Origin of the sequence: Enterobacter sp. UNJFSC 003 (genome assembly GCF_036903355.1) — a bacterium.
Lineage (GTDB): Bacteria > Pseudomonadota > Gammaproteobacteria > Enterobacterales > Enterobacteriaceae > Enterobacter.
In genome coordinates, this window is record NZ_JBAKHK010000010.1 from 1 (window position 1) to 111,637 (window position 111,637).

General features: G+C 56.0%; 106 protein-coding genes and 2 tRNA genes. 68 read left to right on the forward strand and 40 right to left on the reverse strand.

What is annotated here, in order from left to right; translation table 11 throughout:
* The first annotated feature begins 280 nt into the window (after positions 1-280).
* Positions 281-1,378, forward strand: coding sequence for a murein transglycosylase A (gene mltA, locus V5P19_RS18480; protein ID WP_334406217.1), 1,098 nt, complete (start codon positions 281-283; stop codon positions 1,376-1,378).
* Between the two features lie 75 nt (positions 1,379-1,453).
* Entirely contained in the window at positions 1,454-2,260 is an 807-nt protein-coding gene (gene tcdA, locus V5P19_RS18485) for a tRNA cyclic N6-threonylcarbamoyladenosine(37) synthase TcdA (RefSeq protein ID WP_112780983.1), read from the forward strand.
* Here the strand turns inward: tcdA and csdE are convergent.
* Complete coding sequence (gene csdE / locus V5P19_RS18490; protein ID WP_334406222.1) at positions 2,251-2,697, reverse strand: cysteine desulfurase sulfur acceptor subunit CsdE; 447 nt, start codon at positions 2,695-2,697, stop codon at positions 2,251-2,253. The genes tcdA and csdE overlap by 10 nt on opposite strands.
* Positions 2,697-3,902, reverse strand: coding sequence for a cysteine desulfurase CsdA (gene csdA, locus V5P19_RS18495; protein WP_334406224.1), 1,206 nt, complete (start codon positions 3,900-3,902; stop codon positions 2,697-2,699). Before csdA ends, csdE begins: the two co-directional genes overlap by 1 nt.
* A 192-nt stretch (positions 3,903-4,094) precedes the next feature.
* On the opposite strand from csdA, the gene V5P19_RS18500 reads away from it, so the two are divergent.
* The 4 genes from V5P19_RS18500 (at position 4,095) to rlmM (ending at position 7,116) form a co-directional block, all read left to right on the forward strand.
* Positions 4,095-4,322 (forward strand): YgdI/YgdR family lipoprotein, encoded by a 228-nt coding sequence (locus V5P19_RS18500; protein ID WP_334406226.1) that lies wholly within the window; start codon positions 4,095-4,097, stop codon positions 4,320-4,322.
* A gap of 348 nt (positions 4,323-4,670) precedes the next feature.
* Positions 4,671-5,588 carry a glycine cleavage system transcriptional regulator GcvA gene (gcvA, locus tag V5P19_RS18505; RefSeq protein ID WP_334406228.1) on the forward strand — a complete coding sequence of 306 codons (918 nt, stop codon included), beginning with the start codon at positions 4,671-4,673 and terminating at the stop codon, positions 5,586-5,588.
* Between the two features lie 39 nt (positions 5,589-5,627).
* Positions 5,628-6,023, forward strand: coding sequence for a DUF423 domain-containing protein (locus tag V5P19_RS18510; protein ID WP_003862756.1), 396 nt, complete (start codon positions 5,628-5,630; stop codon positions 6,021-6,023).
* Positions 6,016-7,116, forward strand: coding sequence for a 23S rRNA (cytidine(2498)-2'-O)-methyltransferase RlmM (rlmM, locus tag V5P19_RS18515; protein WP_334406230.1), 1,101 nt, complete (start codon positions 6,016-6,018; stop codon positions 7,114-7,116). The genes V5P19_RS18510 and rlmM overlap by 8 nt, the downstream gene beginning before the upstream one ends.
* A gap of 38 nt (positions 7,117-7,154) precedes the next feature.
* On the opposite strand, the gene xni is transcribed toward rlmM, so the two are convergent.
* The 5 genes from xni to queF form a co-directional block, all read right to left on the reverse strand.
* Positions 7,155-7,913: a flap endonuclease Xni gene (gene xni, locus V5P19_RS18520; RefSeq protein WP_334406232.1), complete on the reverse strand. Its 759-nt coding sequence runs from the start codon at positions 7,911-7,913 to the stop codon at positions 7,155-7,157.
* A gap of 112 nt (positions 7,914-8,025) precedes the next feature.
* Positions 8,026-9,393: an L-serine ammonia-lyase gene (locus tag V5P19_RS18525; protein WP_334406233.1), complete on the reverse strand. Its 1,368-nt coding sequence runs from the start codon at positions 9,391-9,393 to the stop codon at positions 8,026-8,028.
* Between the two features lie 63 nt (positions 9,394-9,456).
* Entirely contained in the window at positions 9,457-10,746 is a 1,290-nt protein-coding gene (locus tag V5P19_RS18530) for an HAAAP family serine/threonine permease (protein ID WP_334406235.1), read from the reverse strand.
* Between the two features lie 512 nt (positions 10,747-11,258).
* A complete protein-coding gene (gene ppnN, locus V5P19_RS18535; RefSeq protein ID WP_334406237.1) occupies positions 11,259-12,623 on the reverse strand; it encodes a nucleotide 5'-monophosphate nucleosidase PpnN in 1,365 nt (454 codons plus the stop codon).
* A 116-nt stretch (positions 12,624-12,739) separates the two neighbouring features.
* The gene (queF, locus tag V5P19_RS18540) at positions 12,740-13,582 is read right to left on the reverse strand and encodes an NADPH-dependent 7-cyano-7-deazaguanine reductase QueF (RefSeq protein WP_334406239.1); all 843 of its coding nucleotides are present in this window, start codon (positions 13,580-13,582) and stop codon (positions 12,740-12,742) included.
* 69 nt (positions 13,583-13,651) lie between these two features.
* Between queF and syd the strand changes: the two genes are divergently transcribed.
* The 8 genes from syd (at position 13,652) to V5P19_RS18580 (ending at position 21,997) form a co-directional block, all read left to right on the forward strand.
* Positions 13,652-14,197 (forward strand): SecY-interacting protein, encoded by a 546-nt coding sequence (gene syd / locus V5P19_RS18545; protein WP_334406241.1) that lies wholly within the window; start codon positions 13,652-13,654, stop codon positions 14,195-14,197.
* Positions 14,198-14,828: 631 nt separating this feature from the next.
* Positions 14,829-15,158 (forward strand): YqcC family protein, encoded by a 330-nt coding sequence (locus V5P19_RS18550; protein ID WP_334406243.1) that lies wholly within the window; start codon positions 14,829-14,831, stop codon positions 15,156-15,158.
* The gene (truC, locus tag V5P19_RS18555) at positions 15,155-15,940 is read left to right on the forward strand and encodes a tRNA pseudouridine(65) synthase TruC (protein ID WP_334406245.1); all 786 of its coding nucleotides are present in this window, start codon (positions 15,155-15,157) and stop codon (positions 15,938-15,940) included. The genes V5P19_RS18550 and truC overlap by 4 nt, the downstream gene beginning before the upstream one ends.
* A 15-nt stretch (positions 15,941-15,955) precedes the next feature.
* Positions 15,956-16,405 carry a flavodoxin gene (locus tag V5P19_RS18560; protein WP_334406247.1) on the forward strand — a complete coding sequence of 150 codons (450 nt, stop codon included), beginning with the start codon at positions 15,956-15,958 and terminating at the stop codon, positions 16,403-16,405.
* Positions 16,406-16,721: 316 nt separating this feature from the next.
* Positions 16,722-18,077, forward strand: coding sequence for an MFS transporter (locus V5P19_RS18565; RefSeq protein WP_334406249.1), 1,356 nt, complete (start codon positions 16,722-16,724; stop codon positions 18,075-18,077).
* A complete protein-coding gene (locus V5P19_RS18570; RefSeq protein ID WP_334406416.1) occupies positions 18,077-19,417 on the forward strand; it encodes an enolase C-terminal domain-like protein in 1,341 nt (446 codons plus the stop codon). Before V5P19_RS18565 ends, V5P19_RS18570 begins: the two co-directional genes overlap by 1 nt.
* 15 nt (positions 19,418-19,432) lie before the next feature.
* A complete protein-coding gene (gudD, locus tag V5P19_RS18575; protein WP_334406251.1) occupies positions 19,433-20,770 on the forward strand; it encodes a glucarate dehydratase in 1,338 nt (445 codons plus the stop codon).
* A gap of 87 nt (positions 20,771-20,857) precedes the next feature.
* Positions 20,858-21,997, forward strand: coding sequence for a glycerate kinase (locus V5P19_RS18580; protein ID WP_334406253.1), 1,140 nt, complete (start codon positions 20,858-20,860; stop codon positions 21,995-21,997).
* Between the two features lie 25 nt (positions 21,998-22,022).
* Here the strand turns inward: V5P19_RS18580 and barA are convergent, their stop codons facing one another.
* Entirely contained in the window at positions 22,023-24,782 is a 2,760-nt protein-coding gene (barA, locus tag V5P19_RS18585) for a two-component sensor histidine kinase BarA (RefSeq protein WP_334406255.1), read from the reverse strand.
* Positions 24,783-24,839: 57 nt separating this feature from the next.
* On the opposite strand from barA, the gene rlmD reads away from it, so the two are divergent.
* The 5 genes from rlmD (at position 24,840) to eno (ending at position 32,525) form a co-directional block, all read left to right on the forward strand.
* A complete protein-coding gene (gene rlmD / locus V5P19_RS18590) occupies positions 24,840-26,138 on the forward strand; it encodes a 23S rRNA (uracil(1939)-C(5))-methyltransferase RlmD (protein WP_334406257.1) in 1,299 nt (432 codons plus the stop codon).
* A 52-nt stretch (positions 26,139-26,190) separates the two neighbouring features.
* Positions 26,191-28,422 carry a GTP diphosphokinase gene (gene relA / locus V5P19_RS18595; RefSeq protein WP_334406259.1) on the forward strand — a complete coding sequence of 744 codons (2,232 nt, stop codon included), beginning with the start codon at positions 26,191-26,193 and terminating at the stop codon, positions 28,420-28,422.
* 69 nt (positions 28,423-28,491) lie between these two features.
* Complete coding sequence (gene mazG / locus V5P19_RS18600; protein WP_334406261.1) at positions 28,492-29,283, forward strand: nucleoside triphosphate pyrophosphohydrolase; 792 nt, start codon at positions 28,492-28,494, stop codon at positions 29,281-29,283.
* 223 nt (positions 29,284-29,506) lie between these two features.
* Positions 29,507-31,144, forward strand: coding sequence for a glutamine hydrolyzing CTP synthase (pyrG, locus tag V5P19_RS18605; protein WP_334406263.1), 1,638 nt, complete (start codon positions 29,507-29,509; stop codon positions 31,142-31,144).
* Between the two features lie 82 nt (positions 31,145-31,226).
* Positions 31,227-32,525 (forward strand): phosphopyruvate hydratase, encoded by a 1,299-nt coding sequence (gene eno, locus V5P19_RS18610; protein WP_119936049.1) that lies wholly within the window; start codon positions 31,227-31,229, stop codon positions 32,523-32,525.
* Between the two features lie 52 nt (positions 32,526-32,577).
* On the opposite strand, the gene V5P19_RS18615 is transcribed toward eno, so the two are convergent.
* Together V5P19_RS18615 and V5P19_RS18620 are read right to left on the reverse strand one after the other, a co-directional pair.
* Positions 32,578-33,687 (reverse strand): SDR family oxidoreductase, encoded by a 1,110-nt coding sequence (locus tag V5P19_RS18615; protein WP_334406268.1) that lies wholly within the window; start codon positions 33,685-33,687, stop codon positions 32,578-32,580.
* A 356-nt stretch (positions 33,688-34,043) separates the two neighbouring features.
* Entirely contained in the window at positions 34,044-34,868 is an 825-nt protein-coding gene (locus V5P19_RS18620; RefSeq protein WP_334406270.1) for a MurR/RpiR family transcriptional regulator, read from the reverse strand.
* A 166-nt stretch (positions 34,869-35,034) separates the two neighbouring features.
* Between V5P19_RS18620 and V5P19_RS18625 the strand changes: the two genes are divergently transcribed.
* Genes V5P19_RS18625 through queE form a run of 3 tightly spaced genes read left to right on the forward strand, consistent with a single transcriptional unit; the run spans position 35,035 to position 38,027 of the window.
* Entirely contained in the window at positions 35,035-36,594 is a 1,560-nt protein-coding gene (locus V5P19_RS18625) for a maltose/glucose-specific PTS transporter subunit IIC (RefSeq protein ID WP_334406272.1), read from the forward strand.
* Positions 36,594-37,301: an N-acetylmannosamine-6-phosphate 2-epimerase gene (locus V5P19_RS18630; protein ID WP_334406274.1), complete on the forward strand. Its 708-nt coding sequence runs from the start codon at positions 36,594-36,596 to the stop codon at positions 37,299-37,301. The genes V5P19_RS18625 and V5P19_RS18630 overlap by 1 nt, the downstream gene beginning before the upstream one ends.
* Positions 37,302-37,355: 54 nt before the next feature.
* Positions 37,356-38,027 (forward strand): 7-carboxy-7-deazaguanine synthase QueE, encoded by a 672-nt coding sequence (queE, locus tag V5P19_RS18635; RefSeq protein WP_334406276.1) that lies wholly within the window; start codon positions 37,356-37,358, stop codon positions 38,025-38,027.
* A 27-nt stretch (positions 38,028-38,054) separates the two neighbouring features.
* Here the strand turns inward: queE and queD are convergent, their stop codons facing one another.
* A complete protein-coding gene (gene queD, locus V5P19_RS18640) occupies positions 38,055-38,417 on the reverse strand; it encodes a 6-carboxytetrahydropterin synthase QueD (protein ID WP_334406278.1) in 363 nt (120 codons plus the stop codon).
* Positions 38,418-38,722: 305 nt separating this feature from the next.
* Here queD and cysJ point away from each other — a divergent pair, with 305 nt between their 5' ends.
* The 3 genes from cysJ to cysH are packed head-to-tail and all read left to right on the forward strand — an operon-like array spanning position 38,723 to position 42,990.
* On the forward strand, positions 38,723-40,528 hold the full coding sequence (gene cysJ, locus V5P19_RS18645; protein ID WP_334406280.1) for an NADPH-dependent assimilatory sulfite reductase flavoprotein subunit: 1,806 nt from the start codon (positions 38,723-38,725) through the stop codon (positions 40,526-40,528).
* Positions 40,528-42,240, forward strand: coding sequence for an assimilatory sulfite reductase (NADPH) hemoprotein subunit (cysI, locus tag V5P19_RS18650; RefSeq protein WP_334406282.1), 1,713 nt, complete (start codon positions 40,528-40,530; stop codon positions 42,238-42,240). The genes cysJ and cysI overlap by 1 nt, the downstream gene beginning before the upstream one ends.
* A 15-nt stretch (positions 42,241-42,255) precedes the next feature.
* A complete protein-coding gene (gene cysH / locus V5P19_RS18655) occupies positions 42,256-42,990 on the forward strand; it encodes a phosphoadenosine phosphosulfate reductase (protein ID WP_334406284.1) in 735 nt (244 codons plus the stop codon).
* 57 nt (positions 42,991-43,047) lie between these two features.
* Here cysH and V5P19_RS18660 read toward each other — a convergent pair whose 3' ends face one another.
* Positions 43,048-44,091: an aminopeptidase gene (locus V5P19_RS18660; RefSeq protein WP_334406286.1), complete on the reverse strand. Its 1,044-nt coding sequence runs from the start codon at positions 44,089-44,091 to the stop codon at positions 43,048-43,050.
* Between the two features lie 246 nt (positions 44,092-44,337).
* On the opposite strand from V5P19_RS18660, the gene cysG reads away from it, so the two are divergent.
* The 13 genes from cysG to rpoS all read left to right on the forward strand — a co-directional run bounded on the left by cysG (position 44,338) and on the right by rpoS (position 55,329).
* Positions 44,338-45,687 carry a siroheme synthase CysG gene (gene cysG / locus V5P19_RS18665; protein ID WP_334406418.1) on the forward strand — a complete coding sequence of 450 codons (1,350 nt, stop codon included), beginning with the start codon at positions 44,338-44,340 and terminating at the stop codon, positions 45,685-45,687.
* A 9-nt stretch (positions 45,688-45,696) separates the two neighbouring features.
* Positions 45,697-46,605 carry a sulfate adenylyltransferase subunit CysD gene (gene cysD / locus V5P19_RS18670; protein WP_334406288.1) on the forward strand — a complete coding sequence of 303 codons (909 nt, stop codon included), beginning with the start codon at positions 45,697-45,699 and terminating at the stop codon, positions 46,603-46,605.
* A gap of 9 nt (positions 46,606-46,614) precedes the next feature.
* Positions 46,615-48,039, forward strand: a complete 1,425-nt coding sequence (cysN, locus tag V5P19_RS18675; protein ID WP_334406290.1) for a sulfate adenylyltransferase subunit CysN — start codon at positions 46,615-46,617, stop codon at positions 48,037-48,039.
* Positions 48,039-48,644 (forward strand): adenylyl-sulfate kinase, encoded by a 606-nt coding sequence (gene cysC / locus V5P19_RS18680; protein ID WP_182062248.1) that lies wholly within the window; start codon positions 48,039-48,041, stop codon positions 48,642-48,644. Before cysN ends, cysC begins: the two co-directional genes overlap by 1 nt.
* A gap of 58 nt (positions 48,645-48,702) precedes the next feature.
* The gene (locus V5P19_RS18685) at positions 48,703-49,029 is read left to right on the forward strand and encodes a DUF3561 family protein (protein ID WP_334406295.1); all 327 of its coding nucleotides are present in this window, start codon (positions 48,703-48,705) and stop codon (positions 49,027-49,029) included.
* A gap of 79 nt (positions 49,030-49,108) precedes the next feature.
* On the forward strand, positions 49,109-49,420 hold the full coding sequence (gene ftsB, locus V5P19_RS18690) for a cell division protein FtsB (protein ID WP_003862095.1): 312 nt from the start codon (positions 49,109-49,111) through the stop codon (positions 49,418-49,420).
* An 18-nt stretch (positions 49,421-49,438) separates the two neighbouring features.
* Entirely contained in the window at positions 49,439-50,149 is a 711-nt protein-coding gene (ispD, locus tag V5P19_RS18695) for a 2-C-methyl-D-erythritol 4-phosphate cytidylyltransferase (RefSeq protein WP_334406297.1), read from the forward strand.
* On the forward strand, positions 50,149-50,628 hold the full coding sequence (ispF, locus tag V5P19_RS18700) for a 2-C-methyl-D-erythritol 2,4-cyclodiphosphate synthase (protein ID WP_334406299.1): 480 nt from the start codon (positions 50,149-50,151) through the stop codon (positions 50,626-50,628). Before ispD ends, ispF begins: the two co-directional genes overlap by 1 nt.
* On the forward strand, positions 50,625-51,674 hold the full coding sequence (truD, locus tag V5P19_RS18705; RefSeq protein WP_334406301.1) for a tRNA pseudouridine(13) synthase TruD: 1,050 nt from the start codon (positions 50,625-50,627) through the stop codon (positions 51,672-51,674). The genes ispF and truD overlap by 4 nt, the downstream gene beginning before the upstream one ends.
* Positions 51,655-52,416, forward strand: coding sequence for a 5'/3'-nucleotidase SurE (gene surE, locus V5P19_RS18710; RefSeq protein ID WP_334406303.1), 762 nt, complete (start codon positions 51,655-51,657; stop codon positions 52,414-52,416). Before truD ends, surE begins: the two co-directional genes overlap by 20 nt.
* The gene (locus V5P19_RS18715; RefSeq protein WP_334406305.1) at positions 52,410-53,036 is read left to right on the forward strand and encodes a protein-L-isoaspartate(D-aspartate) O-methyltransferase; all 627 of its coding nucleotides are present in this window, start codon (positions 52,410-52,412) and stop codon (positions 53,034-53,036) included. Before surE ends, V5P19_RS18715 begins: the two co-directional genes overlap by 7 nt.
* Before the next feature lie 116 nt (positions 53,037-53,152).
* Positions 53,153-54,277, forward strand: a complete 1,125-nt coding sequence (nlpD, locus tag V5P19_RS18720) for a murein hydrolase activator NlpD (protein ID WP_334406307.1) — start codon at positions 53,153-53,155, stop codon at positions 54,275-54,277.
* Between the two features lie 59 nt (positions 54,278-54,336).
* On the forward strand, positions 54,337-55,329 hold the full coding sequence (gene rpoS / locus V5P19_RS18725; RefSeq protein ID WP_013098493.1) for an RNA polymerase sigma factor RpoS: 993 nt from the start codon (positions 54,337-54,339) through the stop codon (positions 55,327-55,329).
* A 52-nt stretch (positions 55,330-55,381) separates the two neighbouring features.
* On the opposite strand, the gene V5P19_RS18730 is transcribed toward rpoS, so the two are convergent.
* Positions 55,382-55,759, reverse strand: a complete 378-nt coding sequence (locus tag V5P19_RS18730; protein WP_334406309.1) for a DUF4440 domain-containing protein — start codon at positions 55,757-55,759, stop codon at positions 55,382-55,384.
* Entirely contained in the window at positions 55,756-56,964 is a 1,209-nt protein-coding gene (locus V5P19_RS18735) for an MFS transporter (protein ID WP_334406311.1), read from the reverse strand. The genes V5P19_RS18730 and V5P19_RS18735 overlap by 4 nt, the downstream gene beginning before the upstream one ends.
* Before the next feature lie 107 nt (positions 56,965-57,071).
* Here V5P19_RS18735 and V5P19_RS18740 point away from each other — a divergent pair, with 107 nt between their 5' ends.
* Positions 57,072-57,959: a LysR family transcriptional regulator gene (locus V5P19_RS18740; RefSeq protein WP_334406313.1), complete on the forward strand. Its 888-nt coding sequence runs from the start codon at positions 57,072-57,074 to the stop codon at positions 57,957-57,959.
* On the opposite strand, the gene V5P19_RS18745 is transcribed toward V5P19_RS18740, so the two are convergent.
* Positions 57,956-58,363 (reverse strand): MarR family transcriptional regulator, encoded by a 408-nt coding sequence (locus V5P19_RS18745; RefSeq protein WP_334406315.1) that lies wholly within the window; start codon positions 58,361-58,363, stop codon positions 57,956-57,958. The two genes, V5P19_RS18740 and V5P19_RS18745, sit on opposite strands and share 4 nt — an antisense overlap.
* 172 nt (positions 58,364-58,535) lie before the next feature.
* On the opposite strand from V5P19_RS18745, the gene V5P19_RS18750 reads away from it, so the two are divergent.
* From V5P19_RS18750 to V5P19_RS18760, 3 genes are read left to right on the forward strand one after another with little or no spacing between them, the layout of a single operon-like run.
* The gene (locus V5P19_RS18750) at positions 58,536-59,138 is read left to right on the forward strand and encodes a non-oxidative hydroxyarylic acid decarboxylases subunit B (RefSeq protein ID WP_334406317.1); all 603 of its coding nucleotides are present in this window, start codon (positions 58,536-58,538) and stop codon (positions 59,136-59,138) included.
* Entirely contained in the window at positions 59,128-60,555 is a 1,428-nt protein-coding gene (locus tag V5P19_RS18755) for a non-oxidative hydroxyarylic acid decarboxylases subunit C (protein ID WP_334406319.1), read from the forward strand. Before V5P19_RS18750 ends, V5P19_RS18755 begins: the two co-directional genes overlap by 11 nt.
* A 10-nt stretch (positions 60,556-60,565) precedes the next feature.
* A complete protein-coding gene (locus V5P19_RS18760; RefSeq protein ID WP_237423609.1) occupies positions 60,566-60,787 on the forward strand; it encodes a non-oxidative hydroxyarylic acid decarboxylases subunit D in 222 nt (73 codons plus the stop codon).
* Between the two features lie 78 nt (positions 60,788-60,865).
* On the opposite strand, the gene mutS is transcribed toward V5P19_RS18760, so the two are convergent.
* Positions 60,866-63,427 carry a DNA mismatch repair protein MutS gene (mutS, locus tag V5P19_RS18765; RefSeq protein WP_334406326.1) on the reverse strand — a complete coding sequence of 854 codons (2,562 nt, stop codon included), beginning with the start codon at positions 63,425-63,427 and terminating at the stop codon, positions 60,866-60,868.
* Positions 63,428-63,540: 113 nt separating this feature from the next.
* Positions 63,541-63,771: a SymE family type I addiction module toxin gene (locus V5P19_RS18770; RefSeq protein WP_334406328.1), complete on the reverse strand. Its 231-nt coding sequence runs from the start codon at positions 63,769-63,771 to the stop codon at positions 63,541-63,543.
* A gap of 175 nt (positions 63,772-63,946) precedes the next feature.
* Here V5P19_RS18770 and V5P19_RS18775 point away from each other — a divergent pair, with 175 nt between their 5' ends.
* A complete protein-coding gene (locus V5P19_RS18775) occupies positions 63,947-64,291 on the forward strand; it encodes a nitrous oxide-stimulated promoter family protein (protein ID WP_334406330.1) in 345 nt (114 codons plus the stop codon).
* A gap of 4 nt (positions 64,292-64,295) precedes the next feature.
* Here V5P19_RS18775 and V5P19_RS18780 read toward each other — a convergent pair whose 3' ends face one another.
* The 10 genes from V5P19_RS18780 to hypA form a co-directional block, all read right to left on the reverse strand.
* Positions 64,296-65,516 carry an MFS transporter gene (locus tag V5P19_RS18780; RefSeq protein ID WP_334406420.1) on the reverse strand — a complete coding sequence of 407 codons (1,221 nt, stop codon included), beginning with the start codon at positions 65,514-65,516 and terminating at the stop codon, positions 64,296-64,298.
* 15 nt (positions 65,517-65,531) lie between these two features.
* Positions 65,532-66,293, reverse strand: a complete 762-nt coding sequence (locus tag V5P19_RS18785) for an ABC transporter ATP-binding protein (protein ID WP_334406333.1) — start codon at positions 66,291-66,293, stop codon at positions 65,532-65,534.
* Positions 66,293-67,330: an iron chelate uptake ABC transporter family permease subunit gene (locus V5P19_RS18790; protein WP_334406336.1), complete on the reverse strand. Its 1,038-nt coding sequence runs from the start codon at positions 67,328-67,330 to the stop codon at positions 66,293-66,295. Before V5P19_RS18790 ends, V5P19_RS18785 begins: the two co-directional genes overlap by 1 nt.
* Positions 67,330-68,328 carry an ABC transporter substrate-binding protein gene (locus V5P19_RS18795; RefSeq protein WP_334406338.1) on the reverse strand — a complete coding sequence of 333 codons (999 nt, stop codon included), beginning with the start codon at positions 68,326-68,328 and terminating at the stop codon, positions 67,330-67,332. Before V5P19_RS18795 ends, V5P19_RS18790 begins: the two co-directional genes overlap by 1 nt.
* Before the next feature lie 153 nt (positions 68,329-68,481).
* Positions 68,482-70,554 (reverse strand): formate hydrogenlyase transcriptional activator FlhA, encoded by a 2,073-nt coding sequence (flhA, locus tag V5P19_RS18800; RefSeq protein WP_334406422.1) that lies wholly within the window; start codon positions 70,552-70,554, stop codon positions 68,482-68,484.
* 60 nt (positions 70,555-70,614) lie between these two features.
* Positions 70,615-71,625 (reverse strand): hydrogenase expression/formation protein HypE, encoded by a 1,011-nt coding sequence (gene hypE, locus V5P19_RS18805; RefSeq protein WP_334406339.1) that lies wholly within the window; start codon positions 71,623-71,625, stop codon positions 70,615-70,617.
* A complete protein-coding gene (gene hypD / locus V5P19_RS18810; RefSeq protein ID WP_334406424.1) occupies positions 71,622-72,743 on the reverse strand; it encodes a hydrogenase formation protein HypD in 1,122 nt (373 codons plus the stop codon). The genes hypE and hypD overlap by 4 nt, the downstream gene beginning before the upstream one ends.
* Before the next feature lie 3 nt (positions 72,744-72,746).
* Positions 72,747-73,019 carry a HypC/HybG/HupF family hydrogenase formation chaperone gene (locus V5P19_RS18815; RefSeq protein ID WP_334406342.1) on the reverse strand — a complete coding sequence of 91 codons (273 nt, stop codon included), beginning with the start codon at positions 73,017-73,019 and terminating at the stop codon, positions 72,747-72,749.
* Positions 73,010-73,873 carry a hydrogenase nickel incorporation protein HypB gene (hypB, locus tag V5P19_RS18820; protein WP_334406343.1) on the reverse strand — a complete coding sequence of 288 codons (864 nt, stop codon included), beginning with the start codon at positions 73,871-73,873 and terminating at the stop codon, positions 73,010-73,012. Before hypB ends, V5P19_RS18815 begins: the two co-directional genes overlap by 10 nt.
* A gap of 3 nt (positions 73,874-73,876) precedes the next feature.
* Complete coding sequence (hypA, locus tag V5P19_RS18825) at positions 73,877-74,227, reverse strand: hydrogenase maturation nickel metallochaperone HypA (protein ID WP_334406345.1); 351 nt, start codon at positions 74,225-74,227, stop codon at positions 73,877-73,879.
* Positions 74,228-74,437: 210 nt separating this feature from the next.
* Here hypA and hycA point away from each other — a divergent pair, with 210 nt between their 5' ends.
* The 9 genes from hycA to hycI all read left to right on the forward strand — a co-directional run bounded on the left by hycA (position 74,438) and on the right by hycI (position 82,222).
* On the forward strand, positions 74,438-74,902 hold the full coding sequence (gene hycA / locus V5P19_RS18830; protein ID WP_334406347.1) for a formate hydrogenlyase regulator HycA: 465 nt from the start codon (positions 74,438-74,440) through the stop codon (positions 74,900-74,902).
* A 70-nt stretch (positions 74,903-74,972) separates the two neighbouring features.
* Entirely contained in the window at positions 74,973-75,581 is a 609-nt protein-coding gene (locus V5P19_RS18835) for a 4Fe-4S dicluster domain-containing protein (protein WP_334406349.1), read from the forward strand.
* Positions 75,578-77,392 carry a formate hydrogenlyase subunit 3 gene (gene hycC, locus V5P19_RS18840; RefSeq protein ID WP_334406351.1) on the forward strand — a complete coding sequence of 605 codons (1,815 nt, stop codon included), beginning with the start codon at positions 75,578-75,580 and terminating at the stop codon, positions 77,390-77,392. Before V5P19_RS18835 ends, hycC begins: the two co-directional genes overlap by 4 nt.
* A 1-nt stretch (position 77,393) precedes the next feature.
* Positions 77,394-78,317, forward strand: a complete 924-nt coding sequence (locus V5P19_RS18845) for a respiratory chain complex I subunit 1 family protein (RefSeq protein ID WP_334406353.1) — start codon at positions 77,394-77,396, stop codon at positions 78,315-78,317.
* Between the two features lie 15 nt (positions 78,318-78,332).
* The gene (hycE, locus tag V5P19_RS18850) at positions 78,333-80,042 is read left to right on the forward strand and encodes a formate hydrogenlyase subunit HycE (protein WP_334406355.1); all 1,710 of its coding nucleotides are present in this window, start codon (positions 78,333-78,335) and stop codon (positions 80,040-80,042) included.
* A 9-nt stretch (positions 80,043-80,051) separates the two neighbouring features.
* Positions 80,052-80,594, forward strand: a complete 543-nt coding sequence (locus V5P19_RS18855; protein WP_334406357.1) for a formate hydrogenlyase complex iron-sulfur subunit — start codon at positions 80,052-80,054, stop codon at positions 80,592-80,594.
* Positions 80,594-81,361 (forward strand): NADH-quinone oxidoreductase subunit B family protein, encoded by a 768-nt coding sequence (locus V5P19_RS18860; RefSeq protein WP_334406359.1) that lies wholly within the window; start codon positions 80,594-80,596, stop codon positions 81,359-81,361. Before V5P19_RS18855 ends, V5P19_RS18860 begins: the two co-directional genes overlap by 1 nt.
* Positions 81,358-81,768, forward strand: coding sequence for a formate hydrogenlyase maturation HycH family protein (locus V5P19_RS18865; RefSeq protein WP_334406361.1), 411 nt, complete (start codon positions 81,358-81,360; stop codon positions 81,766-81,768). The genes V5P19_RS18860 and V5P19_RS18865 overlap by 4 nt, the downstream gene beginning before the upstream one ends.
* Entirely contained in the window at positions 81,761-82,222 is a 462-nt protein-coding gene (hycI, locus tag V5P19_RS18870; protein WP_334406363.1) for a hydrogenase maturation peptidase HycI, read from the forward strand. Before V5P19_RS18865 ends, hycI begins: the two co-directional genes overlap by 8 nt.
* A gap of 57 nt (positions 82,223-82,279) precedes the next feature.
* Here hycI and V5P19_RS18875 read toward each other — a convergent pair whose 3' ends face one another.
* Complete coding sequence (locus tag V5P19_RS18875; RefSeq protein WP_334406366.1) at positions 82,280-83,704, reverse strand: 6-phospho-beta-glucosidase; 1,425 nt, start codon at positions 83,702-83,704, stop codon at positions 82,280-82,282.
* A gap of 18 nt (positions 83,705-83,722) precedes the next feature.
* A complete protein-coding gene (ascF, locus tag V5P19_RS18880; protein WP_334406368.1) occupies positions 83,723-85,174 on the reverse strand; it encodes a PTS cellobiose/arbutin/salicin transporter subunit IIBC in 1,452 nt (483 codons plus the stop codon).
* Between the two features lie 213 nt (positions 85,175-85,387).
* Between ascF and V5P19_RS18885 the strand changes: the two genes are divergently transcribed.
* From V5P19_RS18885 to V5P19_RS18900, 4 genes are all read left to right on the forward strand, one after another.
* Positions 85,388-86,401 (forward strand): LacI family DNA-binding transcriptional regulator, encoded by a 1,014-nt coding sequence (locus V5P19_RS18885; RefSeq protein WP_334406371.1) that lies wholly within the window; start codon positions 85,388-85,390, stop codon positions 86,399-86,401.
* Between the two features lie 134 nt (positions 86,402-86,535).
* A complete protein-coding gene (gene hydN, locus V5P19_RS18890) occupies positions 86,536-87,081 on the forward strand; it encodes an electron transport protein HydN (protein WP_334406373.1) in 546 nt (181 codons plus the stop codon).
* 6 nt (positions 87,082-87,087) lie between these two features.
* A complete protein-coding gene (gene hypF / locus V5P19_RS18895) occupies positions 87,088-89,304 on the forward strand; it encodes a carbamoyltransferase HypF (protein WP_334406375.1) in 2,217 nt (738 codons plus the stop codon).
* A gap of 1 nt (position 89,305) precedes the next feature.
* A complete protein-coding gene (locus tag V5P19_RS18900; RefSeq protein WP_334406377.1) occupies positions 89,306-90,328 on the forward strand; it encodes a HoxN/HupN/NixA family nickel/cobalt transporter in 1,023 nt (340 codons plus the stop codon).
* On the opposite strand, the gene V5P19_RS18905 is transcribed toward V5P19_RS18900, so the two are convergent.
* The 4 genes from V5P19_RS18905 to norV form a co-directional block, all read right to left on the reverse strand.
* A complete protein-coding gene (locus V5P19_RS18905; protein WP_334406379.1) occupies positions 90,301-91,965 on the reverse strand; it encodes an SgrR family transcriptional regulator in 1,665 nt (554 codons plus the stop codon). The two genes, V5P19_RS18900 and V5P19_RS18905, sit on opposite strands and share 28 nt — an antisense overlap.
* A 103-nt stretch (positions 91,966-92,068) precedes the next feature.
* Complete coding sequence (locus V5P19_RS18910) at positions 92,069-92,227, reverse strand: hypothetical protein (protein WP_334406381.1); 159 nt, start codon at positions 92,225-92,227, stop codon at positions 92,069-92,071.
* Between the two features lie 175 nt (positions 92,228-92,402).
* Positions 92,403-93,536, reverse strand: a complete 1,134-nt coding sequence (gene norW, locus V5P19_RS18915; protein ID WP_334406383.1) for an NADH:flavorubredoxin reductase NorW — start codon at positions 93,534-93,536, stop codon at positions 92,403-92,405.
* The gene (gene norV / locus V5P19_RS18920) at positions 93,533-94,975 is read right to left on the reverse strand and encodes an anaerobic nitric oxide reductase flavorubredoxin (protein WP_334406385.1); all 1,443 of its coding nucleotides are present in this window, start codon (positions 94,973-94,975) and stop codon (positions 93,533-93,535) included. The genes norW and norV overlap by 4 nt, the downstream gene beginning before the upstream one ends.
* Positions 94,976-95,162: 187 nt before the next feature.
* Between norV and norR the strand changes: the two genes are divergently transcribed.
* Positions 95,163-96,677: a nitric oxide reductase transcriptional regulator NorR gene (gene norR / locus V5P19_RS18925; RefSeq protein WP_334406387.1), complete on the forward strand. Its 1,515-nt coding sequence runs from the start codon at positions 95,163-95,165 to the stop codon at positions 96,675-96,677.
* On the opposite strand, the gene gutQ is transcribed toward norR, so the two are convergent.
* From gutQ to srlA, 7 genes are all read right to left on the reverse strand, one after another.
* Positions 96,674-97,639 carry an arabinose-5-phosphate isomerase GutQ gene (gene gutQ / locus V5P19_RS18930; protein WP_334406389.1) on the reverse strand — a complete coding sequence of 322 codons (966 nt, stop codon included), beginning with the start codon at positions 97,637-97,639 and terminating at the stop codon, positions 96,674-96,676. The two genes, norR and gutQ, sit on opposite strands and share 4 nt — an antisense overlap.
* Positions 97,632-98,405: a DNA-binding transcriptional repressor gene (locus V5P19_RS18935; RefSeq protein ID WP_334406391.1), complete on the reverse strand. Its 774-nt coding sequence runs from the start codon at positions 98,403-98,405 to the stop codon at positions 97,632-97,634. Before V5P19_RS18935 ends, gutQ begins: the two co-directional genes overlap by 8 nt.
* A gap of 63 nt (positions 98,406-98,468) precedes the next feature.
* A complete protein-coding gene (gene gutM, locus V5P19_RS18940) occupies positions 98,469-98,828 on the reverse strand; it encodes a transcriptional regulator GutM (RefSeq protein ID WP_334406393.1) in 360 nt (119 codons plus the stop codon).
* Between the two features lie 58 nt (positions 98,829-98,886).
* Positions 98,887-99,666: a sorbitol-6-phosphate dehydrogenase gene (gene srlD / locus V5P19_RS18945; protein WP_334406395.1), complete on the reverse strand. Its 780-nt coding sequence runs from the start codon at positions 99,664-99,666 to the stop codon at positions 98,887-98,889.
* Between the two features lie 15 nt (positions 99,667-99,681).
* The gene (gene srlB, locus V5P19_RS18950; RefSeq protein ID WP_334406396.1) at positions 99,682-100,044 is read right to left on the reverse strand and encodes a PTS glucitol/sorbitol transporter subunit IIA; all 363 of its coding nucleotides are present in this window, start codon (positions 100,042-100,044) and stop codon (positions 99,682-99,684) included.
* A 12-nt stretch (positions 100,045-100,056) separates the two neighbouring features.
* Complete coding sequence (locus V5P19_RS18955) at positions 100,057-101,016, reverse strand: PTS glucitol/sorbitol transporter subunit IIB (RefSeq protein ID WP_334406397.1); 960 nt, start codon at positions 101,014-101,016, stop codon at positions 100,057-100,059.
* Positions 101,013-101,576: a PTS glucitol/sorbitol transporter subunit IIC gene (gene srlA, locus V5P19_RS18960; protein ID WP_334406399.1), complete on the reverse strand. Its 564-nt coding sequence runs from the start codon at positions 101,574-101,576 to the stop codon at positions 101,013-101,015. The genes V5P19_RS18955 and srlA overlap by 4 nt, the downstream gene beginning before the upstream one ends.
* A 270-nt stretch (positions 101,577-101,846) precedes the next feature.
* Here srlA and mltB point away from each other — a divergent pair, with 270 nt between their 5' ends.
* From mltB to V5P19_RS19015, 11 genes are all read left to right on the forward strand, one after another.
* On the forward strand, positions 101,847-102,947 hold the full coding sequence (gene mltB / locus V5P19_RS18965; protein ID WP_334406401.1) for a lytic murein transglycosylase B: 1,101 nt from the start codon (positions 101,847-101,849) through the stop codon (positions 102,945-102,947).
* Positions 102,948-103,185: 238 nt separating this feature from the next.
* Positions 103,186-103,839, forward strand: coding sequence for an ATP-binding cassette domain-containing protein (locus V5P19_RS18970; protein WP_334406403.1), 654 nt, complete (start codon positions 103,186-103,188; stop codon positions 103,837-103,839).
* Positions 103,836-104,696 carry a metal ABC transporter permease gene (locus V5P19_RS18975; protein WP_334406405.1) on the forward strand — a complete coding sequence of 287 codons (861 nt, stop codon included), beginning with the start codon at positions 103,836-103,838 and terminating at the stop codon, positions 104,694-104,696. Before V5P19_RS18970 ends, V5P19_RS18975 begins: the two co-directional genes overlap by 4 nt.
* A gap of 14 nt (positions 104,697-104,710) precedes the next feature.
* Positions 104,711-105,589: a metal ABC transporter substrate-binding protein gene (locus V5P19_RS18980; RefSeq protein WP_334406407.1), complete on the forward strand. Its 879-nt coding sequence runs from the start codon at positions 104,711-104,713 to the stop codon at positions 105,587-105,589.
* A 129-nt stretch (positions 105,590-105,718) separates the two neighbouring features.
* Positions 105,719-106,216, forward strand: a complete 498-nt coding sequence (gene pncC / locus V5P19_RS18985) for a nicotinamide-nucleotide amidase (RefSeq protein WP_334406409.1) — start codon at positions 105,719-105,721, stop codon at positions 106,214-106,216.
* 91 nt (positions 106,217-106,307) lie between these two features.
* The gene (gene recA, locus V5P19_RS18990) at positions 106,308-107,366 is read left to right on the forward strand and encodes a recombinase RecA (protein ID WP_334406411.1); all 1,059 of its coding nucleotides are present in this window, start codon (positions 106,308-106,310) and stop codon (positions 107,364-107,366) included.
* Positions 107,367-107,434: 68 nt separating this feature from the next.
* On the forward strand, positions 107,435-107,935 hold the full coding sequence (gene recX / locus V5P19_RS18995) for a recombination regulator RecX (RefSeq protein ID WP_334406412.1): 501 nt from the start codon (positions 107,435-107,437) through the stop codon (positions 107,933-107,935).
* A gap of 131 nt (positions 107,936-108,066) precedes the next feature.
* On the forward strand, positions 108,067-110,694 hold the full coding sequence (alaS, locus tag V5P19_RS19000; protein ID WP_334406414.1) for an alanine--tRNA ligase: 2,628 nt from the start codon (positions 108,067-108,069) through the stop codon (positions 110,692-110,694).
* Positions 110,695-110,935: 241 nt separating this feature from the next.
* The gene (csrA, locus tag V5P19_RS19005) at positions 110,936-111,121 is read left to right on the forward strand and encodes a carbon storage regulator CsrA (RefSeq protein WP_000906486.1); all 186 of its coding nucleotides are present in this window, start codon (positions 110,936-110,938) and stop codon (positions 111,119-111,121) included.
* 343 nt (positions 111,122-111,464) lie between these two features.
* Positions 111,465-111,557, forward strand: a tRNA-Ser gene (locus tag V5P19_RS19010).
* Between the two features lie 4 nt (positions 111,558-111,561).
* A tRNA-Arg gene (locus tag V5P19_RS19015) sits at positions 111,562-111,635 on the forward strand.
* Positions 111,636-111,637 lie beyond the last annotated feature (2 nt).

Consider the following 111,637-nt stretch of genomic DNA (forward strand, 5'->3'; position numbering starts at 1 on the left):
GCGGGGGCCGGATTTGAACCGACGACCTTCGGGTTATGAGCCCGACGAGCTACCAGGCTGCTCCACCCCGCGTCCGTGGATGCGCACTATACTCGGTTGGGTTTGTGATGCAACCCCTTTTTCACATAAATCATGATTTTGTATGCAAAATGAACGACATCGTCCACGGTGGTTTATTTTTTGCGCAAAATTTGCCAAAGGGCAGGTGATTGCATTTCATTAGCCCTGGCGGTTTGTTATCTTCATCACGCGGATAAGGGCAACTTAAAGACGAGATATAATGAAAGGACGTTGGGCGAAGTATCTAATGACAGGCGCAATGGTAGCTATTCTGGCGGCCTGCTCTTCAAAACCGACCGATCGCGGTCAACAGTATAAAGACGGGAAATTATCCCAGCCTTTCTCTTTAGTTAACCAACCAGCAGCCGTGGGCGCGCCGATCAACGCCGGAGACTTCTCTGAGCAGGTCTACCAGATCCGCAATGCGTCGCCGCGCCTGTATGGTTCACAGAATAATGTGTACAGCGCAGTTCAGGACTGGCTGCGTGCGGGCGGCGACACGCGCAACATGCGCCAATTCGGACTCGACGCCTGGCAGATGGAAGGGGCAGATAACTACGGCAACGTTCAGTTTACGGGTTACTACACGCCGGTCATTCAGGCGCGCCACACTCGTCAGGGCGAATTCCAGTATCCTATTTACCGTATGCCGCCTAAACGTGGTCGTCTGCCGTCCCGCGCCGAGATTTATGCCGGTGCGCTGAGCGAAAACTATATCCTTGCCTACAGCAACTCGCTGATGGACAACTTCATCATGGACGTTCAGGGCAGCGGCTATATTGATTTTGGTGATGGCTCGCCGCTTAACTTCTTTAGCTACTCCGGGAAAAACGGCCATGCCTACCGCAGTATCGGTAAAGTGCTGATCGATCGCGGTGAGGTAAAGAAAGAAGATATGTCGATGCAGGCGATCCGCGAGTGGGGTGAAAAGCACAGCGAAGCCGAAGTGAGAGAACTGCTGGAGCAGAACCCGTCGTTTGTCTTCTTTAAACCACAGAACTTTGCGCCGGTGAAAGGGGCAAGTGCGGTACCGTTGATTGGCCGGGCCTCTGTCGCGTCCGATCGTTCTATTATTCCAGCTGGCACCACGCTGCTTGCAGAAGTGCCGTTGCTGGATAACAACGGAAAATTCAACGGCCAGTATGAGCTGCGTCTGATGGTAGCGCTGGATGTGGGTGGCGCGATCAAAGGCCAGCACTTCGATATTTATCAGGGCATTGGCCCGGATGCCGGGCACCGTGCGGGCTGGTATAACCACTATGGTCGCGTTTGGGTACTCAAAGCTGCTCCTGGTACAGGCAACGTATTCAGCGGCTGATTATGGTATTCTGAGCGGAATACGGATTAATGTTCAGGGTGAGGAAAACCTCACCCTTTTTACATCTGAGGTTTTATGTCTGTGGTAATCAGTGATGCCTGGCGTCAGCGTTTCGGCGGCACGGCACGTCTATATGGTGAAAAGGCCCTGCAGCTTTTCGCGGATGCGCATGTTTGTGTTGTGGGCATTGGCGGCGTGGGATCATGGGCGGCGGAAGCGCTGGCGAGAACCGGCATTGGCGCCATCACGCTTATTGATATGGATGATGTCTGCGTCACTAACACCAACCGTCAGATCCACGCCCTGCGCGATAGCGTTGGCCTCGCGAAATCAGAGGTGATGGCGGAACGTATTCGTCTCATCAATCCGGAATGTCAGGTGACGGTCATTGATGACTTTGTGACGGCGGATAATGTCGCGGAGTATATGAGCAAAGGTTACAGCTACGTCATTGATGCCATCGACAGCGTACGCCCCAAAGCGGCGCTGATCGCCTATTGTCGCCGCTACAAGGTGCCCCTGGTCACCACCGGCGGCGCAGGTGGGCAAATCGATCCGACCCAGATCCAGGTAGCGGATCTGGCAAAAACCATTCAGGATCCGCTGGCGGCTAAGCTACGTGAACGCTTAAAAAGCGACTTCAACGTGGTGAAAAACAGCAAAGGTAAGCTGGGCGTAGACTGCGTGTTCTCTACGGAAGCCCTGGTTTACCCGCAGGCGGATGGTTCGGTATGCGCAATGAAAAGCACGGCGGAAGGGCCTAAGCGGATGGACTGCGCCTCAGGTTTTGGTGCGGCTACGATGGTAACCGCATCATTCGGTTTTGTAGCGGTCTCTCACGCCCTGAAGAAGATGATGGCGAAGGCGGAACGTCAGGCCTGAGCCTGACGCGCTGCATCCAGAACAGCGTCGCTGAGCGCGGCCAATCCCTGGCTGCGCGAGGCGCTGAGCTGCGTGCGTAACCCCAGCTCATCGAATAACGCCAGCGGCGAATGCGCCTGCAGGTCTGTCACGCTTTTACCTTCCACTGCGGTTAACAGCACCGCCAGCAGGCCGCGAACAATACGCCCTTCGCTATCGCCAAAGAAATGCAGTTTCTCACCGGATACGCGATATCCCAGCCAGACGCGGTTCTCGCAGCCGGGGATCTCTTTCGCCTGCGCTTTAAGATCGTCTGACAGGGTAGGAAGCTGCTTGCCCAGCAGGATCAACTGACGGTATTTATCTTCCCATTGCGTGAGCGGAGCGAAGGTCTGCTTTAACGTCTCTTCGGTGATGACGGTGCCGAACGGGTGGCCGGCTAAATCAGAACGAGTCATTAATCCACCAGTAGTTCAAGGGCGCGGTCAACGGCGGCAACCAGCGCGTCAACATCGCTTTGTGTGTTATACGGCGCAAACGAGGCGCGCAGCGTGCCGTTTACGCCAAGCGCAGCCAGCAGCGGCTGTGCGCAATGCTGTCCGGCACGCAACGCAATGCCATATCCTGCCAGCAGCGTAACCATATCGCTATGGTGAACGCCGTCAAAATCAAAGGCTAAAAGGCTGGAATCCTGAACCCGAAACGAGCGAAACCCCGGACGTTTTTTAAGGGCTTCTTCCGCCAGCGTCGCCAGACCCCGGCTCCAGCTTTCAGCCTGAACGATGTCAATATCCGCCAGCCATTCCAGCGCGGCGCTGAGACCAATAACGCCCGCCACGTTCGGCGTACCGGCTTCCAGACGATAAGGCACATCCTGTGTGGTAAAGCCGTCGAAGGTCACTTCGGTTATCATTTTGCCGCCGCCAAGCCACGGCGTCATTTGCGCCAGCAGTTCAGGCTTGCCGTACAGCGCCCCGATTCCGGTCGGCCCGTAAAGTTTGTGTCCGGAAAACGCATAGAAATCAATATCCAGCGCCTGAACGTCCGCCGGGAAATGCACTACGCCCTGCGCGCCATCAACCATCACTATCATGTCGTTGGCATGTGCTGTTTCGATGGCGAGGGCCAGATCCGGGCATCCGCCGGTAACGTTGGACATCTGCCCGAGGGCCAGGATACGGCTGCGTGGCGTAATTAGCTCGGGTAAACGCGCCACGTCCGGCAGAAAATCAGCGCCTAAGGGGAGCTTCACGACGCGGGCACCCGTTTGCTCAGCAACCATCAGCCACGGTACCAGGTTGGCATGGTGCTCTGCCTCGCTGACGATAATCTCGTCTCCTGGCTGAAGCAGTGGACGCGCGTAGCACTGCGCCACCATATTGATGGCTTCGGTGGTGCCCCGCGTCCAAACGATGTTTTTTCCGCTCCCGGCATTGAGTCGCTGGGCGACCTGTTCGCGGGCGGCCTCATAACGCGCGGTCAGGCGTTGGGCTTCGGCAAACTGGCTACGATGCACATTTCCCGCACTCAGGCTGTAGAACTGCTGCGTTGCCTCAATAACTGCCTGCGGTTTGAGTGCCGTGGCGGCGCTATCAAGGTAAATACCGGCATCGGCCAGCGCCGGAAACTGTGCGCGAAATTGCGCAGGACTGAAAGCGTTCATGGAATTCCTCATGTCGATAGAGAGATCGTCGCGCAATTTCAACGGCAGGGCAAGGAGGTTGATATCTATCAGATTCGTCTGTATATCCTGGCGACCTCGAAAAAGCAGGTTATGCTAAATAGTGTTAGGTGGATGTTTTAGCCTGTTATAAATCGAGGTTTGAATAGCATTAATTGCTAAAGGAGAATAATCATGAAAAAGACAGCCGCAATCATCTCAGCCTGTGTGTTTACCTTTGCCCTGAGCGCATGTTCCGGTAACAACTACGTTATGCATACTAACGATGGTCGATCTATCGTTTCGGAAGGGAAACCGACTACCGACAATGATACCGGGATGATTTCATATAAAGATGCAAACGGGAACAAACAGCAGATCAATCGCAGTGATGTGAAAGAGATGAAGGAAATTCAGCGTTAACAAAGTGATAAGTAAAAAAAAAGCACCGCAAATTGGCGGTGCTACATTAATCACTATGGACAGACAGGGTAAATGTACAGGAAGTGAAAAATTGGTAGCGTTGCTACCGTGGTCTGAATCGCAGACCAATTGCAAACACAACAACACAACATCACAACCGTAAGCCAAAAGCCCTTCAGAACACGCATTCCAAAAAACTTTTCGTTCCGGCTCAGGAAGTGCCGCCACTATAGGTATTTGCTGGTAGTTCCTCAACGGACAAATTATAATGGCTCAGATAAAAAAAACTAATAGGTTAAACGTTGTTTCCTATATGTTAAATCTCGTTAACATCTAAGCCAGATAACCATGTCAAAGCGATTGCCACCCCTAAATGCATTACGTGTTTTTGATGCAGCAGCACGTCACCTAAGTTTCACCCGCGCAGCAGATGAGCTTTTTGTGACACAGGCCGCAGTAAGTCACCAAATCAAGTCTCTGGAGGATTTTCTGGGCCTCAAGCTGTTTCGTCGACGCAATCGTTCGTTGCTGTTGACCGAAGAAGGCCAGAGCTATTTTCAGGATATCAAAGAGATTTTTTCCCAGCTGACTGAAGCCACCCGTAAACTTCAGGCCAGGAGTGCAAAAGGGGCGCTGACGGTCAGTTTATTGCCCAGTTTTGCTATTCAATGGCTAGTGCCAAGACTCTCAAGCTTTAACTCAGCTTATCCGGGAATCGATGTACGAATCCAGGCTGTGGATCGTCAGGAAGATAAACTGGCTGACGACGTGGATGTCGCCATTTTTTATGGTCGCGGCAACTGGCCGGGCTTGCGCGTTGAAAAATTATACGCAGAATATCTTCTGCCGGTTTGTTCGCCGCTGTTGCTGACGGGCGAGAAAGCGCTGAAGACCCCCGCTGATTTAGCAAAACATACGCTTTTGCATGATGCCTCTCGTCGCGACTGGCAAACTTATACCCGTCAATTAGGGCTTAACCATATAAACGTGCAGCAGGGCCCCATTTTCAGCCACAGTGCGATGGTGCTACAGGCTGCCATTCACGGACAGGGCGTTGCGTTGGCAAATAACGTCATGGCGCAGTCCGAAATTGAGGCAGGCCGCCTGGTTTGCCCATTTAATGATGTTCTGGTCAGCAAGAACGCGTTTTATCTGGTTTGTCATGACAGTCAGGCAGAACTGGGTAAAATAGCCGCCTTCCGACAATGGATCTTGTCCAAAGCGGCAAACGAGCAAGAAAAATTCCGCTTCAGGTATGAGCAATAACTTTTGTGTGCTGAGCACGCATCACTTTAGGACTGAACCATGACCAGCCGATTCATGCTGATTTTTGCCGCAGTAAGTGGCTTTATTTTTGTCGCACTGGGTGCCTTTGGCGCACACGTGTTAAGCAAGTCTTTGGGTGTTGTAGAAATGGGCTGGATCCAGACCGGCCTCGAATATCAGGCGTTTCATACGTTGGCCATCTTTGGGCTGGCGGTGGCCATGCAGCGCCGTATCAGCATCTGGTTTTACTGGAGCAGCGTGTTTCTGGCGTTAGGTACCGTGTTGTTCAGCGGCAGCCTGTACTGCCTTGCGCTCTCGCATTTGCGCCTGTGGGCGTTTGTTACACCTGTCGGTGGCGTCAGCTTCCTGGCGGGGTGGGTATTAATGTTTATCGGAGCTATCCGTCTGAAACGCAAGGGCGTTGTTCATGAATAAGGTTGTTTTATATTGTCGCCCGGGGTTTGAGAAAGAGTGCGCCGCGGAAATTACGGACAAAGCGACGCAGCGCGAAGTCTTCGGTTTTGCACGCGTTAAAGAGAATGCGGGCTATGTCATTTTCGAATGCTATCAGCCTGACGATGCGGATAAGCTGGTGCGCGAACTGCCGTTCAGCTCGCTGATTTTCGCCCGCCAGATGTTTGTTGCGGGTGAGCTGCTCAAAGATCTTCCACCGGAAGACCGCATCACGCCTATTGTTGGCATGCTGCAGGGCGTGGTTGAGAAAGGCGGCGATTTGCGCGTTGAGGTTGCTGATACCAACGAAAGCAAAGAGCTAATGAAGTTCTGCCGTAAATTTACCGTACCGCTTCGCGCGGCGCTACGCGATGTTGGCGTCCTGACGAATTACGAAACGCTAAAACGTCCGGTAGTGCACGTCTTCTTTATTGCCCCTGGCTGTTGCTACACCGGCTATTCGTATACCACGAATAACTCCCCGTTCTTTATGGGGATCCCACGCTTACGCTTCCCGGCAGATGCGCCAAGCCGTTCAACGTTGAAGCTGGAAGAGGCGTTTCACGTCTTTATTCCCGCTGATGAGTGGGATGAGCGCCTGGCAAACGGGATGCATGCGGTCGATCTCGGTGCGTGCCCGGGCGGCTGGACCTATCAGCTGGTGAAGCGCAACATGTGGGTGGCTTCAGTCGATAACGGCCCGATGGCGCAAAGCCTGATGGATACCGGACAGGTGACCTGGCTGCGAGAAGATGGTTTCCGCTATCGCCCAACGCGCAACAACATCACCTGGATGGTGTGCGATATGGTTGAGAAACCGGCAAAAGTCGCTGCGCTGATGGCCTCCTGGCTGTTGAACGGCTGGTGCCGTGAGACCATTTTTAACCTCAAGCTGCCAATGAAAAAGCGCTATGAGGAGGTCTCTCAGAATCTGGCCTATATTCAGGAGCAGATGGATGAGCACGGTATTAACGTGGTGATTCAGGCGCGTCAGCTGTATCACGACCGCGAAGAGGTGACGGTGCATGTTCGTCGCTGGTGGGCAGCTGTGGGGGGACGTCGCGACGAGCGATAGTTCTCACCCCTCACCCTCTCCCCCCTGGGGAGAGGGGATTAACTGCGCTCTAATCGCAACTGCTGCAAATTCCCGTCCAGCTGTAAATCCGTCTGTAACGTCGCGACCTCCCGACAGATAAATGCCATTTCTTTGTGTGCCTCCAACTTCTTGCGCCATTTTTCTGGGACCTCATCCAGACGGGCGTAAATCCCTTCAAGATTGTTAAAATCCGTCAGAAGCTGTGCGGCACTTTTTGGCCCAATACCGGCCACGCCGGGCACTTTAGAGCTGCTGATGCCTGCCAGCCCCCAGTAGTCGGGAAGTTGCTCCGGTGAGACACCAAACTCGCTGGCGATAAAGGGGGCATCCAGCCAGCGTTTTTGGAAGTAGTCGCGTATGCGAATGGTTGGAGAGAGAAGCTGGCAGTACCCTTTATCGGTTGAAACGATTGTCGCCTGATGTCCGACGCTGGCAACTTTGACTGCCAGCGTGGCGGCCAGATCGTCTGCTTCGTTGCCGTGCGCCCCCCAGCAGGGAACGCCGCGCTGTTCAAAGGCGGTGCGAAGCGCGGGCATTTCGGCGTGCAAATCATCGGGCATCGGCGCGCGCCCGGCCTTGTAGTCCGGAAGGCGTTGGTGGCGCCAGCCGGTGTTACGGGCTTCATCATCGAACACGGCAACGGCATGAGTGGGTTCGCTATGGCGGATGAGCTGCTCAAGCGCGTGCAGGCAGGTGTCTTTGCAGGGGGTGCCTTGCACAGCATGAATGCGGCGAATCAGGTTGAGCGCGTCGACGATAAGCAAATGAACGGCCACAGATAATCTCCCTTATATCTAATGGGTAAAGGGTAACACTGTCGGCAGGATGAAACGAATAGTGTGGGGCAAAACAGGAAGAAGCCTCGCAAAACGAGGCTTCCTGAAGGGCTTAATCGCAGGTCACGATCTTCATCGCCAGGCCACCGCGAGAGGTTTCGCGGTATTTGGCGTTCATATCTTTACCTGTTTCGTACATGGTTTCGATAACCTTATCGAGACAGACGCGTGGTTCGCTGGTGCGACGCAGGGCCATGCGTGCCGCGTTGACCGCTTTCACAGACGCGATGGCGTTACGTTCGATGCACGGCACCTGTACCTGTCCGGCGACCGGATCGCAGGTCAGCCCCAGGTTATGCTCCATGCCGATTTCCGCCGCAATGCACACCTGCGTAGGGCTTGCGCCCAGCAGTTCTGCCAGACCCGCCGCCGCCATTGAACAGGCCACGCCGACTTCACCCTGACAGCCTACTTCCGCACCGGAAATGGAGGCATTCATTTTGTACAGTGAGCCAATCGCGCTGGTGACCAGCAAATAGCGTGCCAGCGAGTTCGCGTTGACTTCGCGGATGAATTTGTCGTAGTACGCCAGCACCGCGGGAACAATGCCGCAGGCACCGTTGGTCGGGGCTGTCACAACGCGGCCGCCTGCGGCGTTCTCTTCGTTCACCGCCAGCGCGAACATGTTGATCCAGTCCACCACCGCCATCGGGTCAGTGGTCGTTTTGTCGGTGCTGACCAGCATACGGCGCAGCGCAGCCGCACGACGCGGTACGCGAAGCTTGCCTGGCAGAACGCCTTCGGTCGTGATCCCGCGTTCAATACCCCCGCGCATCACGTCCCAGACGTTCGTAAAGTGCTGTTCAAGCTCTTCTTTGCTGTGCAGGGCCAGCTCGTTTTTCATCATCAGGCCAGAGAGGGACAGGCCCGTTTCCTGGCAATGGCGCTGTAAATCCGCCGCATTTTTGTACGGATAAGGCACGTTAACAGCAGACGTACTGGTTTTGCCAAAATGATCTTCGTCGACGATAAACCCCCCGCCGATGGAGTAATACGTTTGACTGTAAACCGTTTTATCGCCGGCCAGCGCGCTAATGCGCATGCCGTTTTCGTGCAGTGACAGGTTGTCCGCATGGAAATTCATGCAGCGATCAACCGGAAATTCCACTTCGTGATCGCCGTTCGCCAGCAGCAAACGACCGTGAGTATTTACGTCCTGGATGAAGCCAGGGATCGCATCAATATCAACGGTATCCGGCAGATTTCCCGCCAGGCCCATGATAATGGCGATATCGGTATGGTGACCTTTACCGGTCAAGGACAAGGAACCGTATACATCGACAACCACGCGGGTGATGTCGTGCAAAATGCCGCGTGCAATCAAGTCATCCGTGAATTGTTTACCGGCTTTCATTGGTCCGACGGTGTGAGAGCTGGAAGGACCAATACCGATTTTGAAAATATCGAATACGCTAATCATGATGCGTCCATTGCTATCAGTCAGAGGGGAGGAGTGCGCCACCCGAAGATGGCGCAGCAGGTATTAGCTGAACAGTGAGTAGAAAATAGCGGAGATGGCAATCAGGCCCATAATCACAACGAATACGTTGCTGATATGGCCGCTGTATTTACGCATCGCGGGTACTTTCTGAATCGCGTACATCGGCATCAGGAACAGAATCATCGCGATGATTGGGCCACCCAGGGTTTCAATCATGCCCAGAATGCTTGGGTTCAGGGTCGCTACCGCCCAGGTGGTGAGCAGCATGAACAGCGCAGTGATTTTGTTCAGCTTGTTGATTTCAATGCTCTTGCCTTTACCGCGCAGAGATTTAATCACCATGCCGTTAAAGCCTTCACGTGCGCCGAGGTAGTGGCCCAGGAAGGATTTGGTGATAGCGATAATCGCGATGATTGGGGCCATCCACGCAATCAGCGGAGCGTTAAAGTGGTTCGCCAGGTAAGACAGAATCGAGATATTCTGTGCTTTTGCCGCAGCCAGGTCCGCAGGGGAGAGGCTCAGTACGCAGCTGAACACGAAGAACATAACCGTCAGCACCATCATGATGTGCGCACGTGCCAGGATGCTTGAGCACTTCTTCTCTGCACCATTGCCGTACTCTTCACGCTTCGCTACGGCGAAGGAGGAGATGATCGGGGAGTGGTTGAAAGAGAACACCATCACAGGAATTGCCAGCCACAGGGTCAACAGCAGGCCGTTACCGGTCGCGGAAGCGCTGCTCAGGGACAGCGTTTCCAGCGCTGCGCCGTTCCACTGTGGGATCAGGTAGCAGGCCAGCACCATCAGTGCAATCACGAACGGGAAGACCAGCACGCTCATCGCTTTAACAATCATCTGCTCGCCGAAACGAACGATGGTCATCATGCCGACGATCAGGATCAGAGACAGAATGGCACGCGGCGGTGGCGTCATGTGCAGCTGGTGCGCCATGAAGCTTTCCACGGTGTTGGTGATTGCCACGCTGTAAACCAGCAGAATCGGATAAATCGCGAAGAAGTAGAGCAGGGTAATCAGTTTACCCGCGCCCACGCCGAAATGTTCTTCTACGACTTCAGTAATGTCTTCGCCCGGATTTTTACCGGACAGCACGAAGCGGGTCAGGCCGCGGTGTGCAAAATAGGTCATCGGGAAAGCGATGATGGCCATGATGATCAGCGGGATTAAACCGCCGACGCCTGCGTTGATAGGAAGGAACAGTACACCAGCGCCGATAGCCGTGCCGTAAAGGCCAAGCATCCACATGGTATCCGTTTTGCGCCAACCGCTTCGGGAATCAATCGAAGCAACGGTGCTGGTTTGAGTGGTTTCCATCTATATCTCCTGGAGGAAGCTAATTGTCAGGTTTTTTAGTCAAATCCGATGAAAAAGTGCCTGACGGTAATATGAAATTCGTTCAGTGACGGTTTTTTAATAATTTTTGCCCGTAACTATTGGCGGGCGGAAAGATACATTCTAGTTATGAATCTATCAGTGATCCTGATCCCAAATGCAATAATCCACTTATGAAGTGGGTATATTTAGACCATTTATCTATTAAAAAAACATCAAAGAGAATTTACGGGCGCGAAGGCTACCATTAACAACATGTCGCCTGAAAGACTGAGCCGCGAGTTAGGAGACTTACGCTGTAAAGAAATGGGATTTTAGGATTTTCTGGCGAGTAATTTTGGTTAAGGCTGATAATTCACGGTTTAGAAATCTAGGTAATCGTTTGCGTATGCGATGTGTTTGTAAATAAGATAAGAGATACCTATAAATTTCATCGACAATAAAAGCCGGATCGCGATGCGTCACGATCCGGCTTCAGGGATTACACGGAAGGCTTATTTAATGATTTCGTAGCAGGGTATGTAGGCTGAGCCTGGAAGCTTCATACGGTGCTGGGCAACAAACCCCTGCAGCATGTCGTCCATTCGGCGCATCATATCGGTGTCACCGTGGATCTTGTACGGACCAAACTCTTCGATAGCCCGAATACCCACCTCTTTTACGTTACCCGCCACAATCCCCGAGAAGGCGCGTCGCAGGTCGGCAGCCAACACTTCCACCGGCTGGTCCGGATAGAGTTTCAGGTTAGCCATGTTCTCATGTGATGGCTCAAACGGGATCTGCAGGTCTGGCGCGATGCGGATTGACCAGTTAAAGCTGTAGGCGTCTCCGGTATCACGACGATTCTCTTTCACCAGCGGCATGGCTTTTTTCATCTGACGCGCCACTTCGGCGGCATCGTCAATGATAATGCGATAGTGGCTACGCGCGGCCTCACCCAGGGTATGAACGATAAATTCGTCCAGCACGCGGAAATAGTCGGCACTCTCTTTCGGCCCGGTCAGAATCAGCGGCAGAACCTGGTTTTTATTCGCCGGGTTCATCAGGATCCCCAGCAGATAGAGCAGCTCTTCTGCCGTGCCCACACCGCCTGGGAAGATGATAATTCCATGCGCGATACGAACAAAGGCCTCAAGCCGCTTTTCGATATCCGGCATGATAATGAGTTCGTTGACCAGCGGGTTAGGCGGCTCAGCGGCGATGATCGATGGCTCGGTCATGCCGATAAAACGTCCTTCTTTATAACGCTGCTGCGCGTGACCGACCGCCGCACCTTTCATTGGCGCTTCCATCGCGCCTGGGCCACAGCCGGTGCAGATGTTGAGTTCACGCAGACCGAGCTGCGTCCCCACCCGACGGGCGTAGAGGTATTCGGTTTCGTTGATGGAGTGACCGCCCCAGCAGACGATCATATTCGGTGCTTCGCCGACGTGCAGGGCACGGGCATTACGCAAAATAGAGAAGACCAGGTTGGTGATGTGGACTGAGCTTTCCAGATCGAGGTGCTGAAAACGCCCGGCGTTGCTGATCTGCCCGTTAACAAACAGGATGTCACGCAGCACCGCAAACAGGTTAGCCTGCAGCGAGCGAATAATGCGCCCGTCGACAAAGGCCTCTTCCGGCGGGTTAATCACCTCAAGTTTCACACCGCGCTCGCGGCGCAGCACGTTGATATCAAAGCTTTCGAAGCGGGACAGCAGTTCTTTGCTGTTGTCGGTCAGGCTTCCGGAGTTCAGTACGGCAAGTGAACAGTTACGAAACAGTTGATAAAGATCGCTGCTGGCCGTGCGTTTAAGCATGTCCACTTCCAGCTGCGACAACATATCCATTGAGCCAAGCGGGCTAATATGTGTAATCAAGTGAGCTCCTTACGGGACGATTATCGTCTTTCCCTATTGATTACAATAGCCCTGCCGTGTGACGTTTCACAACCTAAAGCGCTGCATTACCCACGCATATTGTGAAAATATTTATCTTACTGGCGTACAAGACGTCCGGTTGCAGGGACAAAATCCGTATTCGTACGCCACGGGTTAATGTCCAGCCCACCACGACGGGTATAGCGAGCGTATACGCTCAGCGTTTCGGGCTGGCAGAAACGCTGAATATCATTGAAGATGCGCTCTACGCACTGCTCGTGGAATTCATTGTGATGGCGGAACGACACCAGATAGCGCAGCAGTTTTTCACGGTCAATCTTCGGGCCGCGATACTGGATCTGCACGGAACCCCAGTCCGGCTGGTGGGTGATCAGGCAGTTGGACTTTAGCAGATGGCTAACCAGCGTCTCCTCAATCACTTTTCCGCTTGCCGCGTTTTCGAGGTAATCGGTACTGAACTCATAGCTATCCACCTCGATATCCTGCTCGTCGATGCAGGCGCCGTTGAAGTGAGCAATCGGCTGACCTTCCAGCTCATGCAGGCGATACAGTGAAACGCTCACCTTGCCTTGCGCGCAGGCACTTAAATCCCGCTCCAGCGTATGCAGAACGTCGTCCCAGGTGTTGAATTTCGTCTGGTTAAAGCTGTTGAGATACAGCTTAAAGCTTTTGGATTCGACAAGGTTGACGCTGGCGTAGTCCAGCTCCACATGACCGACTGCCACCTGCGGCAGACCGCGAGCGTTAAGCCAGGAGAGTTCGTAGAGCGTCCAGATATCACCGCCGACAAACGGCAGCGCGTCGGCATGCAGGCCCAAAGGATCGCGGTTCAGGCTGCGTGGTACACCCTGCAACAGACTTGCATCGTAGGTGTCGCGGTAATCGGTAGATTTACCCAGCGTTAAGCCCGTTAACGCCTGATGATTTTCGTAAGACATGTTTCATAGCCACTTTACAGGTACACTTATGGGCTGAGTTTATCCTGTCTTACAAGAAGAGAGAAATCGGTGGATATCGAAATTGCAAACGCCCTTACGACCTTCACGACCCGCTATTGCGATGCATGGCATGAAACGCAGGGGACGTGGCCGCAAAGTGCTGACTTATATGGCGTTCCTTCGCCGTGCATTATCTCTTCTCTGGATGACCGCGTTCTCTGGCAACCCAAACCCTTCACCGCCGAGGAAAATGTAAATGCGGTTGAACGCGCGATGGACCTTGTGGTACAACCAGCGGTTCACACGTTTTATACCACGCAGTATGCGGGGGATATGACGGCAAGCGTTGACGGCATATCGCTGACATTGCTTCAGACCTGGAGCGAAGACGATCTGCAACGCGTTCAGGAAAACCTGATCGGTCACCTGGTCACGCAAAAACGCCTTAAGCTTTCTCCGACGCTCTTTATTGCCACGCTGGACAGTGAACTGGATGTTATCTCAGTCTGCAACTTGTCCGGGGAAGTGATTAAAGAGACGATTGGTACCCGCAATCGCGAGATCCTCGCCCCTTCACTTGCGGATTTCCTGACTCGACTTGAGCCACTTCTGTAATCCATCATGCTATAGCGCGTGTGAGAGATCTCTTACAGGGTTTGTGAGAGATCGGCGCATCATTAAGTAATACCTTATCAAGTGCAGAAGAATATTCTCATACTTATCATTATCTTAGTGTGAATGAGGCCCGTCGGTCATGATCTTTTGCGTCTTACAATACCTACAGGGTGGGTTGTAAGACGAAGCGGAATAGCGGATTCTATGTCTGTCGACAGGACGCCGACACGAGAAACGAACATCAGGATGATGGCGTTTCTCATAAAGGACTCGTCAGGATGGCGCTGCAGGAAGGCTTCAGGATGAAGCAAAGTGGATAGCGCAGGATGCGTAAGGGACACCTCCAGGAAGGAGAACGAGAGCCGGTCAGGATGGTCGGTGGGTCAGGATGGCCAGGACGTTTCAGGATGAAACCCTCACATCAGGATGATGTGAGCAGGATGCACAGGTCGACGGATGACCAGCCCTTCGGGCATCAGGAAAAGTTGTCACGGATGAGCAGGGAGCACGAATTGTGGCGGGAATGCTGCGAAACGAACCGGGAGCACTGTTTTTACAGTGCTCCCTTTTTTTATTTCTGCTTCCTGCAGTGCTATGCTGCGCGCCGTTTACTTTTTCAGTTGAGGTTCCTATGACGCAACACGATAGCGTTCGTGCTCAGTTGCACGCCATCGAAGCACTCTTGCGCCAACATCAGCTCTGGCAGGAGACCGCGCCGCAGCCGGAGGCGTTCGAAAGTACGCAACCTTTCTGTCTGGATACGCTGGCACCGTTTGAGTGGTTGCAGTGGGTCTTAGTCCCGCGTATGCATGCGCTGCTGGACGGGGGTCACCCGCTGCCGCACTCCTTTGCCGTGTCTCCCTATTATGAAATGGCGCTGGATTCGACCCATCCTGCACGCGACGTGATGCTGATTGAATTAGAACGCCTGGACGCGCTGTTTGCCGGTGATGACGCATGACGCTTGAGATCCTCTATCAGGACGAGTGGCTGATTGCGGTCAACAAACCTTCAGGCTGGCTGGTACACCGCAGCTGGCTGGACCGCGATGAGAAAGTGGTGGTGATGCAGACCGTGCGCGACCAGATTGGCCAGCACGTCTTTACGGTGCATCGACTGGACAGACCGACCTCTGGCGTACTGTTGATGGGGCTGTCCAGCGAGGCGGGGCGTCTGCTCTCGCAGCAGTTCGAACAACATCAGATCCAGAAACGCTACCATGCGATTGTTCGCGGCTGGCTAACCGATGCCGCGACGCTTGATTACCCGCTGGTGGAAGAGCTGGATAAAATTGCCGATAAATTTTCCCGTGATGACAAAGAGCCACAGCCTGCGGTCACGGATTATCGTGGGGTGGCGACCACGGAGATGCCGGTGGCGACCAGTAAATTTCCCACCACCCGCTACAGCCTGGTTGAGCTTTTGCCCAAAACCGGGCGCAAGCATCAGCTTCGCCGTCATCTTTCGCACCTACGTCATCCGATTATCGGCGACAGTAAGCACGGCGATTTGCGCCAGAACCGCAGCGCGGCCGAGCATTTTGGCTGTAACCGTCTGATGCTGCACGCAAGCGAGCTCAGTCTTACCCACCCCTTCACCGGCGAGCCGCTCACCCTTCGCGCCGGTCTGGATGATGTCTGGATGCAGGCGCTGTCACACTTTGGCTGGCTGGGACAACTCCCCGAAAATGAAAGGGTTGAGTTTATATCAGGCAACGTTCAGGATGAACAGCAAGCGCAATAATTAAGGGAACAGATCATGGCTGAAGTCGGTATTTTTGTCGGCACAATGTACGGTAACTCGCTGCTGGTGGCGGAAGAGGCCGAGGCGATCCTCGCCGGGCAGGGCCATAAAGCGACGGTTTATGAAGACCCGGAGCTGGCTGATTGGGAAAAGTACAAAGACAAGTACATCCTGGTGGTGACCTCAACGACAGGACAGGGCGATCTGCCGGACAGCATCGTGCCGCTGTTTCAGGGAATAAAAGATCGGCTGGGCTATCAGCCAGACGTTCACTACGGCATCATTGCTTTGGGTGACAGTTCTTATGCCAATTTCTGTGGTGGCGGCAAGCAGTTTGATGCGCTCCTGCAGGAACAGAGCGCCCAGCGCGTTGGCGAAATGCTGCTCATTGATGCAGGCGAGCATCCGGAGCCGGAGAGTGAATCGAACCCTTGGGTTGAACACTGGGCGACGCTGCTGAAATAGAATCACCTGCGGGGCAGGCGAAGCCGCCGCCCTGCAATAAACGTCACATCCCCTCAATTCCGTGAAGTACCTTCCAGTGGTTTGGGCTTTTGCCCCAAACAACATCTCCCTCTCTCTGCAATGTTGTGTCGATGCACGGTGAGGGAGAGCGTCACTCCTTCATATACTTTTCCCGTCAGTTACAAATAAGGCAGCGAGTCACAATAAAACGGCATTCAGCCGTACTAAAACTGCCCAACACTAACCTCTCATTCTGATTACCCTACCGGTGCTGTACAGAATGAACTGGCGAGAGCCACGCTTCAGGAGTGCAACTATGAGTACATTAAGCCAGGCGGCAAGCGGCGCTGAAAAGCGCACGAACGCTCGCTACTGGATAGTGGTGATGCTGTTTATCGTCACATCCTTTAACTATGGTGACCGCGCCACGCTGTCGATCGCCGGTTCTGAAATGGCAAAAGATATTGGGCTTGATCCGGTCGGCATGGGTTATGTGTTTTCTGCATTTTCATGGGCCTATGTTATCGGCCAAATCCCAGGCGGCTGGTTGTTGGACCGTTTCGGCTCCAAACGCGTCTATTTTTGGTCCATCTTTATCTGGTCGATGTTTACCCTGCTGCAGGGCTTCGTCGATATTTTCAGCGGCTTCGGCATTATTATTGCGCTCTTTACGCTGCGCTTCCTCGTAGGCCTTGCTGAAGCACCGTCCTTCCCCGGTAACAGCCGCATTGTAGCGGCCTGGTTCCCGGCGCAGGAGAGGGGAACAGCGGTGGCGATTTTTAACTCCGCGCAGTATTTCGCGACGGTCATCTTCGCGCCGATCATGGGTTGGCTGACGCATGAAGTGGGCTGGTCGCACGTCTTCTTCTTCATGGGCGGGCTTGGGATCGTCATCAGCTTTGTCTGGCTGAAAGTGATCCACGAACCGAACCAGCACCCTGGCGTGAATAAGAAGGAGCTGGAGTACATTGCCGAAGGCGGCGCGCTGATCAATATGGATCAGAAATCCGTGAAAGCAAAAGTGCCGTTCAGCCAGAAATGGGCGCAGATCAAGCAGCTCGTCGGCTCGCGCATGATGATCGGCATTTATCTGGGCCAGTACTGCATCAACGCCTTAACCTACTTCTTCATCACCTGGTTCCCTGTTTATCTGGTGCAGGCGCGCGGTATGTCGATACTGAAAGCGGGGTTTGTCGCCTCTATCCCGGCGGTCTGCGGTTTTGTCGGCGGCGTGCTGGGCGGGGTGATTTCCGACTGGCTGATGCGTCGTACCGGCTCGCTGAACATCGCCCGTAAAACGCCTATCGTGCTCGGTATGCTGCTCTCCATGACCATGGTGTTCTGCAACTATGTTAGCGCCGAGTGGATGATTATTGGCTTTATGGCGATGGCGTTCTTCGGTAAAGGCATTGGTGCCCTGGGCTGGGCGGTGATGGCGGATACCGCCCCGAAAGAGATCAGCGGTCTGAGCGGAGGCCTGTTCAACATGTTCGGCAACATTTCTGGCATTGTCACCCCCATTGCTATCGGCTACATCGTCGGCACTACCGGTTCCTTCAACGGCGCGCTGATCTACGTGGGTGTCCATGCGTTGGTGGCGGTACTGAGTTATCTGGTGCTGGTTGGCGATATCAAACGTGTTGAACTTAAACCTGTTTCGGAGCGTGGATGATGACGACCCAATCAAGCCCCATCGTAACTGAAATGAAGGTCATACCGGTTGCTGGACAGGACAGTATGCTGCTTAACATTGGCGGTGCGCATCATGCCTGGTTTACCCGTAATATCGTGGTGCTTACCGACAGCGCGGGTCATACCGGCGTGGGTGAAGCACCGGGTGGAGAGGTGATTTACCAGACGCTGGTCGATGCCATTCCGCAGGTGGTCGGGCAGGACATTGCTCGTCTGAACAAGGTGGTCCAGCGTGTCCATAAAGGCAACCAGTCCGCAGATTTCGATACCTTTGGCAAAGGCGCCTGGACGTTTGAACTGCGCGTGAATGCGGTTGCCGCGCTGGAAGCTGCGCTTCTCGATTTACTGGGGAAAGCGCTGAATGTTCCGGTCTGTGAACTGCTTGGGCCAGGCAAGCAGCGCGATGCGGTCACGGTGCTGGGGTATCTGTTCTACGTGGGGGACCGGACTAAAACCGATCTACCTTATCTGGAACGGTCGCCGGGCAGCCACGCGTGGTATCACCTGCGCCATCAGGAAGCGCTTTCCAGCGAGGCGGTAGTGCATCTGGCCGAGGCGGCGCAGGATCGCTACGGTTTTAAAGATTTCAAACTGAAGGGGGGCGTGTTGCCGGGTGAACAGGAAATTGACAGTGTCCGTGCGCTGAAAAAACGCTTCCCGGAGGCACGTATTACCGTCGACCCGAATGGTGCCTGGCTGCTGGATGAAGCTATCGGTTTATGCAAAGGGCTGGGCGATGTGCTGACCTATGCGGAAGATCCCTGTGGTGCCGAGCAGGGCTTCTCGGGCCGTGAAGTGATGGCCGAATTCCGCCGCGCCACCGGGCTGCCGGTAGCAACCAATATGATCGCCACCAACTGGCGAGAAATGGGCCATGCGGTGATGCTTAATTCAGTGGACATTCCGCTGGCTGACCCGCATTTCTGGACCCTCTCCGGCGCGGTGCGTGTTGCACAGCTCTGCGATGACTGGGGCCTGACCTGGGGCTGCCACTCCAATAACCACTTCGACATTTCGCTGGCGATGTTTACCCACGTTGGCGCGGCAGCCCCGGGTAACCCAACCGCCATCGACACCCACTGGATTTGGCAGGAGGGAGAAGCCCGCCTGACGAAAAATCCGCTGGAGATCAAAAACGGCAAGATTGCCGTACCGGATGCGCCGGGGCTGGGCGTGGAGCTTGACTGGGATCAGATCCATAAAGCGCATGAGGCGTATAAAAAGCTGCCGGGCGGCGCACGTAACGACGCTGTTCCAATGCAGTACCTTATCCCCGGCTGGACATTTGACCGTAAGCGCCCTGTTTTTGGACGTCACTGATAAAAGGATTGAACGATGAGCACATTTACAACCCCAGTAGTCACTTCCATGCAGATCATTCCGGTTGCGGGCCATGACAGCATGCTGATGAACCTGAGCGGTGCCCATGCGCCGTTTTTCACCCGCAATATTGTGATCATTAAAGATAACTCCGGCCATACCGGCGTGGGGGAAATCCCCGGCGGGGAGAAGATCCGCAAAACGCTGGAGGACGCTATTCCATTAGTGGTGGGAAACGTGCTGGGTGAATATAAAAACATCTTAAATACCGTGCGTAATACCTTTGCTGACCGCGATGCGGGCGGGCGCGGGCTGCAAACATTTGACCTGCGCACCACTATCCACGTCGTCACCGGCATCGAAGCGGCAATGCTGGATCTGCTCGGCCAACACCTGGGTGTTAACGTGGCATCACTGCTGGGCGATGGCCAGCAGCGCAGTGAAGTGGAAATGCTGGGCTATCTGTTCTTTGTCGGTAACCGCAACCAGACGCCGCTGCCGTATCAGAGCCAGCCGGATGAGAAATGCGATTGGTACCGCATCCGTCACGAAGAAGCGATGACGCCTGATGCCGTGGTGCGTCTGGCGGAAGCCGCATACGAAAAATATGGCTTCAACGATTTCAAACTGAAGGGCGGCGTGCTGGCTGGTGAAGAAGAGGCGGAAGCGATATCCGCGCTGGCAAAACGTTTCCCGCAGGCGCGCGTTACGCTGGACCCCAACGGCGCATGGTCGCTTGAGGAAGCCATTGGCATTGGTAAACAACTGAAAGGCGTGCTGGCCTACGCGGAAGATCCGTGTGGTGCCGAACAGGGCTTCTCTGGCCGTGAAGTGATGGCAGAATTCCGCCGCGCTACCGGGTTGCCGACCGCGACCAACATGATTGCGACCGACTGGCGTCAAATGGGGCACACCTTGTCCCTGCAGTCTGTCGACATTCCGCTGGCTGATCCGCACTTCTGGACGATGCAAGGCTCAGTTCGCGTAGCGCAGATGTGCCACGAATTCGGCCTGACCTGGGGCTCGCACTCTAATAATCACTTTGATGTGTCACTGGCGATGTTTACCCATGTGGCGGCGGCCGCGCCGGGCAAGATTACGGCGATTGATACGCATTGGATCTGGCAAGAGGGCAACCAGCGCCTCACCAAACAGCCATTCGACATCAAGGGCGGCATGGTTCAGGTGCCGTCTACGCCTGGCTTGGGCGTGGAGCTAGATATGGATAGGGTCATGAAAGCACATGAGCTTTACCTGCAGCATGGCCTGGGCGCTCGCGACGACGCGATGGCGATGCAGTATCTGATCCCCGACTGGACCTTTAACAACAAACGCCCGTGCATGGTGCGTTAAGCGACTTGCCGGTTCCTGAGGGAATCGGCATTTTCGGTTGCCCGGTGGGTGTATGCTTAACGTAGTTAACATGCGTAAGGATGGCTTATGAAAATTGTTATCGCACCGGACTCGTATAAGGAAAGTTTGAGTGCTCTTGAGGTAGCGACAGCGATAGAACTGGGTTTTCGGGAGATTTTCCCGTCGGCGCAGTACGTCAAATTGCCGGTCGCTGACGGTGGCGAAGGCACCGTAGAGGCCATGGTCGCGGCAACTCAGGGGCGAATTGTTGAGGTCTCGGTAACCGGTCCGCTGGGCAAGCCGGTTACCGGTTTTTATGGACTCTCCGGTGATGAAAACAGCGCTTTTATTGAAATGGCGGCAGCGAGCGGTCTGGAGCTGGTAGCGCCTTCCCTGCGTAATCCCTTGAAAACCACCTCCTGGGGCACCGGAGAACTCATCCGCCACGCGCTGGATGTGGGGGTTAAACATATCATCATCGGCATCGGCGGCAGTGCGACCAATGACGGCGGTGCGGGCATGGTGCAAGCGCTGGGGGCAAAGCTGCTTGATGCCAGTGAAAAGCCTCTTGGGCTTGGCGGCGGTGAACTGTCGCGGCTGGCGCATATTGACCTACGCGGACTGGATAAACGCCTGGCCGGCTGTCGGATCGAGGTGGCCTGTGACGTCACTAACCCGCTCATCGGAGAAGAGGGCGCGTCAGCGGTGTTTGGGCCGCAGAAAGGAGCGACGCCGGAGATGATCGTTACGCTGGACAGCGGCCTTGCGCATTACGCGCAGATCATTGCCCGGGATTTGGACATCGATGTCATAAACCTTGCGGGCGGCGGTGCAGCAGGAGGTATGGGCGCAGGCCTGTACGCTTTTTGTGGGGCACGGCTCCGTCAGGGCATAGAGATTGTGACTGATGCGCTGCATCTGGCCGAGCAGGTTGCCGATGCGGATTTGGTTATCACGGGCGAGGGGCGTATCGACAGTCAGACGATCCACGGCAAAGTGCCCGTCGGCGTGGCGAAAGTCGCCAAACGCTTCAACAAACCGGTTATCGGGATTGCGGGAAGCCTGACGGCGGATGTTGGCGTGGTACATGAGCACGGTATCGACGCGGTCTTTAGCGTGATTTATACCATTTGCTCGCTGGAAGACGCGCTGGCTAACGCCCGCGAAAATGTGCAGAAGGCCGCGAGAAATATCGCGGCGGCGTTGAAAGTCGGGCAGGGGATGTAATTTCCCCTCACCCCGAGCTTTTACCTTAGCTCCCCAACACCTTCATCGCTTCCCGCGTGACGTTATCCATCTCATCCAGCAGTTCCAGGAACTCAGGTTCAAGCTCCGATTCTGGCGTACCGGCGCGGAGCTGTTGTTCCAGAAGTTGGCACAGACTTTTCAGTCGCGGCACGCCGCTATAACCACAGCTACCGTGCAGCTTGTGGATAGCCTCGAGCAGCTCTTCCGGATTTTCGCCCACCAGCTGTTCTTCTACTTTATTGCGTATTTCCGGCAGGAACGCGACCAGCATCTGCAGCATTTCGCGCGCTAAATCAGGTTTACCCGCTGCCTGACGTAGCGCCAGCTGCCAGTCAAAGGTGGCGTTATGATTGATGCTTACCTCCACCGGCTCGGTAGAGACGGTATACGTCCCACCCATATGGCCCGGCTTATAGCGTAACAGCAGGTTATGTAATTTCTCTTCGTCGATAGGTTTTGCCAGATAATCATTCATCCCGGCACTAAGCAGCTTCTCTTTTTGCCCTGCCATCGCATGTGCGGTCACGGCAATAACCGGCGTTTGCTGCTGATGCGGGAGCTGACGGATCAGCTCGCAGGCGCGAATGCCGTCCATGCCGGGCATCTGAATATCCATCAAAATCAAATCGAACTGCATTTGTTTAGCCTGCTCAACAGCCTGTGCGCCGCTGGTACACAGCTCCACGTGCTGAACCTGATCCTCAAGCAGCACGCCAATAAGCTTCAGGTTTGCCGGATTATCATCCACGGCCATCACGCTCATCGGCAGCTTTTGCTCCTCGCTAATCAGCGGGAGGGCATGTTGACTCAGGCGGCAATATTCCGTCAGCGCCGGCAGCAGGCGTGTGGCGGTAAGCGGCTTAAGCAAGCAGGCGGCCGCCCCATCGTTTTTCAGCTCTTCCGCGTTGATTTGAGCGTGGCACGGCAGGGCCAGCAGCAGGTAATTGGTCATCGATGCGGCTTTCGCCAGCCGCTCTTGTTGCATGGTGAGTTCGCCGGTAAAGGTGACCGGGATCCCCATCAGCAGAATATCGTAATGCTCGACGGCAAGCGCTGAGAAGGTCGGGCTGTAGATAACCTCCAGCGGCGTGGTACTCAACACATCGAGCGTACTCTGGGCGGCAGCGGCGTTTGGCTCAACGTAGGCCAGCCGCATCCCCTTCAGACAGTTTGTTGCTGGCCCGTCCGTCATCACGTTCGGGTTGAGGTCAAGGTTGATATGGAACCAGAACGTTGAACCACGGTTTGGCTGGCTGTGGAAGGAGATATCCCCGCCCATCTCTTTAACCAGCTTTTGCGTGATGACCAGACCCAGGCCGGTCCCCCCGTGACGACGTGAAATGCTTGCATCTGCCTGACGGAACGCCTGGAAAAGACGCGACTGATCGCGCTCCGGAATACCAATGCCGGTGTCGCGGATCTGGACTTCAATCTGGACCTTGTTGTTACTGATGGATCGTTTCTCCACCAGAATGTCGATATTGCCGCTTTCGGTAAATTTAATGGCATTGCCGACAAGGTTGGTGATGACCTGCTGCAGGCGAAGCGGGTCGCCAATCACGTTATCCGGTACGTCATTTTTAATGTTGAGCGTCAGCTCCAGCCCTTTGTCGTGCGACGAGTGGGCGAGCAGCGTCACGACCTCATCGAGCGTGCTGCGTAGCGGGAACGGAATGCTTTCCAGAATCAGCTTACCGGCTTCCAGTTTGGAGAAGTCCAGCACGTCGTTAATGATCGCCAGCAGGTTATTGGCCGAACGTTCAATGGTGTGTAGGTGATCGCGCTGGGTCGGATTAAGCTCGCTTTTCAGCGTCAGACGGGTAAAGCCGATCACGCCATTCAGCGGCGTACGCAGCTCGTGCGACATATTGGCGAGGAATTCGGACTTGATACGCGCCGCTTCCTGGGCGCGTTTCTTCGCCAGGTCCAGCTCGACGTTCTGGATCTCCATCTGTTCCAGGGTTTCGCGTAAATCCGAGGTGGCCTGGTCAACGTTATGCTGCATCTCTTCGTGATACGCCGCCAGCGACATCGCCATTGAGTTAATACCGTTTTTCAGCATGTCCAACTCGCCCAGCATAAACCCTTCTACGCGGCTGTCGAGCTGCCCCCGACGTATGCGGTCAACGGTGTTGACCATGTTGCGAATCGGCCCCGTGACATCGCGCATTAGCCTCCAGCCAAAGATAAGCGCTATGCCGATGCAGAAGAGCATCATCACGCCGGAAATAAAAATTTCTTTGTATTGCTGCAGCCGCACCGACTTGAGATCCAGCTCCAGCGCCACATATCCGAGCATATTATTGCTGGACTTGGCATCGGACTGTGCAGATTCATCGGGTGAATAACTCTCCGAGATAATCGGCGTACGCAGGATCATGATATCTCCCCGTCTCATCACGGTGAGATGGCGCGGGAAAGGTGCTCCGTCAGGAATTTTCAGCGCAGCCGGGTCCAGATGAAAATTCGAGGTGACGAACAGGCGGTTGTGCTCGTCGTAAACGGAGATAGCGCGCACGATCTCCGAGTGGCGGCGATGCAGAACGCTGATTAACTGACCAATCGATTCGCGGTTTTGCAGGTTCATCCCATATTCGCTGGAAACCGCCAGCGGCTCAATAATACTGGCTCCGGCATCTTCCAGTTGTCGCTGCAGATCGTTATAGCGGTGCACGACAAAGAAGATACTCAGCAGCAAACCGATAAGTACGGTAGGGGCGAGGATCAAAATCATCATGCGTGCACGAAGGCTGTAGTTGGTCATGGAGTTCCGTTATGGGACAATTAGGCTAATTATGTTTATTTGAGAAAAATCTCGGCGATGGCGCAATTCTACTCTGCAAAGCGACGCGTGACGACGCGTCAGATCATAACTGTTGAAGCCACGGGCCTCGACCCTTTTGGGCAAGGGGTCGGGCATCACAATGGTAAGACACTGTTTATAACAGGTTTGCTGCCAACAGAACGAGCAGAAATTACCCTTACGGAAGATAAGCGCCAGTATGCACGCGGCCTGGTAAAGGGTCGGCTTAATGATAGCCCTGAACGCGTTGCGCCTCGCTGCCCGCATTTTGGGGTCTGCGGCGGCTGTCAACAACAGCATGCCAGCGTAGTTTTACAGCAAAAAAGTAAAAGCAGCGCGCTGGCACGCCAGCTCAGGCATGAGGTCAACGAAATTATTGCCGATCGGCCCTGGGGATACCGCCGACGCGCGCGCCTGAGCCTAAGCTATCAGCCAAAAACCGGGCAATTGGAAATGGGATTTCGCAAAGCGGGATCCAGCGATATCGTCACTATCAAGCAATGCCCCATTTTGGTGCCCCAGCTTGAGGCGTTGCTCCCCAGCGTGCGTACCTGTCTTGCCGGACTGGATGGCGTTCGCCACCTCGGGCATGTAGAACTGGTCCTGGCGAACAACGGCCCGCTGATGGTCCTGCGCCATACGGCGCCGCTGTCGACTAAAGACCGTGAAAAACTGGAACGCTTTTCGCATTCCCACGAGCTGGCGCTTTTCCTTGCCCCGCAAAGCGAGATACTTGAGCAACTTACGGGAGAGACGCCCTGGTATGCGTCAAACGGACTACGCTTAACGTTCAGTCCGCGGGATTTCATCCAGGTTAATGATGGCGTTAATCAGCAGATGATTGAAAAAGCGTTGTCATGGCTGGATGTACAAAAGAGTGACCGGGTGCTGGATCTGTTCTGCGGGATGGGCAATTTCACGCTGCCGCTGGCCCAAAAAGCCGCAAACGTGGTGGGGGTTGAAGGGGTTGAAGCGCTGGTGGCGAAAGGCCAAGAAAACGCGCGACAGAATGGCTTGCAAAATGTGACATTCTTTCACCAAAATCTTGAGGAAGATGTTACTCAGCAGCCCTGGGCGAAGCAGGGGTTTGACAAAATTTTGCTCGACCCGGCGCGTGCAGGCGCACCTGGCGTGATGCAGCATATTATTAAACTCGCGCCGAAGCGTGTGGTCTATGTTTCTTGTAATCCGGCGACACTTGCCCGAGATAGCGAGGCATTAGTGAGCGCGGGTTACCAGATTCAGCGTCTGGCAATGCTGGACATGTTCCCGCACACTGGGCATCTGGAATCGATGGTGTTATTCGAGCACATATAATTGAGTTTGGCTTGTCGACTTCGACAGGCCCTGGTCCCTAAAGGAGAGGACGATGGTTGCGGTAAGAAGTGCACATCTTAATAAAGCTGGTGAGTTTGACCCAAAAAAATGGATCGCAAGTCTGGGGATTTCCAGCCAGCAGTCGTGTGAACGCTTAACCGAAACCTGGGCCTATTGTCTGCGCACCACGCAGGGGCATCCTGACGCCGAATTGCTGCTGTGGCGCGGCATCGAAATGGTCGAAATCCTCTCCATGCTCAACATGGATATCGAAACGCTGCAGGCCGCGCTCCTGTTCCCCCTGGCGGATGCTGACGTGGTTTCTGAGGATGTGCTGGTTGAGAGCGTCGGCCAACCCGTTGTGGGGTTGATCCACGGCGTACGTGATATGGCGGCTATCCGCCAGCTAAAAGCTGCCCATACCGATTCCGTCTCATCTGAACAGGTCGACAACGTCCGTCGAATGCTGCTGGCCATGGTGGATGATTTCCGCTGTGTGGTCATCAAGCTTGCCGAGCGTATTGCGCACCTGCGCGAAGTGAAAGATGCGCCGGAGGATGAGCGCGTTCTGGCGGCTAAAGAGTGTACAAATATTTATGCGCCGCTGGCGAACCGCTTAGGGATAGGGCAACTGAAATGGGAGCTGGAAGATTACTGCTTCCGTTACCTGCACCCGGCGGAATATAAGCGCATTGCTAAGCTTCTGCACGAACGTCGTATTGACCGCGAACACTATATTGAAGAGTTTGTCGGCGGTTTGCGTCAGTCGATGAAAGAAGAGAATGTGCGCGCCGAAGTGTACGGTCGGCCAAAACACATCTACAGCATCTGGCGCAAAATGCAGAAGAAACATCTCGCGTTTGACGAGCTGTTTGACGTGCGCGCCGTGCGCATCGTGGCGGAGCGTCTGCAGGACTGCTATGCCGCGCTGGGGATAGTGCACACTCACTTTCGGCATCTTCCAGACGAATTCGATGACTATGTCGCGAACCCAAAACCTAACGGCTACCAGTCTATTCATACCGTCGTGCTTGGCCCTGGCGGCAAAACGGTTGAAATCCAGATCCGCACAAAACAGATGCATGAGGACGCCGAGCTGGGCGTAGCCGCGCACTGGAAATACAAAGAGGGTACCTCTGGTGGGGCGCGTTCTGGCCACGAAGACCGTATTGCCTGGCTGCGCAAGCTGATTGCGTGGCAGGAGGAGATGGCCGATTCCGGCGAAATGCTCGATGAAGTGCGCAGCCAGGTCTTCGACGACCGGGTGTACGTCTTTACCCCGAAAGGTGATGTCGTCGACCTGCCTGCCGGTTCGACGCCACTCGATTTTGCTTACCACATCCACAGTGACGTGGGGCATCGCTGCATTGGCGCGAAAATCGGCGGACGCATTGTGCCGTTCACCTATCAGCTGCAGATGGGCGACCAGATTGAAATCATCACTCAGAAACAGCCGAATCCGAGCCGCGACTGGCTGAATCCTAACCTCGGTTACGTCACGACCAGCCGCGGGCGTTCGAAAATTCACGCCTGGTTCCGCAAGCAGGATCGTGACAAAAATATCCTTGCCGGTCGTCAGATCCTTGACGATGAACTGGAACATATCGGGATAAACCTGAAAGAGGCAGAGAAATTCCTGCTGCCGCGCTACAACTTCAACGAGCTTGATGAACTGTTAGCGGCGATAGGTGGTGGTGATATCCGTCTGAATCAGATGGTGAATTTCCTGCAGGCGCAGTTCAACAAGCCAAGCGCCGCAGAGCAGGATGCGGCAGCGCTGAAGCAGCTGCAGCAGAAAACCTATGCGCCGCAACAGCGTAGCAAAGACAACGGCCGCGTGGTTGTTGAGGGCGTGGGAAATCTGATGCATCACATTGCACGCTGCTGCCAGCCGATTCCGGGGGACGATATTGTCGGCTTTATCACCCAGGGGCGGGGCATCTCGATTCACCGCTCCGACTGCGACCAGCTCGCCGAGCTGCAATCGCACGCGCCTGAGCGCATCGTTGAAGCCGTCTGGGGTGAGAGCTACTCTGCAGGCTACTCGTTGGTGGTACGCGTTACCGCCAACGACCGTAGCGGCCTGCTGCGCGATATCACCACCATTCTCGCTAACGAGAAGGTCAACGTGCTGGGTGTAGCCAGCCGCAGCGATACGCGCGAGCAGCTCGCCACCATCGATATGACCATCGAAATCTATAACCTGCAGGTGCTGGGCCGCGTGCTGGCCAAACTGAACCAGGTGCCGGATGTGATTGACGCGCGTCGTCTGCACGGCGGTTAACTGCACTTTCTTTTGTAGGCCGGGTAAGGCTTCGCCGCCACCCGGCTTTATTTTTAAATGGAAAAGACCATGACTCAAATCGACCGCCTGCTCGGCATCATGACGCGTCTTCGCGACCCCGAAAACGGCTGCCCGTGGGACAAAGAGCAGACTTTTGCCACCATCGCCCCGTATACCCTCGAAGAGACCTACGAGGTGTTGGACGCCATTTCCCGTGAGGATTTTGACGATCTGCGCGGCGAGCTGGGTGACCTGCTGTTCCAGGTTGTGTTCTATGCCCAGATGGCGCAGGAAGAGGGGCGCTTTAATTTCGACGATATTTGTGCCGCTATTAGCGACAAGCTGGAACGCCGCCACCCGCATATCTTTGGCGATGCCACCGCGGGCACTAGCGAGGAAGTGCTTACCCGTTGGGAGCAAATCAAAAGCGCCGAGCGTGCTGAAAAATCCCAGCACTCTGCGCTGGACGATATTCCGCTGAGCCTACCTGCGCTGATGCGGGCCCATAAAATTCAGAAGCGCTGTTCCACAGTGGGATTCGACTGGACATCCCTTGGCCCGGTGCTGGATAAAGTGCATGAAGAGATCGACGAAGTTATGCACGAAGCGCAGCAGGCTGTTATTGACGAAGCCAGGCTGGAAGAAGAAATGGGCGATCTGCTGTTCGCCACCGTCAACCTTTCGCGCCATTTGGGTGTAAAAGCGGAAACCGCGCTGCAAAAAGCCAACATCAAGTTTGAACGTCGTTTTCGCGAAGTGGAGCGTATTGTGGCCTCGCGAGGCCTGGAAATGACCGGTATTGACCTCGATGCGATGGAAGAAGTCTGGCAGGAAGTAAAACGCCAGGAATCTGATCTCTAACGGAATTTTGCGATCAAGCGCAATTTGTGTGATTTTTTAAATGACAAGCGCTTGATTTGCGTCAAAAACATTTACCCAAAAGGGGCTATTTTCTCACTCCTTATGTTTGTCATGACCTGGAAAGGAGACGGAGAATGAAAGTTTGTGGCGCTCGCCGTGTTCGGGTATACTACTTTCCCGTCCTGGTTATTCCATCGTTTCACCCTAACTTCTCAGGTTCAGCATGACAACGAACTATATTTTTGTGACCGGCGGGGTCGTATCCTCTCTGGGTAAAGGCATTGCCGCAGCCTCCCTCGCAGCCATTCTTGAAGCCCGTGGCCTCAATGTGACCATGATGAAACTGGATCCGTATATCAACGTCGATCCTGGCACCATGAGCCCAATCCAACACGGGGAAGTGTTCGTTACTGAAGACGGCGCTGAAACCGATCTGGATCTTGGCCACTACGAGCGTTTCATTCGCACCAAAATGACCCGTCGCAATAACTTCACGACTGGCCGTATTTACTCCGACGTTCTGCGTAAAGAGCGCCGTGGTGACTATCTGGGTGCAACTGTTCAGGTTATCCCGCACATCACTAACGCAATCAAAGAACGCATTATTGCGGGTGCCGAAGGGCACGACGTTGTGTTGGTTGAAATTGGCGGAACGGTAGGTGATATCGAATCCCTGCCATTCCTGGAAGCCATTCGTCAGTTGGCAGTAGATATTGGTCGTGAGCACGCGCTGTTCATGCACCTGACGCTGGTGCCTTACATGGCAGCCGCCGGTGAAGTCAAAACCAAGCCAACTCAGCACTCTGTGAAAGAGCTGCTCTCCATTGGTATTCAGCCTGATATCCTGGTTTGCCGTTCCGATCGCGCCGTTCCGGCGAACGAACGCGCGAAAATTGCATTGTTCTGTAACGTGCCTGAAAAAGCCGTTATTTCAATGAAAGACGTCGATTCCATTTATAAAATCCCGGGCCTGTTGAAATCACAGGGCCTGGACGATTATATTTGTAAACGATTCAGCTTGAACTGTCCGGAAGCTAACCTGTCTGAATGGGAACAGGTTATTTACGAAGAAGCCAATCCGGCAGGCGAAGTGACTATCGGTATGGTCGGCAAGTACATTGAACTGCCGGATGCCTATAAGTCCGTTATCGAAGCACTGAAACACGGCGGTCTTAAGAATCGCGTCTCCGTTAACATCAAGCTGATTGATTCGCAGGATGTTGAAACGCGTGGCGTTGAAATTCTGAAAGATTTGGATGCTATCCTTATCCCTGGTGGCTTCGGCTACCGTGGTGTAGAAGGCAAGATCGCCACCGCACGCTTTGCGCGTGAAAACAATATTCCATACCTCGGCATCTGTCTGGGTATGCAGGTTGCGCTGATCGAATTTGCGCGCAACGTAGCGGGAATGGAAAACGCGAACTCTACGGAATTTGTGCCAGACTGTAAGTACCCTGTAGTGGCGCTTATCACTGAATGGCGTGACGAAGAAGGTAACGTCGAAGTCCGTACCGAGAAGAGCGATCTGGGTGGCACTATGCGTCTTGGCGCACAGGCCTGCCAGCTGTCCGACGATAGCGTGGTACGCAAGCTGTATGGCGAGTCGACCATTACCGAGCGCCATCGTCACCGCTATGAAGTCAACAACATGTTGTTGAAACCTATTGAAGCTGCGGGTCTGCGTGTTGCGGGCCGTTCCGGGGATGATCAGTTAGTCGAGATCATTGAGGTACCTAACCATCCTTGGTTTGTTGCCTGCCAATTCCACCCGGAATTTACTTCAACGCCGCGTGATGGACATCCGCTGTTTGCCGGCTTCGTGAAAGCCGCCAGCGATTACCAGAAGCGTCAGGCGAAGTAAAAAAAGTTAGAACGGCAACGCGTACCTTTGGTACGCGTTGTTTGTCTGGAGTTTTAGTTTAACTTGTACTGAGGAAAATCTAATGTCCAAAATCGTTAAAGTCATCGGTCGTGAAATCATCGACTCCCGTGGTAACCCGACCGTTGAAGCCGAAGTTCACCTGGAAGGTGGTTTCGTTGGTATGGCAGCAGCGCCATCAGGTGCTTCTACCGGTTCCCGCGAAGCTCTGGAACTGCGCGATGGCGACAAATCCCGCTTCCTGGGCAAAGGCGTACTGAAAGCTGTTGGCGCTGTAAACGGTCCTATTGCTCAGGCAATCCTTGGCAAAGACGCCAAAGACCAGGCTGGCATCGACAAGATCATGATCGATCTGGACGGTACTGAAAACAAATCAAACTTCGGTGCGAACGCAATCCTGGCTGTTTCCCTGGCGAACGCCAAAGCAGCAGCAGCAGCTAAAGGCCAGCCACTGTTCGAGCACATCGCTGAACTGAACGGCACCCCAGGCAAATACTCCATGCCAGTACCAATGATGAACATCATCAACGGTGGCGAGCATGCAGATAACAACGTTGATATTCAGGAATTCATGATTCAGCCAGTTGGCGCGAAATCCCTGAAAGAAGCGGTACGTATGGGTTCTGAAGTGTTCCACAACCTGGCTAAAGTTCTGAAAGCTAAAGGTATGAACACTGCTGTGGGTGACGAAGGTGGCTATGCGCCAAACCTGGGTTCTAACGCAGAAGCTCTGGCTGTCATCGCTGAAGCGGTTAAAGCGGCTGGCTATGAGCTGGGCAAAGACATCACTCTGGCGATGGACTGTGCAGCATCTGAATTCTACAAAGACGGTAAATACGTTCTGGCCGGCGAAGGCAACAAAGCGTTCACCTCTGAAGAGTTCACTCACTTCCTGGAAGACCTGACCAAACAGTACCCAATCGTTTCTATCGAAGACGGTCTGGACGAGTCTGACTGGGATGGTTTTGCATACCAGACCAAAGTACTGGGCGACAAAATCCAGCTGGTTGGTGACGATCTGTTCGTAACCAACACCAAGATCCTGAAAGAAGGCATCGAGAAAGGCATCGTTAACTCCATCCTGATCAAATTCAACCAGATCGGTTCTCTGACCGAAACTCTGGCTGCGATCAAAATGGCGAAAGACGCTGGCTACACCGCTGTTATCTCTCACCGTTCTGGCGAAACAGAAGACGCTACCATTGCTGACCTGGCTGTTGGTACCGCTGCTGGCCAGATCAAAACGGGCTCTATGAGCCGTTCTGACCGTGTTGCTAAATACAACCAGCTGATTCGTATTGAAGAAGCTCTGGGCGAAAAAGCACCATACAACGGCCTGAAAGAGATCAAAGGCCAGGCGTAATGCCTAAGCCTTGAAATGAAAATGCCAGTCGAATGACTGGCATTTTTTTTGGCTATTTAAAATCGACTGCCATTTGTTCCGGAATCGTCAGTCCCTGAGTTGTTTGCACGCAACGGGCGATATAGTCCGTAAAGCGGGGCGGCTTCGGCATCCCCATGCTAAGCAGTTTGTCATTGTTAAATCGCACGTTCAGCGTGGCAAAAGCACCGTATAACCGCATCGCTTTTAGCATCAAACGTTCATTGCACGGACCAAAAATATCCTTCAGCTCGCGGCGCATTCTTACCAACGTTTCGTAACTCACCTGGGCGTATTTATCGCCAACAGGGGCTTTCTCCATTGCTTGCGCCATCGCATTATCAATATCAGCAAAGCGAACGCTATTCTCTTCTCCTGCAGAAATATGTACCACTTCTCCAGGGCGCGCATCGCTGTTAAGCAGCATCAGCAGGGCATCGGCACAATAGTCAACCGGGACGACATCAATCTTGTCTTCCATCGAACACATGAATTTTTGCAGCATCAATCCCATACTGAAAACCCAGAAAATGCTGCTTGAAGGCAAACAGCCGTGACGAGTATGGCCGACGACGATGGAAGGGCGGGCGATAAGTAGCGGCAGGTTTGGGCACTGTTGACGCATCAGTTGTTCAATCGTGGATTTCGAATACGTGTATTCCACCAGATGTTCCGCGTTCTCTCTGAATTCTGCGCTTTCTGCCACCAGTGAATCTTGCTCTGGCGTGCAGGACATTGCGGTTCCGACGTGCAGAAAACGCTGTAAGCCAGCAACGCGCGCCATGCGGTGAGCTAACGCCAGCGTGCCCTCTACGTTCACTTTCCAGATCAGAGGGTTATTACCAAATGACGCGACGGCAGCACAATTGATGACATGCGTCACCTGATCCAGACGCGGATCGTTCAGGAATTCCTCTGGCTGGCTGAGATCGCCGATGAGGATATTATCCACACTCAGGCGGGCCAGTTTATCCGCAGGAACGTTGAACTTATGCATGTTCTCTTGCACGCGCTCCAGCCCGCTTTGCGGATCGCTGGCACGCGCAAGGAAAAGGAGTTTGACGGGTTGATCGTTGATAAGGATTTTTTCAAGTACTGCTCCGCCGAGAAATCCTGTCACGCCCGTAATCAATAACATTTTCATTAATACCGTCTCATTATGATTGATGAGGCGGATTGTAGGCGCGAAAAAGTAAACGGAATTTAAATAATAAAACGCCGAAATAGACAGCGTCTTAAGCTTATTTTAAGGAAAGAAAATCGGGTGAAGATATTGGACATTACGGGAAGGGAGTAAATTCAATTTATGCGAATTTATATTTTTATCTCATTGATTTTAATCTATTTTTAGTCTCATCGTTAGCGATGGGATTATAATTCAAATTGTAATTAATAGAATACCTTGTTACATCAATCATTCACCTAATAAATGATTTTCCTCCCTTAGTTCCCATCAGACCGTGTAAACCGCAGGCTGTTTATTTAGCCTGCGAATGGTTTTCAGAGCAAAAGGGGGAGCGTCGCACTGGCTGTTTGCTGGTTAACATCACCGTAATGGTTATCCAGCGCGATCAGGGACGTGGTCAGTAATTCGACCAGCAGCATAACGCCAACCTTCGCATTGAGCGCACCTGCGCTCAGTGGCCCTTCTGGTTTGGCGGCAACCAGCTGCATATCGCTCAGGGAAGCCAACGGGCTGCGGGGCGTATTGCTGAGTGCCAAGACCTTCACGCCGCGCTTGCGGGCAAGTTTCACCACGTGAAGTAAATCTCGCGTAGAACCCGAGCTGGAGATGGCCACAACCAGGGTCTCTTTCGACAGCGTTGTCGCATTCATGGCTGCACGGTGCATATCGCTAAACAGCTGTGCGGGTTTGCCCAGCCGCAACAGCTTGTAATGCAAATATTCTCCGAGGATCGCGCTGGCTGCGACACCATAAATCTGCACGGACTGCGCCTGATGCAGCGCCAGTGCGGCTTTTTCAAGCAGCGTGCGGTCGAGGAGTCTGGCGGTGTCCTGCAAAGCCTGTACCGACTCATCCACGACGATATCAATTTCGTCCCCCGCCTCACGCGCGGGCTGACCCTGCTGAATATCCAGCGCAAGCGCCATTTTAAATTCGTTATAGCCCTTACAGCCCAGCGTGCGGCAAAGACGCGTAACGCTGGCCTCGCTGGTGTGGCTCTCGCGCGCCAGTTCCGTGATCGTCAGGTAAAGCACCCGGGCTGGATCGCTGAGGACAAACTCGCCGAGTTTTTGTTGTGTTGGGCTGTAACCGGAAGCCTCCTGGCGGAGCTTCAGCAGCAGGTTTTCATGATCCGACATGCCTGGTCCTTAACGTGTTTTTCTGCGTCTAGTGTGGCGGAAAGGGGGGGAAAGATGCCAGTCATTTTGAAAAAGTATGATCAACCTCTTGGTTTTTGGTGGTAATTTTCACTGTTAAGTATTTTTGTGGTAAAAATTTTCATCAATAAATAGGGGAATGAAAAAAATGATGCAACTATTCAGTGGGGCTTCTTCTGGGAGATGGTTTGAAAAAGCGCAGCGCTTTGGAAAATCCTTTATGTTGCCCATCGCCGTATTGCCCGCTGCGGGTTTGCTGTTGGGGATAGGCGGTGCGCTATCGAATCCCAATACCTTGACGGCCTATCCGTTTTTAGACGTGGGCTGGTTACAGGCGATTTTCACCATCATGAGCAGCGCGGGTTCAATCGTCTTTGCGAACCTCTCGGTGCTGTTTGCTGTTGGGGTCGCTGTGGGGCTGGCAAAAAGCGATAAGGGCACGGCTGGGCTGGCGGCATTACTCGCGTTTCTGGTGATGAATGCCACCATCAACGCTCTGTTGATCCTTACCGGTAAACTGGCGCACGACAACCCGGGGGCGGTGGGGCAGGGCATGACGCTGGGTATTCAAACGCTGGAAACTGGCGTGTTTGGCGGCGTGGTTATTGGGCTCGTGACCTGCGCGCTCCATCATCGGTTTAATAAAATTGCGCTGCCGCAGTTCCTCGGGTTTTTTGGCGGTTCACGCTTTGTCCCCATTATAAGCTCACTGGCGGCAATACTCGTCGGGGCAGCAATGACGGTGGTGTGGCCCCATTTCCAGAAGCTGATTTTTGGTCTGGGCGGGCTGGTGGATGCCACCGGTTATCTGGGCACACTGCTGTACGGCTTCATTTTACGCATGTTGGGCCCGTTTGGTTTGCACCACATCTTCTATCTGCCTTTCTGGACCACCGCGCTCGGCGGCAGCGAGATCGTCAACGGTCACCTGGTAGAAGGGACTCAGCGGATCTTCTTCGCCCAACTTGCCGATCCCACGACGCGTCAATTTTACGAAGGCACGTCACGCTTCATGTCCGGTCGCTTTATCACCATGATGTTTGGCCTGCTCGGTGCGTGTCTGGCGATGTATCACACGGCAAAGCCCGAGAATAAAAAGCGCGTTGCCGGGCTGCTGATCTCTGCGGCATTAACCTCGTTCCTGACGGGAATTACGGAGCCTATCGAGTTCTCCTTCCTGTTTATTGCGCCGGTGCTCTACGTTATTCATGCGGTGTTTGACGGGCTGGCATTTATGTTAGCGCACATGCTGCATATCACTATCGGGCAAACCTTCTCCGGCGGTTTTATTGACTTCGTGCTGTTCGGCATTTTGCAGGGCGAGGCCAAAACCAACTGGATGTTCGTTCCGCTGGTTGGGATTCCATGGTTCTTCCTCTACTACTTGACGTTCCGCTATCTGATTAATCGCTTTGATTTTGCCACACCGGGTCGGGAAAAAGAGGCGATGGCTAATGAAGTGACCTTCTCGCAAAGCGAACGGGCAGTGGCAGTAATCGCTGGATTAGGCGGAAAAGACAATCTGGAAGAGGTGGACTGCTGCGCCACGCGTCTTCGTGTCACGGTCAAAGACGGCAGCAAAGTGAATGAATCGGCACTAAAAGCCACCGGTGCGCGCGGCGTTATCGTACGCGGTAACGGTGTTCAGGTCATTTATGGCCCGCATGTCACGATTATCAAAAACGAAGTAGAAGAGATTTTATCGTAATGAAAACTGTACTGGATACCCTGAAGGGAAAACTGGTCGTCTCCTGTCAGGCGCTGGAAAACGAACCTTTGCACAGCCCGTTTATTATGTCACGAATGGCGCTGGCGGCGGCTCAGGGCGGGGCCGCCGCCATTCGCGCCAACAGCGTGCTGGATATCGAGGCCATTAAACAGCAAGTGTCTTTGCCTGTTATCGGCATCATCAAACGAGATTATCCCGATAGCGAAGTGTTTATCACCGCGACGATGAAAGAAGTGGATGAACTCATGGCGGTCACTCCGGAAATCATTGCCCTTGACGCGACGACCCGAAAACGCCCCGGCGATAACTCACTGGAAACACTGGTCACGCGCATTCGCTCACGTTATCCCTCGGTACTGCTGATGGCAGACATTTCCTCTGTAGAAGAGGCCGTGACGGCGCAGGCACTGGGTTTTGATTGTGTCGGGACCACGCTCTACGGCTATACAGCGGAAAGCGCGGGCCGTGCCTTGCCAGAAAATGACTGTGCGTTTCTGAAGGCGGTACTGGCTGCCGTTACGGTTCCGGTGGTTGCAGAGGGCAACGTGGATACGCCTGAGCGTGCGGCCAGGTGTCTGGCGTTGGGGGCGTATATGGTGGTTGTCGGCGGCGCGATCACCCGTCCGCAGCAAATTACTGAACGGTTTATGTCGGCGATTAGCGCGCAAAGCATCGATGGAGCATGATCCTCCGGCGGGGATCTGCGATACTTATCGTTTATCCCCTTAACTGAGATGACTATGCAGTACCCGATTAACGAGATGTTCCAGACCCTGCAAGGCGAGGGTTACTTTACCGGCGTTCCCGCTATTTTCATTCGTTTACAGGGATGCCCGGTTGGCTGTGCCTGGTGTGATACCAAACATACGTGGGATAAACTTGCAGATCGGGAAGTATCGCTGTTTAGCATTCTGGCGAAAACCAAAGAGAGCGATAAGTGGGGCGCGGGCAGTGCTGACGATCTGCTGGCTATTATTGGCCGTCAGGGCTGGACGGCGCGCCATGTGGTCATCACCGGCGGCGAGCCTTGCATTCACGATCTGGCGCCACTGACGGAGCTGCTCGAACAGAACGGCTATAGCTGCCAGATAGAAACCAGCGGCACCCATGAAGTGCGCTGTTCTCACTCGACCTGGGTGACGGTTTCACCCAAAGTGAACATGCGTGGCGGCTACGATGTCTTGTCTCAGGCGTTGGAACGTGCGGATGAGATTAAACATCCCGTGGGTCGCGTGCGTGATATCGAAGCGCTGGACGAACTGCTGGCGACGCTGACCGATGAAAAGCAGCGGGTGATTGCGCTGCAGCCGATCAGCCAGAAAGACGATGCGACGCGTCTGTGCATTGAGACCTGCATCGCTCGCAACTGGCGACTGTCAATGCAGACACACAAGTACCTTAACATCGCATAGAAAAAAGCCCGGTTAAACCGGGCTTTTTTATTCTCCGCGATATACGCAGCCTGCTGTGCAGGTCTCTTTGATCATCACCGCGCTAAGCAGTGGCACCAGCGGTTTCATCTGATCCCAAATCCATTTCGCCAGCACTTCGCTGGTCGGGTTTTCAAGCCCGGGGATATCATTCAGATAATAGTGATCCAGACGATCGTACGTAGGCTTGAAGGCGGCCTTCAGCTCGGCAAAATCCATGATCCAACCGGTATGTGGATTGACGTCACCGGTGATCTCAAGACGCACCATAAACGAGTGCCCGTGCAGGCGACCACATTTATGGCCTTCCGGGACATGCGGAAGGTGGTGGGCGGCTTCGAAGGTGAAATCTTTAAACAGTGTGGTGGACATTATCGCTCTCAGTGATGCGGAAAAAACCGCCGCATAGTACCGGAAAGCACAATTTTTATCATTAACTAAAACGGCTCTTAGGCCATAAGCAAATGAGAAGGGCTCTTTTTAAGGTTTTTGTATTTACTTATCAATAAGTTGTTTAATCGATTTTATCGCTAAGAGCGATGACTAAAACAGGTTAGTCCATTTGGTTATTTATTATTTCCATCCCTTCTTTAATTGTTATTATCCACGCCGTTAACCTTATCTGTAGTTTGGTCTTTTTGCATAAATTCCGCTTTGCTACTGGAACACAACGACGCATGACAACACAGGCCCCACCTTCAAATTTGCTCCCCCTGAATCCGGAGCAGCTGGCGCGCCTCCAGGCTGCCACCACTGATTTTTCACCTACCCAGCTTGCCTGGGTCTCCGGTTATTTCTGGGGGATGCTTAACCAACAGCCTGGCGCCGTTGCGGCTGCTCCAGCACCTGTCGCTGAGATCCCGTCCATTACGCTTATCTCTGCCTCGCAGACGGGCAATGCCCGCCGGGTGGCTGAAGCGCTGCGTGATGACCTGCTCGCGGCCAAACTGAACGTGAATCTGGTGAACGCCGGGGATTATAAATTCAAACAAATCGCGTCAGAAAAACTGCTGGTGGTTGTCGCCTCAACGCAGGGGGAAGGTGAACCTGCTGAAGAAGCCGTTGCGCTGCATAAATTCTTGTTCTCGAAAAAAGCACCAAAACTGGAAGGCACCGCCTTTGCCGTGTTCGGTCTGGGTGATACCTCCTACGAATTTTTCTGCCAGTCCGGTAAAGATTTTGACAGCAAGCTGGCGGAGCTGGGCGCGGAACGTCTGCTGGATCGCGTTGATGCCGATGTTGAGTATCAGACCGCCGCCGCAGAATGGCGCGCGCGCATTGTTGACGTTCTGAAAGCGCGCGTTCCGAAAGAGACGCCTGCGCAAGCCGCCGTCACCGCAACGGGCGCCGTGAATGATATTCATACCAGCCCGTACACCAAAGAGACGCCGCTGACGGCGAGCCTGGCGGTAAACCAAAAAATTACCGGCCGCGACTCTGAAAAAGACGTGCGCCATATCGAAATCGATCTGGGTGACTCCGGCCTACGCTATCAGCCTGGCGATGCCCTGGGTGTCTGGTATCAGAACGATCCGGCACTGGTGAAAGAGCTGGTCGAGCTGCTGTGGCTGAAGGGCGACGAGCCGGTCACCGTTGACGGTAAAACCCAGCCGCTTTCCGAGGCGCTGCAGTGGCATTTTGAGCTGACGGTGAACACCGCCAATATCGTTGAAAATTATGCCACCCTAACCCGCAGTGAATCCTTACTGCCGTTGGTTGGCGATAAGGCGAAGCTGCAACATTATGCAGCGACCACACCAATTGTCGATATGGTGCGTTTCGCTCCGGCTCAGCTGGATGCCGATGCCCTTATCGGTCTGCTGCGTCCGTTGACGCCGCGTTTGTATTCTATCGCCTCTTCGCAGGCAGAAGTCGAGAACGAAGTGCACGTCACCGTGGGCGTGGTGCGTTATGACATCGAGGGTCGCGCCCGTGCCGGTGGGGCTTCGAGCTTCCTGGCCGATCGTGTGGAAGAAGAGGGCGAAGTGCGCGTCTTTATTGAGCACAACGACAACTACCGTCTCCCGGCAAACCCGGAAACGCCCGTCATCATGATTGGTCCTGGCACCGGTATTGCACCGTTCCGTTCTTTCATGCAGCAGCGTGCGGCTGAAGAAGCACCCGGCAAAAACTGGCTGTTCTTCGGCAACCCGCACTTTACGGAAGATTTCCTCTACCAGGTTGAGTGGCAGCGCTACGTCAAAGAGGGCGTGCTTACGCGCATCGATCTGGCCTGGTCACGCGATCAAAAAGAAAAAGTATACGTACAAGATAAACTGCGCGAACAGGGCGCAGAGCTGTGGCGCTGGATTAATGACGGTGCCCACATTTATGTCTGCGGCGACGCCAATCGCATGGCGAAAGACGTTGAGCAGGCTTTGCTGGAAGTGATTGCCGAATTCGGTGGTATGGATATCGAAACGGCGGATGAATTTTTAAGTGAGCTGCGCGTAGAGCGCCGTTATCAGCGAGATGTCTACTAATGAGCGAAAAACATCCTGGCCCACTGGTGGTCGAAGGCAAACTGACTGATGCTGAACGCATGAAGGTAGAGAGCAACTACCTGCGCGGCACCATTGCCGAAGATTTGAATGACGGTCTGACCGGCGGTTTTAAAGGCGATAACTTCCTGCTGATCCGTTTCCACGGTATGTATCAGCAAGACGACCGCGATATTCGTGCTGAACGCGCTGAACAAAAGCTGGAGCCGCGCCACGCGATGCTGCTGCGCTGCCGTCTGCCGGGTGGGGTTATCACCACCAGGCAGTGGCAGGCGATCGACACGTTCGCCCATGACAACACGATTTACGGCAGCATTCGTCTGACCAACCGTCAGACCTTCCAGTTCCACGGCATTCTGAAGAAGAACGTGAAGCCGGTTCACCAGATGCTGCACTCCGTGGGCCTTGACGCGCTGGCTACCGCCAACGACATGAACCGTAACGTGCTCTGCACCTCGAACCCGTATGAGTCCGAGCTGCATGCCGAAGCCTATGAATGGGCGAAAAAGATTTCAGAGCATCTGCTACCCCGCACCCGCGCCTATGCAGAGATTTGGCTCGATCAGGAAAAAGTCGCGACCACCGACGAAGAACCCATCCTCGGTCAGACCTATCTGCCGCGTAAGTTTAAGACTACGGTCGTGATCCCGCCGCAGAACGATATCGATCTGCACGCCAACGACATGAACTTTGTGGCGATTGCCGAAAACGGCAAGCTGATCGGCTTTAACCTGCTGGTGGGCGGCGGCCTGTCCATTGAGCACGGCAATAAGAAAACCTATGCCCGTACCGCGAGCGAGTTCGGCTTCCTGCCGCTGGAGCACACGCTGGCCGTGGCGGAAGCCGTCGTGACGACCCAGCGTGACTGGGGTAACCGTACTGACCGTAAAAACGCCAAAACGAAGTACACCCTCGAACGCGTGGGCGTTGAGACGTTCAAAGAGGAAGTGGAACGTCGTGCAGGCATCAAATTTGAACCGATTCGCCCTTACGAATTTACCGGTCGCGGCGATCGTATTGGCTGGGTCAAAGGCATCGACAATAAATGGCACCTGACGCTGTTTATCGAAAACGGCCGCATCCTCGACTACCCGGGCCGTCCGTTGAAAACCGGTCTGCTGGAAATTGCTAAGATTCATAAAGGCGAGTTCCGCATTACCGCCAACCAGAACCTGATTGTTGCCGGTGTCCCGGAAAACCAGAAGGCGAAAATTGAAAAACTGGCGCGCGATCACGGGTTGATGAACGCGGTGAAGCCGCAGCGCGAAAACTCAATGGCCTGCGTGTCGTTCCCGACCTGCCCGCTGGCGATGGCGGAAGCCGAACGTTTCCTGCCATCGTTTACCGATAAGGTCGAAGCGATTCTGGAAAAACATGGCATCCCTGACGAGCATATCGTGATGCGCGTCACCGGCTGCCCGAACGGCTGCGGTCGTGCGATGCTGGCCGAGCTGGGCCTGGTGGGTAAAGCGCCAGGTCGCTACAACGTACACCTCGGCGGTAACCGTATGGGGACGCGTATTCCGCGGATGTATCGCGAAAATATCACGGAACCGGAAATTCTCGATTCCATTGACGAGCTAGTCGGGCGCTGGGCGAAAGAGCGCGAAGTGGGTGAAGGCTTCGGCGACTTTACGGTGCGTGCGGGCATCATTCGCCCGGTGCTCGATCCCGCAAGGGATTTCTGGGAGTAACCACGAGAGGTAATTATGTCCGTACTCGATCTTAACGGCCTTAACGCGCTGCCAAAAGTTGAACGCATTCTGGCGCTGGCAGAAACCAACGCCCAACTGGAAAAGCTGGACGCCGAAGGGCGCGTGGCGTGGGCGTTGGAAAACCTGCCGGGGGACTATGTGCTCTCGTCGAGTTTTGGTATTCAGGCGGCGGTCAGTTTGCATCTGGTGAACCAGATCCGTCCTGACATTCCGGTGATCCTCACCGATACCGGCTACCTGTTTCCGGAAACCTACCAGTTTATCGATGAGCTGACGGACAAGCTCAAGCTGAACCTGAAAGTCTATCGCGCGGAGCAGAGCGCGGCCTGGCAGGAGGCACGCTACGGCAAGCTGTGGGAACAGGGGGTTGAGGGTATTGAGAAATACAATGAGATCAACAAAGTCGAGCCGATGAACCGCGCGCTGAAAACGCTGAACGCCCAGACCTGGTTTGCGGGCCTGCGTCGCGAGCAGTCCGGCAGCCGGGCTTCGCTGCCCGTGCTGGCGATACAGCGCGGCGTATTCAAAGTGCTGCCGATTATCGACTGGGACAACCGTACCGTTTACCAGTATCTGCAAAAACACGGGCTGAAGTACCATCCGCTGTGGGATCAGGGCTATTTGTCGGTCGGCGATACCCACACTACGCGCAAATGGGAACCAGGAATGGCGGAAGAAGAGACGCGGTTCTTTGGCCTGAAGCGCGAGTGCGGGTTGCACGAAGGATGATCCTATCTCCTCCCTCTCCCACCGGGAGAGGGCTGGGGTGAGGGGAAAATTATCGAACTAAGCTTTCCCCGCTTTCGCCAGCTCCTTCACCAGCGGCAGCATCACTTTCACGACATCGCGGCTACGGTGCTCAATCCGCTGCGGCAGTGCGCTATCAATGTGCTGTTGATTATCCAGCCTGACGTCATGCCAGCTTGTCCCATCCGGGAAGGCTTTTGATTTGGCGCGTTGCTGATAACCATCCTTCTTACCCAGCGTCCAGTTTGTGGCTTCGACGTACAGCACCGGAATGCCCGCTTTATCGAACACTTCCCCGTCGTTACAGCATCCTGTCCCTTTTGGATAATCCGGATTTCCGCCAGGATTGGTGGTGGCGTAAACCCCGTGACTGCGGGCAATAGCCAGCGCACGGTCGCGCGTAAGCTTACGCACGCTGCTCGGGGTGCTCTGTCCGCTATTAAAATAGAGTTTATCGCCCACGATCAGGTTATCGAGGTTAATGACCAAAAGCGTATTTTTCTTCTCTTCGGCGCTCATGCGCTTAAGGAGATTCTCAGCGCCGAGTTTCCCTTCCTCTTCCCCGCTGGTCGCCACAAAACGAATACCGTATTTCGTTGGAATATTCTTCATGCGCGCGGCCAGTTCGAGCATCACGCCCACACCCGCCGCGTTATCGTCCAGTCCCTGCAGCGTAAGCCCACCGAGGTTATTATCGGTATCGGCATCGCTCATCGGGGCGAAGGTATCCAGGTGGGCCATGATAATGATCTGCTCAGCCGCTTTGCCTTCGTGCGCAGCAATCACCGTACTGCCGGTCACGTTATGCCAATTTTTCGTCTTGTTGCGTGAGGTATAGATATAGCGGCTGTGGAATGAGCGGATATCGCTCTGGTAGCCCATCTCCGAAAACTGCTGGCGAACGTAGTCAGCAGAAAGCATCTCGGCGGGGGTACCTGTCATGCGTCCCGGGAAGACCGTCGCAATATGCCGCGCCTGCATATTCGCGATTTCACCATAAGGTTGATTTTTTGCCTGAGCCGGAAGAATAAAGCAAACGCCGAGCGCCAGGGCAGCGATACGGTGGCGCATTGCGGAAAACATAATGAGTCCTTAAAAACAGAGCAAATTTTTAACCCGCTTAGTATGAAACTGTGATCGTGCTTACACAATTTGAATTGCTCTTAAATGCCCGAAATTTCGCGCGTTAAGCACTTTTTGATATTTGCATTTCCAGGGCGTTATTCCATTGAGTAACTACTCATTCCAATTCGTAATTTCATTCGCTCTAAGTCGCCCCCTATAGTCCCATTATTCCTGGTTGTAAGTGAGTTGTTGCTTGTGGACTATCTGCCCCTGTTTGCTGCGATTAAAGAGAGACCCGTGCTGGTTGTCGGTACGGGGGAGATTGCCGATCGCAAAATTGCATTCCTGCATCGGGCAGGCGCGAAGGTTCAGGTCGTCAGTGAGGCCGATTTCACGGAGTCGCAAATCGACAACGTGGTGCTGGTCATTGCCGCAACGGAAAACCCAGAACTCAACCGCCGGGTTTCAGACGCGGCGCAGGCCCGCCACCGTCTGGTGAACGTGGTGGATGACCAGCCCTTATGTTCGTTTATCTTTCCGTCGATAGTCGACCGCTCGCCGCTGCTGGTGGCGATCTCGTCCGGCGGTACTGCGCCAGTGCTGGCGCGCGTGCTGCGAGAGAAAATCGAAGCGCTGCTGCCCACCAGCCTCGGGCGCATGGCCGAGAAAGCCAGCTATTGGCGCAATCACCTGAAAACGCGCCTGACCAGCGTCACGGAACGCCGTCGCTTTTGGGAGCGCGTGTTTCGCGGCCGTTTCGCTAGCCTGATGCATGCCGGCAACGAGATGGCGGCGCAGAAGATCCTGGAAGACGAACTGGATAACCCGGGCAGTACCCGCGGGGAAATAATTCTCGTCGGCGCAGGGCCTGGTGATGCCGGTTTGCTGACGCTGCGTGGCCTTCAGGTTCTTCAGGATGCTGACGTGGTGTTTTATGACCATCTGGTCACAGACGGCGTGCGCGAGCTGATCCGTCGCGACGCGGAACAGATCTGCGTGGGCAAGCGGGCGGGCGAGCACTCTGTGCCGCAGCACGACACTAATCAAATGCTGATTGCCGCAGCGAAAAAAGGCAAAACCGTGGTGCGATTAAAGGGGGGCGATCCGTTCATCTTTGGTCGTGGAGGTGAAGAACTCCAGGCCGCTGCTGAGGCTGGCGTGCCGTTCCAGGTGGTTCCAGGAATCACGGCGGCGTCTGCGGTAACGGCTTACGCCGGCATTCCGCTCACCCATCGGGATTACGCCCAGAGCGTGACCTTTGTGACCGGCCACTATAAAGCCGACAGCACGCCGTTTGACTGGTCGCATCTTGCTCAGAGCCGGCAGACGCTTGCCATCTATATGGGCACGATGAAGGCGGCAGATATCAGCGAACAGCTTATTCAACACGGTCGCGATGCGGCTACGCCGGTTGCCGTGATTTCACGCGGTACGCGCGTCGATCAGCACGTTGCAATTGGCGCACTTCAAGACCTTGCAAACCTGGCGAAAGATGCGCCAATGCCCGCCCTGATTGTGGTGGGTGAAGTGGTGCAGCTGCACAGCACGCTCGCCTGGTTTCAACACACAACCGATACAGAAGGCTTTGGTTCTTCTGTTGTAAATTTGGCTTAAGGAACGGTTATGGACCAAAAACGACTCACTCACCTGCGGCAGCTCGAAGCGGAAAGTATCCATATTATCCGCGAAGTGGCTGCCGAGTTCTCTAACCCGGTGATGATGTACTCCATCGGCAAAGATTCCAGCGTGATGCTGCATCTGGCGCGTAAAGCGTTTTACCCTGGTACGCTGCCGTTCCCGCTGCTGCACGTAGATACCGGCTGGAAATTCCGTGAGATGTATGAATTCCGCGACCGTACCGCAAAAGCCTACGGCTGCGAACTGCTGGTGCATAAAAACCCGGAAGGGGTGGCGATGGGGATTAACCCGTTCGTGCATGGCAGCGCTAAACACACCGACATCATGAAAACCGAAGGGCTGAAGCAGGCACTGAACAAATACGGTTTTGACGCAGCGTTCGGCGGCGCACGCCGTGACGAAGAGAAATCGCGAGCGAAAGAGCGTATCTACTCGTTCCGCGACCGCTTCCACCGCTGGGACCCAAAAAACCAGCGTCCTGAACTGTGGCACAACTACAACGGCCAGATTAACAAAGGCGAAAGCATTCGCGTCTTCCCGCTCTCCAACTGGACCGAACTGGATATCTGGCAGTACATCTATCTGGAAAATATCGAGATCGTTCCGCTGTATCTTGCGGCTGAACGTCCGGTTCTGGAGCGCGACGGCATGCTGATGATGATCGACGACGATCGCATCGACCTGCAGCCGGGTGAAGCGATCAAAACGCAGATGGTGCGCTTCCGTACACTCGGCTGCTGGCCGCTAACGGGCGCGGTGGAATCCAGCGCGCAGACGTTGCCGGAGATCATCGAAGAGATGCTGGTGTCGACCACCAGTGAGCGACAGGGTCGCATGATTGACCGCGACCAGGCAGGCTCCATGGAGCTGAAGAAACGTCAGGGTTATTTCTAAGGAGCCGCCATGAACACCACTATTGCCCAACAAATTGCCGATGAAGGTGGGGTTGAAGCCTACCTGCACGCCCAGCAGCACAAAAGCCTGCTGCGTTTTCTGACCTGCGGCAGCGTTGATGACGGGAAAAGCACCCTGATCGGTCGTCTGCTGCACGACACGCGCCAGATCTACGAAGATCAGCTCTCTTCCCTGCACAATGACAGCAAGCGTCACGGTACACAGGGCGAAAAGCTCGACCTCGCGCTGTTGGTGGATGGCCTGCAGGCGGAGCGCGAGCAGGGCATCACCATTGATGTGGCCTATCGCTATTTCTCTACCGAGAAGCGCAAATTTATCATTGCCGATACCCCAGGGCACGAGCAGTACACGCGTAATATGGCGACCGGTGCCTCGACCTGTGAGTTAGCCATTCTGCTGATGGACGCCCGCAAAGGCGTGCTGGATCAGACCCGTCGTCACAGCTTTATCTCCACGCTGCTGGGGATCAAACACCTGGTGGTGGCGGTGAATAAAATGGATCTCGTGAACTACAGCGAAGCGACATTTGAAGAGATCCGCCAGAGCTACCTGACCTTTGCCGAGCAGTTGCCGGGTAACCTGGATATTCGCTTTGTGCCACTTTCCGCGCTGGAAGGCGATAACGTGGTAACCCAGAGCGCCAACATGCCGTGGTACAGCGGCCCGACGCTGCTGGAAGTGCTGGAAACCGTCGACATTCAGCGCGTGGTCGACAGCCAGCCGATGCGCTTCCCGGTACAGTACGTTAACCGTCCGAACCTCGATTTCCGCGGCTTTTCCGGCACGCTCGCGTCCGGCCTGGTCAGCGTGGGTCAGCGCGTCAAGGTGCTGCCGTCTGGCGTGGAGTCAACCATAGCCCGTATCGTCACGTTCGATGGTGACCTGCAGGACGCCGGCGCAGGTGAAGCAATCACCCTGGTGCTGAAAGATGAGATTGATATCAGCCGGGGCGACCTGCTGGTGGAGGCAAATGAAACGCTGGCGGCGGTGCAGGGGGCAGCGGTGGATGTGGTGTGGATGGCCGAGCAGCCGCTGACCGCAGGCCAGAGCTACGACATTAAAATTGCGGGTAAGAAAACGCGCGCGCGCGTGGATGGCGTCCAGTTTCAGGTCGACATTAACAACCTGACCCAGCGTCAGGTTGATGAGCTGCCGCTGAACGGCATCGGCCTGGTGGATCTGACCTTCGACGAGCCGCTGGTCCTGGATCAGTATCAGCAAAACCCGGTTACGGGCGGCCTGATCTTTATCGACAGGCTGACGAACGTCACGGTGGGGGCTGGAATGGTGCGTGAACCTAACGAACAGGCCGCGGTGGTCTCTGAATTCAGCGCCTTTGAGCTGGAGCTGAACGCGCTGGTGCGTAAGCACTTCCCGCACTGGGGCGCGCGCGATCTGCTGGGAGGCAAGTAATGGCTGCCCATGATGAGAACGTCGTCTGGCATCCTCATCCGGTCACCGTCGCTCAGCGCGAGCAACTCCACGGTCACCGTGGGGTTGTGCTGTGGTTTACCGGGCTATCGGGCTCCGGTAAATCCACGGTCGCAGGGGCCCTGGAAGAGGCACTGCATCAGCAGGGCGTGAGTACCTACCTGCTGGATGGTGACAACGTGCGTCACGGCCTGTGCAGTGATTTAGGATTCAGCGATGACGATCGCAAAGAAAATATTCGCCGGGTTGGCGAGGTCGCCAGCCTGATGGCGGATGCCGGGCTGGTGGTGCTAACCGCGTTTATCTCACCTCACCGCGCGGAGCGCCAGATGGTGCGTGAACGCGTCGGTCACGACCGCTTTATAGAAGTGTTTGTCGATACGCCGCTGGAGATTTGCGAAGCACGCGATCCCAAAGGTCTGTATAAAAAAGCACGCGCGGGTGAACTGCGGAATTTCACCGGAATTGACTCGGTATACGAAGCGCCTGAATCCCCTGAGATTCACCTGGAAGGTCAACAATTGGTAACAAATTTAGTGAGCCAATTATTAGACCTGCTCAGACGGGACGATATTATCAGATCCTGAGACGGTATCGTTCGGGAGCTGTCCTCCCAAGCGATGAGTCACGGTCACAGGATTAGCTATGCGCAACAGTGAAAACTACATCATTACCACCAGGTCGGATCCGATAACCACCGACGACGAGACGACCTGGTCATTTCCTGGGGCCATCGTCGGCTTCGTCTCGTGGCTGCTGGCGCTGGGTATTCCTTTTCTCCTTTACGGCGGCAATACGCTGTTCTTCTTTCTCTACACATGGCCTTTCTTCCTGGCGTTGATGCCTGTTGCCGTTGTGGTGGGTATTGCGCTGCACTCCCTTTTTAATGGCCAGCTCCTGTATAGTACGGTTATCACTATCGCCACCGTGGTGGTCATTTTTGGTCTGCTGTTTTTATGGCTGATGGGTTAACGTGCGACATAATTAAAACCCCAGAGTAGAGTCGAACGGAAAGTTATGGGATGATGATGCCGTTTTTTCAGGGGGCAGGATGGGTAAACTAACGCTGCTGTTGCTGGCTTTGCTGGTCTGGCTACAATATTCGCTGTGGTTCGGTAAGAACGGGCTGCACGACTATAGCCGGGTGAGCGATGACGTCGCGGCTCAGCAGGCAACAAATGCCAAACTTAAGGCGCGAAACGATCAACTCTTTGCTGAAATTGATGACCTCAATGGCGGGCAAGAGGCGATTGAGGAACGCGCACGCAATGAACTCAGTATGACTAAGCCGGGCGAAACCTTTTATCGTCTGGTTCCGGATGCGTCTAAACGCAATCAGGGCTCAGCACAAAACAATCGATAATCAGCCCAGGATTACGACATGGCAGTAACTTTTTCGGACGTATGCGCCGTGGTGCCGGCCGCGGGTTTTGGCCGGCGCATGCAGACAGAATGTCCCAAGCAGTACCTCTCGATTGGCGATAAAACGATCCTCGAACACTCCGTGGCGGCGCTGCTGGCGCACCCAAGGGTGACGCACGTCGTGATCGCCATTAGCCCGGGCGATGCGCGTTTTGCGCAACTGCCATTGGCAAATCACCCCCAGATTACCGTCGTTGTTGGCGGCGCTGAACGCGCCGATTCCGTGCTGGCAGGCATTAACGCCGCTCAAAACGCGCAGTGGGTGCTGGTGCATGACGCCGCGCGCCCGTGTCTTCATCAGGATGATCTTGCTCGCCTGTTGGCGCTGAGTGAAACCAGTAAAGTAGGTGGCATTCTGGCCGCCCCAGTGCGTGACACCATGAAGCGCGCCGAACCGGGTAAACAGGCGATTGCTCACACCGTTGAGCGCGTCGATTTATGGCACGCGCTGACCCCTCAATTTTTCCCCCGCGAACTCCTCCACGACTGCCTGACGCGTGCGCTCAAAGAAGGGGCGACCATCACGGACGAAGCCTCGGCGCTGGAGTATTGCGGTTTTCATCCTGAGCTTATTGAAGGGCGCGCTGATAATATCAAGGTGACGCGTCCGGAGGATTTACAGCTTGCGGAATTCTATCTTACCCGTTCGACCCATCAGGAGAAGGCATAATGCGAATTGGACACGGTTTTGATGTACACGCCTTTGGCGGAGAAGGCCCAATTATCATTGGCGGCGTACGCATTCCTTATGAAAAAGGGCTGTTGGCGCATTCTGATGGTGACGTGGCGCTGCACGCATTAACCGATGCGCTGCTGGGGGCCGCTGCGCTGGGCGATATCGGCAAATTATTCCCGGACACCGATCCGGCGTTTAAAGGTGCAGACAGCCGCGAGCTGCTGCGTGAAGCCTGGCGTCGTATTCAGGCCAAAGGCTATGCCCTTGGTAATGTCGATGTGACGATCATCGCGCAGGCACCCAAGATGCTGCCGCATATCCCGCAGATGCGCGTGTTCATTGCTGAAGATCTCGGTTGCCATATGGACGACGTCAACGTGAAAGCCACGACCACCGAAAAGCTTGGCTTTACGGGGCGGGGGGAAGGCATTGCCTGCGAAGCCGTGGCGCTGCTGCTGAAGGCGGCGAAATGACGGACTTCGAAAACCTGACCTGGCTGCACGGTCAACCTCAGGGACAAGGCCTGCTGAAAGGCAGCCCGGAAGACTTCGTCGTGGTCGAAGATTTAGGGTTTGAGCCGGACGGTGAAGGCGAGCATATTCTTATCCGTATTCTGAAAAACGGGTGCAACACTCGGTTTGTGGCGGAAGCGCTGGCAAAATTCCTGAAAATACACGCCCGTGAAGTGAGCTTCGCCGGGCAGAAGGATAAGCATGCCGTCACCGAGCAGTGGATTTGCGCGCGCGTGCCGGGCAATGCGATGCCCGATTTAAGCAAATTTGAGCTTGAAGGCTGTAAAGTGCTTGAGTACGCCCGCCACAAGCGCAAATTGCGTCTGGGCGCGTTAAAAGGTAACCGCTTTACGCTGGTGCTGCGCGACGTCACAAACCGCGATGACGTTGAAAAACGGTTGAATGCCATTAATGAGCAGGGCGTACCGAACTACTTTGGCGCGCAGCGCTTTGGTATCGGCGGCAGCAACCTGCAGGGCGCACTGCGCTGGGCACAAAGCGATGCCCCGGTTCGCGACAGGAATAAACGCAGTTTTTGGTTGTCTGCGGCCCGCAGCGCGTTGTTTAATCAGATTGTGAGCGAGCGACTGAAAAAAACGGACGCGAATCAAGTTGTTGTCGGCGATGCGCTACAATTAGCGGGACGCGGGAGCTGGTTTGTGGCAACGGCCGAAGAAATGGCCGATGTTCAGACGCGCGTGGACGCGAAAGCGCTGTTGATTACCGCAGCCTTGCCCGGTACGGGCGACTGGGGAACGCAGGGCGATGCGCTGGCGGCTGAACAGGCCGCCGTCGCCGATGCACAAGAATTACAATCATTGCTGGTGCGGGAAAAAGTCGAAGCGGCACGCCGTGCGATGCTGCTCTATCCGCAGCAGTTAAGCTGGAACTGGTGGGATGACGTGACCGTCGAGTTACGCTTCTGGCTGCCGGCAGGTAGCTTTGCCACCAGTGTTGTCAGGGAACTTATCAACACGTCGGGTGATTATGCGAATATTGCTGAGTAACGATGACGGGATCCATGCGCCAGGCATTCAGACCCTGGCGAAACACCTTCGCGAATTTGCGGATGTGCAGGTCGTGGCTCCCGATCGTAACCGCAGTGGAGCGTCTAACTCATTGACGCTGGAGTCGTCGCTTCGCACCTTCACCTATGAAAATGGTGATATTGCTGTACAGATGGGCACGCCGACCGACTGCGTGTTCTTGGGCGTGAATGCACTGATGCGTCCGCGCCCGGATATTGTCGTGTCGGGGATCAATGCCGGGCCGAATCTCGGCGATGACGTGATCTACTCCGGTACCGTGGCGGCGGCGATGGAAGGGCGCCATCTCGGATTCCCGGCGCTGGCGGTATCACTTAACGGCCACACCCATTATGACACGGCGGCGGCGGTAACCTGCTCGCTCCTTCGTGCGCTGGGTCGCGAGCCGCTGCGCACCGGACGCATTCTTAACATCAACGTCCCGGATCTGCCGCTGGACGAAATCAAAGGGATCCGCGTGACGCGCTGCGGCAGCCGTCATCCGGCTGACCAGGTCATTCCGCAGCAGGATCCGCGTGGCAACACGCTCTACTGGATTGGTCCTCCCGGCGAAAAATGCGATGCAGGGCCAGACACGGATTTTGCCGCCGTGGATGACGGCTACGTTTCCGTTACGCCGTTGCACGTAGATTTAACCGCTTATAGCGCGCATGATGTGGTGTCTGGCTGGCTGGATCGTGTCGGGGTGAGCACGCAATGGTAAGCAAACGTGTACAAGCTCTTCTGGAACAACTCCGCGCGCAAGGGATCGTTGACGAGCGCGTGCTGGAAGCGCTTGCCCAGGTTCCCCGTGAAAAGTTTGTCGACGAGGCGTTTGAACACAAAGCGTGGGAAAACGTCGCTTTGCCAATCGGGCAAGGCCAGACGATTTCACAGCCTTACATGGTGGCACGCATGACGGAATTACTGGAACTTACGCCAGAATCCCGCGTGCTGGAGATTGGTACCGGATCGGGTTACCAAACCGCAATTCTGGCGCATTTGGTTCACCATGTTTGCTCCGTCGAGCGAATCAAAGGTTTACAGTGGCAGGCGCGTCGTCGCCTGAAACAACTTGATTTACATAATGTTTCGACACGTCACGGCGATGGATGGCAGGGTTGGCAGGCTCGCGCCCCGTTTGATGCCATTATCGTCACGGCTGCACCGCTTGAGATCCCGGTTGCACTCTTATCGCAGCTGGATGAAGGCGGCATTCTCGTTTTGCCCGTGGGTGATGAGCATCAGCTGTTGAAGCGTGTTCGTCGGCGTGGCGGCGAGTTTATTATCGATACCGTAGAAGCCGTGCGCTTTGTGCCTCTTGTTAAGGGGGAACTTGCCTGAGACTCGGATTTATCCAGGGTTATTAAGGCAAATTCAGCGTATGGTGTGGCGCGAAAGGTTCGTGCCTTCACGGTTATTTTTAAGTCACTGGTAGTTAACACATTCCTGGGGGATAAATGAGCGCGGGAAGCCCAAAATTCACCATCAGCCGTGTTGCGGCATTATCACTGGTTTCGCTCTGGCTGGCAGGCTGTACAAGTTCTAATAACGCACCTGCCCCTGTCAGTTCCGTTGGCGGGAACAGTGGCTCGGGTAACACGTCCAGCGGAATGTTGATCACCCCTCCGCCAAAAATGGGCACGACTGCGACGCAGCAATCTCCGCAGATTCAGCCTGTTCAGCAGCCTGTTATACAGCCAACACAGATTCAGCCAGTCGAACAGCCTGTTCAGACGGAAAATGGCCGCATAATCTATAACCGCAAGTATGGGAACATTCCGAAAGGTAGCTATACCGGCGGTAGCACCTATACCGTGAAGCGTGGCGATACGCTGTTCTACATTGCGTGGATCACCGGGAACGATTTCCGTGACCTGGCGCAGCGAAATAACGTCCAGGCCCCGTACGGTCTGGAAGTCGGCCAAACGCTCCAGGTCGGTAACGCCACGGGCACGCCGCTGACGCCTGGCAACACCGTTTCTGCCGCGGATGTGACCGCGCAAAATAACAGCGTTAAGCCTGCACAAAAATCCAGCACGGTGGTTGCTTCGCAACCTGTAATTACGTATTCTGAGGATTCAGGTGATCAGAGTGCTAACAAAATGTTGCCGAATAATAAAGGTACTGCGACTACGGTCACAGCACCGGTTACGGCACCTGTGGTTAGCTCTATCGAACCGACTGCCAGCAGTACATCAACCAGTTCGCCTATCTCTGCATGGCGCTGGCCAACTGACGGTAAGGTTATCGAAAACTTCTCTTCTACCGAAGGTGGAAACAAAGGGATCGATATCGCAGGAAGTAAGGGACAGGCTATCATCGCGACCGCAGATGGACGCGTTGTGTATGCCGGTAACGCTCTGCGCGGTTACGGTAATCTTATTATCATAAAACATAACGATGATTACCTGAGTGCCTACGCCCATAACGATACGATGCTGGTCCGGGAACAACAAGAAGTTAAGGCGGGGCAAAAAATAGCTACTATGGGTAGCACCGGCACCAGTTCTACACGCTTGCATTTTGAAATTCGTTACAAGGGGAAATCCGTAAACCCGCTGCAGTATTTGCCGCAGCGATAATTTGACGGGGCATGCCAGCCGGGGTGTCTCGTTCAGGGATCACGGGTAGGAGCCACCTTATGAGTCAGAATACGCTGAAAGTTCATGATTTAAATGAAGATGCGGAATTTGATGAGAACGGAGCAGAGGCTTTTGACGAAAAAGCCTTAGTAGAAGAGGAACCCAGTGATAACGATTTGGCTGAAGAAGAGCTGTTATCGCAGGGCGCCACACAGCGTGTACTGGACGCGACTCAGCTTTACCTTGGGGAGATTGGTTACTCCCCACTGTTAACGGCCGAAGAAGAAGTCTATTTCGCACGTCGTGCTTTGCGTGGTGATGTTGCCTCGCGCCGTCGCATGATTGAAAGTAATTTGCGACTGGTCGTGAAAATTGCTCGCCGTTACGGCAATCGTGGTCTGGCTTTGCTGGATCTGATTGAAGAGGGCAATTTAGGTCTCATCCGCGCAGTTGAGAAGTTTGACCCGGAACGTGGTTTCCGCTTCTCAACCTACGCGACCTGGTGGATTCGTCAGACCATCGAACGGGCAATTATGAACCAAACCCGTACGATTCGCCTGCCGATTCACATCGTCAAAGAGTTGAACGTCTATCTGCGTACCGCACGCGAGTTGTCCCATAAACTGGACCACGAGCCAAGCGCCGAAGAGATTGCCGAGCAACTTGATAAACCCGTTGATGACGTAAGCCGTATGCTGCGTCTCAACGAGCGCATTACCTCGGTTGACACCCCACTGGGTGGCGACTCCGAAAAAGCGCTGCTGGACATCCTGGCCGATGAAAAAGACAACGGTCCGGAAGACACCACGCAGGACGATGACATGAAGCAGAGCATCGTCAAATGGCTGTTCGAACTGAACGCCAAACAGCGTGAAGTGCTGGCGCGTCGTTTTGGTTTACTGGGGTATGAAGCTGCGACACTGGAAGACGTCGGCCGTGAAATTGGCCTGACCCGTGAACGTGTTCGTCAGATTCAGGTTGAAGGTCTGCGTCGCCTGCGTGAAATCCTGCAGGGGCAAGGGCTGAATATCGAAGCGCTGTTCCGCGAATAAGCACCCTTTCGTCAAAAAAGGCTCGTCGTCAGACGAGCCTTTTTCTTTTCTGCTACGGCTGCGCCGTTTCGTGCAGCAGACGCCACGTTATCGTCTCACCTTCCTGATTGAGCACCGCCGTTGACCAGCGTACATTGACGGGCAGTTCGGGGCGGGTTTGCGTCTCCCGATAATGCAGCACTGCACCGGTGTCCCATGTTTGCAGGGTTGTTAGTTCATCAATCACAATTTTCAGTCCTGGACGGCTACCGCGTTGGCTGTCCAGAAAACGGCCCAGCGCCGCGTGGTCAACGTGCGCCCCACTCGGCGGGATCATCATAAAGTCTGACTGAAAACGGGCGAGTAGGGCAGCAACTTCACCTTTGCCCTCTCCCAGCCAGTTTTCGAGCGCAACATGAACATCAATAATCTCTGTTTCGTACGGGGTCATGATTTCTCCGGTTGAAGTTGTGTCAGTATTTTCTGGTTATTAAGACGTGTGGCAAAGATAAGCGGCAATGCTGTAATACACGCCGCAATAATAAACGTTCCGTGCCATGCGGCGAGCGGCGCCAGACGGTGTTGTAACGTGCTCAGAATTTGCGCCAGCAGGAAGGCACCCATAAAAAAACTCAGCTGACGATTAAGATTCCACAACGTGCTGGCATCCGGCATATCGTCGTGCGTGATGGTCAAAAATGCACTGCTTTGCGCCGCGCTGCTGCATAAGCTACCGCCAGCCCCCATGAAAACAAAGGCTGCGATCGGTAATAGGTTATTGACCTGAGGGCTAACATACATAAGAAGCAGTATGCCTGCGGACTGCAAAAGGCATCCAGTCATAATCAGCGGGCGTGGGCCAAACCGATTAAAGAAACGCCCTGTCGCCGAGATTGCCGCGAATGAGGCCAGAGACCAGGGAAGCATCAGCAGGCCCGTCGCGGCGGGTGTCATCTTCGCCACGCTCTGGAGATAGAACATGCCGATCACGTTCACGCCGATAAAAATACCGGGTACACATAAATAGACCAGCATCGAAAATTGCAGCATCGGTTTCCCCAGCAAGGGCAGATGAAGCACACGTATCGCTGCTGCCTGGGGCTTTTCATGAGTCAGCCACCGCCACGCCAGCACCATGGTGATAACCGCGACGGGGAGGGTGGCAAAAAATATCCATCGCCAGCCTAGGGCCTGGACAAGTAAGCCACCCAATGCCGGCGAGCACGCCGGTGCCAGTAACGCAACCAGCATGACCGCCGAGGAAAGCCGTGCGCGTTCCTGCGGTTTAAACAGCTGCCACGTCAGCGCTTGTCCTACTGGAATCAGTAGCCCACCCCCGAATCCTTGCAGTATCCGCCAGACGATCAGGCTTTCCAGCGTCGTAGAAAACCCTGCGGCAAGCGAGGCCGTGCTAAACAGAAAAAGAGAAAGGAGAATGACGCGTTTTGGCCCAATAAGCCGCGATACCATGGCGCTGAAGGGAATAATAAGGGTTAGCCCAGCAATGTAGCCGTTACTGACCCATGCCAACGATGTGGGGCTGGCGTTAAACGCCCTTGCCATAGAGGGGAAGGCGACGCTGGCAATAAACATATTGATGAGATCGAGAAAAAAGCCTAACAGATAGACGACGGCAACTTTGTTGCGGTACTTCATGGTTAATCCTCCGGTGAGGGGAGGATCCTATCGGGCCGACGGGTTCGGATAAACGTGGTAAATTGCGATATACTGTCAAAATATTTTTGACAGTAATGAGGCTCACAATGCTCAATTTACAACGCACGGCGATGTTTGTCGCCGTGGCGGAAACCGGGGGATTCACCGCAGCAGCAGATGCGATGGGATTAACCAAAGCGGTTGTGAGCGTGAATATTCGCCAGCTTGAAAATGAATTAGGCGTTACGCTGCTGCTGCGCTCGACGCGTCGTCTGACGTTAACCGAAGCAGGATCGCTCTTTTATCATCGAAGCGTAGCCCTTTTAAAGGATGCAGAGCGTTTGCAGGATGAGGTACGTGCAAATCATGCCGGGCTGACGGGGGAGTTACGGATCACCAGCACGCCTGAATACGGGGCGCAGGTCGTGGTCCCTTTGTTGGCCGAGTTTAGCCAACGCCATTCCGACCTGCGCGTACGTCACGCATCCTCTTCACTGCACGCCGATCTTATTTCTGAGCGTTTCGATGTGGCCATTCGGCTCGGCACGCTTGCTGATTCGCGCTATCACGCCGCGTTAATTTCACAGTTTACGATCGTACCTGTCGCCGCACCCGGCTGGCTTGCTAACCATCCGATAGATTCCCTGGCTGCACTGGGAAAAGCCGACTGGATCATTCACGAACGAGTCCTTTCCCCCCTGTACTGGAAGGTGAGCGATCCCAGTGGCGGACACGTCACGCTGGAGATAAAGAAAGCGCCGCGTTTATTTGCAGACAGCGCGCAGGCGCTGATGTCCTTTGCGGTGGCGGGGTGCGGCGTGGCACTTTTGCCGGAGTGGCTGGCGCAAAATGCGCTGAATACGGGAACGTTGGTTGAGGTGTTGCCGGGTTATTCTTTTGCACAGCAGGGTATCTATGCCGTCTATCCTGATTCCCAGCATATGCCGGCCAAAGTGCGCACGTTTATCGATTTTATGCGCGCCCGGATAAACTAGTTGTGCATCATTTTCTTAATCAGCGCCGAGAATTGTTGCTGTTCTTCCTGGCTAAGCTGGCCCAGAAAGCGTTCATCTACATCATTTCCAACGGGTTTACAGCGGGCAAGCAGGGCTTCCCCTTCCGGGGTTAAAAAAACAAAACGTCGGCGCTTGTCGGCAGGATCGTGCTCACGTTTTACCAGCCCGCGCGCCTCCATACGGCTCAGCATTTCCGCCAGCGTTGCTTTGGTACTCACCGCCACTTCGGTTAAGGCTACTTGCTCTATACCTGGATGTTCGGCTATTGAACGCATTACCGCGTACTGTGGCTTGGTCACTTCCGGCAGGGCATGTTGCCATTGGGCAGTATGCTGCTGAAAAAGCTGACGTAACAGGTGGAACGCCTCTTGTCTAAGTTCCATGAATACTCCGACGATAAAAATCTCCCTCTATGATAGCCGCTATTGCCCTGAAGTTTAACGCCGCAATTTTTAGCATTTAGTGTGATCGTATGCGAACGATCTTGTCAGGAAAATGAACCTGGAGTAGTTTATTTAATATGTTCGTATGCGAACGAATTAATTGAGGTGCTGAATGAGATTGATTGTTGGGATGACCGGGGCAACGGGTGCTCCACTGGGCGTGGCGTTGCTGCAGGCACTGCGTGAAATGCCGGAGGTCGAAACCCATCTGGTGATGTCGAAATGGGCGAAAACCACGATTGAGCTGGAAACCCCCTATACCGCCCGGGACGTTGCCGCGCTGGCTGATATCGTTCACAGCCCCGCAGACCAGGCCGCTACTATCTCATCCGGTTCGTTTCGTACCGACGGCATGATCGTCATTCCGTGCAGCATGAAAACGCTGGCGGGTATCCGTTCTGGCTATGCCGAAGGGCTGGTGGGCCGCGCGGCAGACGTCGTACTGAAAGAGGGCCGCAAGCTGGTCCTGGTGCCACGCGAAACGCCGCTTAGCACCATTCATCTTGAGAATATGCTCGCACTTTCTCGCATGGGCGTGGCGATGGTGCCGCCCATGCCTGCGTATTACAACCACCCGCAAACCGCCGATGATATCACCCAGCATATTGTGACCCGCGTGCTAGACCAGTTTGGTCTTGAGCATAAAAAGGCGCGTCGCTGGAACGGTTTGCAGGAGGCGAAACACGTTTCACAGGAGAATAAAGATGGCATTTGATGATTTGAGAAGCTTCCTGCAGGCGCTTGATGAACAAGGGCAACTGCTGAAAATAGAGGAAGAGGTGAATGCAGAACCGGATCTGGCCGCGGCGGCCAACGCAACCGGACGCATCGGCGACGGGGCTCCCGCCGTCTGGTTCGACAATATCCGCGGCTTCACCGACGCGCGTGTCGTGATGAATACAATTGGTTCCTGGCAGAATCACGCTATTTCGATGGGATTGCCTGCCAATACGCCGGTAAAAAAACAGATCGACGAATACATTCGCCGCTGGGATAAATTTCCCGTCGCACCTGAGCGTCGCGCCAACCCTGCCTGGTCGCAGAATACGGTAGACGGTGAAGACATCAACCTGTTCGATATCCTGCCGCTGTTCCGCCTGAATGACGGAGACGGGGGCTTCTATCTCGACAAGGCGTGCGTTGTCTCGCGCGATCCGCTGGACCCGGATAACTTTGGTAAACAGAACGTCGGTATCTACCGTATGGAAGTGAAGGGCAAGCGCAAGCTCGGCCTGCAGCCTGTACCCATGCATGATATCGCCCTGCATCTGCATAAAGCGGAAGAGCGCGGAGAAGATCTGCCAATTGCGATTACGCTCGGCAACGATCCGATCATCACGCTTATGGGGGCCACGCCGCTGAAATATGACCAGTCCGAATATGAGATGGCCGGTGCGCTCCGGGAAAGTCCGTACCCGATTGCCACTGCACCGCTCACCGGTTTCGATGTGCCGTGGGGTTCTGAAGTGATCCTGGAAGGGGTAATCGAAGGCCGCAAACGTGAGATAGAAGGACCGTTTGGCGAGTTTACCGGCCATTACTCTGGCGGGCGCAACATGACGGTCGTGCGTATCGATAAAGTTTCGTACCGCACTAAGCCTATTTTTGAATCGCTTTATCTTGGCATGCCCTGGACAGAGATTGATTACCTGATGGGCCCTGCGACCTGTGTGCCGCTCTATCAGCAGCTAAAAGCAGAATTCCCGGAAGTGCAGGCGGTGAACGCTATGTACACCCACGGTCTGCTGGCCATTATCTCCACCAAAAAACGTTATGGCGGTTTTGCCCGTGCCGTGGGATTGCGAGCCATGACGACCCCGCACGGTCTGGGCTACGTGAAAATGGTGATTATGGTGGATGAAGACGTCGATCCGTTCAACCTGCCGCAGGTGATGTGGGCGCTCTCATCGAAGGTCAACCCGGCGGGCGATCTGGTGCAGCTGCCGAATATGTCCGTGCTTGAACTCGATCCAGGTTCCAGCCCGGCAGGTATCACCGACAAGCTGATTATTGATGCTACGACGCCTGTTGCACCGGATAACCGCGGCCACTACAGCCAGCCGGTACAGGATCTCCCAGAAACCAAAGCCTGGGCAGAAAAACTGACCGCGATGCTGGCTGCACGTCATTAAGGAGGAAATTATGATCTGTCCACGTTGTGCCGATGAGCATATCGAAGTGATGGCAACGTCACCGGTAAAAGGGGTCTGGACTGTCCATCAGTGCCAGCACTGTCTGTATACCTGGCGCGACACTGAGCCGCTGCGCCGTACCAGCCGCGAGCACTATCCGGAAGCGTTCCGCATGACGCAGAAGGATATTGACGAGGCGCCGCAGGTGCCGACCATTCCGCCGTTGTTATAGGCAAAACGGCAACACAGGTTGCCGCTTCTGGGTTTTTTTGCCCTCTCCTTGTGGGAGAGGGCATCAGATCACAGAGAATTACACCAGACTCTTCAACCGATAAACCCACTCCAGCGCCTGGCGCGGCGTGAGTGAATCCGGGTCAAGATTTTCAAGGGCTTCCAGAGCGGGGGATGTCTCTTCCGCAGGAGCCAGCAGCGACATCTGCGTACCATCAATCTGCGTGGCCGCCGCATTCGGCGACAGGCTCTCCAGTTCGCGCAGTTTCTGACGCGCGCGCTTGATCACCTCTTTTGGCACGCCTGCCAGCGCCGCAACGGCCAGCCCATAGCTTTTGCTCGCCGCGCCATCCTGAACCGTGTGCATAAAAGCGATGGTATCGCCGTGCTCCAGCGCATCGAGATGCACGTTTGCTACACCTTCCATTTTTTCTGGCAGCTGAGTCAGTTCGAAATAGTGGGTTGCGAACAGCGTCATCGCCTTAATTTTATTCGCCAGACTTTCAGCACAGGCCCATGCCAGCGACAAGCCGTCATAGGTTGAGGTGCCGCGCCCGACTTCGTCCATCAGCACCAGGCTATATTCCGTCGCGTTGTGCAAAATATTGGCAGTTTCGGTCATCTCTACCATGAAGGTTGAACGTCCACTTGCCAGATCGTCCGCCGCCCCCACGCGGGTGAAGATACGGTCGATGGGGCCAATCTCGACTTTTTGCGCAGGAACGTAGCTCCCGATGTACGCGAGCAGGGCAATTAGCGCGGTCTGGCGCATATAGGTACTTTTACCGCCCATGTTCGGGCCGGTAATGATCAGCATTCTTCTCTGCGGTGACAGGCTCAGCGGGTTGGCGATGAACGGCTCGTTGAGCACCTGCTCCACCACCGGATGGCGGCCTTCGGTAATACGAATGCCGGGTTTGTCGGTAAAGGTCGGGCAGGTATAGTTCAGCGTTTCAGCACGTTCTGCCAGGTTTACCAGAACATCCAGCTCAGCCAGCGCGCCGGCGCTTAACTGCAGGTCTCCAAGGTGCGGCATCAGTATGTCGAACAGCTCTTCATACAGCTGTTTTTCCAGCGCCAGGGCTTTCCCTTTCGAGGTGAGAACTTTGTCCTCATACTCTTTCAGTTCAGGAATAATGTAGCGTTCGGCGTTTTTCAACGTCTGGCGACGTACGTAGTGAATCGGCGCCATGTGGCTCTGTCCGCGGCTGATCTGAATGTAGTAACCGTGAACCGCGTTATAGCCTACTTTCAGCGTATCCAGCCCCAGACGCTCGCGCTCACGGATTTCCAGCTTGTCGAGGTAGTCCGTTGCGCCGTCCGCCAGCGCACGCCATTCGTCCAGCTCATCGTTGTAGCCGGGGGCAATTACGCCGCCGTCACGCACCAGAACCGGAGGCGCATCGATGATTGCGCGCTCGAGCAGCTCACGAAGCTCGCTAAACTCGCCCATTGTTTCACGGAGTTTTTGCACCGGGGCGCTGTCAACATCAGCAAGCTGAGCGCGAAGCTCGGGTAACTGCTGGAAAGCATGGCGCATACGCGCAAGATCGCGTGGGCGTGCCGTGCGCAGCGCCAGGCGAGCAAGAATGCGTTCCAGGTCACCCACCTGACGCAGAACAGGCTGCAGTTCGGTATAGCGATCCTGCAATGCCGCTATAGTCTGCTGGCGGCTGACAAGCGTATTCGTATCGCGAACAGGCATATGCAGCCAGCGTTTGAGCATGCGGCTGCCCATCGGCGTAACCGTGCTGTCGAGGACTGAGGCAAGGGTATTTTCCACGCCACCCGCCAGGTTTTGGGTGATCTCAAGGTTACGCCGCGTAGCTGCATCCATGATGATGCTATCCTGCTGACGCTCCATCGTGATGGAGCGGATATGCGGCAGGGCCGTGCGTTGAGTATCTTTGACATACTGCAGCAGACAGCCTGCGGCACACAGCCCACGCGGGGCGTTCTCCACGCCAAATCCAATCAGATCGCGGGTGCCAAATTGAAGATTCAGCTGCTGGCGTGCAGTATCAATTTCGAATTCCCAGAGCGGGCGACGGCGCAGGCCACGGCGGCCTTCGATAAGCGCCGTTTCAGCGAAGTCTTCTGCGTAAAGCAATTCAGCCGGGTTTGTGCGCTGCAGTTCTGCAGCCATGGTTTCGCGGTCAGCCGGTTCACTCAGGCGAAAACGACCGGAGCTGATATCCAGCGTCGCGTAGCCAAATCCTTTGCCATCCTGCCACAATGCGGCCAGCAGGTTATCCTGGCGCTCCTGCAGCAGGGCTTCGTCGCTGATGGTGCCCGGCGTGACGATGCGCACGACCTTACGTTCCACCGGCCCTTTAGAGGTGGCGGGATCGCCAATCTGCTCGCAGATGGCAACAGACTCCCCCTGATTCACCAGTTTTGCCAGGTAGTTTTCTACCGCATGATGCGGGATGCCCGCCATGGGAATCGGTTCGCCAGCCGATGCACCACGTTTAGTCAGAGAGATGTCGAGCAGTTGCGACGCACGCTTAGCATCGTCATAAAAGAGCTCGTAAAAATCACCCATACGGTAAAACAGTAAGATCTCCGGATGCTGTGCTTTCAGCTTCAGGTACTGCTGCATCATCGGCGTATGCGCGTCGAAATTGTCGATTGTGCTCATGGAGTTATGATATCCATTTCTTTGATAATATGACGTTTTGAGCGGCTCTGTGGCCGTAAGTTCCTTCTATTGTCGCATGAAAAAAAGGTGCGGCGCAGTAAAATGTCACGACTTTACGAGACGCCTTCCGTCATTAATTCGATAACGATTTTTCCCTGCTCGACGCCCACACGAACCTGAGAATGCGTAGTAAACCCGGCTTGTCCAAGCCAGTCACCTTTCAGGCTAAGGGCGGGATGTACGCTGTAACGCTTAGGTATTTTGGTTTTACGGTCTTCATGGCGTTTTCTAAAATAGCCCACCGTCAAGTGACGATAGGGTTTGGCGATCGACGTTTCTTGCATACGGCCTCCTGGAAATTTAGACAATCGATGGTTCTAATGCCTGTATAAAATACCAGTAAAAATCAGCGGGCGTCGGCTAAATACTGGAAGATGTCTTCAGAAAACAGAATGCAACGACTGAAATTCGATATTCGAAGGAGTATCATAAATGCACGTTATTAGTGGGTGAGCGAGCATGTCCGGTAAACGTATTTCCCGAGAAAAAGAGACGATCGCAAAAATGATCGCGCTGTATGAAAAGCAGTGTCCGCAGGCCTTAAAGGCACAGGGACATTATCAGGCGCTTAATGCTTACGCCGACAAGCGGCTGGATAAGTGTGTCTTTGGGGAGGAAAAACCGGCCTGCAAACAGTGTCCGGTGCACTGCTATCAGCCGGCCAGGCGTGAAGAGATGAAGCAGGTGATGCGCTGGGCAGGGCCGCGGATGTTATGGCGCCACCCAATCCTAACGCTTCGTCATCTGCTTGACGATCGCCGTCCGGTACCTGAATTGCCGGAAAAATGTCGTCCGAAAAAGTAGCCGCTCAACGCCTGAGCGGTTGACAAATGACGCTCAGCGCAACCGCACTGCATAACGGGAAAACGGCCAGCAGTAGCCAGGGATAAATTGCCTGCGTTGAAGGTACAAGCGCGCGATCCAGCAGACTGCCGAACGCTAAATTGCCTGCCAGCACCGCGATCCCTCCGGCCGTGGCGAGTGCGCCATAATGCGCGCCAAGCGTCGACTCCTCGGCAAAATGCGGGATGAGATCTTTCGCCGACGGCACCAGCAGCATTTGCCCCAACGTTAAAAGCGTCACAAGACACACCGAAGGCATTAACCGCAGCCAGCCTTGCGGAGGTGGCGTTGATGCGAACATCGCCACGCTCGCAAACGCGGCGGAGAGCAGCAAAAAACCCACCGGTAAGATGTTAACCGCGCCCACGCGGCGGGCAAAACGCGCAAGCGGCAGCTGAAGGGTAATGATAAGCACGGAGGCCAGCATAAAAAGCGGGCCGAGATCGCTCTCTTTACCCCCCGAACGCTGGATTTCCACCGGCAGTGCCAGATAGAGCTGGTTATAGCTCAGAAGCCACGAGCTGTAGGCAATAATAAAAGCGACAAAGCGCGGCTGGCGAAAGGTGGTCCACCAGGGCAGGATTTTGAGCGAGCGTTTACTGTGGCGTGCTGCCGGAAGGCAAAAGAACAGTACAACCAACGCGACGATAAACACGCCAGCACCTGCCAGCGCCACCTGACGAAAGCCAAGCCCCGTCAGCAGCGCTCCCGCTACGGGACCCAGCACCGCGCCGAGCTCGCCGCAAACGGCGAAGAGCGCAAACCACTCCGCGCGGCTGCGCTTTCCGCTGGCTTCGCTTTGGGTGCCCGCTTTTGCCAGCAGCGCTTCGATAGACGGCGAGAACAGCGCCCCGCCAATTCCCGTCAGGCACGCGCCCAGAATGATGGGCCACAGCGATTGCCCGAAAGCCAGCAGCAGATATCCCGCAACGCGCACAACGCAGCCGCTAAGAATGACCCTCTTCGCGCCAAACCTGTCTGACAGCGCACCGCCGACGATAAACATTCCCTGCTGCGAAAAGGTGCGCAGCCCCAGCACCAGGCCGATAAGCCCGCCGGATAGCAGCATATCGTCGCGCAGAAATATCGCCAGGAAGGGAACAACGGCATAGAAGCCAATATTAAAAACAAACTGGCTGCCCAGTAAAACGGGCGGCCACAGCGTTACAACAGGGCGTAGCGCCATCACCTTTACGCGCCTCTAAACAATAAAATGAATATGTTTTTTGCCATGATAACGGGAGATCTCGATTTTGGTCTTCACCCGGAAGACGTCCCAGAGAAGCTCCTCGGTTAAAATGTCCTGCGGCGTTCCCGTGGCGACAATTTTCCCTTTCTGCATCACAATCAGTGAATCACAGAACATTGACGCATGGTTGAGATCGTGGATGGCCACGATGCTGGTCACCGGGAGCTCGCTGATCAGGTGCATCAACTGCATCTGGTGGTGAATGTCCAGGTGGTTTGTCGGTTCATCCAGCAGGATTTCCGTTGGCGTTTGCGCCAGTGCGCGAGCGATATGGACTCGCTGACGCTCACCGCCGGATAAACTCAGCCAGCCTTGCTCACGCTTTTCCAGCATGTCCACTCTTTGCAGCGCGGCGGTAACGGTCTCGTCATCATGCGAGCTCCAGTTGGAAAACGGAGAGTGGTGTGGAATTCGCCCGAGCTTGACCACATCGCGAACGCGCATATTGGCGTCGGTCATGCCGTGCTGTTCAACGAACGCCACCCGCCGGGCAAGCTGCTTTTTGGCAATGCGAGAAATGTCTTCCCCGTCCAGCGTCACGCTTCCGGCATTCGGACGACGCAGGCCCGCGAGAATGCGTAGAAGCGAGGATTTACCGCAGCCGTTAGGGCCAAGCAGCCCTACCGTTTCGCTGCGAGAAACTGTTAGCGATACGTCATTGACGATGACTTTTTTGCCTACCTTCCAGGTAATATTTTCAGCGCTGATACTCATCACTTATTCCTTGAGCGGTAGATAATCACGGCAAAGAAAGGCACGCCAACCAGCGCGGTCACCACGCCGACGGGCAGGCTTTGCGGGGCGATCAGCAGGCGTGATGCGATATCCGCCAGCACCATCAGGATCGCGCCTGCCAGCGCGCTGGCAATCAGCAACGTCCGATGCAGAGGGCCAAAGAAGAAGCGCATGACGTGCGGTACCACCAGTCCCACAAAGCCGATGGAGCCCGCCATACTGACAATGGTCGCCGTAATCAGTGCGGTAGTGATAAACAACGCAAGGCGTACCCGGGGCACGGAAATGCCCAGCGACGCGGCGGCATCATCGCCAAACGTAAAGGCATCCAGCGCCCGGGAATAATATAAGCACACGGCAAGTCCAGCCAGCACGACCACCAGCACAAGCTGGAACTCAGGCCACCGCACGCCGCTAAAGCTGCCCAATAGCCAGAACATCACGTCACGCGCCTGCTGCGCGCTGGCAGAGGTGCTGATGGTGTAGGCCGTAATGGCGTTAAACAGTTGCGAGGCGGCGACACCCGCCAGAATGGTACGTTCATTGCCGCCACGCGCGCCGTTAGTCAGCAAGGCGACAAAGGCAAAGGCAGTAAATGCCCCGGCAAACGCCCCGGCAGACAGCGATACCGCGCCGGTGCCGATGCCCAGGACGACGACGGAAACGGCCCCCGTTGATGCCCCCGCAGAGACGCCCAGCACGTAGGGTTCTGCCAGCGCGTTTTTCAACAGGCTTTGCAATACGGCACCGCAAATTGCCAGCCCGGCTCCGCAGCATGCTGCGACGAGCGCGCGGCTCAGGCGGAAGTCCCAAATCACGCTTTCGTAGATACGGTTAAGCGGTACCTCGGTGAGCCCCATTTTATTACTGATGGCGTAAAAGACGGTTTGCAGCGGGATCGACAGCTCGCCCACGCTGACGCCAAGGGCAATCACCAGAAATAGCAACACGATGGCGAGCAAAGACGAGGTGGTCAGGAGCAGGCCCTGCCGGGCCTGAAGAACAACTGCCGTCATCAGTTCAGCCCCAGTTTTCTGAGCTGTTCGCCGACCTGTTCAGCGCCGTAAAGGGTGCGAATTGTCGGGTTCATCGCCTGACCATCCATCACCACAATGTGGCCTTTTTTCACCGCGTCCAGCTGGCTGACCGCCGGATCGCGCTTCAGGAATTTGATTTTTTCTTCTGCGTTATCCAGCGCCCAGCGGTTACGATCCAGGCTCGAAACCACAATCACATCCGGGTTAGCGGCAATGATGCTTTCCCAGCCGACGGTCGGCCATTCGGTTTCGGAGGTAATGGCGTTATGGCCGCCAAGCACGCTGGCGATAAATCCAGAGGCGCTATTTTTACCGCCAACGTACGCATCAGCAGAAGGGGATGCGCTGGAGAACCAGAAGACGAAGGAGAGGTCTTTTTTGTTTTTACCGAACGTCTGGCGCAGGTCAGCCTCACGTTTTTTGAAATCGGCGATAACGGCCTGGCCGCGTGCTTCTACGTTGAAGATTTTGGCGAAATCTTCAATTTCTTTATACAGATACGTCATATCCCACAGTTTCTGACGGCTGCCGTACATGTCGCCTGCGGCTTTTTTGGTGGCGCACATTCCCGGCGATAAATAGCTGTTTACCCCGACCGTCGCCAGGTCTTCGCGCTTCGCGACCTTACTTTCAGGCCCCAGCAGCAGGGGAAGCTGGGCAGGAACAAAATCAGGGTTCTGCGAAAGGATAGACTCAAGGGTCGGGATTTCTACCGTCAGCGTTTTGATTTTTGCATTTTGTTCAGCCAGCTGCGGCAGGACCTTGGTCGGCCAGAATGCGCTGGCCTTTACGTTATCTTCCAGGCCCAGCAGGAGCAAAATTTCGACGGTGTTCTGACCAAGGGCCACTACGCGTTCCGGCGCTTTGGTAAATGTCTCTTCATAACCGCAGTTCTCAATGGTCAGAGGATATGTGGTTGCCAGAGCAGAACTGACCGACGTAATCGCCAGGCTCAACGCGCAGATGACCTTTTTCATTAAACGCTACCCTTTATTAATTGTATTTTTGATGCAAATGAAACTCATTATTAAGGCGGAATTTTATACAGAGGAAAATATATTGTGTCAATGAGGGACAATTTCGCAGCGTGACAAAGGGCGGCGTCGGGAAGCGCCGCCCGGCAAGACAGATTACACCAGGCTTTCTTTATCAATCCCAAGCCGCTTCATGCGCGACAGCAGCGTGGTCCGTTTCAGCCCCAGGCGCTGCGCTGCACCTTTAGGCCCGGCGACCACGCCGTTAGTTTCTTTAAGCACCCGCATAATGAGCTGATACTCGTCCTCCCCATCCTGCGCCACTTCTGCCGCCGCCATTGATACCTCAGGCAGAGAGACTTCCGGCAGCGACAACTGCAGCACGCTGCCGCGCGTCAACAGCACCGCACGCTCAATCACGTTTTCCAGCTCGCGCACGTTGCCCGGCCACTCCATGGAAGAGAGCGTGCGTAATGTCTCAGCGGGGATACTGTCGATGTTTCGCCCCATCCGGCGCGCAATTTTGGCGGTAAACGCTTTTACCAGCAGGGGGATATCTTCAGGGCGCTCGCGCAGCGGCGGCAGACAGATCGGGAACACGTTCAGGCGGTAATAGAGATCGCTACGAAATTCGCGGTCGGCGACCATTTTTTTCAGGTCGCGGTTGGTGGCGGCGATCAGCCGGACGTCGGTCTGGATCAATTTGTTGCTGCCGAGACGCTCAAACTCCTGCTCCTGTAGCACACGCAGCAGTTTAGGCTGAAGCTCCAGCGGCATATCGCCCACTTCGTCAAGGAACAGCGAACTCTTATCCGCCAGCTCAAAGCGGCCAATACGCTGACTGCTTGCGCCGGTAAAGGCGCCGCGCTCGTGGCCGAAGAGATCGCTCTCAAGCAGGCCAGCGGGCATGGCGGCGCAGTTCATCTTCACCATGCGGCGGCTGTTGCGGTTGCTCAAATTGTGGATTGCTCGGGCAATGAGCTCTTTGCCGGTGCCGGTTTCACCCAAAATAAGCACCGTGCTGTCGCTTTGCGCTACCATCTCAACCTGCTTGAGCACGCTGTACATAGCGTCGCTGCGCCCGATGATTTCGCCAAACTCGCTATCCACGTTGTTAAGCTGTTCGGTGAGGGCCAGGTTTTCATCCACCAGCCGCTCTTTCAGGCGTTGGATCTCCTGGTAGGCCAGCGCGTTATCCAGCGCAATGGAGATGCGCTCGGCAATCTGGCGCAGCAGCTTCAGGTTGGCGGTCGTGAATACGCCCTCATCGCACTGCGCCAGCTTAAGCACGCCCAGCATGGTGTTGCCCGACATCAGCGGCAGCAGGCACAGCGTTTGAATTTTGTTGCCCCAGGTGTTGAACAACATTCGCTCGTACGGCGCCACCGGATCCTGCTCGTTAATATTGAGCAGCAGGATCTCTTTACTTTTAAACACCCGCTCGGAAAGGGTGCCCGCTTCGTCTACTTCGCTCTGCTCATGGGCCGGGTTAGCCTCGTCGAGATAATGCGTGGAGTAGATATTTAGCTTGCCCTTACGGTTCCCGCGCAGCGCAATGCTGATGGCATCGATTTTGAAATAGTGATGGATCTCTTTCGAGACTTCGCTGACCAGTTCGTCCATGTCGAGGCGCGAGAGCACGGCATTCGTGATGGCGACCAGAATGCGGAAGTTATCGCGCTCACGGCTCAGCAGGTCGTAATCAATATTATTGGTGACGCGGCTTTGGATCTGTTCCGCCACGACGCCCACAATCTGGGTAAAGGTGTGGAGACGTTCATATTCCGCCTCCGTCCAGGACCGATCCTGGGTGCGGATAAACTCGCAGCCGCCAAAAATATGACCTTCCGCCGCTAGCGGCAGCATGCAGTAATGGCCGAAGGGCTGATAGAGGTTGCTCTCTGCCAGCATCGGCCAGGCCTGGCAGAACTCATCAAAGCGACAGTGCAGCGCCTCCGGGCGAGAGAGAATACGGCGTACCGGACCATGCGCCAGACAGGTTTCATCTTCATACTCGAAGACTTTGCCGTTATCACGCGTTGAGTAATAGCTCGCCCGGTGGGTTCCGCTATGCCACAGCACAATCGCGGCGCTGTCCGCCAGCGCGGACTGCCTGACCAGCCGCGTCAGGGCATCGCTCAGCGAGCCGAGATCGGGCTGCTGTAAGAGGGTACGCGTGATGTCAAACAGACCCTGCTGTCCAAGATTGCTCATCGGTGTATACGGCATCATTGCTTTCCAGTAGAAACGGGCAAATAAAATTCAGTGCTGACCGCTTTTGTCGCGGTTCTAGCAAATACGGGGTAAGGGTTCGGCATGCGGCAGATCCAGCGTGCGTTTCACGCCGTAAAGCCCGGTGAGACGCACCCCTTTGCGCTCAACCACTTCACCGATAATGGCGGCCTCTTTCCCTAAGGGATGGGCGCGGAGCTGTTCCAGAACGGATTCGGCGGCCGCGCGTTCAACGCCGATCACCAGTTTGCCTTCGTTAGCAAAGTTTAGCGGATCGAGACCCAATAGCTCGCAAAGTCCGCGAACGGCGGGTTTGACCGGTAGACCGCGCTCGGTCAGTTCAATACCGTAGCCGCAGCGTGCCGCGAATTCATGCACGACGGCATTCACGCCGCCGCGGGTTGCATCGCGCAGGGCCTTGACGCCGGGCAGGGTGCGCAGCGTCTGGATTAGCGGCGTCAGGACAGCGCAGTCGCTGCACAGTTCTCCGTCCAGCCCCAGCCCTTCGCGCAGGTTCAGAATGGTCGCCCCGTGGCAGCCCAGCGTGCCGCTAACCAACAACACATCGCCTACCGCAAGCCGTTGAGCACCCCAGTGAATGTCGGCAGGGATAGCCCCCATTCCTGCGGTATTGATAAACAGTTTATCGGCTGCACCGCGCTGTACTACTTTGGTATCGCCGGTGACGATAGCAATACCCGCCTCGCGCGAGGTCAGGGCCATGCTGCTGACCACGGCGGCAAGCGTCTCCATCGGTAACCCCTCTTCCAGGATAAAGCCGCAGGAGAGATACCGGGGAATCGCGCCGCTGACGGCCACATCGTTTGCCGTACCGCAAACGGCCAGCTTGCCGATATCTCCGCCCGGGAAGAACAGCGGGTCAATGACATAGCTGTCGGTGGAAAAGGCCAGCCTGTCCCCTTGGGCAGTCAGCGTGGAGAGATCGATACGCGCCTGGTCCTCCTGCTCGGCCAGCCAGGGGTTGTTAAAGGCTTCCACAAACAGCTGAGTAATCAGCTGTTGCATCGCCTGTCCGCCGCTGCCGTGCGCCATGTCGACCCTGTTCATACTTCACTCTCCTGATTGCGATACTGATACCACGCGGCGCACGCTCCTTCAGAGGAGACCATCAGCGCGCCAAACGCCGTTTGCGGGTTACAGGTGTTGCCAAATAACGGGCAATGATGAGGTTTACATTTTCCGGTGAGCACGTCGCCGCAGCGGGCGCGGGGATCGTCACACACCTGCTGCGGCTGCGGGCGGAAATGCGTTTCGGCGTCGAATGAACGATAGTCTGGCGTGAGCCGCACGCCGGATTCGGCAATCAACCCCAGGCCGCGCCATTCGCTATCGCCCTCTACGCTAAACACGTCGGCGATAGCCTGCTGGGCATAAAGATTACCGATGTCTGGCACCACGCGGCGGTACTGATTTTCCACCGCGCTCAGGCCTGCTATTTTCTGCTCAACCAGCATGGTTACGCCTTGCAGTAGATCAAGAGGTTCGAAACCAGCCACCACTAAGGGCCGATGGTAGTCACTGGCGATAAACCCGTAGGCTTCGGTACCAATCACCATGCTGACGTGCCCCGGTGCCAGGAACGCGTCAATGCCGTTGTCCGGCTCGTCCAGCAGGCTGCGTAACGTTGGGATGAGCGTAATGTGTTGGCAGAAAAAGAAAAAGTTATCGATGTTGCGGGCTTTAGCCTGCTGTAGCGTGACGGCCGTGGCGGGCATGGTGGTTTCAAATCCCAGCCCGAAAAAGACGACCTTACGGGTAGGGTTGTCCGTCGCCAGCTTCAGGGCGTCCATCGGCGAGTAAAGGATCCGGACGTCCGCGCCGCGGGCTTTGGCCTGCAACAGCGAGCCCGTTTTCCCCAGCACGCGCATCGCATCGCCAAAGGTACAGAAAATGACGTCCGGGTGGCTGGCGATCTCGATACAGCTGTCGATGCGGCCCATCGGCAGAACGCAGACCGGGCAGCCGGGGCCATGGATAAACTCGATGTTACCCGGCAGCAGCTGGTCGAGGCCAAATTTGAAGATGGCGTGCGTATGCCCGCCGCACACTTCCATGATCCGCAGCGGTTTTTGCGCCGTGTAGTCCAGCAGCGTTGCCCGCGCTTTCAGACGATCGATAAGCTGCATCACCTGTTCAGGGGCACGATATTCATCGACGTAACGCATCATTTACCGCTCCTCGCCGTACAGCAGAGCGCCCACGTCAGGCTCCACGTCGAACATGTTTTGCAGGGCATCCAGCGTGTCGCGGGCTTCAGCTTCGTTAATCACGCTCATGGCAAAGCCCACGTGTACCAGCACCCACTGGCCCAGGCGCGAGGCACCGGCTTCATCCGTGCTGCCGACCAGCGTCAGGTCGACATCGCGCAGAATGCCGCAGACCTCCACTTTGGCCTGATTCCCGTCGATGGAATGAATTTGTGCGGGGACGCCTATGCACATCGTTCGCTCTCCAGCCAGCTCAACCAGCTTTCCATGCCGTCGCCGCGCGTGGCGGACACCTGCAGGATCGCAATCTCCGGGTTGACTTCGCGGGCGTAGGCCAGGCATTTGTCGACGTCGAAGTTTAGATACGGCAGCAGATCGACCTTATTGAGCAGCATCAGCGAGGCGGCGGCAAACATATGCGGATACTTCAGCGGCTTGTCTTCCCCTTCGGTCACCGAGAGCACGGCCACCTTATGCCGTTCACCGAGGTCAAAGCTGGCCGGGCAGACCAGGTTGCCCACGTTCTCAATAAACAGAATGCCGTTATCCGCCAGCGGCAGGCGCGGAGCGGCATCGGCAATCATCTGCGCATCCAGATGGCAGCCTTTGCCGGTATTCACCTGAATAGCCGGGGTGCCGGTTTCGCGGATCCGCGCCGCATCGTTCACCGTTTGCTGATCGCCTTCGATCACCGCACAGGAGACGCGGCCATTCAGACGTTTCAGCGTTTCCGTCAACAACGTGGTTTTGCCAGAGCCGGGGCTGGAAACCAAATTCAGCACCAGCTGTTTGCGGGTCGCAAAGCGTGCGCGGTTGCGGGCGGCAAGCCGATTATTTTTATCCAGCACGTTGATTTCGACCTCCAGCATCTGTCGCTGGCCGATCCCCGGCGCGTGTGCCCCCGCTGCGCCGTGGCCGTAATGCAGATCGCCTGCATCCGATCGCTGCGGCGCGAAGCTGACGCCGGTCAGCGCCGCTGCAGGGCGGGGCGCGGGTGAAAAGGGCGCGGAGCGAAACGCGGAGTGAGGACGGTGTTCATCTCCTTCTATATACAGGTTGCCTTCAGCGCAACCGCAGGTACTGCACATACTTTACTCCTTCTCGATTTCGAGGCGTTGGATCTGCATGCCGTCATCCGCCACGATGCGCACCCCGGCGCTCTGGCACTGCGGGCAGCGCTGAACCTTCGATGAAAGCAGGGTGACGTACGCCTGGCACTGTTCGCACCAGCACTCTGCCCGCTGCTCTTCAATATGAAGTTCACAGCCTTCCGCCAGCGTGCCGCGACACACCAGCTCAAAACAAAAGGTGAGGGCGCTGGTCTCGACGCAGGAAAATGCGCCGACCTTTAGCCAGACGCCGGTTACGCGTTTTGCATGGTTCTGCACTGCCTGCTGTTCGATGAGTTCCAAAGCCCGCTGGCAGAGGGTGATTTCGTGCATGACGTCTCCTCAATGAATTGCCCCTTCAATGCAATAACAATGCCAGCTTGATTTTTGTTAAGGCGTGACGATGTCAACGCTGTCGAAATGACACGTCGACACCCGCGTATTGACAGTGTACTTCACTATAAAAATCAATTAATTCAGCGTGTTAAAAATTGGCATGAAATCTGCTTAACAGCCGCTATCTCCATTAACCGGATACCTTTTATGACTATTTGGGAAATCAGCGAAAAAGCGGACTACATCGCGCAGCGTCATCAGCAGCTACAGGATCAGTGGCACCACTACTGCAACTCTCTGGTTCAGGGCATTACGTTGTCGAAAGCCCGTCTTCATCACGCCATGAGCTGTGCGGCGCAGGGGGATATGCGTTTCGTTCTCTTCGGCCACTTCACGATTTTCGTCACCCTGGCGGATACCTTCAACAGCCATACCATCGAGTATTACGTCGAGACAAAAGAAGGCGAAAAACAACGTATTGCGCAGGCGCAGCTGATGGCCGACGGCATGGTTGATGGGCACGTCAGCAACCGCGATCGCCAGCAGGTGCTGGAGCATTATCTGGAAAAAATTGCGCCTGTTTATAACGGTCTGTACGCCGCCGTTGAGCACGATCTGCCGGTGAACCTGAAACAGCTGTTGGACAGAAATGCGTCTGCAAACGTTGCCTGACAACCACGTGTCGAGAAGTGTCGAAAAGACAGTTTTTCGTCAAAAATGACCATCACCCGAGGATGACCCGGTGAACCGTTTTGTAATTGCCGATTCGACGGTCTGTATTGGCTGTCGAACCTGTGAAGCGGCGTGTTCGGAAACGCACCGCCTGCACGGGCTGCAGTCCATGCCGCGCCTGCGCGTCATGCGTAATGAAAAAGAGTCTGCCCCGCAGCTCTGCCACCACTGTGAAGACGCGCCGTGCGCAGGCGTCTGCCCTGTTAACGCCATCACCCGCATCGATGGCGCCGTACAGCTGAACGAAAGCCTGTGCGTAAGCTGCAAGCTGTGCGGCATTGCCTGCCCGTTTGGCGCCATTGAGTTTTCCGGCAGCCGTCCGCTGCATATTCCGGCGAACGCCAATACCCCGAAAGCCCCCTCAGCCCCTCCTGCACCGGCACGCGTAAGCTCGCTGCTCGACTGGGTGCCGGGCGTGCGCGCGGTGGCCGTGAAGTGCGACCTGTGCAGCTTTGATGAGCAAGGCCCGGCCTGCGTACGCACCTGTCCAACCAAGGCGCTGATTCTGGTCAACATTCGCGATATCGCCCGCACCAGCAAGCGTAAGCGCGAGCTGACCATCAACAGCGATTTTGGCGATCTGTCGCTTCTGCAGGCGCTTAATGAGGGGGCGAAATGAACGCAATCACTCTGATTAACAGCGCGGTGGCGTATTTTGTCGCCGCTGCGATTTTGGCGTGGCTCTGCGCTTTTCATAAAACCCTGAGCGGCTGGATCGCCGGAATTGGCGGGGCGCTCGGTAGTCTGATGACGCTGGCGGCGGGCGGCACGGTATTGCTTCGCGGACACGCCGCTAACGCGGTGATACCGCTTGTCCGCCACACCGTTGAGATCACCCCGCTGAATGCCATCTGGCTGGTGACCTTTGGCCTGTGCGGGCTGTTTATCAGCCTGTTTAATATTGACTGGCACCGTCATCAACACGCCAAAGCCAACGGTCTGCTGGTCAATATGCTGATGGCGACGGCGGTATGTGCCGTGATTGCCAGCAACCTCGGGGCGCTGGTGGTGATGGCGGAGATCATGGCGCTTTGCGGCGTATTCCTTACCGGATGCAGCGCCTCTGGCAAGCTCTGGTTTGCGCTGGGACGCCTCGGGACGCTGCTGCTGGCGCTGGCCTGCTGGCTGGTGTGGCAACGCTTCGGCACGCTGGACTTCGCTGCGCTCAACGGCCATCCCCTGGGGAATGATGTCTGGCTGCTGAGCGTGATCGGCTTTGGCCTGCTCGCCGGAATCATCCCGCTGCACGGCTGGGTGCCGCAGGCGCATGCAAATGCCTCCGCGCCCGCCGCCGCGCTGTTTTCTGTGGTGGTCATGAAAGTGGGTCTGTTCGGGATTCTGGCGATTACGCTGACCGGCGGACAACCACCGCTGTGGTGGGGCGTCGTGCTGCTGGTCGCCGGAATGATTACCGCGTTCGTCGGCGGCCTGTACGCGCTGATGGAGCACAATATCCAGCGTCTTCTGGCGTATCACACGCTGGAAAATATCGGCATCATTCTGCTCGGTATTGGCGCGGGCGTGACCGGGCTGGCGCTGAATCAACCGGCGCTGATTGCCGCCGGTTTTATCGGCGGTCTCTATCACCTCGTCAACCACAGCCTGTTTAAAAGTACCCTGTTCCTGGGCGCGGGAAGCGTCTGGTTCCGCACCGGCCATCGGGATATTGAAAAGCTCGGCGGGATTGGCAAAAAGATGCCGGTGATTTCACTGGCGATGCTGGTCGGGCTGATGGCGATGGCCGCGCTGCCGCCGCTGAACGGTTTTGCCGGGGAGTGGGTGATCTATCAGTCCTTCTTCGCGCTCGGCCAGAGCGACGCGTTTATCGCCCGTCTGCTGGGGCCGCTGCTGGCGGTCGGGCTGGCGATTACCGGGGCGCTGGCGGTGATGTGTATGGCGAAAGTCTACGGCGTCACCTTCCTCGGCGCGCCGCGCACCCGCGAAGCTGAAAATGCCTGCTGTGCACCGGTGTTGATGGGTGTGAGCGTGGTTGCGCTGGCGCTGTGCTGCATCGCGGGCGGCGTGGCCGCACCGTGGCTGCTGCCGCTGCTGGGAAGCGCTATTCCGCTGCCGCTGACCGTCGCGAATACCACCGTCTCTCAGCCCATGATCGCGCTGCTGCTGATTGGCGCACCGCTGCTGCCGCTCATCCTGATGCTGTTCTTCAAACGCGACCGGCTCACCTCCCGCTCGCGCGGTGCGGCGTGGGCCTGCGGCTACGAGCATGAACAGTCGATGGTCATCACCGCCCACGGTTTCGCCATGCCGGTGAAAGAGAACTTTGCCGCCGTGCTGAAGCTGCGCCACTGGCTGAACCCGGTGGCGTGGGTGCCGGGATGGCAGAGCGCCGCCGCGCCCGCGCTGTTCCGCCGTCTTGCGGTCATCGAGCTGGCGGTGCTGGTAGTGATTGTGTTTTCACGAGGAGCCTGACATGAGTCTGTTACTGGCAATACTTCAGGCGCTGGTGCTGTTCGCCGCTGCGCCGCTGCTCTCCGGGGTGAGCCGCGTGGCGCGTGCCCGGATGCACAACCGTCGCGGGCCTGGCGTGCTTCAGGAGTACCGCGATCTCTTCAAACTGCTTTCTCGTCAGAGCGTGGCACCGGACGCCGCCGGCTGGGTCTTCCGCCTGACGCCGTTTGTGATGGTGGGCGTGATGCTGACCATCGCCACCGCGCTGCCGGTGGTGACGGTGGGTTCGCCGCTGCCGGCGCTCGGGGATCTGATTACGCTGATTTACCTCTTCGCCATTGCCCGCTTCTTCTTTGCCATTGCGGGTCTGGACACCGGAAGCCCGTTTACCGGCATCGGCGCCAGCCGCGAAGCGATGCTGGGCGTGCTGGTTGAGCCCATCCTGCTGCTCGGACTGTGGGTTGCCGCGCAGGTCGCGGGCTCAACCCATATCAGCTTTATCACCCACACCGTTTACCACTGGCCGGTTGCCCGCTCCATTCCGCTGGTGCTGGCGCTGTGTGCCTGCGCGTTTGCCACGTTTATCGAGATGGGCAAACTGCCGTTCGACCTTGCGGAAGCCGAGCAGGAATTACAGGAAGGACCGTTGACCGAGTACAGCGGCTACGGCTTTGCGGTACTGAAGTGGGGCATCAGCCTCAAACAGCTGGTGGTACTGCAGATGTTTGTCGGCGTCTTTTTCCCGTGGGGGCAGATGACGCACTTCTCCGCAGGCGGTCTGGTGCTGGCCGTGTTGGTTGCCGCCCTCAAGCTGCTGGTTGGCGTGCTGGTGATTGCCCTGTTTGAAAACAGCATGGCGCGTCTGCGTTTTGTGGAAACGTCGCGCATCACCTGGGCCGGTTTTGGTTTTGCATTTTTAGCGTTCGTCTCCTTGCTGGTGGCGTGATTAAAGAGAGTTTTTATGTCTGAAGAAAAGAAAGGTCAGCAGTATCTCGCCGCGTTGCATCAGGCTTTCCCCGGCGTGGTGCTGGAGGAGTCCTGGCAAACCAAAGACCAGATAACCGTCACCGTAAAGGTGAACTATCTGCCGGAAGTGGTGGAGTTTCTCTACTACCAGCAGGGCGGCTGGCTGTCGGTGCTGTTCGGTAACGACGAGCGCCAGCTGTGCGGCAATTACGCCGTGTACTATGTGATGTCGATGGAGCAGGGCGAGAAGTGCTGGCTCACCGTGCGCGTCGAAGTCGATCCGAATAAGCCGGAATACCCGTCAGTCACGCCGCGCGTGCCCGCCGCCGTCTGGGGCGAACGCGAAGTGCGCGACATGTACGGCCTGGTGCCGGTCGGCCTGCCGGACGAGCGCCGTCTGGTGCTGCCGGACGACTGGCCGGATGAACTCTACCCGCTGCGCAAAGACAGCATGGACTACCGTCAGCGCCCGGCACCGACCACCGACAGCGAAACCTACGAATTCATTAACGAGCTGGGCAGCAAGAAGAACAACGTGGTGCCGATCGGCCCGCTGCACGTCACCTCCGACGAACCGGGCCACTTCCGCCTGTTCGTTGACGGCGAAAACATTATCGACGCCGACTACCGCCTGTTCTACGTCCATCGCGGCATGGAAAAGCTGGCGGAAACCCGCATGGGCTACAACGAAGTGACGTTCCTCTCTGACCGCGTGTGCGGCATCTGCGGTTTTGCCCACAGTACCGCCTATACCACCTCGGTGGAGAACGGCATGGGGATTGTGGTGCCCGAGCGCGCGCAGATGATCCGCGCCATTCTGCTGGAGGTGGAACGCCTGCACTCGCACCTGCTGAACCTCGGCCTGGCCTGCCACTTCGTCGGTTTTGACTCCGGATTTATGCAGTTCTTCCGCGTGCGCGAAGCGTCGATGAAGATGGCGGAGATCCTCACCGGGGCGCGTAAAACTTACGGCCTGAACCTGATCGGCGGGATCCGCCGCGACCTGCTGAAAGACGACATGATCCAGACCCGTCAGCTTGCCCAGCAGATGCGCCGCGACGTGCAGGAGCTGGTGGACATGCTGCTCAGCACGCCAAACATCGAGCAGCGCACCGTAGGCATCGGCCGTCTTGACCCGCAAATTGCCCGCGACTTCAGCAATGTCGGCCCGATGGTGCGCGCCAGCGGCCACGCCCGCGATACCCGCGCCGATCACCCGTTCGTCGGCTACGGCCTGCTGCCGATGACCGTGCACAGCGAGCAGGGCTGCGACGTGATTTCTCGTCTCAAGGTGCGCATCAACGAGGTGTTCACCGCGCTGAATATGATCGACTACGGTCTGGACAACCTGCCGGGCGGCCCGCTGATGGTGGAGGGCTTCACCTACATTCCGAACCGCTTCGCCCTCGGCTTTGCCGAAGCGCCGCGCGGGGACGATATCCACTGGAGCATGACCGGTGACAACCAGAAGCTCTACCGCTGGCGCTGCCGTGCGGCCACTTACGCCAACTGGCCAACCCTGCGCTATATGCTGCGCGGCAACACCGTCTCTGACGCCCCGCTGATCATCGGCAGCCTCGACCCGTGCTACTCCTGCACCGACCGCATGACCGTCGTGGACGTTCGCAAGAAGAAAAGCCAGGTGGTGCCGTACAAAGAGCTTGAGCGCTACAGCATCGAGCGTAAGAACTCGCCGCTGAAATAAGGACTCGCCATGTTTACCTTTATCAAAAAAGTGATCAAAACCGGCACGCCCACCAGCCGCTATCCGCTGGAGCCGATGCCGGTCGATAAAAACTTTCGCGGCAAGCCGGAGCACAACCCGCAGCAGTGCATCGGCTGTGCGGCCTGCGTCAACGCCTGTCCGTCGAATGCGCTGACGGTGGAAACGGATCTCAAAACCGGCGAGCTGGCCTGGCAGTTTAACCTCGGGCGCTGCATCTTCTGCGGCCGCTGCGAAGAGGTCTGCCCGACGGTTGCCATTCGGCTCTCCCAGGAGTACGAGCTGGCGGTATGGAAGAAAGAGGACTTTCTGCAGCAGTCCCGTTTTGCCCTGTGCCAGTGTCGGGTCTGCAAACGCCCGTTTGCCGTGCAAAAAGAGATTGATTACGCCATTGCGCTGCTCAAGCACAACGGTGACGCCCGTGCGGAACATCATCGCGACAGCTTTGAAACCTGCCCGGACTGCAAGCGTCAAAAATGCCTGCTGCCGTCCGATCGCATTGATATTACCCGCCATATGAGAGAGGCCAGCTGATGGACAACTTACTTGGCCCACGCGACGATAACGGCATTCCGGTGCCGATGACGGTGGACGAATCCATCGCCAGCATGAAGGCGTCGCTGCTAAAAAAAATCAAACGCTCGGCCTACGTGTACCGCGTAGACTGTGGCGGCTGCAACGGCTGTGAAATCGAGATTTTCGCGACCCTTTCACCGCTGTTTGACGCCGAACGTTTCGGCATAAAAGTGGTACCGTCGCCGCGTCATGCCGACATTCTGCTGTTTACCGGTGCCGTCACCCGCGCCATGCGCTCCCCCGCGCTGCGTGCCTGGCAGTCCGCACCCGACCCAAAAATCTGTATTTCTTACGGAGCCTGCGGCAACAGCGGCGGCATCTTCCACGATCTCTACTGCGTATGGGGCGGAACCGACAAAATCGTGCCAGTGGATGTTTATATTCCGGGTTGCCCGCCAACGCCTGCCGCGACGCTGTACGGTTTTGCGATGGCGCTGGGCCTGCTGGAACAGAAAATCCACGCGCGTGAACCCGGCGCGCTCGACAGCGAGCCCGCCGTCATCCTGCACCCGGATATGGTGCAGCCGCTGCGCGTGAAGGTTGACCGCACGGCGCGCAAGCTGGCGGGATACCGCTATGGCCGGCAAATTGCCGACGATTATCTGCGCCTGCTGAGCCAGGGTGAACATCAGGTGGCGCGCTGGCTGGAGGCGGAAAACGACCCGCGTCTTAATGAGATTGTGGCGAACCTGAATCAGGTGGTGGATGAGGCGCGTATCCGATGAGTGAAACGGTGGTGTTCAGCCAGCTGAGCCGTAAGTTTATTGATGAGAACGATGCCACGCCGGATGCGGCGCAGCAGGTGGTCTATTACAGCCTGGCGATTGGGCATCACCTCGGCGTGATCGACTGTCTGGAAGCGGCGCTGAGCTGTCCGTGGCCCGCTTATCTGGCGTGGATTGCCACGCTGGAAGAGGGCAGTACCGCACGGCGCAAAATGGAGGGGGTGCCGAAATACGGTGAGATTGTTATCGACGCCAACCACATTTCGCTGCTCGCCAACGCGTTCGATGCCGCGCTCAATAGGCAAACTCCGGAGCAGCAGGCGTGGAGCAAAACGCTGCTCAGCATGCTGCACGATATTCACCAGGAGAGCGCCATCTACCTGATGGTGAGGAGATTACGTGACTGACGTTTTACTGTGTGTGGGCAACAGCATGATGGGCGACGATGGGGCAGGCCCGCTTCTGGCGGAGTTGTGCGCCGCAAACCCGCCGGGCAACTGGGTGGTTATCGACGGCGGTAGCGCGCCGGAAAACGACGTGGTGGCGATTCGGGAATTGCACCCGGACAGGTTGCTGATTGTTGATGCCACCGATATGGGGCTTGATCCCGGCGAGATCCGCCTGATTGACCCGGACGACATCGCCGAGATGTTTATGATGACTACCCACAATATGCCGCTGAATTACCTCGTGGATCAGATCAAGGATGACGTGGGGGAAGTGCTGTTTTTGGGCATTCAGCCGGACATTGTTGGGTTTTATTACCCTATGACGCCGCCGGTGAAAGAGGCGGTGGACGTGGTCTATTCACGGCTTGCAGGATGGATGGGCAACGGGGGTTTTGACCCTCTCACGTCTTAGTGAGAGGGTGTGTTTTCCCCTCTCCCTTATGGGGAGAGGGTTAGGGAGACGTACCGGCTACTCGAGATCCGCCCCGTTGCTCGCAATCACCTTCTTATACCACCAGAACGATTTCTTACGCTTCCTGTCCAGAGTGCCGTTCCCGGCATCGTCGCGATCAACGTAGACGAACCCATAGCGCTTGCTCATCTCGCCGGTTGACGCCGCCACCAGATCAATGCAGCCCCAGGTGGTGTAGCCCATCAGCGGTACGCCGTCCTCGATGGCATCGCCCATGGCGCGGATATGCTCGCGCAGGTAGCTGATGCGGTAGTCGTCGTTGATCTCGCCGTTGGCGTCAATTTCGTCCTTCGCACCGAGGCCGTTTTCAACCAGGAACAGCGGCTTCTGGTAGCGGTCGTACATCATGTTCATGGTGATGCGCAGGCCCAGCGGATCGATGCCCCAGCCCCACTCGCTCACCTGAATGTGCGGGTTACGCAGGGATTTCACGATGTTCGCTGCGCTGGTGTTGCCCGCGTTCATGTCTGCCGACGCGCAGCGCGAGGCGTAGTAGCTGAACGAAACGAAATCGACGGTGTTTTTCAGCAGGTCGTCATCGCCAGGGTCTTTAACAATCACCACCCCTTTTTCGCGGAATACGCGCGCAGAGTAGGCCGGATAGCTGCCGCGCGCCTGTACGTCGATAAAGAACAGGTTCTCGCGGTCTTTCTCCAGCGCCATCCACACGTCTTCCGGTTTGCAGGAGTACGGATAGAAGTTGCCGCCCGCCAGCATGCAGCCGACCTGGTTTTCCGGGTTCACGTCGTGGGCGATTTTAGTGGCCAGCGCGCTTGCCACCAGCTCGTGGTGAGCGGCCTGGTACTTCACCTGATCTTCGTTTTCGCCTTCCTCGAATACCAGCCCCGCGCCGGAGAACGGGCTGTGCAGCATGATGTTGATTTCGTTGAAGGTCAGCCAGTATTTCACCAGACCGTTAAATTCTTCAAAGCAGGTACGGGCATAGCGGGCAAAGAAATCGACCATCCTGCGGTTGCGCCAGGAGCCGTACTCCGTCACCAGGTGCATGGGGACGTCGAAGTGGCACAGGGTGACCAGCGGTTCGATATTGTACTTTTTGCACTCTTCAAACACCGCGCGGTAGAAGGCAATGCCGTCTTTATTCGGCAGCGGCTCATCGCCGTTCGGGTAGAGGCGGCTCCAGGCAATCGAGGTGCGGAACACCGTGAAGCCCATCTCTGCCATCAGGGCGATGTCTTCTTTATAGCGATGGTAAAAATCAATCGCCTCGTGGCTTGGGTAGAACTCGTCGTCACGCAGCGAAAAACGTTTTTCCTTACCGACCTTCACCGCCAGGCGATTTGCGCCGTGGGGGATCATATCGACCGTCGTCAGTCCTTTGCCGCCTTCACGGTAGGCGCCTTCACTCTGGTTGGCGGCAAGCGCGCCGCCCCATAAAAATCCTTGTGGAAAAACAGACATGCTTACCTCGCTCTCAATTTATACTTGTGCTGCTTTGGCCTGAACCGGTGCGGTCTGCAGGGCGCGCGCTTTTTCGGCGTCGTCTTCGACCGGGATATCTTCAAAGCCTAATATCAGGGTCAGAACAAACGACAGCACCACCGCCAGCCCCATTACGCCAAACACCCAGACGATGGTCATCGGATTGGCCGGGTCGAAGAACTGCACGCTGGTGAACAGCCCCGGCGCCGCCATTGAGTGGCTGGCAAGGCCTGCCATACCGGCAATCGCGCCGCAGATAAAGCCGCTGATCAGGCTCGCAATCAGCGGGCGCTTCAGACGTACCGCCACGCCGTACAGGGCCGGTTCTGAGATACCCGCCATAATGGCAGAGGCCGCCGCCGCCAGCGCCGTCTGGCGCAGTTCAGGGTTTTTCGTTTTCCACGCCACCGCCAGTGAAGAACCGCCAAGCGACAGGTTGGCGCCGATCTCCGACGGCATCACCATGCCTTCCTTACCCGTTTCAGCAATGGTCTGAATGATAGTCGGCGTAAACACGCGGTGCATCCCGGTCATCACCAGCAGCGGCCACAGCGCCCCCATAATGGCGACGGAGAGCCAGCCCAGATAACCATGAATGGTGTACACCAGTGCGGAGATGGCGCTACCGATCCAGATCCCGAGCGGCCCAATCAGCACGATGGCGAGCGGGGCGGCAATCAGCACGATCAGCATCGGTTTAAGGAAGTTTTTGGTCACCGCCGGGGTAATGCGATCGACCCAGCGTTCGATGTACGACAGGCACCAGGTCATCACCAGCGCCGGGATCACCGTATAGGTGTATTTCACCGCCGTGACCGGAATAAAGGCGAACTCAACGTGTTCACCCTGCGCGGCTTTCGCCATCAGCTCGATAAAGCTTGGGTGCACCAGCACGCCCGCAATGGCTATCGCCAGCGACATGTTGGTTTTGAATTTCACCGCCGCCGAGGCCGCCACCATCAGCGGCAGGAAGAAGAACGCGCCGTCGCCAATGACCGTCAGAATGGTGAGCGTCGGCGCGCCTTTTGGCAGCACTCCGGTCATCTCAAGGATCATCGCCAGCAGCTTGACCATTGAACCGCCGATGATCGCCGGGATCAGCGGGGACATGGTGCCGATCAGCGCGTCGAGGATCCCGGCCCCAATCCGACGCAACGTCATTTTTTGCGTGCCAGCCGGTTCGGCAGGCTGCAGGTTCGTAGGCAGCAGGCTCACCACCTCGCGGTAGGCCTGAGAAACGGTATTGCCGATAATCACCTGGCACTGGTTGTCGTTGCGCACGACGCCGAGTACGCCGCTGATGCTTTTCAGGCGCGCAGCGTCGGTGAGGCTTTCGTCTTTCAGAACGAAACGCAGACGCGTCATGCAGTGGGTGACGGCGACGATGTTGTCTTTTCCGCCAAGCGCGCTGACAACGTCATTCGCCAGCGCGGCATAATTTTTGGCCATCGGATGTGATCCTGTTATCGTTGTGAGAAATGTAGGAAACCGGTTCCACATAATCATCATGAGTTTTTATGAATCAAACAAGATCGCTTTTTGTGCATTTTTTCGTTTCGTGATGACGATCACCTGTCGGTAGAAAAAGCGTGAGATCGCCGCTGCGACAATTTTTCTGCGGTGCAGTACACTGCGCCCATCAGTTTCATACGGAATAACAACATGACCACGATGCTGGAAGTGGCAAAGCGAGCTGGCGTTTCGAAAGCGACGGTATCCCGGGTGCTGTCGGGGAACGGCTACGTCAGCCAGGAGACGAAAGACCGAGTATTTCAGGCCATTGAAGAGAGCGGGTATCGCCCGAACCTGCTGGCGCGTAACCTGGCCACTAAGCGCACCCAGACGCTGGGGCTGGTGGTAACGAATACCCTCTACCACGGCGTCTATTTTAGCGAGCTGCTGTTTCACGCCGCCCGCATGACGGAAGAGAAGGGTCGGCAGCTGATTCTCGCGGACGGCAAGCACAGCGCCGATGAAGAACGCGAGGCGATCCAGTATCTGCTCGATATGCGCTGCGACGCCGTGATTATTTACCCGCGCTTCCTGAGCGTGGAGGAGATGGATGACATCGTCGACAAATGCGAACAGCCCATTATGGTGCTCAACCGCCGCCTGCGGAAAAACAGCAGCCACAGCGTCTGGTCAGATCATAAGGCCTCCTGTCAGGAGGCGGTCTCGCAGCTGATTGAGAAGGGACACCGTGACATTGCGTTTATCACCGGTTCGCTGGATTCCCCAACCGGCGTCGAACGTCTCTCCGGCTACAAAGACGCGCTGACGCAGCACGGTATTGCGCCGCGTGATGCGCTGATCGCCGAAGGAAAGTGGAACCCCGCCAGCGGCGCGGCGGCCGTTACCGCGCTGCTGTCCCGCGGGGAACGCTTCACGGCGCTGGTGGCGAGCAATGACGATATGGCGATTGGTGCCATGAAGCAGCTTCACGACAGCGGCGTGGCCACGCCGGAGGCGGTATCGGTGATGGGGTTTGACGATGTGGCTATCGCGCCCTACATGGTGCCGTCGCTTTCTAGCGTGCGCATTCCGGTGACGGAGATGATCAAAGAGACCATCAGCCGCCTGATCTTCATGCTGGATGGCGGTGAATTCAAATATCAGCAAACCTTCTCCGGCGAGCTTGTCCTGCGCGACTCTGTCATTGACGGCCCGCATCGCTGACGTCGTCAGCTGTCGTCGTCAGAAGTGACGATGACAGCGCATCGTCATTTATTAAAACCTCAATAAATCAACGTGTTAATTATTGGCACGGTTTATGTATAGCTCCGCGCATGACTGTAATGCTGGAGAAGCAGATGAACCGTTTTATGATGGCCGATGCCAGTAAGTGTATTGGCTGCCGTACCTGTGAAGTTGCATGCGTTGTATCCCACCAGACCGAGCAGGATTGTGCCTCCCTGACGCCGGCATCCTTCCTGCCGCGTATTCACGTGATCAAGGGCGTGAACATTTCTACCGCCGCGATTTGTCGTCAGTGCGAAGACGCACCGTGCGCCAACGTCTGCCCGAACGGCGCCATCAAGCGCGAGAAAGGGTTTGTCCACGTGATGCAGGAGCGTTGCATCGGGTGCAAAACCTGCGTAGTGGCCTGCCCGTATGGCGCGATGGAGGTCGTCGTCCGTCCGGTGGTGCGCAACAGCGGCATGGGGCTGAACGTGCGCGCGGATAAAGCCGAAGCCAACAAATGCGATCTTTGCTACCACCGTGAAGCCGGCCCGGCCTGTATGGAAGCCTGTCCAACGCATGCGCTGGTCTGCGTGGATCGCGACAAGCTCGAACAGATGAGCGCCGAAAAGCGCCGTCGCGCGGCATTCGATACCACATCGTCACTGCTGTTTTAACGCGTAATGAGCAGTAACGGCATACAGCTGCGGGTGCGCGGCAAAGTGCAGGGCGTCGGGTTTCGTCCCTTCATCTGGCAGCTGGCGCATCAGCTTCAGCTGACGGGTGACGTCTGCAATGACGGAGAGGGCGTGCTGGTGCGCCTTGCGGGTAATGGGGGGCATTTCACCGCGAGGCTGCGCCAGGACTGCCCACCGCTGGCGCGTATTGACGATATTGACGCGCAGCCATTCAGCTGGGCAACTGTGCCCGATCGCTTCACCATTCGCCGCAGCGCGGGCGGGGCGATGGACACGCAGATTGTCCCGGATGCCGCCACCTGTCCGGCATGCGTGGCGGAAATGCGCGATCCCCGCGAACGCCGTTACCGCTACCCGTTTATCAACTGCACCCACTGCGGTCCGCGCTTTACGATTATCCGCGCCATGCCGTATGACCGACCCGCCACGTCAATGGCGGCATTCCCCCTCTGCACGCCGTGTGAAACCGAGTATCGCAATCCTGCCGATCGGCGCTTTCACGCCCAGCCGGTGGCCTGTCCAGACTGCGGGCCCGAGCTTGAGTGGCGGGCGGGTCATGAACGCGCCACGCGCGAGCAAGCCCTGAATGCGGCGGTTGCGATGCTCGTCAACGGCGGAATTGTCGCGATCAAAGGTCTGGGCGGTTTTCACCTTGCCTGCGACGCGCGTAATCCGCAGGCGGTGGCAACGCTCCGGGCACGGAAGCAGCGTCCTGCGAAGCCGCTGGCGGTCATGATCCCGCAGGCGACGGGCTTGCCGGAAACGGTTCAAAGGCTGCTCTGTTCGCCCGCCGCGCCGATTGTGCTTACGCCAAAAGCCTGGCTGCCCGCGTTCCCTGACGAGATTGCGCCGGGTCTGGATGCCGTTGGGGTGATGCTTCCGGCGAACCCGCTACAGCATCTGCTGATCGCGGACTGCCAGCGCCCGCTGGTGATGACCTCCGGCAACCTCAGCGGCAGGCCGCCTGCCATCACTAATCAGCAGGCGCTGGATGAGCTGGGAGAGATAGCCGACGGCATTCTTCTGCATAACCGTGAGATCCTGCAGCGGATGGATGATTCGGTATTAGATCGGGATGGCGTAATGCTGCGTCGGGCGCGGGGTTTTGTGCCGGATGCCATCACGTTGCCCGCAGGTTTTCACACTGTTCCCGCCATGCTGTGCACCGGTGCGGAGATGAAAAATACCTTTTGTCTGGTGCGCGGCAGTCAGGCGGTGCTCAGCCAGCATTTTGGCGATCTCAGCGATGAGGGCGTTGAAGGGCAGTGGCGCGCCGGGCTGTCGGTGATGCAGGACATCTACGCGTTTAAGGCAGAGCGCGTAGTGTGTGATGCCCATCCGGGCTATCACGCCCGTCAGTGGGCGCAAGAGCAGGCATTACCCGTTGAAACCGTGCTGCATCACCACGCGCATGCGGCGGCATGCCTGGCCGAAAACGGCTGGCCGCTCGACGGCGGGGATGTGATTGCCCTGACGCTGGATGGGATCGGCATGGGGGAGGAGGGGGAACTGTGGGGCGGGGAGTGTCTGCGGGTGAGCTATCGTGAGTGCCAACGTCTTGGCGGCCTGCCTGCGGTGGCGCTGCCGGGGGGCGATCTGGCGGCCTTACAGCCGTGGCGCAATTTGCTCGCCCACTGCCTGGCGTTTGTGCCTGACTGGCAACAGTACCCCGAAACCCGCGCCGTACAAGCGCAACACTGGCCGCGCCTGGCGACAGCTATTCAGCGAGGCATTAACGCGCCAAAAGCGTCATCGTGCGGACGATTGTTTGATGCGGTGGCCTGCGCGCTCGGTCTTGAATCGCAGCGCTACGAGGGCGAGGCCGCCTGCAGGCTGGAGGCATTAGCCGCGCAGTGTCCCGGCGTCGACCACCCGGTCACGCTGTCGGTGGAAAACCTGACCCTCTTCTGGCAGCAGTGGCTGACCTGGCGGGCGGAACCCCGCGATCGCGCGTGGGCATTCCATGATGCGCTGGCAAAAGGGGTCGCGGATTTAGCCCGATTCCATGCCCGGCGGCTAAGGCTTTCCACCGTCTGTTTCAGCGGTGGCGTGCTGCACAACCGCCTGCTGCGTGCGCGTCTTCGCCACTACCTCTCTGACTTAACGCTTCTTTTTCCCCATCATCTGCCTGCAGGTGACGGGGCTATCTCCTTCGGGCAGGCGGTCGTTGCTGCCGCCCGGTCATGTTCACAAAGGACTTAAAATGTTACGACTCTTACGCAATGAACCTCGCGCAGCGCTTCTGCTGCTGGCTCTGGTAATGGCCAATCTTCTGGCCTGGGGATGGGCATGGAGCACGTTCAGCGGCAGCACGGCGCTGATGGCTGCCAGCCTGCTCGCCTGGTGCTACGGGCTGCGTCATGCGGTGGATGCTGACCACATTGCCGCGATTGATACCGTCACGCGTAAGATGATGCAGCAGGGCAAACGCCCGTCCGGCGTGGGGGCGTGGTTCTCGCTGGGGCACTCTACCATTGTGGTGCTGGCCTCTATTGCCATTGCCGCGACGGCGACGGCATTTCAGAAAAACATGGCATGGTTCCATGAAACCGGCAGCCTGATTGGCACCGCCGTTTCCGCAACCTTCCTGCTGGCGATGGCGCTGGTCAATATGGTGATTCTGCGCGGTGTCTGGCGCAATTTTCAGGCGCTGAAAAACGGCAAGGTCACCCGGGATGACCTTACGCTGCCTGCTCAGGGCGGGGTGATGAACTGGCTGTTTGGCGCGACCTTCCGCCTGGTCAATAAAAGCTGGCAGATGTATCTGGTCGGCTTCCTGTTTGGCCTCGGTTTTGATACCGCCACCGAAATTGGCGTGCTGGGGATCTCTGCCGCCAGCGCGTCAAACGGTATGTCAGTGTGGTCAATCATGATCTTCCCGGCTCTCTTCGCCAGCGGCATGGCGCTGGTCGATACCCTCGACAATTTGCTGATGGTTGGGGCGTACGGCTGGGCGTTCAACAAGCCGCAGCGCAAGCTCTACTACAACATGACCATCACCGGTACCTCGGTAGTCGTCGCGCTGTTTATCGGCGGGCTGGAAGCACTGGGGCTGCTGGTGGATAAGTTCGGACTCAGCGGCGGTCTCTGGGACCTGATTGGCGCGGTGAATGACAACCTGGGCAACGCGGGATTCGTGGTGGTTGGGCTGTTTATCGCCTGCTGGCTGATCTCAATGGTCAACTATCGCTGGCGCGGCTACGACGCGCTGGTCGTGCGCTCCTGAGCGGGCGGTAGCCAGGCGCGAGTGAAGTCGAGCCAGCCGGCAGCCGTCAAAACAATCCCCTGCACGTTTTCCATGGCGTTAATGCGATAGCGGTAGTGAAACAGCGGCGTACACGCGCCGCTTTCGAGCAGATTGCCGAAGAACGCGGGCAGAAGACGATTTAGGCTCTCTTCGCTCTCGCCATATCCCATTAGCCTCTGCTTCTCTTTCTGCCAGACAGACTCGCCCAGTGCAGTCGCCCACGCCGGTTCGTGGGTGAACCACTCTGCCAGCGCGAACACCGGAAACTCGCCCGACAGATAGTCACCCAGCAATAAATCAGCCTCAACCAGCGCGCCAGTCGCGTGCCACGCTTCGCGATCTTTAAAGGATACGGTTAATTCGCAGCCGCGTTTTTTCAAGCGAGCCTGCAGCGTGCGTGCAATGTCGCACAGCACCGGCGTGTGATAGCAGACAAGCGAAAGTGCCGCAGGAAGTGGCGCTTCTGCGGCATGTGGAAACGAGGGTGCCGTAAGGCCGGGCAGTATTTCGGTACGGGTATCGACATCATCCCGGTGACCAACATGGTGGTTGATCGCCTGAATTTCCTGACGCAGCCAGGCGGCCAGTGGTTGAGCTAAATGGGCATTCATCATTAGCCACGCGAATCCGCCGCTGGTCGAACTCGCCGCTTCCTGCGCGTTGTGCCCCTTTCCGACGGTGATCCACGCGGGTTTTTGCGCTTCGGTTTGGGTGCGCCAGAACTCAATGGCGTGCAGCAGCGGATGCGCGGCGAAGTACCAGGGCTGACGTTCCAGCCGCAAATAGTGCGAATGGTGATGGGCGATAGCGAAAGGTCCGGCACCAATGTTCAGCTGCTGTGGATGAGGCAGCCGACAGGCGTGGTGTGCAAAGCGGTGCGCCAACATCGCGTCGGGCGCGTTCAGCCTAATCTCCAGACACCAGGGGGCGGAAAGCGAGGCATGACTAACATGCTTTAGCCCGACATTGCGCGCAGGATCGGCCAGCGCCTGCTGCAGTGCGCTGAGGATATCTTCATCGCTGATGGCCTGCCCATTGTGCCAGTGTGCGCCGCTGCGCAGGTAAAAGCGCCAACATCGCGTGTCGTCGCTCACGTCCCAGTGATGGGCTAAATCGGGCACCGGCTGCGGGTGGCCTGGGGCATAGCGCGTCAGCCCCGCGTGTACCGCACAGATAATATGCTGCTCTGCGCGACGACGCTGAAGCGCTGGCTGCAGGGACGTTAGCGGTCGATACCAGGGAATGCGCAGCGTGGGCTGATGCTTGAGCCATTTCCCACCCAAAAACGGAGCAATGATGTGATGCAGGCTGGCCGGATCGCCGTCGGCCAGCTGCAGAGCGCTCTGGTAATCTCCTTTCTCCAGACACGCGCGCATCAGCGGCGCGCTAAGTTCGCTGGTGGTTGCCATGCAGTGCAGGGTAGCACGGTGCCCGCGCCCCGGCTGCGCGTTCCAGCTGAGCCATCCGCTGTCCCCAAGCTGGCGCAGTAGGGTGCGCGCGTGTCGCTCACTGCACAGCGCCACCTCGGCAACTTCAGCAATGGTGGTGGGTTTAGGCTCTGCGCCGTAGTGCTGATAAAGCCGTTGATACTGGCGGACTTTCTGAAGCTGGCGCATGGCAGGATACCCGTCACGAGAGAAGAGGGTATGAGTGTAAGTCTTTTTGCGGAATAAATAAGGCCAGAATAGATGAAGTGTTCCGGTTTTTTACGGGCAATGTTTATCGCTTGGCCTTGCTCACCGGCATCATCAATTCGCGCAGCCGTTCGATCCGCGCCTCAGGGCTAAGGTAAAGCCAGCGAAATAAAACCGGTTCCGCTTCACGGGCGCGTTTGAAGTACAGGGAAAGATAGTGGAGTTCTTTGCTGAACGTTGCCATGGGGTATCTCCGGCTGATGAATACCTTAGCAGAGTGCACCGATATCAGGAGGGAAAACAGGTTGATGTTTTTCAGGTGTTCCGTATTTACGCGTTGGATATAAAAAAGCCCCGGGACATCGGGGCTGCGGACAATAACATCCTAAGGTTAAGTAAGGGGCGGAAAAGAATAAGGTTTAAGCGGGCAGCGATTTCAGCAGGGCAAACGCCTCCTTCATCCGGTCTTCGCTGACCACAAAGGCGCGTACCTGACCGTCAGTATCTGACCCCCGCGCCACCATGCCCTGCGGTTCAATGGTAATCTGCCAGTTCAAATCCTGACGCTGGGTTTCGCCTGCCAGGTGCAGCGGTAATTCAGGCGTTTTCACCTTCACCAGCATTGCCGGTAACTTCAGCGCTGCACTATCGCCGAGCAGATTTTTCGCCAGATACAGGGCGCTTAGCTGGATGGGCTGCAGGAACGGCAGAACCTGACCGTTGATTTCGGCGCAATCGCCCAGGGCATAAATATCCGGCTGCGTGGTTTGCAGATAACTGTCGACCTTTACGCCGCGGTTTACTTCCGCGCCGGCGCGCTGCGCCAGGGCGATTTCCGGGCGCAGCCCCGTGGCAGCCACCACCACGTCCACGTCAACATGACGATGGCGGTCGAGCGTAGCGCGTGTGCCGTTTTCCGTTTTGCTCAGGCTTTGTAGCTGAGATTTCAGCAGCAGGTGCACGCCCATATCGGTCAGTCGATGCTGTAATCGACTGCTGACTTCTGCGGGCATCAGCGCCGACAAAATACTTGCCGCGTGGTCGACCAGGGTGACGGCTTTGCCCGCGCGGCAGAAATCCATCGCCAGCTCGGTGCCAATCAGACCGCCGCCAACAATCATCACCCTCTGCGCGTCGCGCAGCAGGGTTTCGCAGGCCTGGTACTCCCGCTGGCTGTTCAGCGTGACCATTAGCTCGCGGCCCTGAACCGATGGCACAAACGCAGAGGCTCCCGTCGCCAGCACCAGCTTGTCGTACTGCCAGCTTTTCTCATTCGCTTTCACCACGCGGGCGGCGGCGTCGATATCGGTGACCCAGGTGTGCGGAAACAGGCGCAGATTGTACTGCTCGGCGAACTCGCCCGCCGTCTGGCGGGTGAGATCTTCAGCGCGCTGATTCTGGCTGATGACGTGGCTTAAATCAGGCTTGTTGTACTCATCCATGCTGTCGGCGGCGATCACCGTCAACGGCACGTTAGCATCCTGTTTGCGGATATTTTTCACCAGCTGGCGGGCGGCAAAGCCCGAGCCGATGATGACGATGCCGTGGTTCATTTTGCCTCCGTACCCAGTTCGTCAAAGACGTCTTTACCGAGAGAGCACTCCGGGCAGAGGAAGTTGTCCGGCACGTCACCCCACGGCGTACCCGGAGCCACGTCCTGCAGCGGCTCGCCCAGCTCTGGGTCGTAGATCCACTGGCAGACGCTGCACTGCATGCGGGGGCCAAGATCGGCTGACGGGGAGGTGGCACAGGCGGTTGGCTGTTCCGCGGATTTTGCGGTCACATCCGGCAGCGGAGCAAGCGCCCACTGACGTGCGATATCACGGCCGTGCTGACGGCAGATTTCCAGCGCATCCACGTCCGGACGCCATTTGGCTTTCAGGCTCATGGACATCTCAAAACCGGCATCCTGTAGGCGGGTAGAGAGACGGTCAACCGCACCGCCGCTCCAGCCGTGGGAGCCAAAGGCGCTGGCGCGTTTGTTACGAAAACGCAGCCCGGTCATCTCCTCCACAAGACCCGCAATTTTCGGCATCATTACGTTGTTCATGGTGGAGGTGCCCACCAGCACGCCCTTAGAGCGGAAGACGTTGGTGAGGACGTCGTTTTTGTCGCTGCGCGCCACGTTGAAGATCTTCACCGCCACGTTCGGATCCACCTCGTTGATGCCCTGGGCAATGGCGTCAGCCATCATGCGGGTGTTGTTGGACATGGTGTCGTAGAAAATCGTGATGCGATCTTCCTGATAATCCGCCGCCCATTTCAGATACAGCTCAACGATCTGGGTCGGATTCTCACGCCACACCACGCCGTGAGAGGTGGCGATCATCTCTACCGGCAGGTTGAAGCCGAGGATCTCGGTGATTTTTGGCGTCACCAGACGGCTGAACGGGGTGAGAATATTGGCGTAGTAGCGCTGGCACTGCTCGAACAGCTCGGCCTGATCCACTTCGTCATTGAACAGGCGTTCGTCGCAGTAGTGCTGGCCGAAGGCGTCGTTGCTGAACAGCACCGCATCGCCGGTCATGTAGGTCATCATGCTGTCCGGCCAGTGCAGCATCGGGGTTTCAACGAAGATCAGCTGTTTGCCGTTACCGATATCCAGCGCGTCGCCGGTTTTCACGGTGTGGAAATTCCACTCCGGATGGTGGTGGTGCCCGTTGATGGAGTCGATAGCGTTGGTGGTGCAGTAGATTGGGGTATTCGGAATGTAAGACATCAGCTCGGTCAGGGCCCCGGCGTGGTCTTCTTCCGCGTGGTTGATGATAATGTAGTCGATAGCATCCAGATCGATTTCGCTGCGCAGGTTCTGCACGAACTCGCGGCTGAATTTGTGATCGACGGTGTCGATCAGCACGTTTTTACCTTCACGAATGAGATAGCTGTTGTAGCTGCTGCCGCGCAGCGTTTTGTATTCCGTCCCGTGGAAATCACGGACTTCCCAGTCACGTTGGCCAACCCAATGGATATTATTTTTAACCAGAATAGACATAGCAACCTCAATATAATACGGCGTTTACAAATAAGATGGTTTAGCTATATCAAGTTGCGTGCCAACTATTTAATGCATTGTTTTTAATAGTTTTTTATTTCCATAGCCCTTATTGGTTAGTCATTATGACTATTTTAATTAATGTCAATATGACAATATACGTTGTCAAAATGACAGCGAGGTACACATGAGCTTTTCCGTGGACGTGCTGGCGAATATCGCCATTGAGTTACAGACCGGTATCGGTCATCAGGATCGTTTTCAGCGGCTGATCTCCACGCTGCGCCACGTTCTGCAATGCGATGCGTCCGCGCTGCTGCGCTACGAAGGACGACAGTTTATTCCGCTCGCGATCGACGGGCTGGCGCAGGACGTACTGGGGCGTCGTTTTACGCTGGAAGGTCATCCGCGCCTGGAGACCATTGCCCGCGCGGGAGATGTGGTGCGGTTTCCGGCGGACAGCGATTTGCCGGATCCCTATGACGGCCTGATCCCGGGACAGGAGAGCCTGAAGGTTCACGCCTGCATTGGCTTGCCGCTGTTTGCCGGGCAAAATTTGATTGGCGCACTTACCCTCGACGGCATGTCGCCGGATCAGTTCGATACCTTCAGTGACGAAGAGCTGCGGCTGATTGCTGCCCTGGCCGCCGGTGCGCTCAACAACGCCCTGCTGATTGAACAGCTGGAGAGCCAGAACATTCTTCCCGGTAGCCCGGCGGCATTTGAACAGGTGACGCACACCGAGATGATTGGGCTGTCTCCGGGCATGGAGCAGCTTAAAAAAGAGATCGATATCGTGGCGGCCTCGGATTTGAACGTGCTGATCTTCGGGGAAACGGGCACCGGCAAAGAGCTGGTGGCGAAATCTATTCACGAAGCCTCGCCGCGCGCGGTGAATCCGCTGGTGTACCTCAACTGCGCGGCGCTGCCGGAAAGCGTGGCGGAAAGCGAGCTGTTTGGTCACGTCAAAGGGGCATTTACCGGGGCGATCAGCAACCGCAGCGGAAAGTTCGAAATGGCCGATAACGGCACGCTGTTCCTCGATGAAATTGGCGAACTGTCGCTCTCGCTGCAGGCCAAGCTGCTGCGCGTTTTGCAGTACGGCGACATTCAGCGCGTAGGGGATGATCGCAGCCTGAGGGTTGACGTGCGCGTGCTGGCGGCGACCAACCGTGATTTGCGTGAAGCGGTGCTGGCCGGGGACTTCCGCGCCGACCTGTTCCACCGCCTGAGCGTGTTCCCGCTTTCCGTTCCGCCGCTGCGTGAGCGTGGGGAAGACGTGGTGCTGCTGGCGGGTTATTTCTGCGAGCAGTGTCGGCTTAGAATGGGGTTGTCCCGCGTGGTGCTCAGCCCGGGGGCGCGAAGTCATCTGCTGAGCTACGGCTGGCCGGGCAACGTGCGTGAACTGGAACATGCGATCCACCGTGCAGTGGTGCTGGCGAGAGCAGCGCGTTCAGGCGATGACGTGGTGATCTACGCGGGCCATTTTGCGCTGCACGAGGACACCGCACCGGCCATGACTCCGGCTGTGCATGAAATCGCGAATGAGAACCTGCGCGAGGCGACGGAAGCGTTCCAGCGCCAAATGATTATCCGCGCGCTGGAGCATAACAACCGCAGCTGGGCGGCGTGTGCGCGGGCGCTAGAGATGGACGTCGCCAACCTGCACAGGCTGGCGAAGCGTCTGGGTTTGAAGGGTTAAATAATGCCTGCCTGGTAGAAATCCTGCAGGTTGATGGCACCGCAAAGGGTGCCGTTTTCATCCACCACCGGGGCGGCGGTGATTTTACGCTTCATCAATACCTCTTTGGCCTCAATGGCGCGGCTCTCGGCGTTCAGCGTCAGCCCGCCCTGGGTCATCGCTTCTAAAACCCGCGCTTCCAGCTTGCCGCCGCCCACCAGCCAGCGGCGCAGGTCGCCGTCGGTAAAGACGCCCTTCACGAAGCCGTCGCTGTCGCAAACCGCCACCAGGCCCAGGCCGGTGCGGCTGAGCTCCAGCATCGCGTCCATGACGCTGGTATCGAGTTTGACCTGCGGAATGGCATCGTCAGTTCGCATCAGGTGGTGAACCTTATTGAGCAGACGTGCCCCAAGCGCTCCGGCCGGATGCGAACGGGCGAAATCTTCTTCGTTAAAGCCGCGCGCCTGCATCACCGCCATCGCCAGCGCGTCGCCCATCATCAGCGTGTTAACGGTGCTGGAGGTGGGGGCGAGGTGCATTGGGCAGGCTTCACGTTCAACGGAAATATCCAGCACCGCTTTGGCGGCCAGCGCCAGGGGTGAGCGGGACTTCCCGGTCATCGCCAGCAGAGCGACCGACTTTTCCTGCAGTCGCGGAACAATTAAATCCAGCTCCTTCGCAGAACCGGAGTAGGAGATAAACAGCATTACGTCGCGGCTTTCGATCATCCCCAGATCGCCGTGCAGCGCTTCTGCCGGATGCACGAAGAAAGCGGGCGTCCCGGTGCTGGCAAGCGTGGCGGCAATCTTCTTGCCAATATGACCGGATTTACCGATCCCGGCCACAATCACTTTGCCCTCGCACTGGATAATGGTGTTCGCCGCGCGAACAAAATCATCGCCCAGACGTTCCGGCAGGCGGCTCGCTTCCTGCAGTTCCAGCATCAAGGTCTGTCGCGCTGCATTTAACAGAAAATCACTCATCTCTCTCTCCGGTTACGATCACGTCGATGCCTTTGTCTTCCAGCGCTTTTTTGAACGCCGGGTCGATGCCTGCGTCGGTAATCAGCGTATCAACGCTTTCAAGGCTACAGACAATATTGGGGCTTTTACGGCCAAATTTCGATGAATCAGCCATCAGGATCACTTCCCGCGCGGCGTTACACATGGCCTTGCTGACGCTGAACACCTCGTTGAAGGTCGTCACGCCAGCGTTCAGATCGATACCATCCGTGCCCATAAAGAGTTTATCAAAGCTGAAGTGTTCAAAAGCGTTCTCCGCCAGCTGGCCGTGAAATGACGCCGATTTTTTACGGAAGGTGCCGCCAGGCATCAGAATGGTTTGTTCGCTGTCGAACTCTGAGAGGGCATTAACGATGTGCAGGCTGTTAGTCATCACCGTGATGTTGTTAAATCGGCTGAGCAGCGGGATCATCTGCAGGACGGTGCTGCCCGCATCCAGAATGATGGAGTCGCCGTCATGGATGAATTTCACCGCGGATTCGGCAATCAGTGCTTTCTGATGCGTGTTAATCAGCGTTTTATGATCGATCGGCGGGTCGGCTTCGTCTTTGTTAAGCACCACGCCGCCGTAGGTTCGAATGACTGCGCCAGAATTTTCGAGCAATACCAGGTCCTTGCGTATTGTCGTGCCGGTGGTGTCAAAGTAGTGGGCCAAATCTTCTACCGAGCATTTTCCCTGCTTTTGCAGATACTCAAGAATGGCCGCCTGCCGCTGACGTGGTTTCATAGGCGCTTCGTTCCTTAGGTTGCGAAATGATAATTTCGCAAGCTTATAGCGTTCACAACGAAATTATCCATGTTTCAGATTAAGCGCTAATGATAGTGCATTCTGACAGAGTGAATCATGGGGAAAGATCACATCAGGCTGTAATTCCTGCAGCGAAATGCCGTTAATCGCCTGGATTTTCGTCGGACGAGCAAATACCGTTATGCCGCGCATGATGAGCGAATCGCAAACGCGGTTGTTTTCATCCAGCGCAATCGCGACCACCACCCGCGGTTTAAAGCGTCCGCCGGAACGCCCGACGCCCACGCGGCCTTTCTGGCACAGGGCATCGAACGCGCGGTTAAACTGATGAATTTGCCAGCCGCCAAATGCCATCTGGCAGATCCAGGCGATGGCGGCAACGATGATGAATGCAGTGACCATGATGGCTCCTTGTTGTGTTCCCTCTCCCCGTTGGGGAGAGGGTCAGGAAACGGATCGATCAGAACATGACCTGCCCGCCGGTGACGTTAATCGACTGCCCCGTGCAGTAAGAGGCCTTCGGGCTGGCATAAAACAGCAGCATGTTCAGCACGTCCTGATAGTCGCATCCGCGCTTCAACGGCACCTTGTCGATGTAATACTGCTCCACTTCGTCGGCATTAATGCCGAGCTTGGTGGCGTACTGCGGCAGTAAGGACTGGAACATCGGTGATTTCAACAGGTTGCCCAGCATCAGCGAGTGAACCGTAATACCGTATTCGGCCAGATCCAGCGCCAGTGACTGCGTTAGCCCCACGCCGCCAAACTTCGCCGCGCTGTAGCCGGAGTTGTGTTTGCTGCCCACTTTGCCCGATTTCGAGTTGATCTGAATGATGCGCCCCTGAATGCCGTCGCGGATCATCAGGCGGGAAAATTCGCGCGCGCAGAGGAAATAGCCCACCAGATTCACCTGCAGGGAGCGGTCGAAATCTCCCAGCGCGAAGTCGCTGATAAACGCCGCTTTCGCAATCCCCGCACTGTAGACCAGCAGGTCGGTACGGCCAAAAATCTCATCCACGCCGCGGGCGAGCGCCATCACGCTCTGTTCGCTGGTGGCATCGGCGCCAAACCCCCACGCCATCCCTTCGCCAAACTCGGTGTTGATGGCGTCCGCCACGCGGGCCGCTTTTTCACTCTGAATATCGACAACCGCCACGCGGTAACCTTCTGCGGCAAGCCCACGGCAGAGGAACTCCCCTAAGGTTTGTCCTCCACCAATGACAACGGCAACCTGACTCATATCTCTCTCCTTAAATTACGCAACAAATTTTAACGTGCAGCCTGGGATAACAGCCTGCGGAACCGGGCCGTCCACATGAACCGTGCCGGGATATTCCGCCTGCGGCTGGCCGTCAAAACGCAGGGTGATGTGGCCCAGCTCGCGCAGGTTTTGCTCGGCTACGTCGCCAACGGCGGTGACGGCATAGCGCCTTTCACCCAGCTCCAGATGGCTTCCGGCCTTGAGCTCACCGTGCAGCTCGCCGTGACAGTGGATAAAACAAAACTCTTCGATATCCGCCGGTGCGCCCTCGCGGAAGGTGATCAGCATCTGGTCGCTGAGGGCGTCGGCCGCGCTCTGGCCGATGCGGGTAATGGTGGTCTGGTAAATCACGCTCATCGCGGGAACCTCTTATTGATAAATAAAGCCGGAGACAAACCAGGCAATCAGCACCGTCGGTGCGCCCGTCAGGAAGCGGCTGACCAGAACGGACGGCACGCCCACGCGGACGGTGTCCTGACGCGCTTCGGCAAGCGATAAGCCAACGGGAATAAAGTCGCATGCCGCCTGGGCGTTAATGGCAAACAGGGCGGGCAGGGCGAGGTGTGGAGGAATGTTGCCAAGGCCAATCTGCACGCCAATCAGTACGCCGATCACCTGCGCAATGACCGCGCCCGGGCCGAGGAACGGCGACAGCAGCGGGAAGGAGCAGATCAGCGCCAGGGTCACCAGCCCAAGCGGGTGGCTGGCGAGCGGGGCAAGGCCGTGGGCAATCCAGTCGCCGAGGCCGGAAGCCATGATGATGCCGATCAGCGCCGAGACGAACGCCATAAACGGCAGGATGGTTTTCAGCACCGTGTCGATGGTGTCGCGCCCGGACTGGAACAGCACCGCCACGGCGGAACCCATGCCCATCCCGACCTTTGCCAGTAGCCCGTCGCTCTGCTCGGTGATCTTCTTGCTGGTGTCGTACTCGCGCGGTGCGGCTTTTTGCGGCGCGGGAGTGCCATTCACCAGAGTAATGTTGTCCTCCTTCACCCCCGACACATAAATATCTTCAAGGATGTACTGCGCCAGCGGGCCAGATTTTCCGGTGGAGTGAATATTCACCGTGGGAATACGCCGCTTCGGGTAGATACCGCAGCGCAGGGTGCCACCGCAGTCGATCACCGCCACGCCGATCTCTGCTTCCGGCGGCTCGCCCTCTTTAAAACCATCTACGGCTTCCCAGCCGGTGAGCTCGCGCAGCCTGTCGACAATCGCCGGGCGTGTGCCCGCGGTGATATAGACGATTTTTTTACCTTCAGTGGCGTCGAGCTCCAGCGGGCCACCCCAGCCGCCTGTCCCTTTTACAATCCGAATCCGGCTCATGCTGTGGCTCCTGAAAGATGGACTTTTTGCTCAAGCTGGATGCCCATTTTTTTCTCAAAAATGGCGGTGGTGAGGTCCGTCACCCAGCCGCGGAAGAAGTTGGTGACCAGGCCAACCAGCAGATAGCTTACGGCGAGCGGGCCGAGCGGCAGACCAAGCGTGGTCAGGCCGCTGGCAATGCCGAGATACACGAACAGCTCCCCGGGGTTGATATGCGGGAACAGGCCGTTCATCGAATGGCAACTGTAAGAGGCCGCGGCGTAGTAGCTCGGCTTGTATTTCTCTGGCATAAAGCGGCCGAGGCTCAAGGTCATCGGGTTGCAGAACACGAAGGTGCCGATGCAGGGCAGGACCAGATAACGGGAGATCGGATTACCCGCACAGCGCTGGGCGAAGCGTTCAATACGGTGCTGGCCGATAAAGTTGATCAGCGCGTTCATGATAACGAGCAGGCTGATCAGCAGGGGCAGGATCCCGGTCACCATGCCGGTGAATACTTCTCCGCCTTTCTGAAACAGCCCGATGAACCACTCGGCGCCGTGGGTGATGGTTTCTATCATTCTTCCCTCCTCAGGATTTTTGTTTTTGTATAACCGCGATTAATAATAATCACTTTGAAAGGTTTTAAAGTGTTAATTAGATCTCAAAGTGAAAGAAAAATAGATTATTTTGAAAGTTAATCGAGATGGCACGCATTTTACGGGCGAAAAAAGCGCAGATTTGCGTTGCGGTGCGTAAAGATTTGGCGGGGGAGGCGTGTAGCACTTCCTTGAGGTGTTGAGGATGCTTTACCATAATGGGTTCTTATCGAACCGTTAAATGGATGTCCCATGTTCAAGCGTCGTTATGCAGCGCTGTTACCTGCGCTTATTCTGCTGTCCGCCTGTAGTAGCAAACCGAAGACTGAAGCCGCTCAACAAACGGCTGGCGCGCCTTCCGGAGGGTTCTTGCTGGAGCCGCAGCATAATATGATGCAAATGGGGGGCGACTTCGCGAATAACCCGGCTGCCGAGCAGTTCATCGACAAAATGGTGAGCAAACACGGCTTTGACCGCCAGCAGCTGCATGAAATTTTATCGCAGGCGAAACGTCTGGACTACGTGCTGCGCCTGATGGACAGGCAGGCGCCGACGGCGCAGGTGCCGACCGGGCCAAACGGCGCGTGGCTGCGCTATCGCAAACAGTTCATTACCCCGGACAACGTGCAAAATGGCGTGGCGTTCTGGAATCAATATGAAGATGCGCTTAACCGTGCGTGGCAGGTGTACGGCGTGCCGCCGGAAATCATCGTCGGGATTATTGGCGTCGAGACCCGCTGGGGCCGCGTAATGGGCAAAACCCGCATCCTCGATGCGCTGGCCACGCTCTCCTTTAATTACCCGCGCCGCGCCGAGTATTTCTCGTCCGAGCTGGAAACCTTCCTGCTGATGGCGCGCAATGAGCAGGATGACCCGCTGGATCTTAAAGGTTCGTTTGCCGGTGCAATGGGGTACGGTCAGTTTATGCCGTCGTCCTATAAGCAGTATGCCGTCGACTTTAACGGTGATGGTCATATCAACCTGTGGGATCCGGTAGATGCGATTGGCAGCGTGGCGAACTACTTCAAAGCGCACGGCTGGACGCCGGGCGGCCAAGTTGCCGTGCAGGCGAACGGCGAAGCATTCGGTCTGGAAAACGGCTTTAAAACCAAATACAGCGTTGCGCAGTTAATGGCCGCAGGCTTAACGCCGACCCAGCCGCTGGGCAATGTTGATCAGGTGAGTCTGCTGCGCCTGGACGTCGGGACGGGCTATCAGTACTGGTTCGGTATGCCGAACTTCTACACCATCACCCGCTATAACCACAGTACCCACTATGCAATGGCGGTATGGCAACTGGGTCTTGCGGTTTCGCAAGCGCGCGTGCCTGCGGCCTCGCCGTTTAGTCAGTAATATGCTGGTTCCATGTCGGGCGTTGCCTGGCATGGAACCAGAAACATTTCGCCACACTCCCTTTTTACCGCTTCCATTTACATCTTCATTACCTTTCGTTATTGTTATGTTATAACATAAATATCGGTATCAAGATGTCTACTTCTCTTTTCTCCCTGTCCGCACTTATCCGGCTGCTGCTGGCCCTGGTGCTTATTGCGTGTATCGGCCTGGCGACGCGCTGGGCGGTGGCGCTGCCATGATGATATTGAGCGAACTGACGGCAGGTTACGATCGCCAGCCCGTTACGCGCCCTTTATCCGGAATAATTGAACGCGGAAGCATGACCGCCATTATCGGAGCGAACGGCTGCGGGAAGTCCACGCTACTGAAAACGCTCGCCGGGTTTATCCCTCCTGTGAGCGGGCATTTTCGCTGGCAGGGGAAGCGTCCGGTGATGGGCTGGCTGGCGCAGCGTCACGCGCTGGAGGCGCAATTTCCGCTGACCGTGCAGGATGTGGTGAGCATGGGCTGCTGGCCGGATGTTTCGTTTTTTGCTGGTTTTGGTCGTGAAACGCGGTTGCGCATTGCCCGTGCGCTTGAGCGCGTGGGGCTGGAGTCAATGGCGCTAACAACCATTGACGAACTGTCTGGCGGGCAGTTTCAGCGCATGCTTTTTGCGCGCGTGCTGGTGCAACAGGCCCCGCTGGTGATGCTTGATGAACCCTTTACCGGCGTTGATGAAGCGACCTGTAACGTGCTGATGGCTCTGATGATGGAGATGTATATGCAGGGTCAAACCCTGCTGGCGGTACTGCATGATAGCGAACGCGTATCGCGTCACTTCCCGCAAACGTTACGGCTGGATGCCGACATCCCCCACTGGAAAACCGAGAGGGTGAGGGTGTCATGATCTGGCATACCTTCTTTCAACCTTTTGTCGACTACGGTTTTATGCGTCGTGCGCTGGTGGTCTGCCTGGCGTTATCCGTGAGTACCACGGCGCTGGGCGTATTTCTGCAACTGCGCCGAATGAGCCTGATGGGCGATGCGCTGTCCCACGCCATTTTACCGGGCGTTGCCGTGGGGTACTTGCTTAGCGGAATGTCGCTTTTGGCGATGAGCATCGGCGGATTTATTGCCGGCATTACCGTCGCGCTGGTGGCCGGTCTGGTGAGCCGCCGCACGCCGCTCAAAGAGGATGCCAGCTTTGCGGGGTTCTATCTTGGCTCGCTGGCGCTAGGCGTCACGCTGGTGTCGCTGCGCGGTTCAAATGTCGATCTGCTGCACCTGCTGTTTGGCTCCATTCTTGCGGTGGATAACGACGCGGCGAAGTTTGTGGTGGGCGTGTGCATCTTCACGCTGATCGCGTTGGCGATTTTCTATCGCGGGCTGGTGACCGAGGCGTTTGATAGCGCCTGGCTGCAGGTCAACGCCGGTTGGTTACCCGGTGCATTACACGGCCTGTTTTTGGCGCTGCTGGTGCTCAACCTGGTGGCTGGCTTTCAGGTGCTCGGCACGCTGATGGCCGTGGGGCTGATGATGTTGCCCGCCGTGGCGGCACGCTGCTGGGCACGCACTTTACCCGGCTTGTTATTAACGGCAGGTATCAGCGGAATTTTCTGCGCGTGGCTGGGGCTAAGCCTCTCCTGGGCTGCCAGCCTGCCAGCCGGGCCATCTATCGTGCTAACCGCCAGCGCGCTGTTCTTTATCTCCATTTTATTTGGCACGCGTAGCCGGCTGGCTGGCAGCCTGCGTACGCTTTTTTAAGGCAAGGGGAAATCATGAAACTTACCGGAGTAGCCGTGGCGCTTGCGCTTGGGATGATGTCGCAGGGGGGAATGGCGAAAACGCTCAACGTAGTGACAAGTTTTTCAATACTGGGAGATATCACCCAGGAGGTGGGGGGCGAACATGTGAAGGTCACCACGCTGGTGGGGCCGGACGGCGATCCGCATACCTTCGAACCCTCACCGAAAGACAGCGCTGTGCTGAGCAAAGCCGATGTGGTTGTGGTAAATGGCCTGGGGCTGGAGGGCTGGCTCGACCGCCTGGTAAAAGCCTCCGGGTTTAAGGGGCAGCTGGTGGTGGCGTCGACCGGCGTGAAGACCCATACGCTGGAGGAAGAGGGCAAAACCGTGACCGATCCCCACGCGTGGAACAGCGCGGCGAACGGGGCACTGTACGCGCAAAATATTCTCTCGGGGCTGGTGAAGGCCGATCCTGACGATAAAGCTGCGCTGGAGGCTTCAGGAAAACCCTATATCGCCCAGCTCACCCAGTTGGATAGCTGGGCCAAAACGCGCTTTAGCGAAATCCCTCGGGCAAAACGTAACGTGCTGACCAGCCATGATGCCTTCGGCTATTTCAGCCGCGCCTACGGCGTGACCTTTATGGCACCGCAGGGGCTCTCGTCAGAGAGCGAAGCCAGCGCAGCGCAGGTGGCGGAGATCATTAATCAGATCAAAGCGGACGGCGTGAAGACCTGGTTTATGGAAAACCAGCTCGACCCGCGTCTGGTAAAACAAATTGCCAGCGCCACGGGCGCGCAGTTGGGCGGAGCGCTTTATCCGGAAGCGCTGTCGGCAAAAGGCGGGGTAGCTGATACCTACGTTAAGGCGTTTCGCCACAACGTGGACACGCTTGCGAACAGCATGAAATAACCTTTACCCGAGCCGGTGCGCCAGCATCGGCTTTTTCTGAAGCGCCCTCGTAAAACCTGAACCTCATCCCCATATCTCACGAGAAAGTGCTATCTTGTGCAGCATGTTTTTCTGATGCCTGGAGCGAGAATGACTGACCATGAATTGATGCAGCTTAGCGAAGTGGTAGGGCTGGCGCTGAAGCAGCGTGGGGCGACGATTACCACCGCTGAGTCCTGTACCGGCGGCTGGGTTGCCAAAGTGATCACGGATATTGCAGGCAGTTCCGCCTGGTTTGAACGTGGCTTTGTCACCTACAGTAATGAAGCTAAGGCGCAGATGATTGGCGTACGCGAATCTACGCTTGAACAGCACGGTGCGGTTAGCGAACCGGTGGTCATCGAGATGGCCATTGGGGCGTTGAAAGAAGCGCAGGCAGATTATGCCCTCTCCATCAGCGGCATTGCAGGGCCGGACGGCGGCAGCGACGTTAAGCCTGTTGGCACCGTCTGGTTTGGTTTTGCCACGTCAAAAGGCGAGGGCATTACGCGTAGGGAGTGCTTTAGCGGTGACCGCGAAAGCGTGCGTCGTCAGGCAACCGTTTATGCATTAAAAACGCTCTGGCAACAATTTCTACAAAACACTTGATACTGTATGACCATACAGTATAATTGCATCAACAGAACAGAATTCACCCCGGTAAATACGTAAACGTATTTGCTGTATGACAGGAGTAATAATGGCTATCGACGAAAACAAACAGAAAGCGTTGGCGGCAGCACTGGGCCAAATCGAAAAACAATTCGGTAAAGGCTCCATCATGCGCCTGGGTGAAGACCGTTCCATGGACGTGGAAACCATCTCCACCGGTTCGCTTTCTCTGGATATCGCACTGGGTGCTGGCGGTTTGCCAATGGGCCGTATCGTAGAAATCTACGGACCTGAATCCTCCGGTAAAACCACCCTGACGCTGCAGGTTGTTGCTGCGGCACAGCGCGAAGGTAAAACTTGTGCGTTTATCGATGCCGAGCACGCGCTGGACCCTGTCTATGCTCGTAAACTGGGCGTGGATATCGATAATCTGCTGTGTTCTCAGCCAGATACCGGTGAGCAGGCGCTCGAAATTTGTGACGCGCTCGCACGTTCCGGTGCCGTTGACGTTATCGTGGTCGACTCCGTTGCTGCGCTGACGCCAAAAGCGGAAATCGAAGGCGAAATCGGTGACTCTCACATGGGCCTCGCGGCACGTATGATGAGCCAGGCGATGCGTAAGCTGGCCGGTAACCTGAAGCAGTCCAATACGCTGCTGATCTTCATCAACCAGATCCGTATGAAAATTGGTGTGATGTTCGGTAACCCGGAAACCACAACCGGTGGTAACGCCCTGAAGTTCTACGCCTCTGTGCGTCTGGATATCCGCCGTATCGGTGCGGTAAAAGACGGTGAAAACGTGGTCGGTAGTGAAACCCGCGTGAAGGTGGTGAAGAACAAAATCGCAGCACCGTTCAAACAGGCAGAATTCCAGATCCTCTACGGTGAAGGCATTAACTTCTACGGCGAGCTGGTTGACCTGGGCGTGAAAGAGAAGCTGATTGAAAAAGCGGGCGCCTGGTATAGCTACAACGGCGATAAGATTGGTCAGGGTAAAGCGAATGCTATCTCCTGGCTGAAAGAGAACCCGGCTGCGGCGAAAGAGATCGAGAAGAAAGTGCGTGAGCTTCTGCTGAACAACCAGGACTCTAAACCAGATTTCGCGGTTGATAGCGCGAGTGCTGAAGAAACGAACGAAGACTTTTAATTCTCTCGTTTAATGATGAAGGGCTGCTGATGCGGCCCTTTTTGCATTTCTGAACCAGCAGGTTTTTTATGAGTGAACCTACATCACGTCGACCGGCATACTCACGCTTACTGGATCGGGCGGTGCGCATCCTTGCCGTGCGCGACCACAGTGAGCAAGAGCTGCGACGTAAGCTCGCCGCGCCGATAATGAGTAAAAATGGGCCAGAAGAGATAGATGCTACTGCGGAAGATTACGACCGCGTGATTGCCTGGTGCTACGAGCACCACTATCTGGATGATGAGCGTTTTGCGGCCCGATTTCTCGCCAGCCGAGGCCGTAAAGGATACGGTCCCGCACGTATCCGCCAGGAGCTGAATCAGAAAGGCGTGGCGCGTGAATCTATTGAGAAAGCGATGCGTGAATGTGACACAGACTGGTGCGAACTCGCCAGAGATCAGGCTGTGCGTAAATACGGAGAACCGCTCCCGCGTGAATTTTCAGAAAAAGTCAAAATTCAGCGCTTTTTGCTCTACCGCGGCTTTCTGATGGAAGATATTCAGGATATCTGGCGTAATTTTGCCGAATGAACGCATGCGGGATTTTACTTCCCACTAAAGAAAACTTATCTTATTCCCACTTTTTCCAGTAGCTGGTCTGTCCAACTGTGTGCAGAGACGGACTTGCTACGACATTTCGTTAGCTTGATTTCAGGATAATTATGAGCAAGAGCACCGCTGAGATCCGTCAGGCGTTTCTCGACTTTTTCCATAGTAAGGGACACCAGGTTGTTGCCAGCAGCTCCCTGGTACCGAACAACGATCCGACTTTACTGTTTACCAACGCCGGGATGAACCAGTTCAAGGATGTATTCCTTGGTCTCGACAAGCGTAATTATTCCCGCGCCACGACCTCACAGCGTTGCGTGCGTGCGGGCGGTAAACATAATGACCTGGAAAACGTCGGTTACACCGCGCGCCACCATACCTTCTTCGAAATGCTGGGTAACTTCAGCTTCGGCGACTATTTCAAACACGACGCCATTCAATATGCATGGGAACTGCTGACCGGTGAAAACTGGTTCAACCTGCCGAAAGAGCGTCTGTGGGTGACCGTGTATGAAACCGATGACGAAGCATTCGACATCTGGGAAAAAGAGGTTGGCATCCCGCGCGAGCGTATTATTCGCATCGGTGATAACAAAGGCGCACCGTATGCGTCTGACAACTTCTGGCAGATGGGCGACACCGGCCCTTGCGGTCCGTGCACCGAGATCTTTTACGATCACGGCGACCATATTTGGGGCGGTCCTCCGGGCAGCGCTGAAGAAGATGGCGATCGCTACATTGAGATCTGGAACATCGTCTTTATGCAGTTCAACCGTCAGGCTGACGGTACGATGGAGCCGCTGCCGAAGCCGTCTGTTGATACCGGTATGGGTCTGGAGCGTATCGCGGCTGTTCTGCAGCATGTTAACTCCAACTATGACATCGACCTGTTCAGCACGCTGATCAAGTCCGTGGCTGAAGTGACCGGTGCGACCGATCTCAGCAACAAATCTCTGCGCGTTATCGCAGACCATATTCGTTCTTGTGCATTCCTGATTGCCGATGGCGTTATCCCGTCGAATGAAAACCGTGGCTACGTGCTACGTCGTATCATTCGTCGCGCGATCCGCCATGGCAACATGCTGGGCGCAAAAGATACCTTCTTCTATAAACTCGTTGGGCCACTGGTTGGCGTAATGGGTGCAGCCGGCGACGAGCTGAAACGCCAGCAGGCGCAGGTTGAGCAGGTTCTGAAAACGGAAGAAGAGCAGTTTGCCCGTACGCTGGAGCGTGGTCTGGCGCTGCTGGACGACGAACTGTCTAAGCTTAAAGGCGACACGCTGGATGGCGAAACCGCTTTCCGCCTGTACGACACCTACGGCTTCCCGGTTGACCTGACGGCAGACGTTTGCCGAGAGCGTAATATCAAAGTTGACGAAGCTGGCTTTGAAGCCGCAATGGAAGAACAGCGCCGTCGTGCGCGTGAGTCCAGCGGTTTTGGCGCAGACTATAACGCGATGATCCGCGTTGATGGAGCGTCTGAATTTAAAGGTTACGACAGCCTGGAACTGACCGGTAAAGTGACCGCACTGTTTGTTGACGGTAAAGCCGTAGACAGCATCAGCGCGGGTCAGGATGCCGTTGTCATTCTGGACAAAACGCCGTTCTATGCTGAATCAGGCGGTCAGGTTGGCGATAAAGGCGAACTGAAAGGTAACGGTTTCAGCTTCAGCGTAACCGATACCCAGAAATATGGTCAGGCGATCGGCCACCAGGGCAAACTGGTTTCCGGTTCTCTGAAGGTGGGTGAGGGGGTTCAGGCTAACGTTGATGAAATGCGCCGTGCGCGTATCCGTCTGAACCACTCTGCAACGCACCTGATGCACGCTGCCCTGCGCGACGTGCTGGGTACCCACGTTGCACAAAAAGGTTCTCTGGTTAACGACAAAGTGCTGCGTTTCGACTTCTCTCATTTTGAAGCGATGAAGCCGTCTGAAATTCGTGCGGTGGAAGATCTGGTGAATGCCCAGATTCGTCGTAACCTGCCAATCGAAACCCATATCATGGATCTCGAGGCGGCGAAGAAGAAAGGTGCAATGGCGCTGTTTGGTGAGAAATATGACGAACGTGTTCGCGTACTGAGCATGGGCGACTTCTCTACCGAACTGTGCGGTGGTACTCACGCCGCGCGCACCGGTGATATCGGTCTGTTCCGCATCGTTTCTGAATCGGGTACGGCGGCAGGCGTTCGTCGTATCGAAGCGGTAACCGGTGAAGGTGCGATTGCCAGCCTGCATGCGCAGAGCGACCAACTGCACGATATCGCGCAGTTGCTGAAAGGCGATAGCCAGAACCTGGGCGAGAAAGTGCGTGTTGCGCTGGATCGTACCCGCCAGCTGGAAAAAGAGCTGCAGCAGCTGAAAGAGCAGGCGGCAGCGCAGGAGAGTGCAAACCTCTCCAGCAAAGCGGTAGACATTAAGGGTGTTAAGCTTCTGGTCAGCGATCTGGCCGGTGTTGAGCCTAAGATGCTGCGTACTATGGTCGACGATCTGAAGAACCAACTCGGTTCAACGGTTATCGTGCTGGCGACAGTGGCAGACGGTAAGGTTTCTCTGATTGCGGGCGTTTCTAAGGATGTGACCGACCGCGTTAAAGCAGGGGAATTGATTGGTATGGTCGCTCAGCAGGTGGGCGGCAAAGGTGGCGGTCGTCCGGACATGGCGCAAGCTGGTGGTACGGATGCGGCGGCACTTCCTGCAGCATTGGCCAGCGTTGAAAGCTGGGTAAGTGCGAAACTGTAAAAACTACAAAGCACAAACAGACGCCGTAACGACCTCGTTATGGCGTCTTGTTCACTGCGCTATCGATAACGATAAAGTCAGGTTGAGTTTGTGTATATCGGCTAAACTTACGTTTAACAGAATGTGATGCCGTGACTGCTTACACTTTACGTGTTTGTCATCGCTTACTTTTTGGCGTTATATGATGGATAATGCCGGGATACAAGAGACCCGACTCTTTTAATCTTTCAAGGAGCAAAGAATGCTGATTCTGACTCGTCGAGTTGGTGAGACCCTCATGATTGGGGATGAGGTCACCGTGACAGTTTTAGGGGTAAAGGGTAACCAGGTTCGTATTGGTGTGAACGCCCCTAAAGAAGTATCTGTCCACCGTGAAGAGATCTACCAGCGTATCCAGGCTGAAAAATCCCAGCAGTCCAGTTACTGATATTATCGCGTCTCGCTGTCGGGCGAGACGCAACCCCTCCCGCTATTTTTCCTGCTTAACGTTACCATTCGATTTCAATCGCTCTGTTTTTAACCACTCCCCCAACGTTATCTCGTCATGACACCACGCTTCTCGCGCAAGTTTTCTGTGAAGATGTCTGCAAAATCCGCTTATAAAACACCCTCTTTGCGGCTTTTACATGCGAATTGCGTGTGATTTGTGCAAACGATAAAAGGTTGTGGAAAATTGTTTGACTTATAAGTCCCAGAAAGTAATATATGCGCCACGCAGCGACGAGAAGCTCTTAACGAGTTACTCGAAGCACTCGAAAGAGGCGTTGTGTGGTGAGGTGGCCGAGAGGCTGAAGGCGCTCCCCTGCTAAGGGAGTATGCGGTCAAAAGCTGCATCCGGGGTTCGAATCCCCGCCTCACCGCCATTTTGCATCCGTAGCTCAGCTGGATAGAGTACTCGGCTACGAACCGAGCGGTCGGAGGTTCGAATCCTCCCGGATGCACC

Coding starts and splice junctions, on each gene's coding strand:
- srlD (WP_334406395.1), bottom strand. CDS start 99,666: ATGAGTCAGGTTGCCGTTGTCATTGGTGGAGGACAAACCTTAGGGGAG.
- hydN (WP_334406373.1), top strand. CDS start 86,536: ATGAACCGTTTTATGATGGCCGATGCCAGTAAGTGTATTGGCTGCCGT.
- V5P19_RS18510 (WP_003862756.1), top strand. CDS start 5,628: ATGACCAGCCGATTCATGCTGATTTTTGCCGCAGTAAGTGGCTTTATT.
- V5P19_RS18780 (WP_334406420.1), bottom strand. CDS start 65,516: ATGGCGCTACGCCCTGTTGTAACGCTGTGGCCGCCCGTTTTACTGGGC.
- V5P19_RS18875 (WP_334406366.1), bottom strand. CDS start 83,704: ATGTCTGTTTTTCCACAAGGATTTTTATGGGGCGGCGCGCTTGCCGCC.
- V5P19_RS18745 (WP_334406315.1), bottom strand. CDS start 58,363: ATGGAACTTAGACAAGAGGCGTTCCACCTGTTACGTCAGCTTTTTCAG.
- norW (WP_334406383.1), bottom strand. CDS start 93,536: ATGAACCACGGCATCGTCATCATCGGCTCGGGCTTTGCCGCCCGCCAG.
- ftsB (WP_003862095.1), top strand. CDS start 49,109: ATGGGTAAACTAACGCTGCTGTTGCTGGCTTTGCTGGTCTGGCTACAA.
- V5P19_RS18865 (WP_334406361.1), top strand. CDS start 81,358: ATGAGTGAAACGGTGGTGTTCAGCCAGCTGAGCCGTAAGTTTATTGAT.
- barA (WP_334406255.1), bottom strand. CDS start 24,782: ATGACCAACTACAGCCTTCGTGCACGCATGATGATTTTGATCCTCGCC.
- cysJ (WP_334406280.1), top strand. CDS start 38,723: ATGACAACACAGGCCCCACCTTCAAATTTGCTCCCCCTGAATCCGGAG.
- cysN (WP_334406290.1), top strand. CDS start 46,615: ATGAACACCACTATTGCCCAACAAATTGCCGATGAAGGTGGGGTTGAA.
- V5P19_RS18860 (WP_334406359.1), top strand. CDS start 80,594: ATGGACAACTTACTTGGCCCACGCGACGATAACGGCATTCCGGTGCCG.
- truC (WP_334406245.1), top strand. CDS start 15,155: ATGACGCTTGAGATCCTCTATCAGGACGAGTGGCTGATTGCGGTCAAC.
- mltA (WP_334406217.1), top strand. CDS start 281: ATGAAAGGACGTTGGGCGAAGTATCTAATGACAGGCGCAATGGTAGCT.
- V5P19_RS18785 (WP_334406333.1), bottom strand. CDS start 66,293: ATGAGTATCAGCGCTGAAAATATTACCTGGAAGGTAGGCAAAAAAGTC.
- gutM (WP_334406393.1), bottom strand. CDS start 98,828: ATGGTCACTGCATTCATCATCGTTGCCGCCATCGCCTGGATCTGCCAG.
- hypF (WP_334406375.1), top strand. CDS start 87,088: ATGAGCAGTAACGGCATACAGCTGCGGGTGCGCGGCAAAGTGCAGGGC.
- V5P19_RS18760 (WP_237423609.1), top strand. CDS start 60,566: ATGATCTGTCCACGTTGTGCCGATGAGCATATCGAAGTGATGGCAACG.
- gudD (WP_334406251.1), top strand. CDS start 19,433: ATGAGCACATTTACAACCCCAGTAGTCACTTCCATGCAGATCATTCCG.
- gutQ (WP_334406389.1), bottom strand. CDS start 97,639: ATGAGTGATTTTCTGTTAAATGCAGCGCGACAGACCTTGATGCTGGAA.
- V5P19_RS18910 (WP_334406381.1), bottom strand. CDS start 92,227: ATGGCAACGTTCAGCAAAGAACTCCACTATCTTTCCCTGTACTTCAAA.
- V5P19_RS18900 (WP_334406377.1), top strand. CDS start 89,306: ATGTTACGACTCTTACGCAATGAACCTCGCGCAGCGCTTCTGCTGCTG.
- rlmM (WP_334406230.1), top strand. CDS start 6,016: ATGAATAAGGTTGTTTTATATTGTCGCCCGGGGTTTGAGAAAGAGTGC.
- ispF (WP_334406299.1), top strand. CDS start 50,149: ATGCGAATTGGACACGGTTTTGATGTACACGCCTTTGGCGGAGAAGGC.
- cysC (WP_182062248.1), top strand. CDS start 48,039: ATGGCTGCCCATGATGAGAACGTCGTCTGGCATCCTCATCCGGTCACC.
- mazG (WP_334406261.1), top strand. CDS start 28,492: ATGACTCAAATCGACCGCCTGCTCGGCATCATGACGCGTCTTCGCGAC.
- V5P19_RS18715 (WP_334406305.1), top strand. CDS start 52,410: ATGGTAAGCAAACGTGTACAAGCTCTTCTGGAACAACTCCGCGCGCAA.
- hypA (WP_334406345.1), bottom strand. CDS start 74,227: ATGCACGAAATCACCCTCTGCCAGCGGGCTTTGGAACTCATCGAACAG.
- hycC (WP_334406351.1), top strand. CDS start 75,578: ATGAACGCAATCACTCTGATTAACAGCGCGGTGGCGTATTTTGTCGCC.
- V5P19_RS18550 (WP_334406243.1), top strand. CDS start 14,829: ATGACGCAACACGATAGCGTTCGTGCTCAGTTGCACGCCATCGAAGCA.
- V5P19_RS18750 (WP_334406317.1), top strand. CDS start 58,536: ATGAGATTGATTGTTGGGATGACCGGGGCAACGGGTGCTCCACTGGGC.
- hycA (WP_334406347.1), top strand. CDS start 74,438: ATGACTATTTGGGAAATCAGCGAAAAAGCGGACTACATCGCGCAGCGT.
- V5P19_RS18935 (WP_334406391.1), bottom strand. CDS start 98,405: ATGAAACCACGTCAGCGGCAGGCGGCCATTCTTGAGTATCTGCAAAAG.
- csrA (WP_000906486.1), top strand. CDS start 110,936: ATGCTGATTCTGACTCGTCGAGTTGGTGAGACCCTCATGATTGGGGAT.
- relA (WP_334406259.1), top strand. CDS start 26,191: ATGGTTGCGGTAAGAAGTGCACATCTTAATAAAGCTGGTGAGTTTGAC.
- queD (WP_334406278.1), bottom strand. CDS start 38,417: ATGTCCACCACACTGTTTAAAGATTTCACCTTCGAAGCCGCCCACCAC.
- tcdA (WP_112780983.1), top strand. CDS start 1,454: ATGTCTGTGGTAATCAGTGATGCCTGGCGTCAGCGTTTCGGCGGCACG.
- ascF (WP_334406368.1), bottom strand. CDS start 85,174: ATGGCCAAAAATTATGCCGCGCTGGCGAATGACGTTGTCAGCGCGCTT.
- rlmD (WP_334406257.1), top strand. CDS start 24,840: ATGGCGCAATTCTACTCTGCAAAGCGACGCGTGACGACGCGTCAGATC.
- V5P19_RS18885 (WP_334406371.1), top strand. CDS start 85,388: ATGACCACGATGCTGGAAGTGGCAAAGCGAGCTGGCGTTTCGAAAGCG.
- rpoS (WP_013098493.1), top strand. CDS start 54,337: ATGAGTCAGAATACGCTGAAAGTTCATGATTTAAATGAAGATGCGGAA.
- V5P19_RS18795 (WP_334406338.1), bottom strand. CDS start 68,328: ATGAAAAAGGTCATCTGCGCGTTGAGCCTGGCGATTACGTCGGTCAGT.
- mutS (WP_334406326.1), bottom strand. CDS start 63,427: ATGAGCACAATCGACAATTTCGACGCGCATACGCCGATGATGCAGCAG.
- V5P19_RS18660 (WP_334406286.1), bottom strand. CDS start 44,091: ATGTTTTCCGCAATGCGCCACCGTATCGCTGCCCTGGCGCTCGGCGTT.
- cysD (WP_334406288.1), top strand. CDS start 45,697: ATGGACCAAAAACGACTCACTCACCTGCGGCAGCTCGAAGCGGAAAGT.
- V5P19_RS18685 (WP_334406295.1), top strand. CDS start 48,703: ATGCGCAACAGTGAAAACTACATCATTACCACCAGGTCGGATCCGATA.
- pncC (WP_334406409.1), top strand. CDS start 105,719: ATGACTGACCATGAATTGATGCAGCTTAGCGAAGTGGTAGGGCTGGCG.
- V5P19_RS18790 (WP_334406336.1), bottom strand. CDS start 67,330: ATGACGGCAGTTGTTCTTCAGGCCCGGCAGGGCCTGCTCCTGACCACC.
- V5P19_RS18620 (WP_334406270.1), bottom strand. CDS start 34,868: ATGTCGGATCATGAAAACCTGCTGCTGAAGCTCCGCCAGGAGGCTTCC.
- V5P19_RS18630 (WP_334406274.1), top strand. CDS start 36,594: ATGAAAACTGTACTGGATACCCTGAAGGGAAAACTGGTCGTCTCCTGT.
- srlA (WP_334406399.1), bottom strand. CDS start 101,576: ATGATAGAAACCATCACCCACGGCGCCGAGTGGTTCATCGGGCTGTTT.
- norR (WP_334406387.1), top strand. CDS start 95,163: ATGAGCTTTTCCGTGGACGTGCTGGCGAATATCGCCATTGAGTTACAG.
- flhA (WP_334406422.1), bottom strand. CDS start 70,554: ATGCCGTATACACCGATGAGCAATCTTGGACAGCAGGGTCTGTTTGAC.
- V5P19_RS18735 (WP_334406311.1), bottom strand. CDS start 56,964: ATGAAGTACCGCAACAAAGTTGCCGTCGTCTATCTGTTAGGCTTTTTT.
- queF (WP_334406239.1), bottom strand. CDS start 13,582: ATGTCTTACGAAAATCATCAGGCGTTAACGGGCTTAACGCTGGGTAAA.
- V5P19_RS18570 (WP_334406416.1), top strand. CDS start 18,077: ATGACGACCCAATCAAGCCCCATCGTAACTGAAATGAAGGTCATACCG.
- V5P19_RS18905 (WP_334406379.1), bottom strand. CDS start 91,965: ATGCGCCAGCTTCAGAAAGTCCGCCAGTATCAACGGCTTTATCAGCAC.
- V5P19_RS18975 (WP_334406405.1), top strand. CDS start 103,836: ATGATCTGGCATACCTTCTTTCAACCTTTTGTCGACTACGGTTTTATG.
- V5P19_RS18740 (WP_334406313.1), top strand. CDS start 57,072: ATGCTCAATTTACAACGCACGGCGATGTTTGTCGCCGTGGCGGAAACC.
- V5P19_RS18955 (WP_334406397.1), bottom strand. CDS start 101,016: ATGAGCCGGATTCGGATTGTAAAAGGGACAGGCGGCTGGGGTGGCCCG.
- nlpD (WP_334406307.1), top strand. CDS start 53,153: ATGAGCGCGGGAAGCCCAAAATTCACCATCAGCCGTGTTGCGGCATTA.
- V5P19_RS18845 (WP_334406353.1), top strand. CDS start 77,394: ATGAGTCTGTTACTGGCAATACTTCAGGCGCTGGTGCTGTTCGCCGCT.
- V5P19_RS18755 (WP_334406319.1), top strand. CDS start 59,128: ATGGCATTTGATGATTTGAGAAGCTTCCTGCAGGCGCTTGATGAACAA.
- V5P19_RS18615 (WP_334406268.1), bottom strand. CDS start 33,687: ATGAAAATGTTATTGATTACGGGCGTGACAGGATTTCTCGGCGGAGCA.
- V5P19_RS18770 (WP_334406328.1), bottom strand. CDS start 63,771: ATGCAAGAAACGTCGATCGCCAAACCCTATCGTCACTTGACGGTGGGC.
- ispD (WP_334406297.1), top strand. CDS start 49,439: ATGGCAGTAACTTTTTCGGACGTATGCGCCGTGGTGCCGGCCGCGGGT.
- hypE (WP_334406339.1), bottom strand. CDS start 71,625: ATGAACAGGGTCGACATGGCGCACGGCAGCGGCGGACAGGCGATGCAA.
- alaS (WP_334406414.1), top strand. CDS start 108,067: ATGAGCAAGAGCACCGCTGAGATCCGTCAGGCGTTTCTCGACTTTTTC.
- hypB (WP_334406343.1), bottom strand. CDS start 73,873: ATGTGCAGTACCTGCGGTTGCGCTGAAGGCAACCTGTATATAGAAGGA.
- cysH (WP_334406284.1), top strand. CDS start 42,256: ATGTCCGTACTCGATCTTAACGGCCTTAACGCGCTGCCAAAAGTTGAA.
- pyrG (WP_334406263.1), top strand. CDS start 29,507: ATGACAACGAACTATATTTTTGTGACCGGCGGGGTCGTATCCTCTCTG.
- V5P19_RS18730 (WP_334406309.1), bottom strand. CDS start 55,759: ATGACCCCGTACGAAACAGAGATTATTGATGTTCATGTTGCGCTCGAA.
- V5P19_RS18580 (WP_334406253.1), top strand. CDS start 20,858: ATGAAAATTGTTATCGCACCGGACTCGTATAAGGAAAGTTTGAGTGCT.
- queE (WP_334406276.1), top strand. CDS start 37,356: ATGCAGTACCCGATTAACGAGATGTTCCAGACCCTGCAAGGCGAGGGT.
- hycE (WP_334406355.1), top strand. CDS start 78,333: ATGTCTGAAGAAAAGAAAGGTCAGCAGTATCTCGCCGCGTTGCATCAG.
- csdA (WP_334406224.1), bottom strand. CDS start 3,902: ATGAACGCTTTCAGTCCTGCGCAATTTCGCGCACAGTTTCCGGCGCTG.
- V5P19_RS18530 (WP_334406235.1), bottom strand. CDS start 10,746: ATGGAAACCACTCAAACCAGCACCGTTGCTTCGATTGATTCCCGAAGC.
- mltB (WP_334406401.1), top strand. CDS start 101,847: ATGTTCAAGCGTCGTTATGCAGCGCTGTTACCTGCGCTTATTCTGCTG.
- truD (WP_334406301.1), top strand. CDS start 50,625: ATGACGGACTTCGAAAACCTGACCTGGCTGCACGGTCAACCTCAGGGA.
- V5P19_RS18560 (WP_334406247.1), top strand. CDS start 15,956: ATGGCTGAAGTCGGTATTTTTGTCGGCACAATGTACGGTAACTCGCTG.
- V5P19_RS18775 (WP_334406330.1), top strand. CDS start 63,947: ATGTCCGGTAAACGTATTTCCCGAGAAAAAGAGACGATCGCAAAAATG.
- V5P19_RS18525 (WP_334406233.1), bottom strand. CDS start 9,393: ATGATTAGCGTATTCGATATTTTCAAAATCGGTATTGGTCCTTCCAGC.
- V5P19_RS18855 (WP_334406357.1), top strand. CDS start 80,052: ATGTTTACCTTTATCAAAAAAGTGATCAAAACCGGCACGCCCACCAGC.
- eno (WP_119936049.1), top strand. CDS start 31,227: ATGTCCAAAATCGTTAAAGTCATCGGTCGTGAAATCATCGACTCCCGT.
- gcvA (WP_334406228.1), top strand. CDS start 4,671: ATGTCAAAGCGATTGCCACCCCTAAATGCATTACGTGTTTTTGATGCA.
- csdE (WP_334406222.1), bottom strand. CDS start 2,697: ATGACTCGTTCTGATTTAGCCGGCCACCCGTTCGGCACCGTCATCACC.
- srlB (WP_334406396.1), bottom strand. CDS start 100,044: ATGAGCGTGATTTACCAGACCACCATTACCCGCATCGGCCAGAGCGCG.
- V5P19_RS18970 (WP_334406403.1), top strand. CDS start 103,186: ATGATGATATTGAGCGAACTGACGGCAGGTTACGATCGCCAGCCCGTT.
- V5P19_RS18625 (WP_334406272.1), top strand. CDS start 35,035: ATGATGCAACTATTCAGTGGGGCTTCTTCTGGGAGATGGTTTGAAAAA.
- recA (WP_334406411.1), top strand. CDS start 106,308: ATGGCTATCGACGAAAACAAACAGAAAGCGTTGGCGGCAGCACTGGGC.
- hypD (WP_334406424.1), bottom strand. CDS start 72,743: ATGCGTTACGTCGATGAATATCGTGCCCCTGAACAGGTGATGCAGCTT.
- surE (WP_334406303.1), top strand. CDS start 51,655: ATGCGAATATTGCTGAGTAACGATGACGGGATCCATGCGCCAGGCATT.
- V5P19_RS18815 (WP_334406342.1), bottom strand. CDS start 73,019: ATGTGCATAGGCGTCCCCGCACAAATTCATTCCATCGACGGGAATCAG.
- V5P19_RS18980 (WP_334406407.1), top strand. CDS start 104,711: ATGAAACTTACCGGAGTAGCCGTGGCGCTTGCGCTTGGGATGATGTCG.
- recX (WP_334406412.1), top strand. CDS start 107,435: ATGAGTGAACCTACATCACGTCGACCGGCATACTCACGCTTACTGGAT.
- V5P19_RS18500 (WP_334406226.1), top strand. CDS start 4,095: ATGAAAAAGACAGCCGCAATCATCTCAGCCTGTGTGTTTACCTTTGCC.
- V5P19_RS18565 (WP_334406249.1), top strand. CDS start 16,722: ATGAGTACATTAAGCCAGGCGGCAAGCGGCGCTGAAAAGCGCACGAAC.
- norV (WP_334406385.1), bottom strand. CDS start 94,975: ATGTCTATTCTGGTTAAAAATAATATCCATTGGGTTGGCCAACGTGAC.
- cysI (WP_334406282.1), top strand. CDS start 40,528: ATGAGCGAAAAACATCCTGGCCCACTGGTGGTCGAAGGCAAACTGACT.